This is a genomic window from Bifidobacterium sp. LH_230 (assembly GCF_056357555.1).
In genome coordinates, this window is sequence record NZ_JBKEWJ010000002.1 from 115,344 (window position 1) to 230,686 (window position 115,343).

At 63.1% G+C, this 115,343-nt stretch carries 86 protein-coding genes, 1 tRNA gene, 4 pseudogenes and 1 riboswitch (2 of these 92 cut by a window edge); of the genes and pseudogenes, 59 read left to right on the forward strand and 32 right to left on the reverse strand.

Annotation, left to right across the window (positions count from 1 at the left end; all coding sequences use genetic code 11):
* A protein-coding gene (locus AC1A0G_RS01535; RefSeq protein WP_476526984.1) for a CAP domain-containing protein crosses the window boundary here: on the reverse strand, window positions 1-1,316 show its 5' portion. 1,693 nt of this gene lie to the left of the window's left edge; the window shows 1,316 of its 3,009 coding nt (coding positions 1-1,316); it begins with the start codon at window positions 1,314-1,316; its stop codon lies beyond the left edge, outside the window.
* 302 nt (window positions 1,317-1,618) lie between these two features.
* On the opposite strand from AC1A0G_RS01535, the gene AC1A0G_RS01540 reads away from it, so the two are divergent.
* From AC1A0G_RS01540 to purK, 5 genes are all read left to right on the forward strand, one after another.
* On the forward strand, window positions 1,619-2,299 hold the full coding sequence (locus AC1A0G_RS01540) for an ABC transporter ATP-binding protein (RefSeq protein WP_476527122.1): 681 nt from the start codon (window positions 1,619-1,621) through the stop codon (window positions 2,297-2,299).
* A 141-nt stretch (window positions 2,300-2,440) separates the two neighbouring features.
* On the forward strand, window positions 2,441-3,763 hold the full coding sequence (locus AC1A0G_RS01545; RefSeq protein ID WP_476526985.1) for a CARDB domain-containing protein: 1,323 nt from the start codon (window positions 2,441-2,443) through the stop codon (window positions 3,761-3,763).
* The gene (locus tag AC1A0G_RS01550; RefSeq protein ID WP_476526987.1) at window positions 3,760-5,286 is read left to right on the forward strand and encodes an ABC transporter permease; all 1,527 of its coding nucleotides are present in this window, start codon (window positions 3,760-3,762) and stop codon (window positions 5,284-5,286) included. Before AC1A0G_RS01545 ends, AC1A0G_RS01550 begins: the two co-directional genes overlap by 4 nt.
* Window positions 5,287-5,701: 415 nt before the next feature.
* Window positions 5,702-6,199, forward strand: a complete 498-nt coding sequence (gene purE, locus AC1A0G_RS01555; protein WP_476507031.1) for a 5-(carboxyamino)imidazole ribonucleotide mutase — start codon at window positions 5,702-5,704, stop codon at window positions 6,197-6,199.
* Entirely contained in the window at window positions 6,183-7,352 is a 1,170-nt protein-coding gene (gene purK / locus AC1A0G_RS01560) for a 5-(carboxyamino)imidazole ribonucleotide synthase (RefSeq protein WP_163229102.1), read from the forward strand. The genes purE and purK overlap by 17 nt, the downstream gene beginning before the upstream one ends.
* Window positions 7,353-7,435: 83 nt before the next feature.
* On the opposite strand, the gene AC1A0G_RS01565 is transcribed toward purK, so the two are convergent.
* Window positions 7,436-8,857 carry an amino acid permease gene (locus tag AC1A0G_RS01565; RefSeq protein WP_476526989.1) on the reverse strand — a complete coding sequence of 474 codons (1,422 nt, stop codon included), beginning with the start codon at window positions 8,855-8,857 and terminating at the stop codon, window positions 7,436-7,438.
* 343 nt (window positions 8,858-9,200) lie between these two features.
* Here AC1A0G_RS01565 and alr point away from each other — a divergent pair, with 343 nt between their 5' ends.
* From alr to AC1A0G_RS01580, 3 genes are all read left to right on the forward strand, one after another.
* On the forward strand, window positions 9,201-10,559 hold the full coding sequence (gene alr, locus AC1A0G_RS01570; protein WP_476526991.1) for an alanine racemase: 1,359 nt from the start codon (window positions 9,201-9,203) through the stop codon (window positions 10,557-10,559).
* Between the two features lie 132 nt (window positions 10,560-10,691).
* Window positions 10,692-11,087, forward strand: a complete 396-nt coding sequence (locus tag AC1A0G_RS01575; RefSeq protein WP_476526992.1) for a Fur family transcriptional regulator — start codon at window positions 10,692-10,694, stop codon at window positions 11,085-11,087.
* 168 nt (window positions 11,088-11,255) lie between these two features.
* Complete coding sequence (locus AC1A0G_RS01580; RefSeq protein WP_476526993.1) at window positions 11,256-12,143, forward strand: metal ABC transporter solute-binding protein, Zn/Mn family; 888 nt, start codon at window positions 11,256-11,258, stop codon at window positions 12,141-12,143.
* Window positions 12,144-12,363: 220 nt separating this feature from the next.
* On the opposite strand, the gene AC1A0G_RS01585 is transcribed toward AC1A0G_RS01580, so the two are convergent.
* From AC1A0G_RS01585 to purT, 4 genes are all read right to left on the reverse strand, one after another.
* Window positions 12,364-16,104, reverse strand: coding sequence for a phosphoribosylformylglycinamidine synthase (locus AC1A0G_RS01585; RefSeq protein ID WP_476526995.1), 3,741 nt, complete (start codon window positions 16,102-16,104; stop codon window positions 12,364-12,366).
* A gap of 89 nt (window positions 16,105-16,193) precedes the next feature.
* Window positions 16,194-16,943 (reverse strand): phosphoribosylaminoimidazolesuccinocarboxamide synthase, encoded by a 750-nt coding sequence (purC, locus tag AC1A0G_RS01590; RefSeq protein ID WP_476526996.1) that lies wholly within the window; start codon window positions 16,941-16,943, stop codon window positions 16,194-16,196.
* Window positions 16,944-17,098: 155 nt separating this feature from the next.
* On the reverse strand, window positions 17,099-17,554 hold the full coding sequence (locus tag AC1A0G_RS01595) for a hypothetical protein (RefSeq protein ID WP_476526998.1): 456 nt from the start codon (window positions 17,552-17,554) through the stop codon (window positions 17,099-17,101).
* A gap of 381 nt (window positions 17,555-17,935) precedes the next feature.
* A complete protein-coding gene (purT, locus tag AC1A0G_RS01600; protein WP_476527123.1) occupies window positions 17,936-19,234 on the reverse strand; it encodes a formate-dependent phosphoribosylglycinamide formyltransferase in 1,299 nt (432 codons plus the stop codon).
* A gap of 97 nt (window positions 19,235-19,331) precedes the next feature.
* Between purT and AC1A0G_RS01605 the strand changes: the two genes are divergently transcribed.
* The gene (locus tag AC1A0G_RS01605) at window positions 19,332-20,522 is read left to right on the forward strand and encodes a glycosyltransferase (RefSeq protein WP_476526999.1); all 1,191 of its coding nucleotides are present in this window, start codon (window positions 19,332-19,334) and stop codon (window positions 20,520-20,522) included.
* Window positions 20,523-20,781: 259 nt separating this feature from the next.
* On the opposite strand, the gene AC1A0G_RS01610 is transcribed toward AC1A0G_RS01605, so the two are convergent.
* Window positions 20,782-21,819: a threonine aldolase family protein gene (locus tag AC1A0G_RS01610; protein WP_476527001.1), complete on the reverse strand. Its 1,038-nt coding sequence runs from the start codon at window positions 21,817-21,819 to the stop codon at window positions 20,782-20,784.
* Window positions 21,820-22,485: 666 nt separating this feature from the next.
* Between AC1A0G_RS01610 and AC1A0G_RS01615 the strand changes: the two genes are divergently transcribed.
* From AC1A0G_RS01615 to gmk, 11 genes and pseudogenes are all read left to right on the forward strand, one after another.
* A tRNA-His gene (locus AC1A0G_RS01615) sits at window positions 22,486-22,561 on the forward strand.
* A 326-nt stretch (window positions 22,562-22,887) separates the two neighbouring features.
* The gene (rpsL, locus tag AC1A0G_RS01620) at window positions 22,888-23,259 is read left to right on the forward strand and encodes a 30S ribosomal protein S12 (RefSeq protein WP_003825774.1); all 372 of its coding nucleotides are present in this window, start codon (window positions 22,888-22,890) and stop codon (window positions 23,257-23,259) included.
* Window positions 23,260-23,264: 5 nt separating this feature from the next.
* A complete protein-coding gene (gene rpsG, locus AC1A0G_RS01625) occupies window positions 23,265-23,735 on the forward strand; it encodes a 30S ribosomal protein S7 (RefSeq protein WP_006294989.1) in 471 nt (156 codons plus the stop codon).
* A 30-nt stretch (window positions 23,736-23,765) separates the two neighbouring features.
* The gene (fusA, locus tag AC1A0G_RS01630; protein ID WP_476527003.1) at window positions 23,766-25,895 is read left to right on the forward strand and encodes an elongation factor G; all 2,130 of its coding nucleotides are present in this window, start codon (window positions 23,766-23,768) and stop codon (window positions 25,893-25,895) included.
* Window positions 25,896-26,071: 176 nt separating this feature from the next.
* Window positions 26,072-27,271 (forward strand): elongation factor Tu, encoded by a 1,200-nt coding sequence (tuf, locus tag AC1A0G_RS01635; protein ID WP_214375136.1) that lies wholly within the window; start codon window positions 26,072-26,074, stop codon window positions 27,269-27,271.
* A 186-nt stretch (window positions 27,272-27,457) separates the two neighbouring features.
* Complete coding sequence (efp, locus tag AC1A0G_RS01640) at window positions 27,458-28,024, forward strand: elongation factor P (RefSeq protein ID WP_214375137.1); 567 nt, start codon at window positions 27,458-27,460, stop codon at window positions 28,022-28,024.
* A gap of 56 nt (window positions 28,025-28,080) precedes the next feature.
* The gene (gene nusB / locus AC1A0G_RS01645; RefSeq protein ID WP_476527004.1) at window positions 28,081-28,596 is read left to right on the forward strand and encodes a transcription antitermination factor NusB; all 516 of its coding nucleotides are present in this window, start codon (window positions 28,081-28,083) and stop codon (window positions 28,594-28,596) included.
* 93 nt (window positions 28,597-28,689) lie between these two features.
* Entirely contained in the window at window positions 28,690-29,907 is a 1,218-nt protein-coding gene (gene carA / locus AC1A0G_RS01650; RefSeq protein ID WP_476527005.1) for a glutamine-hydrolyzing carbamoyl-phosphate synthase small subunit, read from the forward strand.
* Complete coding sequence (gene carB / locus AC1A0G_RS01655; protein ID WP_476527006.1) at window positions 29,900-33,286, forward strand: carbamoyl-phosphate synthase large subunit; 3,387 nt, start codon at window positions 29,900-29,902, stop codon at window positions 33,284-33,286. The genes carA and carB overlap by 8 nt, the downstream gene beginning before the upstream one ends.
* Window positions 33,283-34,182 (forward strand): annotated as a pseudogene (gene pyrF, locus AC1A0G_RS01660) (orotidine-5'-phosphate decarboxylase); the annotation flags it as partial. The gene carB and the pseudogene pyrF, both read left to right, overlap by 4 nt.
* A gap of 159 nt (window positions 34,183-34,341) precedes the next feature.
* Window positions 34,342-34,947, forward strand: coding sequence for a guanylate kinase (gmk, locus tag AC1A0G_RS01665; protein ID WP_476527124.1), 606 nt, complete (start codon window positions 34,342-34,344; stop codon window positions 34,945-34,947).
* A 489-nt stretch (window positions 34,948-35,436) separates the two neighbouring features.
* Here gmk and ribH read toward each other — a convergent pair whose 3' ends face one another.
* The 6 genes from ribH to AC1A0G_RS01695 all read right to left on the reverse strand — a co-directional run bounded on the left by ribH (window position 35,437) and on the right by AC1A0G_RS01695 (window position 42,052).
* The gene (gene ribH, locus AC1A0G_RS01670; RefSeq protein WP_476527007.1) at window positions 35,437-35,925 is read right to left on the reverse strand and encodes a 6,7-dimethyl-8-ribityllumazine synthase; all 489 of its coding nucleotides are present in this window, start codon (window positions 35,923-35,925) and stop codon (window positions 35,437-35,439) included.
* 2 nt (window positions 35,926-35,927) lie between these two features.
* Window positions 35,928-37,220, reverse strand: a complete 1,293-nt coding sequence (gene ribB / locus AC1A0G_RS01675; RefSeq protein WP_476527009.1) for a 3,4-dihydroxy-2-butanone-4-phosphate synthase — start codon at window positions 37,218-37,220, stop codon at window positions 35,928-35,930.
* A gap of 74 nt (window positions 37,221-37,294) precedes the next feature.
* Window positions 37,295-37,972, reverse strand: a complete 678-nt coding sequence (locus AC1A0G_RS01680) for a riboflavin synthase (RefSeq protein ID WP_476527011.1) — start codon at window positions 37,970-37,972, stop codon at window positions 37,295-37,297.
* Window positions 37,953-39,068, reverse strand: coding sequence for a bifunctional diaminohydroxyphosphoribosylaminopyrimidine deaminase/5-amino-6-(5-phosphoribosylamino)uracil reductase RibD (ribD, locus tag AC1A0G_RS01685; RefSeq protein ID WP_476527013.1), 1,116 nt, complete (start codon window positions 39,066-39,068; stop codon window positions 37,953-37,955). Before ribD ends, AC1A0G_RS01680 begins: the two co-directional genes overlap by 20 nt.
* A 113-nt stretch (window positions 39,069-39,181) precedes the next feature.
* Window positions 39,182-39,323, reverse strand: a riboswitch (FMN riboswitch).
* Between the two features lie 227 nt (window positions 39,324-39,550).
* A complete protein-coding gene (ilvD, locus tag AC1A0G_RS01690; RefSeq protein ID WP_214373208.1) occupies window positions 39,551-41,413 on the reverse strand; it encodes a dihydroxy-acid dehydratase in 1,863 nt (620 codons plus the stop codon).
* Between the two features lie 111 nt (window positions 41,414-41,524).
* Window positions 41,525-42,052, reverse strand: coding sequence for a 3'-5' exonuclease (locus tag AC1A0G_RS01695; RefSeq protein WP_476527015.1), 528 nt, complete (start codon window positions 42,050-42,052; stop codon window positions 41,525-41,527).
* A 247-nt stretch (window positions 42,053-42,299) separates the two neighbouring features.
* Between AC1A0G_RS01695 and AC1A0G_RS01700 the strand changes: the two genes are divergently transcribed.
* Window positions 42,300-44,465 carry a GTP-binding protein gene (locus tag AC1A0G_RS01700; RefSeq protein ID WP_476527016.1) on the forward strand — a complete coding sequence of 722 codons (2,166 nt, stop codon included), beginning with the start codon at window positions 42,300-42,302 and terminating at the stop codon, window positions 44,463-44,465.
* Between the two features lie 332 nt (window positions 44,466-44,797).
* Here the strand turns inward: AC1A0G_RS01700 and AC1A0G_RS01705 are convergent, their stop codons facing one another.
* Both AC1A0G_RS01705 and AC1A0G_RS01710 read right to left on the reverse strand, forming a co-directional pair.
* Window positions 44,798-47,299 (reverse strand): bifunctional lysylphosphatidylglycerol flippase/synthetase MprF, encoded by a 2,502-nt coding sequence (locus tag AC1A0G_RS01705; protein ID WP_476527125.1) that lies wholly within the window; start codon window positions 47,297-47,299, stop codon window positions 44,798-44,800.
* Between the two features lie 188 nt (window positions 47,300-47,487).
* A complete protein-coding gene (locus tag AC1A0G_RS01710) occupies window positions 47,488-48,864 on the reverse strand; it encodes an alpha/beta hydrolase (RefSeq protein WP_476527017.1) in 1,377 nt (458 codons plus the stop codon).
* Window positions 48,865-49,163: 299 nt separating this feature from the next.
* On the opposite strand from AC1A0G_RS01710, the gene AC1A0G_RS01715 reads away from it, so the two are divergent.
* Entirely contained in the window at window positions 49,164-51,389 is a 2,226-nt protein-coding gene (locus AC1A0G_RS01715) for an LTA synthase family protein (RefSeq protein ID WP_476527018.1), read from the forward strand.
* Between the two features lie 642 nt (window positions 51,390-52,031).
* Here AC1A0G_RS01715 and purD read toward each other — a convergent pair.
* From purD to AC1A0G_RS01735, 4 genes are all read right to left on the reverse strand, one after another.
* A complete protein-coding gene (gene purD, locus AC1A0G_RS01720) occupies window positions 52,032-53,303 on the reverse strand; it encodes a phosphoribosylamine--glycine ligase (RefSeq protein ID WP_476527020.1) in 1,272 nt (423 codons plus the stop codon).
* Between the two features lie 73 nt (window positions 53,304-53,376).
* Entirely contained in the window at window positions 53,377-54,414 is a 1,038-nt protein-coding gene (purM, locus tag AC1A0G_RS01725) for a phosphoribosylformylglycinamidine cyclo-ligase (RefSeq protein ID WP_476527021.1), read from the reverse strand.
* 60 nt (window positions 54,415-54,474) lie between these two features.
* Complete coding sequence (gene purF, locus AC1A0G_RS01730) at window positions 54,475-55,983, reverse strand: amidophosphoribosyltransferase (protein ID WP_476527023.1); 1,509 nt, start codon at window positions 55,981-55,983, stop codon at window positions 54,475-54,477.
* 103 nt (window positions 55,984-56,086) lie between these two features.
* Window positions 56,087-57,424, reverse strand: coding sequence for a LacI family DNA-binding transcriptional regulator (locus AC1A0G_RS01735; protein WP_476527024.1), 1,338 nt, complete (start codon window positions 57,422-57,424; stop codon window positions 56,087-56,089).
* 177 nt (window positions 57,425-57,601) lie between these two features.
* Between AC1A0G_RS01735 and AC1A0G_RS01740 the strand changes: the two genes are divergently transcribed.
* The 10 genes and pseudogenes from AC1A0G_RS01740 (at window position 57,602) to AC1A0G_RS01785 (ending at window position 70,000) form a co-directional block, all read left to right on the forward strand.
* Window positions 57,602-58,594, forward strand: coding sequence for a LacI family DNA-binding transcriptional regulator (locus AC1A0G_RS01740; RefSeq protein ID WP_476527026.1), 993 nt, complete (start codon window positions 57,602-57,604; stop codon window positions 58,592-58,594).
* A 271-nt stretch (window positions 58,595-58,865) separates the two neighbouring features.
* Complete coding sequence (locus AC1A0G_RS01745; RefSeq protein WP_476527028.1) at window positions 58,866-60,215, forward strand: ABC transporter substrate-binding protein; 1,350 nt, start codon at window positions 58,866-58,868, stop codon at window positions 60,213-60,215.
* 168 nt (window positions 60,216-60,383) lie between these two features.
* A complete protein-coding gene (locus tag AC1A0G_RS01750; RefSeq protein ID WP_219068947.1) occupies window positions 60,384-61,319 on the forward strand; it encodes a carbohydrate ABC transporter permease in 936 nt (311 codons plus the stop codon).
* Between the two features lies 1 nt (window position 61,320).
* Window positions 61,321-62,223, forward strand: coding sequence for a carbohydrate ABC transporter permease (locus AC1A0G_RS01755; protein WP_214374851.1), 903 nt, complete (start codon window positions 61,321-61,323; stop codon window positions 62,221-62,223).
* A 369-nt stretch (window positions 62,224-62,592) separates the two neighbouring features.
* A complete protein-coding gene (locus tag AC1A0G_RS01760) occupies window positions 62,593-63,627 on the forward strand; it encodes a hypothetical protein (protein ID WP_476527029.1) in 1,035 nt (344 codons plus the stop codon).
* A 789-nt stretch (window positions 63,628-64,416) separates the two neighbouring features.
* The gene (locus tag AC1A0G_RS01765; RefSeq protein ID WP_476527030.1) at window positions 64,417-65,376 is read left to right on the forward strand and encodes a hypothetical protein; all 960 of its coding nucleotides are present in this window, start codon (window positions 64,417-64,419) and stop codon (window positions 65,374-65,376) included.
* A gap of 809 nt (window positions 65,377-66,185) precedes the next feature.
* Window positions 66,186-67,772, forward strand: a pseudogene (locus AC1A0G_RS01770) (Y-family DNA polymerase); the annotation flags it as partial.
* Window positions 67,773-68,012: 240 nt separating this feature from the next.
* Window positions 68,013-68,243 (forward strand): hypothetical protein, encoded by a 231-nt coding sequence (locus AC1A0G_RS01775; RefSeq protein ID WP_476527127.1) that lies wholly within the window; start codon window positions 68,013-68,015, stop codon window positions 68,241-68,243.
* Between the two features lie 19 nt (window positions 68,244-68,262).
* Window positions 68,263-68,778, forward strand: a pseudogene (locus AC1A0G_RS01780) (restriction endonuclease subunit S); the annotation flags it as partial.
* Window positions 68,779-69,070: 292 nt separating this feature from the next.
* On the forward strand, window positions 69,071-70,000 hold the full coding sequence (locus tag AC1A0G_RS01785; RefSeq protein WP_476527031.1) for a site-specific integrase: 930 nt from the start codon (window positions 69,071-69,073) through the stop codon (window positions 69,998-70,000).
* A gap of 135 nt (window positions 70,001-70,135) precedes the next feature.
* Here the strand turns inward: AC1A0G_RS01785 and AC1A0G_RS01790 are convergent, their stop codons facing one another.
* Window positions 70,136-70,540: a restriction endonuclease subunit S gene (locus AC1A0G_RS01790; protein WP_476527032.1), complete on the reverse strand. Its 405-nt coding sequence runs from the start codon at window positions 70,538-70,540 to the stop codon at window positions 70,136-70,138.
* A 152-nt stretch (window positions 70,541-70,692) separates the two neighbouring features.
* On the opposite strand from AC1A0G_RS01790, the gene AC1A0G_RS01795 reads away from it, so the two are divergent.
* The 13 genes from AC1A0G_RS01795 (at window position 70,693) to AC1A0G_RS01855 (ending at window position 88,557) form a co-directional block, all read left to right on the forward strand.
* The gene (locus AC1A0G_RS01795; RefSeq protein WP_476527034.1) at window positions 70,693-70,902 is read left to right on the forward strand and encodes a YlcI/YnfO family protein; all 210 of its coding nucleotides are present in this window, start codon (window positions 70,693-70,695) and stop codon (window positions 70,900-70,902) included.
* On the forward strand, window positions 70,899-71,738 hold the full coding sequence (locus tag AC1A0G_RS01800; RefSeq protein ID WP_476527035.1) for a GIY-YIG nuclease family protein: 840 nt from the start codon (window positions 70,899-70,901) through the stop codon (window positions 71,736-71,738). Before AC1A0G_RS01795 ends, AC1A0G_RS01800 begins: the two co-directional genes overlap by 4 nt.
* Entirely contained in the window at window positions 71,731-74,292 is a 2,562-nt protein-coding gene (locus tag AC1A0G_RS01805; RefSeq protein ID WP_476527037.1) for a type I restriction-modification system subunit M, read from the forward strand. Before AC1A0G_RS01800 ends, AC1A0G_RS01805 begins: the two co-directional genes overlap by 8 nt.
* A 1-nt stretch (window position 74,293) precedes the next feature.
* Window positions 74,294-75,463 carry a restriction endonuclease subunit S gene (locus AC1A0G_RS01810; protein ID WP_476527038.1) on the forward strand — a complete coding sequence of 390 codons (1,170 nt, stop codon included), beginning with the start codon at window positions 74,294-74,296 and terminating at the stop codon, window positions 75,461-75,463.
* A 14-nt stretch (window positions 75,464-75,477) separates the two neighbouring features.
* Complete coding sequence (locus AC1A0G_RS01815) at window positions 75,478-75,669, forward strand: antitoxin VbhA family protein (protein WP_476527040.1); 192 nt, start codon at window positions 75,478-75,480, stop codon at window positions 75,667-75,669.
* Window positions 75,662-76,327, forward strand: coding sequence for a Fic/DOC family protein (locus tag AC1A0G_RS01820; protein WP_476527042.1), 666 nt, complete (start codon window positions 75,662-75,664; stop codon window positions 76,325-76,327). Before AC1A0G_RS01815 ends, AC1A0G_RS01820 begins: the two co-directional genes overlap by 8 nt.
* A 22-nt stretch (window positions 76,328-76,349) precedes the next feature.
* On the forward strand, window positions 76,350-79,544 hold the full coding sequence (locus AC1A0G_RS01825) for a type I restriction endonuclease subunit R, EcoR124 family (RefSeq protein WP_476527044.1): 3,195 nt from the start codon (window positions 76,350-76,352) through the stop codon (window positions 79,542-79,544).
* A 136-nt stretch (window positions 79,545-79,680) separates the two neighbouring features.
* Window positions 79,681-81,174: an argininosuccinate lyase gene (gene argH / locus AC1A0G_RS01830; protein WP_476527045.1), complete on the forward strand. Its 1,494-nt coding sequence runs from the start codon at window positions 79,681-79,683 to the stop codon at window positions 81,172-81,174.
* 47 nt (window positions 81,175-81,221) lie between these two features.
* Complete coding sequence (gene thiF, locus AC1A0G_RS01835) at window positions 81,222-82,031, forward strand: thiazole biosynthesis adenylyltransferase ThiF (RefSeq protein WP_476527047.1); 810 nt, start codon at window positions 81,222-81,224, stop codon at window positions 82,029-82,031.
* A 35-nt stretch (window positions 82,032-82,066) separates the two neighbouring features.
* On the forward strand, window positions 82,067-83,266 hold the full coding sequence (locus AC1A0G_RS01840; protein WP_476527048.1) for a DsrE/DsrF/DrsH-like family protein: 1,200 nt from the start codon (window positions 82,067-82,069) through the stop codon (window positions 83,264-83,266).
* 66 nt (window positions 83,267-83,332) lie between these two features.
* Window positions 83,333-86,902, forward strand: coding sequence for a DNA polymerase III subunit alpha (gene dnaE / locus AC1A0G_RS01845; RefSeq protein ID WP_476527049.1), 3,570 nt, complete (start codon window positions 83,333-83,335; stop codon window positions 86,900-86,902).
* Between the two features lie 120 nt (window positions 86,903-87,022).
* On the forward strand, window positions 87,023-87,439 hold the full coding sequence (locus AC1A0G_RS01850; protein WP_476527051.1) for a DUF4186 domain-containing protein: 417 nt from the start codon (window positions 87,023-87,025) through the stop codon (window positions 87,437-87,439).
* A gap of 227 nt (window positions 87,440-87,666) precedes the next feature.
* Window positions 87,667-88,557 (forward strand): aldo/keto reductase, encoded by an 891-nt coding sequence (locus AC1A0G_RS01855; RefSeq protein ID WP_476527053.1) that lies wholly within the window; start codon window positions 87,667-87,669, stop codon window positions 88,555-88,557.
* 386 nt (window positions 88,558-88,943) lie between these two features.
* Here the strand turns inward: AC1A0G_RS01855 and AC1A0G_RS01860 are convergent, their stop codons facing one another.
* Together AC1A0G_RS01860 and AC1A0G_RS01865 are read right to left on the reverse strand one after the other, a co-directional pair.
* Window positions 88,944-90,296, reverse strand: coding sequence for a metal-dependent hydrolase family protein (locus AC1A0G_RS01860; RefSeq protein ID WP_476527055.1), 1,353 nt, complete (start codon window positions 90,294-90,296; stop codon window positions 88,944-88,946).
* 88 nt (window positions 90,297-90,384) lie between these two features.
* Window positions 90,385-90,690, reverse strand: coding sequence for a YhbY family RNA-binding protein (locus AC1A0G_RS01865; protein ID WP_214372839.1), 306 nt, complete (start codon window positions 90,688-90,690; stop codon window positions 90,385-90,387).
* A gap of 234 nt (window positions 90,691-90,924) precedes the next feature.
* Between AC1A0G_RS01865 and AC1A0G_RS01870 the strand changes: the two genes are divergently transcribed.
* Window positions 90,925-92,802 carry an oleate hydratase gene (locus AC1A0G_RS01870; protein ID WP_476527057.1) on the forward strand — a complete coding sequence of 626 codons (1,878 nt, stop codon included), beginning with the start codon at window positions 90,925-90,927 and terminating at the stop codon, window positions 92,800-92,802.
* A 344-nt stretch (window positions 92,803-93,146) separates the two neighbouring features.
* Here AC1A0G_RS01870 and ybaK read toward each other — a convergent pair whose 3' ends face one another.
* From ybaK to AC1A0G_RS01885, 3 genes are all read right to left on the reverse strand, one after another.
* Window positions 93,147-93,656, reverse strand: coding sequence for a Cys-tRNA(Pro) deacylase (gene ybaK / locus AC1A0G_RS01875; protein WP_476527059.1), 510 nt, complete (start codon window positions 93,654-93,656; stop codon window positions 93,147-93,149).
* Between the two features lie 159 nt (window positions 93,657-93,815).
* Entirely contained in the window at window positions 93,816-94,874 is a 1,059-nt protein-coding gene (gene gap / locus AC1A0G_RS01880; RefSeq protein ID WP_476527061.1) for a type I glyceraldehyde-3-phosphate dehydrogenase, read from the reverse strand.
* A 189-nt stretch (window positions 94,875-95,063) separates the two neighbouring features.
* Complete coding sequence (locus AC1A0G_RS01885) at window positions 95,064-95,789, reverse strand: thiamine diphosphokinase (protein WP_476527062.1); 726 nt, start codon at window positions 95,787-95,789, stop codon at window positions 95,064-95,066.
* Window positions 95,790-95,899: 110 nt separating this feature from the next.
* Here AC1A0G_RS01885 and AC1A0G_RS01890 point away from each other — a divergent pair, with 110 nt between their 5' ends.
* Window positions 95,900-97,591, forward strand: coding sequence for a spermidine synthase (locus AC1A0G_RS01890; protein WP_476527064.1), 1,692 nt, complete (start codon window positions 95,900-95,902; stop codon window positions 97,589-97,591).
* 175 nt (window positions 97,592-97,766) lie between these two features.
* Here the strand turns inward: AC1A0G_RS01890 and AC1A0G_RS01895 are convergent, their stop codons facing one another.
* The 3 genes from AC1A0G_RS01895 to AC1A0G_RS01905 form a co-directional block, all read right to left on the reverse strand.
* Window positions 97,767-98,774 carry a hydroxyacid dehydrogenase gene (locus AC1A0G_RS01895; RefSeq protein WP_476527066.1) on the reverse strand — a complete coding sequence of 336 codons (1,008 nt, stop codon included), beginning with the start codon at window positions 98,772-98,774 and terminating at the stop codon, window positions 97,767-97,769.
* A gap of 294 nt (window positions 98,775-99,068) precedes the next feature.
* Entirely contained in the window at window positions 99,069-99,632 is a 564-nt protein-coding gene (locus AC1A0G_RS01900) for a TetR/AcrR family transcriptional regulator (RefSeq protein ID WP_476527067.1), read from the reverse strand.
* 104 nt (window positions 99,633-99,736) lie between these two features.
* Window positions 99,737-100,849 carry a LacI family DNA-binding transcriptional regulator gene (locus AC1A0G_RS01905; protein WP_476527068.1) on the reverse strand — a complete coding sequence of 371 codons (1,113 nt, stop codon included), beginning with the start codon at window positions 100,847-100,849 and terminating at the stop codon, window positions 99,737-99,739.
* 148 nt (window positions 100,850-100,997) lie between these two features.
* Between AC1A0G_RS01905 and AC1A0G_RS01910 the strand changes: the two genes are divergently transcribed.
* From AC1A0G_RS01910 to AC1A0G_RS01920, 3 genes are all read left to right on the forward strand, one after another.
* Window positions 100,998-102,134 (forward strand): glycerate kinase family protein, encoded by a 1,137-nt coding sequence (locus AC1A0G_RS01910; protein WP_476527070.1) that lies wholly within the window; start codon window positions 100,998-101,000, stop codon window positions 102,132-102,134.
* 67 nt (window positions 102,135-102,201) lie between these two features.
* Window positions 102,202-103,089, forward strand: a complete 888-nt coding sequence (locus AC1A0G_RS01915) for a sugar phosphate isomerase/epimerase family protein (RefSeq protein ID WP_476527071.1) — start codon at window positions 102,202-102,204, stop codon at window positions 103,087-103,089.
* A gap of 364 nt (window positions 103,090-103,453) precedes the next feature.
* Window positions 103,454-104,773: an ATP-binding protein gene (locus tag AC1A0G_RS01920; RefSeq protein ID WP_476527073.1), complete on the forward strand. Its 1,320-nt coding sequence runs from the start codon at window positions 103,454-103,456 to the stop codon at window positions 104,771-104,773.
* On the opposite strand, the gene AC1A0G_RS01925 is transcribed toward AC1A0G_RS01920, so the two are convergent.
* The 3 genes from AC1A0G_RS01925 to AC1A0G_RS01935 all read right to left on the reverse strand — a co-directional run bounded on the left by AC1A0G_RS01925 (window position 104,740) and on the right by AC1A0G_RS01935 (window position 106,625).
* A complete protein-coding gene (locus AC1A0G_RS01925; RefSeq protein ID WP_476527074.1) occupies window positions 104,740-105,816 on the reverse strand; it encodes a VanZ family protein in 1,077 nt (358 codons plus the stop codon). The genes AC1A0G_RS01920 and AC1A0G_RS01925 overlap by 34 nt on opposite strands.
* Before the next feature lie 220 nt (window positions 105,817-106,036).
* A complete protein-coding gene (locus tag AC1A0G_RS01930) occupies window positions 106,037-106,453 on the reverse strand; it encodes a type II toxin-antitoxin system RelE/ParE family toxin (RefSeq protein ID WP_476527076.1) in 417 nt (138 codons plus the stop codon).
* Entirely contained in the window at window positions 106,341-106,625 is a 285-nt protein-coding gene (locus tag AC1A0G_RS01935; protein ID WP_219068777.1) for a type II toxin-antitoxin system Phd/YefM family antitoxin, read from the reverse strand. The genes AC1A0G_RS01930 and AC1A0G_RS01935 overlap by 113 nt, the downstream gene beginning before the upstream one ends.
* 357 nt (window positions 106,626-106,982) lie before the next feature.
* Here AC1A0G_RS01935 and AC1A0G_RS01940 point away from each other — a divergent pair, with 357 nt between their 5' ends.
* A complete protein-coding gene (locus AC1A0G_RS01940) occupies window positions 106,983-108,278 on the forward strand; it encodes an MFS transporter (protein WP_476527129.1) in 1,296 nt (431 codons plus the stop codon).
* Window positions 108,279-108,464: 186 nt separating this feature from the next.
* On the opposite strand, the gene AC1A0G_RS01945 is transcribed toward AC1A0G_RS01940, so the two are convergent.
* Window positions 108,465-108,599, reverse strand: a complete 135-nt coding sequence (locus AC1A0G_RS01945; protein ID WP_476527079.1) for a hypothetical protein — start codon at window positions 108,597-108,599, stop codon at window positions 108,465-108,467.
* Between the two features lie 203 nt (window positions 108,600-108,802).
* On the opposite strand from AC1A0G_RS01945, the gene AC1A0G_RS01950 reads away from it, so the two are divergent.
* The 8 genes and pseudogenes from AC1A0G_RS01950 to AC1A0G_RS01985 form a co-directional block, all read left to right on the forward strand.
* Window positions 108,803-109,840: a LacI family DNA-binding transcriptional regulator gene (locus tag AC1A0G_RS01950; protein ID WP_476527080.1), complete on the forward strand. Its 1,038-nt coding sequence runs from the start codon at window positions 108,803-108,805 to the stop codon at window positions 109,838-109,840.
* A 241-nt stretch (window positions 109,841-110,081) separates the two neighbouring features.
* Complete coding sequence (locus tag AC1A0G_RS01955; protein WP_476527082.1) at window positions 110,082-110,756, forward strand: YczE/YyaS/YitT family protein; 675 nt, start codon at window positions 110,082-110,084, stop codon at window positions 110,754-110,756.
* Window positions 110,757-111,075: 319 nt separating this feature from the next.
* Window positions 111,076-112,158 (forward strand): hydroxyacid dehydrogenase, encoded by a 1,083-nt coding sequence (locus AC1A0G_RS01960; protein ID WP_476527084.1) that lies wholly within the window; start codon window positions 111,076-111,078, stop codon window positions 112,156-112,158.
* Between the two features lie 183 nt (window positions 112,159-112,341).
* Window positions 112,342-112,458, forward strand: a pseudogene (locus AC1A0G_RS01965) (hypothetical protein); the annotation flags it as partial.
* Window positions 112,459-112,525: 67 nt separating this feature from the next.
* Window positions 112,526-113,233 (forward strand): hypothetical protein, encoded by a 708-nt coding sequence (locus AC1A0G_RS01970; protein ID WP_476527131.1) that lies wholly within the window; start codon window positions 112,526-112,528, stop codon window positions 113,231-113,233.
* A 194-nt stretch (window positions 113,234-113,427) separates the two neighbouring features.
* On the forward strand, window positions 113,428-114,354 hold the full coding sequence (locus AC1A0G_RS01975) for a hypothetical protein (RefSeq protein ID WP_476527085.1): 927 nt from the start codon (window positions 113,428-113,430) through the stop codon (window positions 114,352-114,354).
* 23 nt (window positions 114,355-114,377) lie between these two features.
* Window positions 114,378-114,971: an ATP-binding cassette domain-containing protein gene (locus AC1A0G_RS01980; RefSeq protein WP_476527086.1), complete on the forward strand. Its 594-nt coding sequence runs from the start codon at window positions 114,378-114,380 to the stop codon at window positions 114,969-114,971.
* Between the two features lie 131 nt (window positions 114,972-115,102).
* A protein-coding gene (locus AC1A0G_RS01985) for a hypothetical protein (protein WP_476527088.1) crosses the window boundary here: on the forward strand, window positions 115,103-115,343 show its 5' portion. The gene runs 779 nt beyond the window's last position; only the first 241 of its 1,020 coding nucleotides appear in the window; its start codon is at window positions 115,103-115,105; its stop codon lies beyond the right edge, outside the window.

Genomic DNA, 115,343 nt, shown 5'->3' on the forward strand with positions numbered 1-115,343 from the left:
GACACTTGCAATGCGGTCTTGTTCTCGCTAATGCGTAGGCTATTCGCCTTCTGAATGCCCTTGATCGCCGCGATCATGTTGTCCAGCGTGGTGGCGTCTCCGTCCGCGCCGTTATGCACATAGTCGAGATACTTGGTCACGCTCTTATCGGTCAGCACCTTGTACGCGTCATCCTGACCCTTGTCCTTGAAGTACGCGATCGCGCCCTGGCTCAGCTTCGTCGTCGCCTCGTCGGCGGCGGTCTTCGCCGCGTCCGCCTTGGCCTGCGCGTCCTTTGCGGCCTGCTGCTTGGCGGCCAGATCGGCCTCATCTGCGGTGACCTTCTGATCGGCCGCGTCCTTCGCGTCCTTCGCGGCCTTGAGCGCCGCGTCGGCCGTGGCCTGTGCGGCCTTGGCATCGTTCAACGCCTGCTCCAGCTTGGTCAGGTCCAGCGTGTCGTTCTCCAGATCCTTGACGAGCTGGTCGGCCTTGTCCTTCGCATCCTTGGCGTTGGCTTCAGCCTTCTTCGTATCCGCCAGCTTCGCCTTGGCGGCAGTCACCGCCTCATCGGCTGCGGTCTTGGCCTCCTTTGCGGTCTTCAGAGCTACCTCGGCGACAGTCTTATCCGCTTCGGCCGCCGCCTTATCAGCAACGGCCTGCTTCGCAGCCTTCTCCGCATTCTCCTTGGAGGTCTGCGCTGCAGCCTTGCTCGCGGCCGCATCCTTTGCCGTAGCCTGAGCCTTGGCGATGGTCGCATCCGCCGCATCGATCTTCGTCTGCGCGTCCGCAGCGGCTTCGTCGGCGGTGTTCTTATCGGACTGCGCGTCCTTGAGCGTGGCCTCCGCATCGGCCTTGTCCGTCTCCGCTGCCTCCTTCGCGGCAGTGGCATCTGCGATCGTCTCGCCAGCCGCATCGATCTTGGCCTGAGCCTCGTCAGCCGCGTTCTTCGCCTCGGCGATCGCGACTTCCGCGTCGGCCACGTCCTGCTCTGCGGTCTTCACCGCCGCCTCGGCCTGATCGACCGACTTCTGCGCCGCATCCGCCGCATCAGAAGCCGTCTTCTGCGCACTCGTCGCCTCATCCAACTTGCCTTGAGCGGCCTTGAGCGCCGCATCCGCCGCATCGGCTTTGGCCTGCGCCTCGGTCACGCTCGTCGGTTTGGCGGCCGAATCGGGAGCCGGTTTGGTATCGGGCACGGACTGCACGTCGTTGCGTTCCGTTCCTACGGTCTGATCCGGCACCACAGCCGTATCGTTGGCCAGAGCGACCTGCGGTGCGGCCAACGTTGCGGCCGCCACAGTTGCGGCGATCATCATGCTGTTTGTTTTGGCGGACATATCTGCTGCCTTTCTTCCCTTGCCTTCATATCTTGCCGGCGGCTATCCGTCGGCGTTTGCCATCGGCACTGATGTACCCCATGACTCTACCCCCTATAACCGGACAGTTTCAAGCCGGCCAATCATCCTTGAGATGGATTGCCGGCGGTATTGCCGTGGTCCAGACTGCTATGAGAGGATAGAGAGCCGTACACCCCGAGTCGGTATGATCAGGAAGGGACATGTCAATGACGATATTCGAAGGTGGAATGCGCGCGAAACCGGCCGGGGAAGAGGCCTCGCAAGCCAAACAGTCCCGTCCGATGATCGAGGTCAAGAACCTGCGCAAGGAGTATCCGGTCGTCGACGAGACGGTCGTCGCCCTCGAACGCATCAATCTCGCCATTCCGCGCGGTCAGATCTGCTGCATCTACGGCGAGTCCGGCTCCGGCAAATCCACGCTGCTCAACCAGCTTGCCGGCATGGAGAAGCCGACCCGCGGCGGTGTGCGCATCGGCGGCGTGGTCGTCTCCCAGCTCGACGAACGCGAACTGGCCGCCTTCCGGCAGAAGCATCTCGGCTTCGTCTTCCAGTCGTACAATCTGCTGCCGAATCTCAACGCGATCGAAAACGTGGCGATGCCGCTCATGTTCCGCGGCATGCCCAAAGACAAGCGTGAACGGATCGCCAGAGGCATCCTCAAACGGGTAGGCCTGGGCAAACGCATGACCCACTATCCGACGCAGATGTCCGGCGGTCAGCAGCAGCGCGTCGGCATCGCGCGCGCGTTCGTCGCCCGGCCCGAGGTCGTGTTCGCCGACGAGCCGACCGGCAACCTCGACTCACGTACGAAAGTCGACGTGATGGAGATGATCGTCTCGTTCGCGCGCGACTTCAACCAGACGATCGTGCTCGTCACGCACGACGACAACATGGCGCAGTACGCGGACCGTATCGTCACGCTGCTCGACGGCCGGATCATCAGCGACCGGCTGACGCACTGAACGCGAATCACGTCAGGGCGAGCGCTCACGAAATACGAGTCGGATCGTTCGCAACGTACCGGTCCGGAGCACGAGATCGCTCGACTCGCTGCGCACGATCGGAATGACACGTTATCTGTCAGACAAAAGGAAAGGGAACCCATGACCACACGAGAGAAGAAGCATGGACTGATTGCGGCCGCCGTCGCGATGTTGGCTGGCCCCGCGATGCTGTTGGCCTGTGCGACTCCCGCCGCGTTCGCCACGGCGACGGCCGACACGACGGCCGGCAGCGGCACGTCCAGCAACAGCGCAGCCGGCACGGATTCGACCGCAACCGGTGACTCGCTGACCGACAGTTCGGCCGACAACGGCACCGCGAACGGTTCCGGCAGCGTCAATCATGCCGTGGACGGCTCCGGTGCGAACGGTTCCGGCACCGACTCCGACACGAACGGCAACGGCGGATCGACGACCCAGGCCGTCGCCGGACCGGTCCCGAACATCATCATCACCAATTTCAACTACGGCGACGGCACCGTCTCGGCCGGCAGCGACTTCAACCTCACGTTCACGTTCCAGAACATGGGCAAGGTCGCGGTCGACAACATGGTCGTCACCGTGGACGGCGGCGAAAGCTTCGCGATCGCCGGCGGCACCAACACGTTCTACTTCGACAAACTCGGCGCGGGCTACGCGATGACGCAGAGTCTGCCGATGCAGGCCGTCGCCAACGCGGCCTCCGGAGCGCAGGGCATCACCGTCAGCTTCAAATACGAATACGTGGACGGCGGCGCGCGCAGCTCCAACTCGTCCGACATCAAGATCTCCGTGCCGATTTCGCAGCCCGACCGTTTCGAATTGAACGATCCGGTCCTGCCCGAGGCGGCGACGGTCGGCTCCGAGACGACCATCACCATGAACTACGTGAACAAGGGCAAGGGCGACATCGCCAACGTCGAGGCCAGCATCGAAGGCGACGGTCTGCAGGTCACGAACGCCAAGCAGTACGTGGGCAACGTGACCTCCGGTTCGACCGGCTCGATCGGCTTCGCGTTCACGCCCACGCAGGCCGGCGACATCAACGCCAAGCTGCGCGTCACCTACGAGGATTCGGACGGCAAGACGCAGACCAAGGAATTCCCGGTCACGATCACGGCCGCCGACGCCGAACCCGCGATGCCGGACGACGGCACGGTCATGCCCGACGACAACACCGTCGACCAGCAGGGGATACCCGGCTGGGTGTGGGCCGTGGTTGCGGTGGTCGTGCTTGCCGCGGCGGTCGTGACGGTGGTGCTGGTTCGTCGCCGCAGGAAGAAGGCCAAGCAGGCGGACATCGACGAGGAATGGGACGATTGGACCGGCGTGGGCGGCACGAACGGTGCGGCCGGCAAGGGCGGTGAGCCGTCGACCGATACGATCGACGTGCCGGTCGTCGGTGCCGCCGGCAACGTCGCGACCTCCGGCGAGGGCCGCGCATGAGACTGTCCGATATCCTGCACCTGTGCAGCCAGAACCTGTGGCGGCGCAAGTCGCGCACGATACTGACCGTGCTCGGCGTGGTCGTCGGCTGCTGTTCGATCGTGACGATGGTCTCGCTCGGCGAAGGCATCAACGAGATCAACGAACAGTCGCTCAAACAGATGGGCGACCTGACCATCATCAACGTGTACCAGGGCGGCAACGACACCGGATTCGGCCAGACGGGCGATGCCAGTACCGGCAAGCTCGACGACAAGGCGATCGAATCGTTCAAGCAAATCGCCGGCGTGACCGGAGCCAGTGCACAGATGTCGCTCAACTATTCGATCACCATGACCGCCGACAACGGCCGGTACGTCGCCTCCTACGGCGACATCCAGGCCATCGACATGACCCAGCTCGAGAACATGGGCTACAAGCTCGCCGACGGCACGGCGCCGACCCGCGACGGCGAGGTGCTCGCCGGACAGTATCTCGCCTACCAGTTCGCCGACAAGTTCCGCCCCGAAGGCTCCAACATGCGCTCCCAACCGCAGGACATGGGCGACGGCACGTACATGGCGTGCGGCGTCAACGACTGCGAGCAGGTGCCCGCCGATCAGCTCGGCGACGACGCCAAGCCGTTCTTCGACCCGATGGCCACCGAGATCACGCTCACCATCCAGACCGGCGACTCGTCGGGCGGCGGTTCGAGCAGCTCCGGCGGCATGACGATGGACATGATGGGCGGCGTGTCGGGTTCCGTCGGCTCGGCCGGCGGTTCGGGCTCGGGCGGCGGTTCGACCGGCGCGAATGGCTCCGGCAACACGTTCAAGCTCAAGGCCACCGGCTTGCTCAAGGAGGACTGGAACAAAGGCAGCGCGACTTCGACCGGTATCCTCATGGACATCGCCCAGCTCAAGGCCATGATCGCCAAGGCCGACAAGTCCGCGGCGAAGACCGTCACCTACGAGCAGGCGCTCGTCAAGGTCGCCGACATCAAGCAGGTGGCCGACGTCGAACAGCAGATCAAGGATATGGGCTTCTCCACGTCGTCGTACGAGGAGATCCGCAAGCAGATGGAGGAGCAGTCGCGCGGCATCCAGCTCGTGCTTGGCGGCATCGGCGCGGTCTCGCTCTTGGTTGCGGCCATCGGCATCACCAATACGATGGTCATGTCGGTGAGCGAGCGCACGCGCGAGATCGGCATCATGAAGGCGCTCGGCTGCTACGTGCGCGACATCCGCATCATGTTCCTTGGCGAGGCGGGCTTCATCGGCCTGTTCGGCGGGGTGATCGGATGCCTGTTCAGCGCGGCCATATCGCTGGTGATCAACCTGGTGTCGTTGGGCGGGCCGAGCGGCGAGAATCTCGTGCATGCGATCATGGGCGGCGACGGGGTGACGCGCATCTCGGTGATCCCGTGGTGGCTGTTCGTGTTCGCGATCCTGTTCTCCACGCTGATCGGCCTGGTCTCCGGCTTCCAACCGGCCAACAAGGCCGTCAAAATCCCCGCGCTCGACGCCATCAAAAGCGACCAGTGAGCCGCGGTCCCGCCTTGTCGCAGTTCGGTCAAGATTCACGGGAATCCTGTCCTTTGCGTGATGTCTGGGCGAGTAGCAGGGTGATCCTATCCAAAACATCACGCCAGAACAGGCGTTTGCGTGATGTTTCGGATAGGAGCGGGGCAGTGGTATCCCGGATATCACGCAAAGACGGAGATTCGCGTGATGTTTGGGATAGAACCGGGGGAATCCTATCCACAACATCACGCAAGGATGAAGTTTGGCGTGATGTTTCGGATAGGAGCGGGGCAGTGGTATCCCGAATATCACGCAAACGCCGGTGATCGAGTGGCGGCATGGCATGATGGTGGATCGCGGCGCCCCCGATGCCCCGCTGTAGCCGGCTTTGCGTAGAGTGGAACGGTATTCAAGCCCACCCGTTTCGGAGGTTCTTATGGCAGACAGCAAGCCCGAAGTGGCAGTCATCATGGGATCGGCCAGCGACTGGGAGACGATGAAGCACGCGTGCGACATCCTCGACCAGTTCGCCGTGCCCTATCACAAGCAGGTCATCTCCGCCCACCGCACGCCCGAACTCATGGGCGAATTCGCGCACAACGCGCGCGGCAACGGCTTCAAGGTCATCATCGCCGGCGCCGGCGGCGCCGCCCACCTGCCGGGCATGGTCGCCGCGCAGACCACGCTGCCGGTCATCGGCGTGCCGGTGCGCTCGCATGCCCTCTCCGGCTGGGATTCGCTGCTGTCGATCGTGCAGATGCCCGGCGGCATCCCGGTCGCCACCACGGCCGTCGGCAACTCGGGCGCGACCAACGCCGGCCTGCTTGCGGTGCAGATCCTGTCCACCAACGACGAGCGTCTTGCGACCGCACTGCAGGAATACCGCGACTCCCTGAAGGAAAAGGTGGCTGAATCCAATGCCCAGCTTGTCTGAGGAAACGCACGGCGCGGTCAAGATGCTGCAGCCGGGCGCGACGATCGGCATCATCGGCGGCGGCCAGCTCGGCCGCATGATGGCCCTGAGCGCCAAGTACATGGGCTTTCGCATCGGGGTGCTCGACCCGACCCCGGACTGTCCGACCGCGCAGGTGGCCGACTTCCAGATCGTCGGCGAGTACGACGACAAGACCGCCATCCACGATCTGGCCGAAAAGTCCGACGTGCTCACCTACGAATTCGAGAACGTGGACGCCGAGGCGATCGACGAGGTGCGCCATCTCGTCGCCGCACCGCAGGGCACCGACCTGCTGCGCGTCACCCAGGACCGCGTGCACGAGAAGACGTTCATCAACGAACACGGCACCGAAACCGCGCCGTGGCGCGAGGTGAACAACTTCGAGGAGCTCGACGCGGCCATCGACGAACTGCACTACCCGTGCGTGCTCAAGACCCGTTCCGGCGGTTACGACGGCCACGGCCAGCACGTGCTGCGCAACGACTCTGACCTTGAGAAGATCCGCGCGCGCGGCGACCGCGGCGGCGGCTTCCCGCCGTCCATCTTGGAAGGCTTCGTGGATTTCGCGTTCGAGGCGTCCATCCTCGTGTCCGGCAACGGCGAGCAGTACGTCACGTTCCCGATCGTGCGCAACGACCACCGCAACAACATCCTGCACATGACGATCGCTCCGGCCGAAGTCAGCCCCGAAATCGCGCAGCAGGCGCACGAACTCGCGCTGCGACTCGCGAAGGGCTTCGAACTGGCCGGCACGCTCGCCATCGAGCTGTTCGTCACCAAGGACGACCGCGTGATCGTCAACGAGCTCGCGCCGCGCCCGCACAACTCCGGCCACTACACGATCGAGGCGTGCTCGATCGACCAGTTCGACGCGCACATCCGCGGCATCGCCGGCTGGCCGCTCATCCAGCCGAAGCTCCTGAGCCCCGCGGTGATGGTCAACGTGCTCGGCCAGCATGTGCTGCCGACCCGCGCGCTCATCGCCTCGCACCCCGAGTGGAACGTGCACGACTACGGCAAGGCACAGCTGCGCCATAACCGCAAGATGGGCCACATCACCGTGCTCACCGACGATACCGCCGCCACCGTGGCCGATCTCGAAGCCACCGGCTGCTGGGACGATCTGAAGTAGTCCGGTCGATCTGCGCATGAAAAAAGCTCCCCTCGGGGAGCTTTTTCGTTATCCGCGCAATCTGCGTGACTGATATCAGTCGCTTACTCGGCGTCGTTCAGCTTGGAACGCTTGCGGCTGTACGCGAAGTACACCACCAGACCGAGGCCGAACCAGACCGCGAACCGCAGCCACGTCTCCCAGTTGAGGCCCGCGATCAGGATCAGGCAGAACACGATCGCGCAGATCGGCGTGAACGGCACAAGCGGTGCACGGAAGCCGCGGTGCGCGTCCGGCTGCGTCTTGCGCATCCACAGGATACCGGCCGACACGATGATGAACGCCGACAACGTGCCGATGTTCACCAGCTCGAACAACACGTTGATGTTGATGAAACCGCCCGCCACCGCGGTCAGGATGCCGAAGAACCACGTGCCCTTGAACGGCGTGCGGTACTTCGGGTGCACCTCGCCGAAGAACTTCGGGAACAGGCCGTCGCGGCTCATCGCATAGCAGATGCGGGACTGGCCGTACAGCTGCACGAGCATCACGGTCGTCATGCCGATCAACGCGCCGAGGTTCACGATGAACGCGAGCCAGTTCATGCCGGTCGCGAGGATCACGCCGGCCACCGGCGCGTCGATGAACTTCGCGAACTCCTGGTACGGCACGATGCCGGTCATGATGAACGTCATGACGATGTACAGCACGGTCGACACGGCCAGCGACAGCAGGATGCCTCGCGGCAGCGTCTTGTTCGGCTCGACGGTCTCCTCGGCGGACGACGACACCGCGTCGAAGCCGATGAAGCTGAAGAACACGATCGACGCGGCCGGCACGATGCCGTACGGCTGGGTCGAGCCGGGCTGGAACGTGTACACGCCGTACGGGGAGAACGGCTTCCAATTGGCCGGGTTCACATACCAGACGGTGCACACGATGAACAGCACGATGATCGCGAGCTTGATCATCACCATGATATCGTTGGTCTTCTTCGTCTGGTTGATGCCGATCGACAGCACCCAGGTGATGAGCAGCACGATCACGAAGCCGGGCAGGTTGAAATACGTGGTGACGCCCGGTGTGGTGCCGTACGCGGCGGTCAGCTCGACCGGCAGATGCAGTCCGAAGTTTTCAAGGAACTTGTTGAAATATCCCGACCATCCGGCGGACACCGTGGCCGCCTGCAACGCGTACTCAAGAATCAGATCCCAGCCGATCACGAACGCGATCAGCTCGCCGAACGCCAGGTAGGAGTAGGAGTAGGCGGAACCGGAAACCGGGGCCATCGATGCGAATTCCGCATAGCACAGGCCGGCAAAACCGCAGCAGACCGCGGCCAGCAGGAACGATACGGACAGTGCCGGGCCGGCGGTCAGCGCGCCCTTGCCGGTCAGCACGAAGATGCCGGTGCCGATGATCGCGCCGATGCCGAGCATCGTCAGATCGAACGTGTGCATCGTACGCTTTAACGGAGTGGATTCAGCGACCAGCTGATCCACCGATTTCTTGCGAAAAAGATCCATGATGAGTCTTCTCTCAATACGGATTGGATATGGGCTGGACCGGACGGTTTTCCGGGACCCCGGCACGCCTCAACGCCGGGAATCAGAATGCTCGCGAGGTGCCTGATTGCTTGGATGAAGGCACTGCAAACGAGTGGTAGACAGTGTATGGCCGCGGCATGGACAACGCATGTGTTTCTGTGGGCTTTGTCTCGAGGAATGGGATGGCAGTGGTGATGTCGCGGTGCGGCGGTGGCGTGGCGAGATTCACGGTGACGTGATGATTTCGCGATGATGACGGCGCGATGAACCCATACGGCGATTCGTTGCCGATTCGTCATTGTGCCGAGACACAATAGGGCGTATGACTTTGAGCGCAGTAACGAATTGGCAGTTCTCATCCCCGGCCGGCGAGGCGAATTACGAGGCCGCGCGCCGGCGGTATCCGGCACAGGCGATCGTCGACCTCGCCGCATTGCGCGACAACATGCGGCATCTGGTCGACGTGGTCGGCGGACCGAACTCCGGCACCGCGGTGATGGGCGTGGTCAAGGCCGACGCGTACGGCCATGGTCTGCTGCCGACCGCGCTGGCCGCGTTGGCGGGCGGCGCGACCTGGCTCGGCACCGCGCAGTCCCACGAGGCGCTGCTGCTGCGCAAGCTCGGCATCGGCCCCGACCGCTGCCACATCCTCACATGGGTCTACAACGGCATGGAAGTGCCGTTCGACGAGCTGATTGCCAACGACATCGACGTGTCGGTTGGCTCCCTTCCGGGCATCGACGCGGTGGCCGCGGCCGCCCGCAAGCTCGGCAAGCCCGCCCGCGTGCACGTGAAGGTCGATTCCGGCTTCGGCCGCAACGGCTTCACCGAGGAATCGTTCGACGCGGCGCTGGCCAAGCTCGTGCCGCTCGCCAAGGAAGGCGTGATCCACGTCGTCGGCCAGTGGAGCCATCTCGCCGTGGCCGATTCGCCGGACGTGCCCGAATTCGTGGCCGCCACCGACCATCAGATCGAGAACTTCAAGGCGTTCACCGCGCGCATGGAGAAGGCCGGTATCGCCCCGGAAATCCGCCACTTGGCCAACACCGCCGCCACGCTCGACCGCCCGGAGATCCACTTCGAGCTCACCCGCCCGGGCATCGGCCTGTACGGCTACGAGCCGGACCCGGCGATGGGCACGCCGCGTGACTGGCATTTGAAGCCCGCCATGACCCTGCAGGCGCAGCTCGGCACCGTCAAGCATATCGACAAGGGCCACGGCATCTCCTACGGCCGCACCTACCTTACCCCTGACGACACGTCCACCGCGATCGTGCCGCTCGGCTACGCGGACGGCATCCACCGTTCCGCCTCCGGCTTCGACATGCAGGGCGCCAAGCATGTCGAGAAGCTCGGTGGCCCGGTGCGTGTCATGACCGCCGAAGGCCCGAAGCTGTACCGCGTCTCCGGCCGCGTGTGCATGGACCAGTTCATGATCGACCTGCACGGCTCGTGCGACGCGCTCGGCGTGCATGAAGGCGACACGGTCTGCCTGTTCGGACCGGGCCGCGGCGAGCAGTACGCCGAGCCGACCGCCGACGACTGGGCGCGCGCCGCCGACACCATCAGTTACGAGATCTTCACCTGCCTGCGCAACCGTATCCCGCGCCTGTACCTCAACGCCGCGGACGTGTTGCCGGCCGACGACCTCGCCAAGCTCGACCCCGCCTCGCTGCTGTAGCCGCGCGCCTGTCGAACTCTACGTTGCGCATTGTCGCCGACGTTATTATCATTAGTTGACTGCTAATGATAATAACGTCGGTGTTGCGCACGACTTCACGCACGTATCGCCGGCCCGGATGGGGAAGTGCATATGACGGCGAACGGGCCGGAACGGCATACCAAACAGAAGGACGCTGTGCTGCGGCAGCTGCGCACCTGCGACGATTTCGTCTCCGCGCAGGAACTGCATCGCAAACTCGACGACGAGGGCACGAAAATCGGACTGGCCACCGTCTACCGACAGCTGAACGCGCTCGCCGATTCCGGCGCGGCCGACACGATCCGTCTCGACGGCCAGCAGCTGTACCGCTTGTGCGGCGACGACGGCCATCACCATCATCTCGTCTGCCGCAAGTGCGGCAAAACCGTCGAAATCGACCCTCCGAGCGAGGCGTGGCTGCGCAAGGTCGCGGACGGCCACGGATTCACCGTCGAATCCCACACCCTCGAGGTCTTCGGCCTGTGCCCCGAGTGCCAGCATTCGTGAGGTTTTGGCTTTTCCCTTGATTTCCGACCGCGTCATCCCGCATGGAATGGCGCGGTTTTGTTGTATGCGACACGCCACAAGAGATGAAAATGATAACTATTCTCAATTAGATGGTATGGTGGTGCACGTCAACCGGAACACACGACTGTAGAAGAGGAACGATACGGTATGACTGCATGGAAGAGGATCGCCGTACTGGCGACGGCTGCGATGATGATGGCGGGACTGGCGGCCTGCGGATCGGCGAACGGGACCACGGCAGACGATGATGGGAAGATCTCGGTCGTCGCGTCGATCAACCAGTGGGGATCGGTCGCGACTGATCTCGGCGGCGACCATGTCACCGTGACCAACATCATGACCAAGACTAACGTCGAGGCGCACGACTACGAACCGACCAGCAAGGACGTCGCCGCATTCAACAAGGCCGACGTCGCGGTCGTCAACGGCGCCGACTACGACCACTGGGCATCCAAGGCGGCCGAATCCACCAAGGCGACGCTGGTCGACGCGGCCGACACCGCCGGCATCAAGGAAGGCGACAACCCGCACGTGTGGTTCTCCTCGGCCGTGCGCAACGCGGCGGCCGACGCGATCACCGCTGCCTACCAGCAGGCCGATCCCGCGCACAAGGACGAGTACGCGAAACTCAACAAGGCATGGCATGAGCGGGAGGATGCGCTCGAATCCAAGATCAAGGACGCCTCCGCGGCCACGAAGGGGCTGCCGTACGCCGCGACCGAATCCGTCGCATGGTATCTCGCCGACGATCTGGGCATGAGCGACAAGACGCCGACCGGCTACGCGCAGGCGTCGGCCAACGAAAGCGAGCCGACCCCGGCCGACATCAAGGATTTCCAGGACGCGCTCAAGGACGGTTCGATCAAGATGCTCGTCGTCAACACGCAGGAGGCCAACTCGACCACCGATCAGATCACCGGTGCGGCCAAGTCCGCCAAGGTGCCGACGGTCGACCTGACCGAACAGATGCCGGCTGAATACGACGACCTGCTCGACTGGATGACCGCGCTCGTCGACCAGTTCGATAAGGCGTAAACGGCACGTATATCACGTATACATACGAATGGGCGGGGTATGCCAAGTTTGATCTTGACATACCCCGCCCATTCGTCGTTATCTGCCCGCCTGCCGGGTGTATCATGGTGTCATTTCGACCGAGCGAAGCGAGCGGAGAAATCTTCCGGAGCCATTGGACGGAAGAGATTTCCCGACTCTCGCCTCGCCCGAAATGACATGGCAGGGGAGGCAACCTGCCTTATGCGGCGAAGTACTCGACGCCGGCCTCGAACAGCGGCTGGTACTTGTTGCCGGGCACGTTCACGTACAGGCCGTTGCCGGAACGCTCCGAGTGACCCATCTTGCCGAACACGCGGCCGTCCGGGCTGGTGATGCCTTCGATCGCGAGCAGCGAACCGTTCGGGTTCACGTCGAGATCCATGCCGGGCACGCCGGCCTCGTCCACGTACTGCGTGGCGATCTGACCGTTGGTCTTGAGCAGGTCGAGCACCGGCTCGGAGGCGACGAAACGGCCTTCGCCGTGGGAGATCGCGACCGTGTGAATGTCGCCGACGGAGGTCTTCGCCAGCCACGGGGACAGGTTCGACGCGACACGCGTGCGCACGAGACGGCTCTGGTGGCGGCCGATCGTGTTGAACGTCAGCGTCGGGCATTCCTCGGTCATCGGCACGATATCGCCGTACGGCACCAGACCCAGCTTGATGAGCGCCTGGAAGCCGTTGCAGATGCCGAGCATCAGGCCGTCGCGGTTCTTGAGCAGATCGCGCACGGCTTCGGTGACGGCCGGGGCGCGGAAGAACGCGGTGATGAACTTCGCGGAACCGTCCGGCTCGTCGCCGCCCGAGAAACCGCCCGGAATCATCACGATCTGGCTCTTGTTGATCTCCTCGACCAGCGCCTGCGTCGACTCGGCGACGGCGGCCGGCGTGAGGTTGTTCACGATCAGCGTCGTCACGTCCGCCCCCGCGCGTTCGAACGCGGCGGCCGAATCGTACTCGCAGTTGTTGCCCGGGAACACCGGGATCACGACGTGCGGCTTGGCGACCGGAGCGCCCACGTACACGGTCTTCTTCGGCGTCTCGAACGTGACCGTCTCGACGGTCGCGCCCTTATCGGCACCCTTGGAACGGTACGGGAACACGGATTCGATGCCGGACTCCCACGCCTCCTGGACCGCATCCAGATCAAGCGTCTCGCCAGCCGCACGGAACTCGTACGCGGCGGTCGTCGTGCCGATCTCGCCGATCTCGACGAGGTTGGAGGCGGCCGGCAGCTTCGCGTCGTCCGCAAGCTCGACGATGAACGAGCCGTACGCCGGCGTGAACAGGTCGTCCGCGGCGATCGAATCGTTGAGCGCGACGCCGATGCGGTTGCCGAGCGTCATCTTGAACAACGCCTCGGCCGTCGCGCCGTAACCCGGCGTGGACACGGCCAGCGCGTCGTGGAAGTCGGTCAGCTCCTCGACGATCGAGAACGCCTCGAGCAGCGCGTCCTTGTCCGGCGTGATGCCGTCCGCGAGATAACGCGGCGCGATGCGCACGACGCGGTGGTCGGCGCCCTTGAACTCCGGCGACGTGGCGCGCTTCATGTTGCCCACGGCCACGGCGAACGAGATCAGGGTCGGCGGCACGTCGAGATGCTCGAACGTGCCGGACATCGAATCCTTGCCGCCGATCGCGCCCGCGCCGAGATCGATCTGAGCCATGAGCGCGCCGAGCACGGCGGCGGTCGGCTTGCCCCAGCGTTCCGGCTCGTCGCGCAGCTTCTCGAAGTACTCCTGGAAGCTCAGGTACGCCTTCTCATGCTCGAAGCCGGCGGCCACGAGCTTGGCGAGCGACTCGACCACCGACAGGTACGCGCCGGTGAACTGGTTCGCGCTCATGATGTACGGGTTGAAGCCCCACGCCATCGCGGACGCGGTGGTCGTTTCGCCGAACACCGGGAACTTGGCGACCATCGCCTCGTTCGGGGTGAGCTGACGGCGGCCGCCGAACGGCATGAGCACGGTGCCCGCGCCGATCGTCGAATCGAAACGTTCGGACAGGCCCTTGTTGGACGCCACGTTGAGATCGGTCACGACCGCGCGCAGACGATCCGCGAGAGAGCCTTCACGCCATGCGGCCGGCGTCTCGTACGCCTGCTGCGCCTCGACGTGCACGACCTGATGCTTCGACGCGCCGTTGGAGGCGAGGAATTCGCGGGAGAGGTTCACGATCTCGTCGCCGTTCCACATCATCACCATGCGCGGGTCCTCGGTCACGGTCGCGATGACCGTCGCCTCGAGGTTCTCCTCGCGGGCGTACTTGAGGAACTCGTCCACATCCTCGGCGGCCACGTCCACGGCCATGCGCTCCTGCGATTCGGAGATCGCCAGTTCGGTGCCGTCAAGGCCCTCGTACTTCTTCGGCACGGTGTTGAGATCGACGTACAGGCCGTCCGCCAGCTCGCCGACCGCCACGGACACGCCGCCCGCGCCGAAGTCGTTGCAGCGCTTGATCAGACGGCACGCGTCGCCGCGACGGAACAGACGCTGTAGCTTGCGCTCGACCGGCGCGTTGCCCTTCTGCACTTCGGCGCCGTCCAGCTCGAGCGATTCGATGTTGTGCGCCTTGGACGCGCCCGTCGCGCCACCGATGCCGTCACGGCCGGTGCGGCCGCCGAGCAGGATGATCTTGTCGCCCGGGGCCGGGGTTTCGCGGCGCACATGATCGGCCGGGGTGGCGGCCACGACCGCGCCCACCTCCATGCGCTTGGCCACATAGCCCGGATGGTAGATCTCGTCGACCTGGCCGGTGGCAAGGCCGATCTGGTTGCCGTACGAGCTGTAGCCGGCGGCCGCGGTGGTCACGAGCTTGCGCTGCGGCAGCTTGCCCTCCAGCGTGTCGGCGACCGGCACGGTCGGATCGGCGGCGCCGGTGACGCGCATCGCCTGATACACGTAGGAGCGGCCGGACAGGGGATCGCGGATGCAGCCGCCGATGCAGGTGGCCGCGCCGCCGAACGGCTCGATCTCGGTCGGATGGTTGTGTGTCTCGTTCTTGAACAGGAACAGCCAGTCCTCATCGTGGCCGTTCACGTCCACCTTGACCTTGACGGTGCAGGCGTTGATCTCCTCGGACTCGTCGAGGCCAGTGAGGATGCCGTTCTTCTTGAGCCACTTCGCGCCGATCGTGCCCATGTCCATCAGGCACACCGGCTTGCCGTCGCGGCCCAGCTCGTGACGCAGCTCAAGATAGCGCTCGAATGCGGCCTTGACGGTCGCGTCGTCGATGACCACGTCGTCCAGTTCGGTTCCGAACGTCGTGTGACGGCAGTGGTCGGACCAGTACGTGTCGATGACCTTGATCTCGGTGATCGTCGGCTCGCGCTTCTCGGCTGCAAAGTACCGCTGGCAGAACTCGAGATCCGCCAGATCCATCGCAAGTCCGCGCTCGTCGATGAACCGCTGGCCGGCGGCCGCGTCCATCTCGTTGAAGCCGGCGATGACCTCGACCTTGCCCGGGGTCGGCACGGCGGTCTTCAGGGTTTCCTTGGTCTTGAGGCTCGCCTCGCGCGCCTCGACCGGGTTGATCACGTAATGCTTGATCGCGTCCACATCCGCGTCGGTCAGCTCGCCGTCGAGGGCGTACAGCTTGGCGGAACGGACGGTCGGGCGCTCGCCCTGCGAGATCAGCTGGATGCACTCGCTCGCCGAATCGGCGCGCTGGTCGAACTGGCCGGGCAGGAACTCGGTGGCGAACACCTTCGCGTCGCCGAAATCGGGCAGGTCGTTGGAGACGTTGTCGACCTGCGGTTCGCTGAACACGGTCGGCGTGGCCTGGGCGAACAGCTCGGCGCTGATGCCCTCCACGTCGTAACGGTTCACGATGCGCACGGACTTGAGTCCGGTCATGCCGAGGATCGTGCGCAGTTCGCCGGCGAGCTGCTGCGCCTCGACGTCAAAGCCGGGCTTCTTTTCCACGTACACGCGAAAAACCATGGAAATCCTTTCTTGCAAAACTCTTGGAAATCGTCATATATAACGAAAATCGGCTCCCTCTGATGGCAGGGGGAGCCAGAAAACGGGTGTCAGTCGACGTTGATGCCTTCGGACTTGGCCAGCTCGGCCAGACGGCTCTCGATCTCCTCGTAGGCCGGGATGATCGAGCCGAGGCCGCGGCGGAACAGGTCCTTGTCGAGGTGCTCGACCTTGCCGGAGTGATCGCGCTGGTCCCACAGACGGCAGGAGTCCGGCGTGATCTCGTCGGCCAGCAGCAGCGTGCCGTCGGAGGCGCGGCCCATCTCGATCTTGAAGTCGACGAGCTTGACGTCGATCTTCGCGAAGATGTCGATCAGGGCCTCGTTGATCTTGCGGGCCAGCGGGGCGATCTCGGCGAGATCCTCGCGCGTGCACACGCCGAGCGCCACGAGGTCGTCGTCGTTCACGAACGGGTCGTGCAGATCGTCGTTCTTGAGGAAGTACTCGAGCACTGGCTCCTTGAGCGGCAGGCCCTCCTCGACGCCGAGGCGCGAGCAGAAGTGGCCGGCGGCGGTGTTGCGCAGCACGATCTCGAGCGGGAACATGTCCATCTTGCGCACCAGCTGGGCGGTGTCGTTCACGCGCTTGACGAGGTGGCTGTCGATGCCGCGGGCCTTGAGCAGGTCGAAGATGATGGTGGTGATGAGGTTGTTCAGACGGCCCTTGCCGGTGAAGTCCTCCTTCTTCTCGCCGTCGCCGGCCGTCGCGGTGTTCTTGTACTCGACCCACAGGATGTCCGGGTCGTCGGTTGCGTACAGCTGCTTGGCTTTGCCCTCGTAGAGCTTTTCCAGTTTCTCCATGATCGCCTTTCAAATCAGCGGAATTTCTGGGTGAACTAACGGTAAAAGGGTACCAATAAAGGGCTACAAGCGAGGAGTTTCGGAGTGGCATGGCAGCCGCTTGCCCACGGCGTGCGATTCATCGTCGGGCGCCGTGGGCGGAGACGTGCTGCCGGTTATCGCACGGACAGCGCGTCATAGGTCTGCCGGTCGAACGGCCATACGCTTTCGGGCTGACGCAGCTCGCCGCCATTGGCAAGCACGATCACCGTATCTCCGGTGCGGTAGCCGTCCGGCATGAACGAGGCGAACGAGTCGCACTCGAAGCCGAGCGTCACCTCATCGCCGGCATGCGCGTCGCCGGCCCGTACATCCAGCAGATGCGCGGTGAACGTGACCGATCGTCCCGTCAGCGAACGTTCCGGCTCGCCGAGCGTCGCCTCGGCAACAAGGTCGGGCTTGACATCGTCAAGATAATCCTGCGGCGAATCATAGGTCCTGACGTAGCTGACCGCGCAATTCGCCGCGACATCGCCGTCTGCGGTCCGCTGTTGCGCCGTGCCGCACGCCGTAACGCCCACGAACAACGCGGCGACGATAACGATGGCTGCGGTTCTTCTCATATCGATCACGGCAATCAGCGCTCCTTCGCGTCGTGAATGGCGATGACGATTCCATTATCGTGCCGATTCGGCACGGAGCCGGTGCCATGTCATGACGGATATGACACATCCTTTGAGCAATGCGCAAACCCTGAGGCAGATTTTCTGGTCTGTCGGAGTCTTTCTCAGAACCTTGAGGCATTCGCTCGTGACATCCGTGCTCGCTAAGACCGTCAGTTCGGGTGTCGCGGGTCGAATTCTGCGGGTCACCTGCCTCAGGATTTGCGAAAAGACTTCGACGAAAACACAATTCTGCCTCAAAGTTTGCGAAAAGCCCGTGAAACCGTTCCGACGAATGCCGTAACGCATGTCGATAGAAACGATCTCACGGGCTTGTAGTGGCATGCAGGGTTAGCGAACCGTGATGTCGAGCGTGTCTGCCACGCGGCCCGCCTTGGCACGGGCGTCGTCCGCGGACGAGCCGATAGCCAGCGCGACCGCCATGCGGCGATGGCCGTGTACCTCGGGCTTGGCGAAGATACGCAGATCGGTGTCCGGTTCGGCCAATGCGGCCGGCACATTCGAGAACTCCGCCTCGCCGTCGCCCGCCACGACGATCGCATGGCTCGCCGCCACCGTGCCGGCCGGCATCGCCAACGCCACATGGCCGGCCGTCACCGGCAGACCCAGAATCGCCCGCGCATGCAGCGCGAACTCGCTCAGCCGCTGCGAGATCATCGTCACCATACCCGTATCATGCGGGCGCGGCGACACCTCATTGAACAGCACCGAGCCATCAGTCAGCACGAACAACTCCACGCCGAACACGCCCCAGCCGTGTTCGCCACTCGCCGTGGCCTTCGCCACCAGACCCTCGACCGCACGACGCGCGATCGACTGAGCGGTCTCCAGCACGTCGGCATCCGTCGCCGCCGGCTGCCACGACTCTCGGTAATCGCCCGACTCCTGACGCTGCCCGATCGGCGCACACGTGACGATGCCGGCCGACGAGCTCACCGTCAGCACCGTCAGCTCATAATCCAACGGCGCCAACGCCTCCACGATCACACGCGACACATCGCCCTCACCGGACGCGCGGCGGCCCTCCTGAGCCTCCGTCCACGCGGCGTCGATCGCATCCGCCGAACGCACGACCGACTGGCCGTGCCCGGACGAGCTCATGATCGGCTTGACCACGCACGGATAACCGACCTCGGCCGCACCCGCGCGCAGCTCCTCGAGCGAACCGGCAAACCGGTACGGGGTGGTCGGCAACCCCAGCTCCTCATGTGCGATCACGCGCAGGCGCTCGCGGTCCATGCAGATCGCCGCGATCTCGGCGCTCGGCACCACCTGAATGCCACGTGCGGCCGCCGCGGCCAGTTCGCCCGTCGCGATCGCCTCGACCTCGGGCACGATGATGTCCGGCCTGACCTCGTCGAACAGCGCGCGCAACTGGTCGGCGTTCGCCATATCGAGCACGCGGTACTCGTGCGCTACCTGCTGCGCGGGGGCGTCGGCGTATGAATCGGCCGCGCACACCCATGCGCCGAGACGCATCAGCTCGATCGTGACCTCCTTGCCCAGCTCGCCCGCGCCAAGGAACAACACGCGCGTCGGGTGCGCGCCCAGCGGCGTGCCGAGCGTGCGGCCGGCCGTCGCGGCCGAGGCGGGGGAGGGGGAGGATGCGGAAACCGGGGAAACGTTCATATCACTCATGCCACTCATTGTGCCATGTACCGCCGTCCGTCATTCCGCGCGCACGGGTCTCACAGCGGCGGGTCGGCGGCGGCGATAGTATGGGGCAATGCGTGAACATCAGGAAGACGACGACAAGGCCGTCGAAACGGAACAGCCGGGCATCGACCGACCGCTAACCATCGTGCTCGTCATGGACACGATCGGCAACAAAGGCAACGGCACATCCAATTCGGCCCTGCAGTACGCGCACGAGCTCGAACGCCAGGGCCATCACGTGCGGCTTGTGGGCATCGGTGCGCCTGAGTATCCAGCGAGGGTGAGCCGTGTGCCGCTTGTCTCGTGGGTCGCTGCCAAACAGCAGATGCAGTTTGCCGAGCCGAGCGAGACCCTGTTCCGCACCGCCTTCCGCGGCGCCGACGTCGTGCATATCTATCTGCCGTTCCGCTTCGGCCGCCACGCCGCCCGTGCCGCGCGGGCGATGGGCATCCCGGTCACCGCGGGATTCCATCTGCAGCCGGAGAACGTCACTTATTCCGCCGGACCGCTCAAATACGTGCCGGGCATCTCGAATTTCCTGTACTGGCTGTTCAAGGCGTGGCTGTACGGCGGCATCGGTCATATCCATGCGCCGACCGAAATGATCGCCGGCCAGTTGCGCGCGCACGGTTACAAGGCCAAGCTGCATGTGATCTCGAACGGCTACACAGCCCGGTTCACGCCGAAACGCCAGCGTGCCGCCGGAGAACCTGCGCCGGTTCCGTTCCGCATCGTCGCGTCCGGACGGCTCACGCACGAGAAGGATCACATCACGCTCATCAAGGCGATCGCGCGGTGCCGCCACGCCAAGAACATCGAGCTGACGATCTGCGGCACCGGACCATTGCAGCGCTACCTGCGGTTCCGTGCGGCGATGCTGCTGCATCGTCCGGCTTCGATCGGATTCCATAAGAACGACGAGATGCCGGCGTTGCTGCGCTCATGCGACTTGTTCGTCCATCCCTCGATCGTGGACATCGAATCGCTGAGTGTGATCGAGGGCATGGCCTCGGGGCTGGTGCCGGTGATCGCCTCGTCCGAGCTGAGCGCGGCCGGCCAGTTTGCGCTGTTGGACGAGTCGCTGTTCCCGGCGCGCGACGTGGCGGCGCTTGCGCAGCGCATCGACTGGTGGATCGACCATCCTACGGAACTTGCCGAATGGGGCGCGCGGTATGCCGAGCATACGAAGGAGCATTACTCGGTGGAGGTGTCCGTGACGAAGTTCGTGGACATGGAACGCGAGGCGATCGCGGACGCCTGATTGCCTTGTTCGATGCTGAACCGACTGGACGGCAAGTGGGTTTGACGATTGAGAGGTTGATGTCGGCTCCTGTACGGGTCGGTTGCACGATTGAGAGGCTGTTTGCCGTGACCAGTCGGCGTAAATGCCAGGCAATCCCTTGATATTGCGCGGATAACATGGCCTGATGCGTTCGAATTGACCGGATAGTTGCCTCTCGATCGTCGAACCGACCTCTGCAATGTGCCGAATCGGCCTCTCGATCGTCAAACCTTCCTGGCTACAGCAGCGCGAGCAGCTCTTCGACCTGTTCGTCGGTGGTGGCCCAGCCGGTGCAGATGCGCATCACCGTATGCGACTCGTCGGCCTGTTCCATGAAACCGAGACGTACGCCGGCCTCCAGCCGGGCCCGGGTCGGCTCGTCGAGGGTGATGAAGATCTGGTTCGTCGGCGCATCGAAGGTGAGTGTGTAGCCCTTCTCGCGCAGAGTGGCGCGGATGCGGTCGGCGGCTTGGTTCGCGCGTCGGGCGATGCGGCAGTACAGGTTATCGGTGAACAGCGTGTCGAACTGTGCTCCCAACAGCCAGCCCTTGGCCAGCAGCGCGCCGTGCTGCTTGACGAGCGTGAGGAAGTGCTTCGGCGTGTCGCTGAACTTGCCGTGATGCGTGAACACGACCGCCTCGCCGAACAGCGCGCCCACCTTGGTGCCGCCGATATAGAACACGTCGGCGATGCGGGCGAGGTCCTCAAGCGTCGCGTCGTTGCCGGTGGCGGTCAGCGCGTAGCCGAGTCGCGCGCCGTCCACGAACAGCGGCATGTCGTATTTGTGCGCGACCTCGGCGAGGCGTTCGAGTTCGGCCTTGGTATAGAGCGTGCCGTATTCAGTGGCCTGTGAGATGTAGACGGAGCCGGGGAAGACCATGTGCTCGTAGTTGCCGTCGGCGTAGAACGTGGCGCAGTACCGGTCGAGTTCGTCGGCGTCGATCTTGCCATTGTGGTGGGGAAGCGTGAGCACCTTGTGCCCGGTCGCCTCGATCGCGCCGGCCTCGTGGACGTTCACATGGCCGCTGGCCGCCGCGACGACGCCCGCGTACTGCGGGGTGATCGAATCGATGACGGTCTGATTGGTCTGCGTGCCGCCGACGAGGAACCATACGTCGGCGCCGGGCGCGGCGCAGGCTTCGCGGATCTTGTTCTTGGCGGACTCGCACAGTTGGTCGGAGCCGTAGCCGGGGAACTGCGTGGCGTTGATGGACGCGAGGCGGTCGAGGATCTCGGGGGTTGCCCCGCAGGAATAGTCGTTTTCGAAGGACAGCATGTATCGGCTCCTTGCTTATGCGGCGCATGCATATGGTGCGGCCGTGATCGGGTACGTGGTGACGGAGTCGAGTCTACCGCCGGCGTGCGGCGTTGAATGAGGGGATGCCGACGACATGAGATGCGAGTGACGGGTTGGGCGCCGGAAAACGTTGGGCCCGTACGGATATCCGTACGGGCCCAACGCCGAAAGGAGGTTATTCTGTTATGTCTCTCTCCGCGCCGCCTTGCGCGGAACCATCGTGTTCGTGGACTGCAATGTTCTCAAACTGACAATGGGGTTCTGCGGCCCGGCTTCCGCCGTACTTCCTTGCCGCTTTCTTTATGTTCTGTTCTGAAGGCGTTGCGCATGGTTCTCACAACCGCGGCGCTTCGTTGCAGCCTGCAGGATTCCCGGCTGGCTCGCAACTCCGGCCTTCATGTGTCAGTATACTCCATTATGTGCACATGACACACGGGTTTAAGAAATCAAGACGTCAATGTTTCCAAGTGTTTGAAGCATGCCAAGAAACTTCACAATATCGAACATGTTGCCCGGTATTCATATAGGAAAGCGAACATTGGCATGGCAACTACGTGGCGCGACACGCCGAATTGGCGTAGTTCGAGAATCCGTGTATAGTGTTCACCTGTTGTCTGGTTCCAGTCCGCTGGAGACAGCCACATGGTGGATATAGCTCAGTTGGTAGAGCATCTGATTGTGGTTCAGAAGGTCGCGCGTTCGAGCCGCGTTATCCACCCCATCAAAACCCGGAACGAAAGTTCCGGGTTTTTGCGTTTCGGAGTCTCGCTGACGACCGTGGCGTGACAGCGTGTCGTTTGTCCGGTGGTGGCGTATCATAGTAATTCGTGTGTGCCAACGGCATGCCTTATGTAACAGGCGTGTGGGTTGGGATATCCCGTGAATCGAATGGATCGCGCGCAGTAATGCGGACTGTGAAAGAGGATCGGGCCATCGGGCCGGTGGACTGTGGCTATCTTTGACCGATCTGTCGATCAGTGGGCAAAGTGTGGGCGCAGTGCGGCGGCTGCACGAAGACAAAGAAACCACTGAATCGGAGAATTCAAGTTGCCTACTATTGAACAGCTCGTCCGCAAGGGACGTTCGCCGAAGCCGAAGAAGTCGAAGACTTTGGCGCTCAAGGGCAGCCCGCTGCGTCGCGGCGTGTGCACCCGTGTCTACACCACCACCCCGAAGAAGCCGAACTCGGCTCTGCGTAAGGTCGCCCGTGTGCGCCTGTCCTCGGGCATCGAAGTCACCGCCTACATCCCGGGCGAGGGCCACAACCTGCAGGAGCACTCCATCGTGCTCGTGCGCGGCGGCCGTGTGAAGGATCTGCCGGGTGTGCGTTACCACATCGTGCGTGGCGCGCTCGATACCCAGGGTGTCAAGGACCGCAAGCAGGGTCGTTCCCTGTACGGAGCAAAGAAGGCGAAGTAAGAGATATGTCACGTAAAGGACCCGCTAAGAAGCACCAGCTGCTGCCCGATCCGATCTACGGCTCGACCGTCGTGGCCCAGCTCATCAACAAGATCCTGCTCGACGGCAAGAAGTCGATCGCCGAGGACATCGTCTACTCCGCGCTCGATATGGTGAAGGAGAAGACCGACCAGGAGCCGGTCGCCGTCCTCAAGCGCGCGCTGGACAACATCCGCCCGTCCCTCGAGGTGCGTTCCCGCCGTGTCGGTGGCGCCACCTACCAGGTCCCGGTCGAGGTCAAGCCGAACCGCGCCAACACCCTGTCGCTGCGCTGGCTGACCGACTTCTCCCGCGCCCGTCGTGAGAAGACCATGGCCGAGCGTCTCGCCAACGAGATCCTCGACGCCTCCAACGGCCTCGGTGCTTCTGTCAAGCGCCGCGAGGATACTCATAAGATGGCAGAGGCCAACAAGGCCTTCGCTCACTACCGCTGGTAATTTCTTCCAAACGAGAGCTAAGGAAAAGCAATGGCACTTGACGTGCTTTCGGATCTGCACATGATCCGCAACATCGGCATCATGGCTCACATCGATGCCGGTAAGACCACCACCACCGAGCGCATCCTCTTCTACACCGGCAAGAACTACAAGATCGGTGAGACCCACGACGGCGCCTCGACGATGGACTTCATGGCTCAGGAGCAGGAGCGCGGCATCACCATCCAGTCCGCCGCCACCACCTGCTTCTGGAACCGCCAGACGCACGACACCAAGGACAAGTTCCAGATCAACATCATCGATACCCCGGGCCACGTGGACTTCACGGCCGAGGTGGAGCGCTCCCTGCGCGTCCTCGATGGTGCCGTCGCCGTCTTCGACGGCAAGGAAGGCGTGGAGCCGCAGTCCGAGACCGTGTGGCGTCAGGCCGACAAGTACGGCGTCCCGCGCATCTGCTTCATCAACAAGATGGACAAGCTCGGTGCTGACTTCTACTTCTCCGTGCAGACCATCAAGGACAAGCTCGGCGCCAAGCCGCTCGTCGTCCAGCTGCCGATCGGCGCTGAGAACGACTTCGCCGGCGTCGTCGACCTGATCCGCATGAAGGCCTACGTGTGGAACGACGTCTCCACCGATCAGGGTGCTCACTACGACACCGTCGACATCCCGGCCGATCTGCAGGACAAGGCCGAGGAGTACCGCGCCCAGCTGCTCGACGACGTGGCCGAGGCCAGCGACGAGCTGACCGAGAAGTACCTCGAGGCCGGCGAGCTGACCGAAGAGGAGATCCGTGCGGGCATCCGCCAGCTCACCATCGAGCGTCGCGCCTACCCGGTCCTGTGCGGTTCCGCGTTCAAGGACAAGGGTGTGCAGCCGATGCTGGACGCCGTCGTGGACTACCTGCCCTCCCCGGAGGACGTGCCGTCCATCAAGGGCTTCAAGCCGGGCGACGAGTCCGTCGAGATCGACCGCAAGCCGCTGACCTCCGATCCGTTCGCGGCCCTCGTCTTCAAGATCTCCACGCACCCGTTCTACGGCAAGCTCGTGTTCGTGCGCGTCTACTCCGGCTCCGTCAAGCCGGGCGACAACGTGCTCGACTCGACCAAGGGCAAGAAGGAGCGCATCGGCAAGATCTTCCAGATGCACGCCGACAAGGAGAACCCGGTCGACGCCGCCGAAGCCGGCAACATCTACACGTTCGTCGGTCTGAAGAACGTGTCCACCGGTGACACCCTGTGCGCCGAGTCCGCCCCGATCTCCCTCGAGTCCATGACCTTCCCGGACCCGGTCATCCAGGTGGCCGTGGAGCCGAAGACCAAGGCCGACCAGGAGAAGATGGGCATCGCCCTCGCGAAGCTCTCCGACGAGGACCCGACCTTCCAGGTCACCACCGACGAAGAGTCCGGCCAGACCCTTATCGCGGGTATGGGCGAGCTCCAGCTCGACATCATCGTCGACCGTATGCGCCGCGAGTTCAAGGTCGAGTGCAACGTCGGCAAGCCGCAGGTCGCGTACCGCGAGACCATCCGCAAGGCCGTGATGAACGAAGTGTACACCCACAAGAAGCAGACCGGTGGTTCCGGCCAGTTCGCGAAGGTGTTCATGAACTTCGAGCCGCTCGACACCGAGGCCGGCGAGACGTTCGAGTTCGTCAACGAGGTCACCGGCGGCCACATCTCCGCCGAGTTCATCGGACCCATCGAGGCCGGTGTCAAGGAAGCCATGGAGTCCGGTGTGCTCGCCGGCTTCCCGGTCGTGGGCGTCAAGGCCACCGTGTACGACGGCCAGATGCACCCGGTCGATTCCTCGGAAATGGCCTTCAAGATCGCCGGTTCCATGGCGTTCAAGGAAGCTGCCCCGAAGGCGAAGCCGGTCATCCTCGAGCCGATCATGGCCGTGGAAGTCCGTACGCCGGAAGAGTACATGGGCGATGTCATCGGCGATCTGAACCAGCGTCGTGGCAACATCCAGTCCATGACCGACGCCACCGGCGTCAAGGTTATCGACGCCAAGGTCCCGCTGTCCGAGATGTTCGGCTACATCGGCGACCTGCGTTCCAAGACCCAGGGCCGCGCCATGTTCACCATGCAGATGGACTCCTACGCCGAGGTCCCGAAGTCGGTCTCGGACGAGATCATCAAGGCCCAGCGCGGCGAGTGACACGCGCTGTGCGCTTTGGCGTGCTAGTGTCTCCAGTCAGCGCTAATATCGTGTAGCGCTGACTGGGTTCTGGCTCCAAAGTGGCACATAACCCAGAAACCCAGTAAACTGTAGCGAGTGCCCCGGGCCACGAGCTTGGGGGAGTCCTACACGAGACGTCCAGGAGGACAAAAGTAATGGCAAAGGAAAAGTACGAGCGTACTAAGCCGCACGTTAACATTGGTACCATCGGCCACGTCGATCACGGCAAGACGACCCTGACCGCGGCCATCTCCAAGGTCCTGCACGAGGAGTACCCGGATCTCAACCCGGAGTACGACTTCAACCAGATCGACGCCGCTCCGGAAGAGCAGCAGCGTGGTATCACCATCAACATCGCCCACATCGAGTACCAGACCGCGAAGCGTCACTACGCTCACGTGGACTGCCCGGGCCACGCCGACTTCGTGAAGAACATGATCACCGGCGCTGCCCAGATGGATGGCGCCATCCTCGTTGTGGCCGCCACCGACGGCCCGATGGCCCAGACCCGCGAGCACGTGCTGCTCGCCCGTCAGGTCGGCGTCCCGAAGATCCTGGTCGCCCTGAACAAGTGCGATATGGTCGAGGACGAGGAGCTCATCGAGCTCGTTGAGGAAGAGGTCCGTGACCTCCTCGACGAGAACGGCTTCGATCGTGACTGCCCGGTCATCCGTGTGTCCGCCTACGGCGCTCTGCACGATGACGCTCCGGACCACGAGAAGTGGGTTGAGCAGATCAAGAAGCTCATGGACGCCGTCGACGAGTACATCCCGACCCCGGTCCACGACCTCGACAAGCCGTTCCTGATGCCGATCGAGGACGTCTTCACCATCTCCGGTCGTGGTACCGTCGTCACCGGCCGTGTTGAGCGTGGCCAGCTGGCCGTCAACACCCCGGTCGAGATCGTCGGCATCCGTCCGACCCAGACCACCACCGTCACCTCCATCGAGACGTTCCACAAGACCATGGACGCCTGCGAGGCTGGCGACAACACCGGTCTGCTGCTCCGCGGCATCAACCGTACCGATGTTGAGCGTGGCCAGGTTGTGGCCAAGCCGGGCTCCGTCACCCCGCACACCAAGTTCGAGGGCGAAGTCTACGTGCTGACCAAGGACGAGGGCGGCCGTCACTCGCCGTTCTTCTCCAACTACCGTCCGCAGTTCTACTTCCGCACCACCGACGTCACCGGCGTCATCGAGCTGCCGGAAGGCGTCGAGATGGTCCAGCCGGGCGATCACGCGACCTTCACCGTCGAGCTGATCCAGCCGATCGCTATGGAGGAGGGCCTGACCTTCGCTGTGCGTGAGGGTGGCCACACCGTCGGCTCGGGCCGTGTCACCAAGATCCTCGCCTGATTTCATCAGCAAAGATCATGACACGCTTGAACTAGCGTTCTAGGAAACCCCCTGAACCCCAACCGGTTCAGGGGGTTTCCTTATATTGGGAGCGAAGCGGAAACGCCTGTATAGGCGGTATGGCATAATAGCCAAGGCTAATTTTCAGCTTCACGCACATTCAATCAAACGAATAGGTGAGTAACTGTGGCACAGACTACCAATGACATCAAGAATGGTTCCGTTCTGAACCTCGACGGCCAGCTGTGGACCGTCACCAAGTTCCAGCACGTCAAGCCGGGCAAGGGCCCCGCCTTCGTGCGCACCACCATCAAGAACGTGCTCTCCGGCAAGATCGTCGACAAGACCTTCAACGCGGGCATGAAGATGGAGTTCGAGACCGTCGACAACCGCAACCTGCAGTACTCCTACGAGGACGGCGAGAACTTCGTCTTCATGGACATGACCACCTACGACCAGATCTACATCCCGAAGTCGCTGGTCGGCGACCAGGCCAAGTACCTGCTCGAAGGCACCGACTGCATCGTGTCCTTCCACGACGGCACCCCGCTGTCCGTCGAACTGCCGGCCTCCGTGATCCTGACCATCACCCACACCGAGCCGGGCCTGCAGGGCAACCGCTCCAACGCCGGCACCAAGCCGGCCACCGTCGAGACCGGCGCCGAGATCCAGGTCCCGCTGTTCATCAACGAGGGCGAGAAGGTCAAGGTCGACACCCGCGACGGTTCCTACCTCGGTCGCGAGAACGGCTGATTCGGATCGTCGTTTCTTCGGTCTGATTCGATACGATCAAAGGAATAGAGAGCTTCATGGCACGTTCCACCGCCCGTAAGAGGGCTCTGAATACGTTGTACGAAGCGGATGAGAAGGGACAGGACATCCTGTCCCTTCTTGCTGAGCGCATCGCCGAGCCGGGCGCGCAGACCCCGCTTCCCGATTACGCCGTCGACATCGTGCGCGGCGTCGCTGAGCATCGTCGCGGCATCGACCGTACGCTCAATGACCATTCCACCGGCTGGAAGGTCTGGCGTATGCCGGTCGTCGACCGCAACATTCTGCGCATTGCCGTCTGGGAGATCCTGTTCAACGACGAGGTTCCCGACAAAGTCGCCATCGACGAGGCGCTGGGTCTGGCGAAGACCCTGTGCGACGACGATTCGCCGGCCTTCATTCACGGTCTGCTGAGCGCGATCTGCACCGACAAGGATACGGTGATCGCGAATCTCGCCCAGTCCGAGCAGTCCAAGGACGACGATCAGTCGAATACGACCGCCGACGAGACCGTTGCCGATCACGGCGACCAGTCGGACGGCGAGTCCGAGTAAAACAGTGCAACTTGCGGCTTCGCGCGGGTTCCACGAGTCCCCGCCGGCCGCTATCGTGAAAGACAGTTGACCCGAGATATTGAGGGGGTTTTGGTGAACCAGATTGATTCCGAAGCCGTGAGTTTTTCCCCTGATGAAGCCGTTCTTGTTCTTGAGGACGGACAAGTGTATGTGGGGGAGCCTTACGGTGCGCTTGGGACTACCCACGGCGAGCTCGTGTTCGCAACCGGCATGACCGGTTACCAGGAGACGCTGACCGACCCAAGCTACGACCGTCAGATCGTCGTGCAGACGTTCCCGCACATCGGCGACACCGGAATCAACCAGGAGGACCCCGAATCCTCGCGCATCTGGGTTGCCGGCTACGTTGTGCGTGATCCCAGCCCGAACGTGAGCAACTGGCGCGCCACCGGCTCGCTGGACGATGATCTCAAGCGCGAGGGCATCGTAGGCCTGAGCGGCATCGACACGCGCAAGCTCGTGCGCCACCTGCGCTCCGCGGGCGTGATGCGCGCAGCGATCTTCTCCGGAGATGCGCTGCTGGACGAGTCCGGCAAGCCGCGTTCCGTCGAATCCATGCTTGACGAGGTCAAGGCCACCCCGCAGATGAAGGGCCTGAGCCTGTACGACGAGGTCAGCACCAAGGAAACGTACACCATCGAGCCGTGCGGCGAGTTCGAAGGCAAGGAGCCGCTGTTCACCGTCGCGGCCGTCGACCTCGGCATCAAGGCCATGACCCCGCACCGCATGGCCGAGCGCGGCTGCCGCGTGCATGTCGTGCCGTCCACCGTCACCTTCGAGGAAATCGAAAACCTCAACCCGGACGGCGTGTTCTTCTCCAACGGCCCGGGCGACCCGGAGCAGGCCGACCCGGAGGTCGAGCTGCTGCGCAAGGTGCTCGACGCCGGCTACCCGTTCTTCGGCATCTGCTTCGGCAACCAGTTGCTCGGCCGCGCGCTCGGCTTCGGCACCTACAAGCTCAAGTTCGGCCACCGAGGCATCAACCAGCCGGTCAAAGACCTGACCACCGGCAAGGTGGAGGTCACCGCGCACAACCACGGTTTCGCCGTGGACGCCCCGATCGGCGACCCGGTGGACGCCCCGTACGGCAACGGCAAGTACGGCAAGGTGTTCGTCTCGCACATCGACCTCAACGACGACGTGGTCGAAGGCCTGCAGTGCGTGGACATCCCCGCATTCTCCGTGCAGTACCACCCCGAAGCGGCCGCCGGCCCGCACGACGCCGCATATCTGTTCGACCGTTTCGTTGACCTGATGAAGACGACCAAGGAGGAAAAGCGCAATGCCTAAGCGTACGGACATCAAGTCGGTGATGGTCATCGGCTCCGGCCCGATCGTGATCGGACAGGCCGCCGAGTTCGACTATTCCGGCACCCAGGCATGCCGCGTGCTGCGTGAGGAAGGCATTCGCGTCATCCTGGTCAACTCCAACCCGGCCACCATCATGACCGACCCGGAGATGGCGGACGCCACCTACATCGAGCCGATCGCGACCCCGATCCTCGAGCAGATCATCGCCAAGGAACGCCCCGACGCGCTGCTGCCGACCCTCGGCGGCCAGACCGCGCTCAACGCCGCGATGGCGCTCGGCGAGGCCGGCGTGCTCAAGAAGTACAACGTCGAGCTGATCGGCGCCTCGCTCGAAGCCATCGACCGCGGCGAGGACCGCGAACTGTTCAAGAAGGTCGTTGAGGAGGCCGGCGCCGAGTCGGCACGCTCGCGCATCGCGCACACGCTGCGCGAATGCGACCGCATCGCCGAGGAGCTCGGTTACCCGCTGGTCGTGCGCCCGAGCTTCACGATGGGCGGCCTCGGCTCCGGCATCGCGCACAACGAGGAGGAGCTGCACCGCATCGCCGGCGCTGGCATCCACTACTCGCCGACCGACGAGGTCCTGATCGAAGAGGGCATCGAAGGCTGGAAGGAATTCGAGCTCGAGCTCATGCGCGACCGCAACGACAACGTCGTGGTCGTCTGCCCGATCGAAAACGTCGACCCGGTCGGCGTGCACACCGGCGACTCGATCACCGTCGCTCCGGTGTTCACCCTCACCGACCGCGAATACCAGAAGCTGCGCGACATCGGCATCGCGATCATCCGCGGCGTGGGCGTCGACACCGGCGGCTGCAACATTCAGTTCGCCGTGCACCCCGACACCGGCCGCATCATCGTCATCGAGATGAACCCGCGCGTCTCGCGTTCGTCCGCGCTCGCGTCCAAGGCCACCGGCTTCCCGATCGCCAAGATCGCGACCAAGCTGGCCCTCGGCTACACGCTCGACGAGATCCGCAACGACATCACGCAGTCCACGCCGGCCTCCTTCGAGCCGACCATCGACTACGTCGTGACCAAGGTGCCGCGCTTCGCGTTCGAGAAGTTCCCGGGCGCCGATCCGAGGCTCACTACCTCCATGAAGTCCGTCGGCGAGGCGATGGCCCTCGGCGGCAACTTCCAGGAGTCGCTCGGCAAGGCCATGCGCTCGATCGACAAGCGACACATGGGCTTCAACTGGGATGGCGACAAGCCTTCCGCCGACGAGGTCGCCGAACTGCTCGAAGCGATCAAGATCCCGACCGAGCACCGCTACCTGCAGATCCAGCGCGCCCTGTGGGGCGGCGCGACCGAACAGCAGATCTTCGACTCGACCAAGATCGACCCGTGGTTCATCCGCCAGTTCGTGCTCATCAACGACATGGCGCTCGAAGTGCGCGCCGCCGAGACCCTGACCCCGAAGCTGCTCAAGAAGGCGAAGAAGGCCGGCCTGTCCGACCTGCAGATCGCCCACCTGCGCGGACTCGGCGACGAGGGTGAGAACACGGTGCGCGAGCTGCGCTGGAACTACGGCCTGCGTCCGGTCTACAAGACCGTCGACACCTGTGCCGCCGAGTTCGACGCGGTCACGCCGTACTACTACAGCTGCTATGCCGACGAGACGGAACTGCGCCCGCGCGAGCGCGAGGCCGTGATCATCCTCGGCTCCGGCCCGAACCGCATCGGCCAGGGCATCGAGTTCGACTACACCTGCGTGCACGCGGTGCAGGAGCTCGGCAAGGACTATGACACGATCATGGTCAACTGCAACCCGGAGACCGTGTCCACCGATTACGACATGTCCGACCGCCTGTACTTCGAACCGCTCACCTTCGAGGACGTGCTCGAGATCTACGAGGCCGAGAAGAAGATGGGCCCGGTCAAGGGTGTGATCGTCCAGCTCGGCGGCCAGACGCCGCTCTCGCTCGCCGCCCGCCTCAAGGCCGCCGGCGTGCCGATCCTCGGCACCACGCCGGAAAGCATCGACCTTGCGGAGAACCGCGAGCTGTTCGGCGAGGTGCTCAAGAAGGCGCACATGAACGCGCCGCGCTACGGCACCGCGCTCAGCCTCGACGAGGCCCGCGACGCCGCACACAACATCGGCTACCCGGTGCTGGTGCGCCCGAGCTACGTGCTCGGCGGCCGCGGCATGGAGATCGTGTACGACGACGCACAGCTCGTCAAGTACGTCAACCGTGCGCTCGACGAGGCCAAGGCCGATACCGTCGTCTCCGGCCGTCTGCCCTCCCCGCTGCTCATCGACAAGTTCCTGCAGGACGCCATCGAGATCGACGTCGACGCGCTGTTCGACGGCGAGGAACTCTACATCGGCGGCATCATGGAGCACATCGAGGAGGCCGGCGTCCACTCGGGCGACGCGGCCTGCACCCTGCCCCCGTCGACCCTGTCGGACGACCAGATCCGTCGCCTCAGGGAGGGCACCTACGCCATCGCCAAGGGCTGCGGCGTCAAGGGCCTGATCAACGTGCAGTACGCCTTCATGGCGAACACGCTGTACGTCATCGAAGCCAACCCGCGTGCCTCGCGCACCGTGCCGTTCGCGTCCAAGGCGACCGGCGTGGCGCTGGCCAAGGCCGCCGCGCGCATCATGGCCGGCGAGAGTGTGGCCGACCAGCGTGCCAACGGCCTGCTGCTGCCCAAGGGCGACGGCGGCGTGATGCACCGCGGCCAGCAGGTCGCCGTCAAGGAGTCCGTGCTGCCGTTCAAGCGCTTCCGCACGCCGGTCGGCAAGACCGTCGACGTGCTGCTCGGACCCGAGATGCGTTCGACCGGCGAGGTCATGGGCTTCGACCGCGACTTCCCGCACGCGTTCGCCAAGAGCCAGCTCGCCGCCTACGAAGGCGGACTGCCGACCGGCGGCAACGTGTTCATCTCCGTGAACGACACCGACAAGCGCCAGCTGCCGATGGTCGCCGTGCGTCTGACCGAACTCGGATTCACGATCTGGGCGACCGAAGGCACCGCGTCCGTGCTGCGCCGCTACGGCATCGACTCGAAGATCGTCGACAAGATCAACACGCGTATGGACACCGATCCGGACGCGCCGGTCATCGTCAAGCATGCGGAAGGCAGCATCGGCAAGAACGTCGTGGAACTCATCGAGGACGGCGACATCGACCTGATCCTCAACACGCCGAACTCGCGCGGCTCGCGCTCCGACGGATACTCCATCCGCGCCGCGGCCATCGCGGCCGACATCCCGCAGTTCACGACGATGACCGAATTCCAAGCCGTGCTCATGGCCATCGAAGCCGTCAAGAAGAACGACTACCAGATCATGAGCATCCAGGAACATTCGCAGCAGTTGTTCGAAATGGAAGGTCGGGACAACAAATGACCAATAGCCTCAGCAGTGAAGAGCAACAAGCCCAGCGCTCGGATTTCGGTCTGCGCCTGAGCAATTCGATGGCCAAGTACGGCCCGTTGTGCGTAGGAATCGATCCGCATCGCAAGCTCCTCACTGACTGGGGCTATAACGTCGATGCGGAGGGCGCGGAACTGTATGCCATGCGCATGCTGCAGGCCGCGTCCGGCCGCGCCGCCGCCGTCAAATTCCAGTCCTCGATGTTCGAGCGCTACGGTTCCAAAGGCATCGCCGCGCTTGAACGCGTGCTGTACGCGGCACGCCAGATGGGCATCATCACCATCGTCGACTGCCTGCACGGCGGCCTCGCCACGACGATCTCGGCGATCTCCGACGCCTACTTCAAGCCCGGCGCACCACTGCTCGCCGACGCGATCACCCTGCTGCCGTACTACGGCGCACGATCGCTGTCCGGCGTGATCAACGACGCGCTCAACAACGGACGCGGCGTGTTCGTCGCCTCGCTGACCTCCAACGAGGAGGGCGCGAGCCTGCAGACCGCCATCCGCCAGCGCGGCGACTACAAAGGCAAGACCGTCGCCTTCGGCGTGGCCAGCACCGTGCAGAAGTTCAACGCCGGCATCAACGGCATGGGTTCGGTCGGCCTGATCATCGGCGCGACCATCGGCCAGTGGATCGACGACAGCGGCATCGACCCGACGCAGTTCACCGGCCCGATCCTGTCTCCCGGCTACGGCTGGCAGGGCGCGGAAGCCAAGGACCTGCGTTCGGTGTTCAAGGGCACCAGCGGCAACGTGCTCGTGACCGTGTCCCGTTTCATCGCCTCCCACGGCCCGGACATCCAGGCGTTGGCCGAAGCGACCGACGCGATCTCCATCGACGTGCGTCAGGCCTTGCTGGAAGCGACCGAAGACAAGCGTAAGAGCGATCGCACGCCGATGATGCAGAATACCGACGATTCCGCCTCCGCCGAAGTGGACACGCCGCAGCAGACGACCGGTGCGGCGCCGGCCGAGAAGACCGCACAGTCCGCTTCCGCCGATGCCGACACGACCAAGGATGACGCTATGGACAACAACGAACAGGCGCTGCGCGGCGGCCGACTGCTCGTGCTCACCGGTCCCGCCGGCGTGGGCAAGGGCACCGTGGAAACCGCATTGCGCAAGAAGCACCCCGAAGTATGGGTGTCCGTCTCCGCCACCACCCGCAAGCCGCGCCCGGGCGAAGTGAACGGCCTGAACTACTGGTTCATGACCGACGACGAGTTCATCGCCAAGGAAGCGGCAGGGGAGTTCCTCGAAACCGCCGTCGTGCACGGTCTCGCACACTACGGCACGCCGCTCAAGCCCGTTGAGGAGCATCTGGCCGCCGGCACGCCCACCATCCTCGAAATCGACCTGCAGGGCGCCCGCCGCGTCAAGGAACGCGCCAAGGAACTCGGCATGGAAGTCCTCTCCGTCTTCATCGCCCCGCCCAGCTTCGACGAACTCGTCCGTCGTCTCACCGGCCGCGGCACCGAAACCGAAGAGGAGCGCAATCGCCGTCTCGAAACCGCCAAAGTCGAACTCGCCGCCGAAAGCGAATTCGACGTCACCATCGTCAACGACAACGTCGACAAGGCGGCAGAGGAATTGTGGACTTTGTTAGCCAAGGAATACGGTATCAGCGAATGATGGAGCGTATACCGCCTTTCCTCAACCTCGACGTGCTAAGCACGCCTTCGGTTTCGGACGGCGGTCTCCGCACGCATCATTCGCTGATGCGGCGTATCGCTGAATAACGGAGCGCCTTCTGCGTTGCTCCTCGGTCGCGGTACTGAGTACCGCTTCCCTCGGTGCGCCTTGAAGTCGCACACGTTATTCAGCGATACCGGCATCGACGAATGATGGAGCAGCTCTGATATGAAAAACCCTCCCGAACGATCGGGAGGGTTTTTCAATATCGGGCGAAAATGCCTGTCACGCGAGGCCGGAGAGCTTGTTGATCAGCTCCGGGTCACGGGTCGCGCCTTTGTCGGCGGAGCGGGCGAAGGCGGCGTTGTAGGGAATAACGGAGCGCCCTCTGCGCTGAGCCGTTAAGCGGGAAGTCCAGTGGGTTTCCCGTAGGCGAAGTAAGCGGCCGCAAGGTCGCACGCGTTATTCCGCGATGCCTGGAGGGACGGATCAGGCACCGATGGCGCGCAGCACATTCACCACTTCAATGGCGCCCAGCGCGCAGTCGAAGCCCTTGTTGCCGGCCTTCGTGCCAGCGCGTTCGATCGCCTGCTCGATGTTCTCGGTCGTGATCACGCCGAACAGCACCGGCACATCCGTGCTCAGCGACACCTGCGCAATGCCCTTCGCCGTTTCGTTGCACACCAGATCGTAATGCGACGTGCTGCCGCGGATGATCGCGCCAAGGCAGATCACCGCATCGTAGCGGCCCGTCGACACCATGCGCTTCGCGGCGATCGGAATCTCGAACGATCCCGGCACCCACGCCACATCGACATCCGATTCGGCAACGCCATGCCGCTTCAGGCCGTCCAGCGCGCCCGACAGCAGCTTCGACGTGATGAACTCGTTGAACCGCGCCGCCACGATGCCGATGCGGATCGGCGCCGCCTCGCCGTTCGCGGCGTTGGCGACCAGCTGTCCTTCGAATACCGTCATGATCAGTTCTCCTTTGCCAGAGCACCCAGCAGATGCCCCATTCGATGTTCCTTGGTGGACAGATACTTCGCATCGTAGTCGGTGGGCGCAATGACCAGCGGCACACGACGGTCGATGACAATGCCGGCGCGCTCAAGCTGGCCGATCTTGTCGGGGTTGTTGGTCATGAGATCGATCGACGCGATGCCCAGATTCCGCAGCATCGCCGCCGCCGTCTCGTATTCGCGCGCGTCGGCGGGGAAGCCGAGCTTCAGGTTCGCGTCGAGCGTGTCGAAGCCCTGATCCTGCAGCTCATACGTGCGCAGCTTGTTGAGCAGACCGATGCCGCGTCCCTCCTGGCTCAGGTACAGGATGACGCCGCGTCCGCGCTCGGCCACGCGACGCATCGCCTCACGCAGCTGAGGCCCGCAGTCACAGCGTTGCGAGCCGAACACGTCGCCGGTCAGGCACTGCGAATGCACGCGGCACAGCACCGGCTCGCGCACGGCGTCGCCGCCGGCCATGGCGGCAAGCACGTCGTCGCCCATGACGAGCGCCACATGCTCGGCGCCATCCGCCTTGTAGCCGACCATCGTGAACGTGCCATAGTCGGACGGCAGCTGCACCTGCGCGACGCGGCGCACCGTGCGCGGGAACTCGTGGGCGCGACGGTAGGCCTGCAGCTGCGCGATCGTGATGATCGCAAGACCGTGCTCGCTGGCGAAGGCGCGCAGGTCGTCGCGGCGCATCATCGTGCCATCCTCCTTCATCATCTCGCAGCACAGTCCGCACGGCTCCAGCCCGGCCAGACGCGCCAGATCCACGGTCGCTTCGGTGTGCCCGTTGCGCTCCAGCACGCCGCCGGGACGCGCCACCAGCGGGAACATGTGGCCGGGACGGCGGAAGTCCTGCGGACGCGTATCAGGGTCGATGCACGCCAGCGCCGTCAGCGACCGGTCGCGCGCGCTGATGCCCGTGGACGTGGTCACATGGTCGATGGACACGGTGAACGCGGTCTGATGGTTGTCGGTATTCGTCGTGCACATGGGCGGCAGCTCAAGACGTGTCGCCAGTTCGGCGCTCATGGGCGTGCAGATGAGGCCGCGGCCATGCGTCGCCATGAACGCGATGTTGGCGGTGGTGGCGTAGCGGGCGGCGCAGATCAGGTCGCCTTCGTTCTCGCGGCTTTCGTCATCGGCGACGACGACGATGCGTCCGGCGGCGATGTCGCGGATCGCGCGAGCAACGGCGCGTTCGACTTCGGGCTCGATGGGGGATGCGGCAGTGACAGGGGAGTTGGAATCGGTGATGGCCATGGTAGGCTCCTTGCAGATAGCAATGACAGGTTGACGATGATGAAAGGTGATGACGGGGCGATGACGGCCGCGCGTCAGAATCCATGCGCGGCGAGGAACTGCTCGGTGATGCCATCGGCGTGCGCACTGGCGGCATCGGCGCTGGCGTCGGCGGCGCGCGCCGGCATCGCCATGAGCCGCGCCACGTACCGTGCCAGAGGATCGATTTCGAGGTTCACGATGTCGCCCACGCGGCGTTCGGGCAGGACGGTGTGCGCTGCGGTGTGCGGAATGACCGCGACGCCGAACGCATCTGCATTGGCGAACGTGACCGTCAGGCTGATGCCTTCGACGGCGATCGAGCCCTTTTCGGCGATGGCGCGCAGCAGCGCGTACGGCGCGCGAATCGCGTACGCCGTGGCGATGCCGTCGCGCGTGATCGAGGCGATGGTGCCGGTGCCGTCGATGTGCCCGGAGACGAAATGCCCGGAGAAGCGGCCGTCCGCCGGCATTGCGCGCTCCACGTTCACGTGGCTGCCGCGCCTGAGCGCGCCGAGGCTGGAACGGCGCAGGGTCTCGTGCATCACATCCGCCGTGAATGCGGTGCCATGCAGGCCGGTGACCGTCAGGCACACGCCGTTGACGGCGATGCTGTCGCCGAGCATGGTGCGGTCGGTGACGACGACGGGCGAATCGACGGTCAGCCGGGCGAAGTCCGCGCCGCGCTCCACGGCCAGCACCGTGCCGAGGTCCTCAACGATGCCGGTGAACATAGTCCACGCCTCCTTCGATGAGGATGTCGTCGCCGATGGCGCTGACGGCCGGATGCGCGATGCGGAAGCAGTCGTCAGGCGAGGCGACGCCGAGGCCGCCGATCGGCGCAGGCGCGCCGGCGCCGCCGAACAGCTTGGGCGCGATGTAGGCGCTGACCTTCGTGACGATGCCCGCGTCCAGCGCCGACCATGCGATGCCGCTGCCGCCTTCGATCATGATGCTGTCGATGCCGCGCGCATAGAGCGCTGCGGCGACGGCTGCGATGCTGGCATGGCCGTCGCCGTCGGTCACGACGCGCAGCACTTCGCAGCCACGGTCGCGGTACTGCTGGGCGCGCGCGTCATTCGCGCTGGCGGTGGCGATGATCGTGGGGGTGTGTGCGGCGGTCGCCACGACCTGCGCGTCGAGCGGCGTGCGCAGATGCGTGTCACAGATCACACGCAGCGGGTTGTGCCCATGCTCGATGCGGCTGGTGAGCTGCGGATCGTCGGCGAGCACGGTGTTCACGCCGACGAGGATCGAAGCGAAGCGCGCACGGTCCTCGTGCACGCGCCGCCGCGCCGCCTCGCCGGTGACCCACTGCGACAGGCCGGATGCGGTGGCGATATGGCCGTCGAGCGTCATCGCGTACTTGAGCATGACGAACGGCGTATGCGTCACGATGGCATGCAGGAAGATCTCGTTGAGCGCGTCGCATTCGCTGCGCAGCACGCCTTCGGTCACGGCGATGCCCGCGTCGGCGAGCTGGCGGATGCCCTTGCCGGCGACGAGCGGATTCGGGTCGGGGGAGCCGACGACGACGCGTGCGATGCCGGCGTCGATGAGAGCCTGCGAGCATGGCGGCTGCTTGCCGGTGTGACAGCATGGTTCGAGCGTGACGTAGATGGTGGCGCCGCGCACGTCGACGCCGGCCGCGGCGGCCGCTTCGAGTGCGGCGCGTTCGGCGTGCCATCCACCGAAGTGATCGTGATGGCCCGTGGCGATGATGCGGCCGTCGCGTACGATGACGGCGCCGACCATCGGGTTGGGATTGACCTTGCCAGCCCCAAGCCGTGCGTGACGCAATGCCACGGACATGAATTCCCTGTCGCCCATGAAACCCCTTTCCTTCGGCAACGAGGGCATGTCCAGGGATTCGTGGGATCAGTGACGGCACGACCGCATGCGGATAGACGGCATTCGGATATGCTTCCGCCTGCATCGTGCTGCTGCAACTTCTTCCATCCAGACTGTAACTGTCGGTACCGGAGTCTCACCGGTTCATGAGCGTATGCTCCAACATCGCGCCAAGGCGCGCTGCTCGCGGACTGTACCGCCGATCGGGAATTTCACCCTGCCCTGAAGATGCGTGTTCGGTTATCGCGGCTTAGCATACGGAGACGTCCAGTCAACGCCGCATGGCATGTCCGATATGCGGACATATGCGCTGGCATGAGTCGGCTATCGGGAATGCGTATGGCCGCCGCACGGAACCGTTGGCGCATGCCGATGCTCTGATAAGCAGTGGTGAGATACGACGAAGGGGGCGGAACCGCATGTGCGATTCCGCCCCCTTCGTATGTCTGGTCAGAAGATCATCAGGCGAGGCCGGACAGCTTGTTGATCAGGTCGGGGTCACGAGTGGCGCCCTTGTCCGCGGAGCGAGCGAACGCAGCGTAGGCCTTGAGGGCCTGCGACACCTTGCGGTCGCGGTGCGCCACGTAGCCGTCGCCGGCCTCGAGCTCGGCGCGGCGCTCGGCCAGCTGCTCGTCGGTCAGCTCCACGTTCACCGAACGGTTCTCGATGTCGATGTTGATGATGTCGCCGTTCTTGATGAGCGCGATCGGACCCTTGTTCGCGGCCTCAGGCGCGATGTGGCCGATTGCCAGACCGGACGAACCGCCGGAGTAACGGCCGTCGGTCAGCATGGCCACCTGCTTGCCGATGCCCTTGCCCTTGACGAACGACGTCGGGTACAGCATCTCCTGCATGCCCGGGCCGCCCTTCGGACCCTCGTAACGGATCACCAGCGCCATGCCCGGCTTCAACGTGTCGTTGAGGATGACCTCGATGGCCTGCTCCTGCGACTCGACGACCAGCGCCGGTCCGCGGAACTTCCAGATCTCCTGCGGCACACCCGCGGTCTTGACGACGCAGCCGTCCGGCGCGAGGTTGCCGCGCAGCACGGCCAGACCACCCTCGTGGATCTCCGGATGATCGATGTCGTGGATCGCGCCGTTCACACGATCGGTGTCGAGCGAATCGAACAGCGTCTCATGCGTCCACGGTTCCGGCGACACGATGTGGCCCGGAGCCGCATGGTACATGGTCTTGGCCTCTTCGGTGCAGGTCGGGCGCATGATGTCCCAATCGTCCAGCTTGGCCTCAAGCGACGGGTAATCGACCGAATGCACGTCGCGGTGCAGCTTGCCGGCACGGTCCAGCTCGCCGAGAATGCCGGTGATGCCGCCCGCGCGGTGCACGTCGGAGATCTCCCACTTGCCGGACGGGGACGCCTTGCAGATGCACGGCACGGTGTGCGAGATGCGCTCGATGTCGTCCAGCGTGAAGTCTACGTCGGCCGACTGCGCCATCGCGAGGATGTGCAGCACGGTGTTCGTGGAGCCGCCCATCGCGACATCCATCGTCATCGCGTTCTCGAATGCGTGCTTGGTCGCGATCGAACGCGGCAGCACGGAATCGTCATCCTCGTGGTAGTAGCGGTTCGCGATGTGCACGATCTCGCGCGCGGCCTTGCGGAACAGCTCCTTGCGGAAGCCGTGCGAGGCCAGGATCGTACCATTGCCCGGAAGCGCTAGGCCGATCGCCTCCGTGAGGCAGTTCATCGAGTTCGCGGTGAACATGCCGGCGCACGAACCGCAGGTCGGGCACACGGTCTTCTCGTAGTTGAGCAGATCCTCCTCCGAGATGTTGTCGTCGGCGGACGCATACATGACGGAGATCAGATCGGTGTTCTTCTTGACGGTGCCGTCGGCGAGCACCGTGGTGCCGGCTTCCATCGGACCGCCGGAAACGAAGATCGTCGGAATGTTCAGACGCAGCGCGGCCATGAGCATGCCCGGCACGACCTTGTCGCAGTTCGGGATGCAGATCAGCGCGTCGGCGCAGTGCGCGTTCACCTGGTATTCGACGGTGTCCGCGATGATGTCACGGGAGGGGAGCGAGTACAGCATGCCGGTGTGGCCCATCGCGATGCCGTCGTCCACGGCCATCGTGTTGAACTCGCGCGGGATGCCGCCGGCTTCCTTGATCGCCTCGGAGACGATGCGGCCGACCTTGTTGAGGTGCACGTGGCCGGGAAGGAACTCATCGAACGAGTTGGCGATGGCGATAATCGGCTTGCCGAAATCCTTGCCGTCGACACCGGCGGCTCGGTAGAGGGCTCGGGCGCCCGCGAATACGCGCCCATTCATCAGTTTCGCGGATCTCATTTCTGCCATGACTCTATTCAAGCCCTTAATCGAGACACGCGTGTTGTCAATAGTCGGATAGTGGAATTCACATATCGTTTACGTTGCGCGGCGTACCGGAAGCCGCCCGCGCACCTGCGATCAGCGGCTGTGATCGCGCATCCATTCGAAGCACATGCGCGTCTGTTCGGCATCGGCCAGCGCACGGTGCTCCTCCACGTCGGCGATGTCGAACCGCTGGATCAGGTCGAGCAGACGATGATGCCGCTCGTCGGGGAACATCGTGCGGCTCATGTCCAACGTGTCGATCACGCGGTTCGGTACTTGGCGGTGCAGCAGCCGTTGCGCGGCGATGTCGATGAACTTGATGTCGAAACGGTTGATGTTGTGCCCGATCAGCACATTGTCGCCGCACCAGTCGAGGAACACGGGCAGCACGTCGTCCAGATCGGGGGCCGGTTCGAGCATCTCGTCGGTGATGCCGGTCAGCTGGGTGATGCGCCAGTGCAGCGGCCGCAGCGGGTTGACCAGCTGCTGGAACGTGGCGACCGGCTTGCGACCGGTCACCTTGACCGCGCCGAATTCGATGATCGTGTCGCGCTGCCAGCTGATGCCGGTCGTCTCCAGATCGAGCACCACATAGTCGTCGGGCAGCTGCTGCATGGTCATCGTTGTACCTCCGTATCCTTGAATCCGTCCGCCGCATGCCGATCGTCATTCCCCGTCATCGGCGTGCGGGCGAATCCTCATCATACAGGCATGCACCATACCGGCACACGCCGGTGGGTATGCTGGTGGGGGAACAGACGTCCCGGTCATGAAACAAGCCGTGAAACAGGTTGTATTCGTCGGCAACCGGCACGGGTGAACGCGGACGGAAGATAACGGAACACAAGGCAAGGAGCTGAGCGTCGGCATGAAGCACATCGTCGCAGGAATCCTCGCGCACGTGGACGCGGGCAAGACCACGCTGTCCGAGGCGCTGCTGTACCAGACCGGCACGATCCGCAAACTCGGCCGAGTCGACCACGGCGACGCGTTCCTCGACACCAACGCGATGGAACGCGCCCGCGGCATCACGATCTTCAGCGAGCCTGCCGTCATCGAATCCGGCGATCTTGAACTCACCCTGCTCGACACGCCCGGCCACGTCGATTTCGCGGCAGAAACCGAACGCACGCTGCGGGTGCTCGACTACGCGGTGCTCGTCGTCTCCGGCGCGGACGGCGTGCAGGGGCACACCGAAACGCTGTGGCGGCTGCTCGCGCGCTACCGGGTGCCTACGTTCCTGTTCGTCAACAAGATGGATGCGCCCGGCGCGGACCGTGCGGCGTTGCTGGCGCAGCTCAAGCACCGGTTCGGCGACGGCGTGACCGATTTCGAGGACGATGCCGCGACTCCGGAGACGAGCGAGGACGTCGCGATGCAGGACGAGGCAGCGACGGATGCGCTGCTGTCGGACGGCGCGATACCGCTCGACGACATCCGGCGCATGATCGCCGAACGCAAGCTGTTCCCCTGCTTTTGGGGATCGGCGCTCAAAATGGACGGCATCGACACGTTTCTGACCGGATTCGAACGATACGTGCGCGAGCCGGACTACGATGCGGCGGCCGACACGTTCGGCGCGCGCGTGTACAAGATCTCGCACGACGCGCAGGACAACCGGCTGACCTGGCTCAAGGTGACGGGCGGCGAGCTGCGCGCGAAGATGATGCTTGCGGAAGGCCCGGATGACGGCGAGGCGGCGGAGGACGCGGCGCGTGCCGGGCGTGACGGGTCGGATGACGGCGGCTGGAGCGAGAAGATCGATCAGGTGCGCGTGTACTCCGGCGCGAAGTTCACGACCGTCGAATCGGCACCGGCCGGCGCGATCTGCGCGGTGACCGGCCTGACGCGCACGTTCCCGGGGGAGGGGCTGGGCCGTGAACGGGATGCGGCCAGTCCGAGTCTGCAACCGGTGCTTACGTATACATTGCTGCCCGGTGACAACGATGTCCATAAGTGTCTGCTGGCGTTGCAGCAGTTGGACGACGAGGACCCGCTGCTGCATGTGGTGTGGGTGCCGCGTCTGCAGGAGATCCACGTGCAGCTCATGGGCGCGGTGCAGTTGGAGATCGTGCGGCAGATCATGCACGACCGGTTCTCGCTGGACGTCGAATTCGGTCCGGGCGGCATCCTGTACCGCGAGACGATCACGCACGCGGTCGAGGGCGTCGGTCATTTCGAACCGCTGCGCCACTATGCCGAGGCGCATATCCTGCTCGAACCGACCGAACCCGGGTCCGGCCTGAGCTTTGCCAGCACGGTGAGCGTCGACGTGCTGGCGCGTAACTGGCAGCGGCTGATCCTGACCCATCTGGCCGAGAAGGAGCATCTGGGCGTGCTCACCGGCTCGCCGATCACCGACATGAGGCTCACGCTGGTCGCCGGGCGCGCCCACGAGAAGCATACGGAGGGCGGCGACTTCCGCCAGGCCACGTACCGGGCTGTGCGGCAGGGCCTGATGATGGCACGAGCCGAAGGCGACGTATCCGGGTATGGTTCCGATGCCGAGGATGCGTCCGCAGATGGTGCCGGTTCCGCCGTCGCGACTCGCGGTGACAACGTTGGCGCGACCGGTGACCGGGATGCCGATGCGAACGATGGCGACGACCGCCCGGTCGAACAGGGCTGGTGCCGGTTGCTCGAACCATGGTATCGGTTCCGGCTGGAAGTGCCGCAGGATATGGTCGGCCGGGCAATGGCCGACATCCAGCGCATGGCCGGCACATTCGACCCGGCCGACATCGACGGCGACTACGCGACGCTGACCGGCGACTGCCCGGTATCCGAAATGCGCGACTACGCGATGGACGTGAACGCCTACACGCACGGACTGGGCCATCTGTCGTGCACGTTCGGCGGCTACCGGCCATGCCACAACGCCGACGAGGTGATCCGCGAAGCCGCCTACGATCCTGAATCCGACCTTGACAACACCCCCGACTCGGTGTTCTGCGCCCACGGTGCCGGCTACCCGGTCAAATGGTACAAGGTCCCCGATTTCATGCACCTCGCCTACGCCACCGCCACGGCGTGATCTTGGTGCTGGCAGCCGAGGCATCCTATCCCCAATATCACGCAGATAATCTTGTCCGCGTGATGTTTTGGCTAGTGTCAGGCCCCTATATCCAAAACATCACGCCAACAAGCTTCCTTGCGTGATATTTCGGCTAGGACCGGGCTTCGCCTAGCAAGGACGTCACGTGAATGTGCTTGTTTGCGTGATATTTCGGCTAGGACCGGGCTTCGCCTAGCAAGGACATCACGCGGATGTGCTTCTTTGCGTGATGTTCTGGCTAGTAACGGGACTTTCCTAGCGGAAACATCACGCAGATGGGATGTGCGATGGGTGGCGATGGATGATGGCCGCTACCGCTGGAGCGTCTTGAGCATGGCCAGCGCCTCGGATGCGCTGACGGACGGCACATAGGCGCGCATGACCGCCAATCCCAGCTGTGGCAGGGCGGCGGGATCGGGATAGCACACGTACACCGGCTCCTCGCTCGGCTGGAACTTGCGCTTGAAATTGAACAGCGAATGGAACCCGTACGCCGGTTCCATCCAGTCAGCGACGATCTGCAGCGCGTGCTGCAGCATCGCCGTGCCCGTATCCGTACGCCCCGATTCGTCCGTGTTGTCGCGGTCAGGATTCATGCCGGCCAACGGCGCGGCCGACAGACTCATGAACTCGGCCGCCGATTCCGGATCGGCCTGCCCCTCGTCGCGCAGCCGTTCGGCCATGCGGGCGATCAGGAATTCCATGATGCCGTTCGGCGAATCGGTGCGGTGGCGCATGAAGTCCAGCGTCCATCCGGCGACGCGCCCGTCGCGCCACGTCGGCAGCCAACTGGTGACGCCCAGCACCAGACCGTCCGCATCGACCGCGTACAGTATCCGCACGCGCGGATCGCGCAGCTCCTCGACGCCGCCCAGCGTGAACTTCATCTCGGGCAGCGCCTTCTCGCCGGCCCACTGCTCGGAGATCTCCTCGATCTGCTCGTGCACGTCCGCGCCGGCATCATCGAACGTCGTGAGCACATCCACGATGCCGTCGCGCTTCGCCTTGTTGATCGCCGTACGGATATCCTGCCATTTCTTGCCGGTCGTCTTCCACGTGCGCGGATCGACGACCATCTCGCCGCCCACCTCCAGCGAATACCAGCCGGAATCCACCAACGCGTCACGCTGCTCGCGATGCACCGCATAGAACGCCGGCGACCAGGAATGCGCCGCGCAGAACCGGGCGAACTCACGCAGATCGGTCAGCCATTCGCCGCGCTCGCCGAACGGGCCGGTGCAGGTCAGGGCGATGCCGTTGATCACCCGGTAGGCCACCGCGGAACGGCCGGTGGGGGAGAACCAGTACCGGTTGCCCTCCCACGTGGTCATGAAACTCATCGATTCGCCGCCATGCTCGACCAGACCGTTCGCCGTCCACCGCGCCTGCTCGTCGCGCACCAGCATGTCGCGCAGCCAGCGGACGCATACGACCAGCACCACCGTCCAGAAGACGAAGCCGACGCCCTGATATACGACGGACGACAGGACCGTCACCGGCATGAACCGCAGACGGGTATGGCTCAGGAAGCCGATCGGTACGAACCGACCCGGCAGCTCGACCAGCAGGTCGGCCGGCGTGGCGGCGGGCTTGAAATCACGCGGATGGGACAATCCGAACCCCAGATAGACGGCCGTGCATGCCAGCAGCGTGGCCATGATCGCGGCCAGTCCGCGCCACACGTGACGCATATCGGTGCGGATCGGAAAATGCCGCAGCGACATGAGCAGCGCGACCGCGAATCCGGCCGGCAGCAGCGTGTTCACCACGCATGCCGTGACCGCCCCATGCCTGGCCAGCGAGACCAATCCATCCGGCGCGAACGCCAGCGGCATGACCAGATAGTAAATGACGGCGAGTGCGCTCGCGCACAGGTCGCAGATGGCCGTCACCCATGCGGCGAGACGACGCCCGCGATACAGTCCCCATGCCATGAGCGCCATCACTGCGGTCGGCAGCAGCGACCGCAGGATCGCGCCCGGCATCGAGGAGCGCAGCAGGTCGAATTGGAAGAAGCATCCGTGACGTGCGGTGCCGGCCAGGCATGCGGCCAGTCGTGCGGTGTCCGGGTCGACTGGGCTGAGCATGAGGCCGAGCGAACTCAGCGGGCCGGCGTGGACGGGCGAGGTGATCGCGAGGATCGGGCCGAGCGCGAGCACCAGCGCGAATGCAGCGAACATGCGGCGCGCCTCGAATGATGTGCTCAACTGCCAGTGCATCGGATCGACGTGCGCGGCGGCGGTAGCGTTGCGCTTCGCCAAGAATGAGCCGATCAGATGACCGGTGAGCGCGGCCGCCAGCATGCAATAGTTGCCGGGGTTACCGCTGAACAGCAGTGCGGCGATGATCGACGCGTAGCCGATCAGCCGCATGCGACGCCTCCACAATGGCCGGCTGAACGCGCTCGCCGCCATCAGCATGCCTACGCCAAGCGTCAATGGGCTGAGGACGAACCGGAGTCGGTCAATGACGGCGGTGCCTTGCATGAGCGCGGCGAATCCGGCGCACAGCGACAGTCCGACCGCCGTGCCGGCCAGTGTGGATGCCGCGCCGATCAGCAGCATGCGGATGCGTCCCAGCAGCGGTTCCGACAGCGAGAGCATCACCAGCAGCAGTACGACGTCGATCAGCAGCTGCAGGATGCCTCGCGACAGCAGCAGCGTCGCCAGCAGTTTCGGCAGGCTGAACTCGCCCATCGATGTGGCCAGTTCGGTCAGTGGCAGTCCGTGGCCGAGCATGGCGGCGACGATCCAGACGACCACGTTGCAGACCGCGAACGTGGTGACGAACCAGACCGAGAACAGGTGGGCCATGATCCACGTGCGTACGTCGCCGGACAACGCGCGCAGGGCGGGGGAGTGCTGCTCGCGGGGATGGTCGCGGCGTTCGGCGTGGCCGTTGGCGGACGTGCCGGTCGGTGCGCCGGACGGCGATGGTTGTGTCGTGGGCGTCGACGGCTGCCGTGCGGGCTGCGCCGTCGAGCCGATGGTCGTCGGGATGTTCATCGAATCACCTTCAGTTTCGTGTAGTCTGACCATGTCTTGTCCGTTGTTCCCAGTCCGATGCGGGCGCACCACCACGGCAGTGCCGCCTGAAGCGTCGCGTTCACCGCATGCCAGTCGTGCCCGGTGCCGGGTACTTCCAGCGTGATCGTGTCCATGCCGGCCTTGCGGGCCGCCTTGCCGATCGTGCGCACGTTGGAGACGGATGCGGTGTCGTTCTCGCCGGCCGCCAACACCGCGGCCTGATCGGACGGCGCGTGCGCGGCGATCGCGTTCACCGGCACCTGCTCCTCGTACTTCGCGCGATCACCGCCGAAATACGCGGCGACCATGTGATCCACGCTGCCGTCGGTGGGCGCGATCTCGCCGTCCACCGCGATCATCGTGCCGAACAGCTCCGGGTGGCGCGGCGCCAGCTGCGTCGAACAGGTTCCGCCCTGCGAGAACCCGCTGATCGCCCAATCCGTGGCCTTTGTGGACACCGGCAGGTGGTCGCGAATCCAGGACGGCACGTCGCGCGTCAGATACGTCTCCGCCTTGCCGCGTTTTGTCGTATCGGCGCACAGGCTGTTGATCGCGTCCGCGCCGTTCTGGTCGGGCGAGACGACGATCGGGGCGAGTCCATCGTGTGTGGCGGCGTAGTCGTCGAGCAGCGTGGTGATGCCGCTGGCCGACATCGCACGTCCCGGGCTGCCCGGCTGGCCGGCGAGCAGGATCAGCACCGGCAGACGCGGCGGCGTCTTGCTCAACGCCGCCGGCGGGAGCCAGATCATCGCGTCGCGTGCCGGGAATCCGGATTGCGTATTGTCGATATGCTGCGAGTACGTTTTGCCGTGTTTCGGCATGGACGGCAGATCGCCGTCCGCCGCCAGTTTGCGCCACTGCGTCACGCTGATCGAACCGTCCTTCAGACCAGCCGAATCGACCGACTGGTACAGCGAATAGTTGAACAGCGCGCCGATCGTCTGATATTCGCCGTATATCGCGTCGATACGCAAGCCGGTGCCCACCAGCAGCACCGGCACCATGAGCACCGCAAGCACACGGCGCAGTCTGTGCGCGCACACCGCCGCGGCGAGTGCGAATCCTACGGCGGCGAAACCGGCAGCGGCCGTGAGGATCACCGGCCATCCCAACGAAACGCCGAACACCATGATCCCGTCCGAGATCAGCCAAGCCACCAGCAGTCCCAACGCGCCGCCGCCGATCGCGGCCACCGCCTGACCGAACAGCAGTCTGCGGTCATCGCGCAACGCTTGCCATACGATCAGCAATACCAGTCCGGCCGCGCCCAAGGCATACGCCACCGCGGGCACCGGGCCGGACACCAGTTCCATCGACATCAACGAGCGCACCCAAGACGTCGATTCCTCCATGTTTCAGCCTCCCATATACGGTCCAACCGCGATAGTGTAGGCGCTTAATCTGCTAACGCGAATCCATCGCGGGAATGATCTTGGCTCATCATGCCGGCCGATATGAGTGCCGTCCCGCACAACCGGGCGAAAAACGGAGCAATCGTGAACGTTGCGTGGGCGATGCCCGCTTTGTCAGCAACGGCGAGGACAATAGGTGCGATATGCCGTCTGCGGTGGCACGGTGATGAGACGCCCGTGGCCGCGCCGGCTGACCGCGAAGCAAGCAGACAGTGAAACTACTCGTGAAGTGCAGGTTTATGACCAACGACAACAAACACGCTGTGAACGACGATGAGATCGAGGAACTGTGGATCGCCCGCAAAGGGGAGCGCCGCAATACTACAGGCGCGTCTGCCGGCACGCTCGACGCCGATGACGCGAACGGCCTGAGCGAGGATGCCGTGGACGGCGAGGACGGACCGGACGACGCGTCCGACGAATCCGACGACCAGGCGGAACGCAACGAACGCCGATGGTTCAAATTCCGCAGCCGCCCGTTCCCGGGCGGGCTGTACGCCGTGTTCTTCATCCTGTTCGACCTCGCCGCCGTCGCCATCCTGCAATGGGGCGTGTCGCTCAAAAGCACGCGCGTGAAACTGTCCAGCCCCACCGTCGGCTGGGGATTCGTCACCAAGATGTGGACCGACCACAACTTCGTGCTCGTGCTCAACCTGATCCTGTGGGGCGTCATCTATCTCGCCCTGCTCATGCTCATCAACCGGTTCTGGATAGCCACGCCGCTCTTCCTCGCAGCGGCCATCGTCGTCGCCGTCATCGAGCATTTCAAGGTGCAGATCCGCTACGAGGCCGTGCTGCCGTCCGACCTCAACTTCCTCAAGGCCGACAAAAGCAACCTGCTGAGCTTCATGCCGCCGGGAGCGCACTGGACCATCATCGGAGCCGTCGCGATCTTCATCGGCATCGTGCTCATCTGCTACCTGCTGTACCGCATGGACGGCCGCAACGGACGACTCATCCGCTTCGACAACCTCGGTCTGGCCATCTGCGTCCGGCTGCTGCTCATCCTCGTCCCCGGCCTGTTCTTCACGCTGTACACGATGCAGGTAAGCACCGTCGGCTCGTGGGCGAAGTCGTTCGCCACCGTGATGGGCGACAAACCGAGCATGTGGGATTCCGTCTACGATGCGCAGCGCAACGGCCCGCTCGTCTCGTTCACGCGCCAGCTCAACCCGCGCATCATGGAAAAGCCAGCGAACTACAGCGAGGAGACGATGAAGGCGCTCGCCGAAAAGTACGCGGGCGAGGCCGAGACGATCAACGAGAACCGGTCCGAGAACATGACCGATTCGACCGTGATCTACGTGCTGAGCGAATCGTTCTCCGACCCGTCGCGCGTGCCCGGACTCAAGGTCAACAAGGATTCCATCCCGAACATCCGCAAGATCAAGAGCGGCACCACGTCCGGTCTCATGTTCTCGTCCGGATACGGCGGCGGCACCGCGAACCTCGAGTACATGGGCCTGAGCGGACTGAGCATGGCGAACTTCGATTCGTCGCTGTCCAGCCCGTACCAGCAGCTCGTGCCGAGCGAGCATTGGACGCCGACGATCAACCAGATGTGGGGCGCGGCCGAGTTCTCCGAAGCGTTCCACCCGTACGAGTCGTCCATGTACTCGCGCCAGACGAACTACGTCAAGTTCGGCTTCTCGCACTTCTACACGCTGACCGGCGACGGCGAAGGCAACGACATCATCAAGTACCAGGACAAGATCGACGATTCGCCGTACGTGTCCGACGAGGCGACGTACAAGAGCGCGCTCGAGGAGATCTCGGGAACGGACAAGAACCAGTTCATCCAGATCATCACGATGCAGAACCACATGCCGTACAACGACTGGTACAAGGACAACGACTTCACGGCCGAATCGACCGATCCGTCGCAGCCGCTCGAGAAGGACGAGACGAAGTCGATCGAGACGTACCAGAAGGGCGCGAGCTTGACCGACGAGGCGACCTCCGCGTTTCTCGAAGAGTTGGACAAGCTCGACAAGCCGATCACGGTCGTGTTCTACGGCGACCATCTGCCCGGCATCTACGAGACGGCCAGCGCGGATACGAACAATTCGCTCGCGCTGCATCTGACCGACTATTTCATCTGGTCGAACAAGGCGAGCGGATCGCAGGGCACCGACATCGACAACGACGCCTACTCGTCGCCGAACTTCTTCGTGGCACAGGCGGCCGAGCACATGGACGCGAAGGTGTCGCCGTACCTCGCGTTCCTGACCGAGATGCATGCGAAGATCTCCGCGATGGAGCCTCCGGTGGTCAATTCGATCCAGGGATGGGACCGTATTCCGGAAGGCCAGAACATCTACCTTGATGCGGACGGCAAGCCGATGGCCGAAGCCGATTTCGACGAGGAGACCAAGCAGCTGCTGGAGGACTACAGGCTGATCCAGTACGACATCACGGCCGGGAAGAACTATCTCAAGGATTCCGGCTTCATGGACCTGCCGTAGGCCGGGGCAGGGCTGGTTGTTGGGACGGAATCGCGCTGCGCGCGATGCTGTGCTGTTGGCGGCGCGTTTCGCGCCGCGACACTCCCTCAGTCAGCCTACGGCTGACAGCGTCCTGCAATTGCGAACGGCCTGCGGCCGCGCCTGTTGGCTCGCTGTCGCTCGCACCTCGCCTACAAACACCGCCGGTGTTTGCTTCACTGCTCGGCCCTCAGCCGAGGGGGCCGAGAGACGTGTTGTGGCTGGCGTCTCTGCAGTCATGGAATCGATATGAAACTGGCGGAGCCTTGGCTCCCTCGGCTGAGGGAGCTGTCACGCGAAGCGTGACTGTGGGAGCGTCGCGGCACGGTAGTGCCGCTGATAAACAGCATCGCGCGCAACGCGATTCCGTTACCGGAATGAAGAACGGTGGATATGGGAAAGGCTCCCCTCGGGGAGCCTTTCCCATATCCAGCCGGCTTCCGTAAACCCGGCTGAACGCGTGATGATGCGTGCGGTAGCAAAGCGCGGAGCACGAAGGCGTACGAAGTACGTCGAGTGCTCCGCCGCGCTGTCGCACGGCCTTCGCCGCAAGCGGCTCACTTCGCCTACGGGCAGTCCACTGGACTGCCCGTTTCACGGCTCAGCGAAGCTAACGCTCCATCATCACGCGTTCAGCGCTTTGGAGCCGATGTCGTGGCGATAGAACATGCCGTGCGTGTCGAGCGCGTCGATGATGGCGTAGACCTTGTCCTGCGCGGCCTTGATGGATTCGGCGGAGGTCTCGACGAACAGGACGCGGCCGGAGTTGGCGACGAGACCGTGCTTGTCGTCGGAGGCGACGCCCGCATAATACACGTGGGAGTCGGCATCCACGTCGATCTGCGGAATCGGAGCGCCCTTGATGACGTTGGTCGGGTAGCCCTTGGAGGCGAGCACGACGCCGAGCGTCGCGCCGTCGGTCTTCCATTCGAACGTCGGGGTTTCGCCGTTGAGGATCGCGTTGATGCCGGCGCCGAGGTCGGAGGTCAGGCGCGGCAGCACGACCTCGGTTTCCGGGTCGCCGAAGCGGGCGTTGAACTCGATGACCTTCGGACCGTCCGCGGTGGCGATCAGGCCCGCGTACAGGATGCCGGTGAACGGCGTGCCTTCGGCGGCCATCGCGTCCACGGTGGGCTTGACGATCGTCTCGATCGCCGTGTCGATCACGGACTGCGGAATCTGCGGTACCGGGCTGTAGGCGCCCATGCCGCCCGTGTTCGGGCCTTCGTCGTTGTCGTAGGCGCGCTTGTGGTCCTGCGAGATCGGCATCGGCCAGAACTCGGTGCCGTTCACGAAGCTCATGAGCGAGAACTCCTGGCCTTCGAGATAGTCCTCGATGACGACCTTGGCGCCCGCGTTGCCGAAACGATGGTCGATGAAGATGTCGTCGAGCGCCTTGATCGCGGTGTCCTCGTCCATCGCGACGGTCACGCCCTTGCCGGCGGCCAGACCGTCGGCCTTGATGACGATCGGCGCGCCGTGCTCGCGCACGTAGGCGACGGCCGGCTCAAGCTCGTGGAACGTCTCGTACTTGGCGGTGGGGATGCCGTGGCGGACCATGAGCTGCTTGGCGAAGTCCTTGGAGCCTTCGATCTGCGCGGCGGCCTTGGACGGGCCGAACGCCTTGATGCCGGCGGCGGCGAACGCGTCCACGATGCCTTCGATGAGCGGGACCTCGGGGCCGACGAACACCCAGTCGTAGCCGTTATCCTTCACGAAGTCGATGAGCGCGGCGTGGTTGGAGGAGCCGAGCGAGACGACGCGGATGCCGTCGAGCGCCATGCCCGGGTTGCCCGGGGCGACGGTGACCTCGTCGACGCTGCCGCCGCGCAGCAGGGCGTGCGCGATCGCATGCTCACGGGCGCCGGAGCCGATGACCAGAACCTTCTGTCCCATTGTTGATAAGTCCTTTCGTATCTGACAAGTAAGTGGCTCTCCTGATCAGGAGAGCCACTGCTACAAGGAAGAGTTACTTGAGTGCGATCTGCGTGCCGTCGGCGTCCGGCGTGATCTTGCCGATCACGTAGCCGGCCTCGCCGTTGGACTTGAGCAGTTCGAGCGTCTCGTCGGCGCGTTCGGCCGGGACGGCCAGCACCATGCCGATGCCCATGTTGAAGATGTTGTACATCTCCATGTGGTCGATTTCGCCGGCCTTCTCGAGCACGTCGAAGATCGGCAGCACCGGCCACGAGCCGAGGTTGATCTCGGCCGCGAGGCCTTCGGGGATCATGCGCGGCACGTTCTCGATGAAGCCGCCGCCGGTGATGTGCGCGACGCCCTTGACCACGCCCGCCTTGAACAGGGGAGCGAGGGCCTTCACGTAGATCTTGGTCGGGGTGAGCAGCATGTCGCCGAGCTTCGCGCCACCGAGCTCGTCCAGCTCGGTGTCGACGGTGTAGCCGGCCTGCTCGAACAGGGCCTTACGCACGAGGGAGAAGCCGTTGGAGTGCACGCCGGTGGACGGCAGACCGATAAGCACGTCGCCGTCGGTGATGGTCGAGCCGTCGACGATGGCGGACTTCTCGGCAACGCCGACGGCGAAGCCGGCCAGATCGTACTCGTCCTCGTCGTACATGCCCGGCATTTCGGCGGTCTCGCCGCCGATCAGGCCCGCGCCGGCCTGCACGCAGCCGTCCGCGACGCCCGCGACGACCTGTTCGAGCAGCGCCGGATCGTTCTTGCCGCACGCGATGTAGTCGAGGAAGAACAGCGGCTCGGCGCCCTGCGCGGCGATGTCGTTGACGCACATGGCCACGCAGTCGATGCCGATGGTGTTGTGCTTGTTCGCCAGCTTGGCGACGACGAGCTTGGTGCCCACGCCGTCGGTGCCGGAGATCAGCACCGGCTCCTTGTAGCCGAGGGAGGCGAGGTCGAACAGACCGCCGAAGCCGCCGATGCCGCCGACCACACCCGGACGGTTGGTGCGGGCGACGTGCGACTTGATGCGCTTGACGACTTCGTAGCCGGCTTCGACGCTCACTCCGGCGTTCTCATAGGCTTTGGGCATGACGAACCTTTCTATACTTCTTTTCTTGTGGAAATCTGGATGGCTGACAGATAAACGGAGTTACTTGGTCGGATCGACGGTGGCGTACTCATTGCCCTCGTACTTGCTCTTGTAGAGCGCGAACTCGGGCAGCCGCACGCGGTCCTCGGGGGTGAGCGACTTGAGGAAATCGTCCTCGTAGTCGTCCAGCGCGGTCGGATAGTCGCCGTTGAAGTACGCGACGCACAGGCCGCCGTACGGGGCGTCCGCGCCCAGTCCGATCGACTCGACCAGACCGTCGAGCGAAAGGAACGCGAGCGAGTCGGCGCCGATGTAGTCGCGGATCTCCTCGACGGATTTCTTCGCGGCGATCAGCTCCTTCGTCGTCGAGATGTCGATGCCGTAGAAGCACGGGTACTTGAGCGGCGGCGAGCTGATGCGCATGTGCACTTCGGCCGCGCCGGCCTCCTTCAGGAGCTGCACGATGCGCTTGGAGGTGGTGCCGCGCACGATCGAATCGTCGATCACGATGACGCGCTTGCCCTTGACCACGCCGCGCACGGCGGACAGCTTCATGCGCACGCCCTGCTCGCGCAGTTCCTGCGTCGGCTGGATGAACGTGCGGGCGACGTACTGGTTCTTGATCAGCCCCATCTCGTTCGGCAGGTGCGCGGCCTCCGCGTAGCCGGACGCGGCCGACAGCGACGAGTTCGGCACGCCGATGACCATGTCGGCCTCGACCGGCGACTCGGCGGCCAGACGCGCGCCCATGCGCTTGCGGGCGGAGTGCACGTTCACGCCGTAGATGTCGGAGTCGGGGCGGGCGAAGTAGATGAACTCCATCGAGCAGATCGCCAGCTGCGTCTTGTTGGTGTACTGGACGATCTTGTAACCGTGGTCGGAGACGACGATGATCTCGCCGGGGCGGATGTTGCGCACGAGCTCCGCACCGACCACGTCGAGCGCGCAGGTCTCGGAGGCGAGCACGTACGCGCCGTTCTTCATGCGGCCGAGCGAGAGCGGGCGGAAACCGTTCGGGTCGAGCGCGCCGATCATCGCGTCCTCGGTCATGAGCAGGTACGCGAAGCCGCCGTGCACCGTGTTGAGCGCCTCCTTGAGCTTGTCCATGAAGGTCGGCTTGGTGGAGCGGCGGATCAGGTGCATGAGCACTTCGGTGTCGGAGTTCGAGTGGAAGATCGCGCCTTCGTCCTCGAGACCGCGGCGCAGCGACGGGCAGTTGGTAAGGTTGCCGTTGTGGCACAGGGCCATGTCGCCGTCGTGGAAGCGGAAGATGAACGGCTGGATGTTGTCGGTGGTGCCGGAGCCGGCGGTGGCGTAGCGCACGTGGCCGATGGCCTTGTCGCCCTTGAGGCGGGCGATCTCGCGCTCGTCGCCGAAGACCTGGGTCAGGAGGCCCAGTCCGCGGTGGCCGATGAGGTGGCCGTTGTCGTTTGAGACGATGCCGGCGCCCTCTTGGCCGCGGTGCTGGAGTGCGTGGAGTCCGAAATAGGTGAGACGGGCGGCGTCGGGATGGCCCCACACGCCGAAAATGCCGCATTCTTCGTGGATATCTTCGAGTTCAGCCGACAAGCCAAGCTCCTTCCGAACCATAGGAGACAGGGGATTTCACTAGCAATCCACCTTACCAATTGCCGGCTACATCGTCCCGTTCGCGAGGTTCGTCCCCCGGCGGCTACTTGGCCGGGGCCACCGAGCCGCGTTCGACGAATTCGGGCGCGATCATCACGCGCCGCGCCGGCCGTTCGGGATGCAGGTAGCGTGAGATGAGCAGGTCGACGCTCGCCCGGCCCAGCTCCTTGTGCGCCGAGCGCATCGCGGTCAGCGGCCGCGAGTTCGGCGTGATGTAGCCGTCCACCGAGATCATCGACAGATCGGACGGCATCGCCACGCCGTGCCGTTCCAGCGTCTGCGCGAGCGACATCGCCAGCCAGTCGGAATGTACGAGCATCGCCGTGGTGCCCTCGTCGATCGCCTGTTTGGCCACGGATTCGACGCCCACCGAATCGTACGGCGCGACGTTGGTGCGCACGAACGCGCTGTCCACCGTGTCCAGCCGTGAGGTCACCGACCGCCAGCAGTCCTCGATGTAGTCCGAGACCGGCGTGTGCGTGAGCGCGAGTCCCAGCCGGCGGTGCCCGAGCGCGACGAATCGGTCCACGACCTGCCGCACGCCGGTGCGGTAGTCGGTCATCACCATGCCCAGCCCGTCCACGCCGAACGGCGGTTCGCGTTCGGCCAGCACGACCGGCACCGGCGCGTCCTTCAGCCACTGCCAGATGTCCGATCCCTGCATGCGCACGCTCGGCGCGAGAATCAGACCGATCACCGACGAATCGGACAGCAAGTCCTCCACGATGGCGATCTCGTCGCCGTTGTCGTACGTGGTCGACCTCGTCTCGACGCCGAGGTCATGGTCGGCGGCCTCCTTTTCGATGGCCTGCGACGTGACCGGCCAGTTGAAGCTCGGCTCGGGGAACATCACGCCGATCGTGCCCGACAATGTGGGGGTCATGCCGTGCGCGGCCGTGTCGGCGAAGCGCGCGGTCTGCGCAGACGGCAGCGGCTGGACGGCCGGCTGCAGCGGCAGGGACGACGATAGCGATGGCATGGCTGAAGCCGCGCGTGCGACACGCGACGTCGCGGTCTGCCGCACGGACGATGGCTGGCCGACGGCTGGACGGACGGCAGCGGTATCGCCGGCAAGATCCGTGATCTGCGTGTCGTCGCCGAGCGCGGTCGCGCCTCCGCGCACGCGGCGGATCAGGCCGGCGTTGGCCAGCGTGTTGAGGTCGCGTCGCACGGTGATCGGCGTCGTGTCCAGTGTTTTGGCGAGTTCATCGACACGCACGACGATGCCGCGCGAGAGCATGCCGAGGATGATGTCCTGCCGCTCGGCCGGCAAATACTTCTTCTCGTCGGTGCCGGTTGCGCCGGCCGCCAACGTGCCTGTGGCTGTCTCGGTAAGAACGGTCATCGCCTCTTCGCTTTCCTGCTGCCGCATCGTGCCCATGCATTCGTTGCATGCGTCTGACGCGCATGTCACGTGCCGTCGTCGGCACCTGATCATGAATTACGGCATACCATATCACGATCATGTTCGATCATGATCGTTGTTGCACTTTTTTGCATTAGACTTGATTGCACATTGAGCATATGCATGATCGCAATGGAGCAAGGAGGATTCGTCATGGCACAAGGACGGGTGACGATCAACGACGTTGCGCTCGCGGCCGGCGTGTCCGTATCCACGGTGTCGCGCGCGCTGTCTCGGCCCGGCAGGGTGAACGCCGAGACGGCCAGGCGCATCCGGCTGATCGCCGACGAGCTCGGATACCGCAACGAGACGGTCGAACCGTTCTCGCGCGATCAGCCGAGCGGCCTGATCGCCGCGTTCGTGGCCGATCTGAGAAACCCGTTGTTCTCCGACCTCGCCCACAGCATCCAGCACGAATGTCTGCGCAACGGCTACGGGCTGATGATCGTGGACACCGAGGAAGGCAATGTATTGGAACGCAAGCTCGCCAGCCTCACCCTGCCGCATGCGGACGGCTTCGTGTTCCTCTCCTCGCGCGTCTCGGACGCGACGATCCGCAAGGTGGCGCAGACCAAGCCCGTATTGATGGTCAACCGCACGGTGCGGGGCCTGCAATCGGTGATCGCGGACTGCACCAAGGGCATCGGCGAGGCGGTCGATCTCTTGGCCGGTCTCGGCCACCGCGAGATCACGTATCTGGCCGGCCCGGAGGCGTCCTGGAGCGAAAGCACCCGATGGCAGGCGCTGTACGCCAAATGCGCGGCGGCGCGCATACGTCTGCGCCGCATCGACGGGAACGCGCCGACCGGCAAGGGCGGTGCGCTCGCGGTCGACGCGTTTCTTGCGAATCCGACCACGGCCGTGTTCGCCTACAACGATCTCATGGCGATCGGCTTCGTCAACGAATTGCGCGACCGCGGCGTAAACGTGCCGGGCTCGGTGTCGGTGATCGGGTTCGACGGCATCGAACTCGGCTCGCTGATCTCGCCGTCGCTCACCTCGGTGGCGACGCCGTGGCGCGAAATGGGCCAGCAGGCGGCCAAACTGCTCATCGACCAGGTGCGTCACCGCAGCGTCGGCATCTCCCGGCCGGTCGTCCTGCCGACCCGGCTGCTGGTTCGCGAGACGTGCGCGCATGCGAAATGATCATTTCGCAAATATCTTCCGATCGTCCCGTTGTATCGGTACATAGTCGGAGATTGCTACGTTGTGAACGATAACGGATAATTTGATCGTATCAACCACTGCTGATCGCAAGTATGGAAAATTTTGGCAAACGACTATCAGGAACGATCAATCAGTGAATAATCAAAGTCAAGCGCAAGGTGCAGCAGTGATCACTACGAAGTGATCGCAACGAACGCTCACCGAGCGGGTTTCGGCAACGATGTCGGAATGGAAGGAAAGGAAACACACCATGAGGAAAGTCTCTCCGCTCTTCAAGGCCGCCGCTTTCGCAGGCGCAGCAGTGATGCTGCTCGCCGGCTGCGGCTCGAGCAACAACGCCAGCGGCGGCAAGACCGAGGCGCTGGACGAGAACGCCAAGACCACGATCACGTTCGCCGGCTGGTCGCTCGACACCACCCCGGAGTTCCAGACCCTGGCTGACGGCTTCATGAAGGATCACCCGAACATCACCGTCAAGATCAAGCAGTACTCCGCCGACGACTACGACAAGCAGCTGACCTCCGACATCTCCGGCAAGAGCCAGCCCGACGTCTTCCCGATCAAGAACCTGCAGAAGTACTACACGTACGCCGCAGAATCCGGCGGTCTCGCGGACCTCTCGGACATCGCGGCCGGCTACGACGGCGACAAGAACATCGACGTCTCCCAGTACAAGCTCGAGGACGGCAAGTACTACGCGATGCCGTACCGTCAGGATTCCTGGGTGCTCTTCTACAACAAGGACATGTTCGAGAAGGCCGGGGTGGATACCCCCGACGGCACTTGGACGTGGGATGACTACACCAAGGCCGCCGAGGAGCTCAAGAAGAAGCTGCCCGCCGCCGGATACGACGCCAACTCCGTCTACCCGATGTACCAGCACAACTGGCAGTCCGTCGTGCAGGGCTTCGCGGTCGCGCAGACCGACGGTGCCTATGACGACTTCTTCAAGGGCGACTACAGCTACCTCAAGCCCTACTATGAGCGCGCACTCAAGTGGCAGGAGGAAGGCCTGACCATCGACTGGAATACCTCGAACTCCACCAAGGTTCAATATCAGGCCCAGTTTGGCACCCAGAAGGCCGCCATGCTGCCGATGGGCACCTGGTTCGCCGCCACGCTCGTCAGCCAGCAGAAGTCCGGCGACGCCGACCAGTTCACCTGGGGCATGGCACCGATCCCGCAGAACCCGGACGCCTCCACCTCCGACACCCCGGTGACCTTCGCCGATCCGACCGGCCTTGCGGTCTCCTCCAACATCTCCGGCCAGCAGCTGGCCGCCGCCAAGGAATTCGTCAAGTGGGCCTCCGGTGAGAAGGGCTCCGAGGCGCTCGCCAAGATCGCCACCACCCCGGCCTACTTCTCCGACTCCGTCGCCGACACCTACTTCGGCACCGAAGGCATGGCCACCGACGACCTGTCCAAGAAGGCTTGGACCGAGCACAAGACCAACCCGGAGAACCCGGTCGGCAAGGGCACCGATGTCATCCAGGACGTGCTCAAGACCGCCAACTCCTCGATCATGACCAAGACCTCCAGCGTCGATGACGCACTGGCCAAGGCCACGCAGGACGTCAAGGATCAGGGCGTCGTCGAGTAAGGAACGATCCGGCTCCACCGGTCGCCACTGACCGGATGCCGATGAACGGGGGTCGGGGCTGTACCTATCAGGAAACAGTCCGGGCTCCCGTTCATCATGCCCACATCGATTCCCGTCATCAATCCATCCGCATTTTCACCGCACTATATACAAAGGAGTGTTGCAGCGATGACACAGGCTACCTCGGCTGCACAGTCACATGTCGCACCGCCCGACCACAGCAAGGCCAACAAGGCCATCGGCCGGCGCAATCTCATCAACGGCATCGGGTTCATCGCGCCGAACTTCATCGGCTTCCTCGTTCTTATTCTCATCCCGGTCATCCAGCTGTTCTACATCGGCTTCTCCAAGTGGAGCGCCTTCGGCGATCCGGTGTTCAACGGTCTGACCAACTGGTCGCGACTGTCGCGTGACTCGAACTTCCACGCGGCGTTCGTCAACACCATCGTCTATTCGATCGTCCACATCCCGCTCACCCTCGCCATCGCCTTCGCGTTGGCCGTGCTGCTCAACACCAACCTGAAGGGCCGCGCGTTCTTCCGCACCGTCGCCTTCTTCCCGTACATCACCTCGATCGTCGCCGCCGCCCAGGTGTGGAACATGCTGTTCGACGCCAAGTCCGGCGTGATCAACCAGGTCATCAAGGTCTTCACCGGCGGCTGGGCCCCCGGCTGGATGGGCGATACCAAGTGGGCCATGGTCGCGGTCATCATCGTGGCCACCTGGCGTGAGGTCGGCTACTTCATGATCCTCATCCTTGCGGGCCTGCAGACCATTCCGGGCGAACTGTACGAGGCCGCGTCCATCGACGGCGCGAACGGCTGGCAGCAGTTCTGGAAGATCACCGTGCCGTGCATGCGACCGACCCTGTTCTTCGTCATGGTCACGCTGACCATCCAGTCCTTCAAGATCCTCGACCTGACCCTCGTCATGACCGACGGCGGCCCGGGCACCGCGACCCTCATGCTCGCGCAGTACGTCTACCGCGTGGCCTTCGACCGTTCCGACTTCGGCTACTCGGGCACCGTCTCGCTCGTGCTGTTCGCACTGTGCATGGTCGTGACCCTCATCCAGTTCTGGTACAACAACAAGAAGGAGAAGTAAGATGACTGCCGCAAGCATCACCCCGGTCGCGGGAGCCAAGTCTCCTTCCGCCGACATCCCGTTCAACAAGAAGCCCGTCAGCCCGCTCAAGGTCGTCGGCACCGTCATCGGCTACGTGGCCATGATCGCCGTCGCCGCGTTCACGCTGCTGCCGTTCGTCTGGATGCTCCTCGCTTCGGTCAAGCCGAACAACGAAGTGTTCATGGTGCCGTTCAAGTGGCTGCCGAGCGTGTGGCACTTCGAGAACTACATCAACATTTGGACCAAGTCCGACATGCTGCTGTGGGTCGGCAACACCGTGTTCTTCGCGATCTGCGTGACCTTCCTGCAGGTGTTCACCGGCTCGTTCGCCGCCTACGGCTTCTCGCGCATCAAGTTCGCCGGCCGCAACACGCTGTTCCTCATCTACATCGCCACCATGGCCGTGCCGTGGCAGTCCTACATGATCCCGCAGTTCAAGATGCTCTCCTCGTGGGGTCTGGTCGACACCCGCTGGTCGATCATTCTGCTGCAGGCGTTCGGCGCGTTCGGCGTGTTCATGATGAAGCAGTTCTACGACACGATCCCCGAAGAGCTTTCCGAAGCCGCCCGACTCGACGGCCTGAGCGAATTCGGCATCTACTCGCGCATCGTGCTGCCGCTGTCCGGACCGTCCATCGCCGCCCTCGGCATCATCACGTTCACCAACACGTGGAACGACTACATGGGCCCGCTCATCTACTTGCGCGCCCAGAACCTGCAGACCATCCAGCTTGGTCTCAAGACGTTCATCAGCCAGTTCAACGCCGACTACGCGATGATCATGACCGGCTCCGTGCTCTCCATCCTGCCGATCCTGGTCGTGTTCCTCATCGGCCAGAAGCAGTTCATCGAGGGCATCGCCACCTCCGGCATGAAGGGCTGATCCCTCCTTCCGATCGGCTCTTCGGCCCTCGGCCGGCCGGCTCGGCGGCGTTATCCTCCTTGCGCCGCCGAGCCGGCCGCAATCCACACACGGTCTGCATGGTGTGCCTGTAACCATGCAGACCGTTTTTCTGTATTCATATGTCATTTCGGACGAACGGGGATCTCTGTTTTTGCCGTTTCGACCGAATACGGATCTCTTTATATTGTCGTTTCGATCGAGCACAGGCTTCTATGTTGTCATTTCGACCGAGCGTAGCGAGCGGAGAAATCTTTTCTGCCCGCTCCATCCGCAAGATTCCTCGTCTCCGGCTTCGCCTTCGCTCGAAATGACGGGAAATCCCAACGGCAACGCAGTAAGGTAGCAATCATGAGCAACGAAGACCACAGCAACAACAACGCATCGCCCGACGCGACCAACAAGTGGTTCCAGGCCGACGCGTTCATGCACATCGTCAACTCGGTCACCGTGATGATCCTCGCCGGCATCTGCTGCCTGATCGCCGCGCTGCCGCTCGTGATCGTCATGCTTGTGGTCAACGACCTCAACTACTGGCCGCTGTACTTCGCGGCCGCGGGGCTCTCCTCGCCGGCGGTTGCGGCGCTGTACGCGATGTTCCGCGACCATCCGGCGCTGCTCGCGCGCGGTTCTCGCGTGCGTGTCAAGCGCATGCTGGAGGCCGAGGTCGAAGTCGCGTCGTCTACGGTCGCGGACGATGATGTGGCTGCGGCAGGTGACCATGCCGATCGCCGTGCCGCCGGACGCGCCGCGCGATCCGCGTCCTCCGATTCCGCGAGCTTCCCGCCCGACTGGATCGCCGGGCTGTACGTGCGTCAGGACGTCGCCGTCGCCATGTTCCGCCCGTATTTCCGCGCCTACGCGCGGCTGTTCCCGCGCGCGCTCGCGGTCGGGGTGAGTTGCGCGCTCGTAGGGTTCGCGCTCGTCTACAACATCGCGCTGTTCGCGCAGTTCCCGTGGGGCGTGTACGTCACGCCCGCGCTGGCCGTGTGCCTCGTGTTCCTGTTCGCCGCGTTCTCGATCGCGATGGTGCTGATCGTGGAATACCCGAAGGCGCGGTATCTGTCGGTGATTCGCAATGCGGTGACGCTGTGCATCCGCCGCGCGTACATCCTGCTCATCACCGCCGTGGCGCTCGTGGCCTATGGGTACGGGCTGTTCCATTGGACGCTGCTCATGATGGTGTTCGGCACTGGCGTGCTGTGGTATCTGATCTGGGGCGCGTCACGCTGGCAGGCGCAGCGCCTGTTCGCGCAGATGGCCGCCGAATCCGGCGACCCGCGCATCGTCGAGATGTACGAGGTCGCGCCCGCTTCCGGTGGGTCCGGTTCTGCTGGTTCCGGCATCTCCGGCTTCTTCTCCGGCACCACCGACTGGCGGCAGTGATTCCTGTTTGCCGCCTGTGCGCCATACGGTAGACGCCGGCTGCCCATATCGGGCCGCCGGCGGTATGGTCGGTGACGCGGGTGGTGTGGGTCATGCGGGGTATCCCTCAGCCCTCGAGGCTTCCTGTTGCCGGGGAATTGGGGGCGCACCTCGCACGGGAATCGACCACATCGCACGCCTGTTGCTGAGGAAGCCGGGGTTTGCAGATGGCCCGTAGTGCGGTAACTCCCCGGGTTCTTCTCGAATGTGTCCCGCAACAAGCATCCCTGGCGGGGCGAATCGTGGAGGATTTCCGTATTTGCCCCATAACCGCTGGCCTTGGCGAGGCAGTTCCCCGAAGGATTCGGTGTTCTGCCCTGCCAAGATGATTCTCCGCGGGGCGGATTCCGGAAGATCCCCGTGTTTGGCCTCGTAATTGCCGGCCTTGGCGGGGCGATTCCCTGAAAGCTCCGAGGCGTGCCCTGCAGAGAGGGCCTTACGCGGGGCGGTTCCCTGATATTCCCGGGATTTGCCCCGCGGCGGCACCTTGAGCGGGCCATTCTCTGAAGCCTTCGGTGATCAGCCCCGCAACGGACCATCTGTGCGAGGCGATCCGCAGATGCTTCCCGACTTCGTCCCGCAATAGGTCGTCTCTGTGAGGCGTTCAGCAGGGATGTTCCCGGTTTCGCCCCGCCCAATGAATGACGCCGCGCTCGGCGAGTTATCCACAACACGCCCGAAACCTTCGTTTGCGTCCACATACCCCTGTCGGGCTTTACTTCACATCGTCGGCTCGCATAGGGTCGCCATATGAGATGCCATGCCAGAGTCAAGGAAGCACTCGCCAATGCCGAGCGGGAACGCCGTTGCGCCTTCGGACGGGAAAAATCCGTCAGATCCGCCTTTGAGCGCAGGGCCGCGGCCAACGAGCTGACCCGTGTGTTTCCCAACATGTATGTCGACCCGCAGTACTGGTCCGCGCTCGAACCGCCTGACAGAGCGCTCCACATTGCAAGAACGCTGCATGAACGGCACCCGCAATGGGTGTTCGCCGGAGCCACTGCGGCCGCGGCGCACGGCTTCGAACATCAGTGGTCGCTGCACGACGACAGCATACTCATCATCTCCTCCACTGAGAACACCGTATATACTCCGGCGCGAGTTCGGCGCCTGTATGCCCCCGGATGCCCGGTCGAGACCGTTGGCGGATTGCCGGTTACCAGTAAGGCCCGTACGGTGGTGGACTGTTGCCTGCTGTTCGATTTCCGTTTCGCGTTGCCGGTAATGGATTCGGCGCTCGGCAAAGGGATGATGAGAAGCGATGTACTCGGCATATGCGGCGGATTGCGAACGGATTGCACGGCGGTGCTGCGTGCGGTGCATTACGCCGATGAGAACAGCGAAAACGGCGGCGAGTCGCTGATGCGTGGCACCATCGTCGATTCCGGCCTGATGGCTCCACAGACCCAAGTCGTGTTCGCGGACCCGCTGACAGGGAAGTCGTATCGCGCCGATTTCGTATGGAGGTTGGATAGCGGCGAGGTGATCGTGGCCGAGTTTGATGGCACGCGCAAGTACGTGGACCCGACGATGACCGATCGCAAAAGCATCCAAAATGTGGTGTTGGAGGAGCGGGAGCGCGAAGCTGCGATACTGCGGGCCGGTGCGACTCGAATCGTGCGATGCACGTTCGACGAAGTGATTGTCGTGGAGCCGATGGTGCATAAGCTGCGTGCGGCCGGCGTGCCGATGCGTCGGGGAGGTAGATGAGGAAGACCATGATGGCGGCCGTCGTGCGATGCTGTACCGCTCCGTCATTTCGTTGCCGTTTGATTGCCTTCCGCATGGACGTCTGCTCCTTCCCGCGGTTCCTCTTTTCTCGCATACCTCCTCTTTGTGGGGTGATTCCCGGAAGTCCTCAGCGTTTCGCCCCGCAAAACACCCCTCGATGAGGTGATCTCCTAGGGATTTCAGCAATTTGCCTCGCAATAACCCGTTTTAGCGGGGCGAAGCGCGGAAGTGCTGGTGTTATGGCCTCGGAATGACGTGCCTGAGCGGGGCAAAACGCAGAAGGGGGTGACGATGTGCCCTGGAAACCGCGTTCGTGGGGTGCAATGCGGGTGCTTTGGGGCATCCGCCTTGCAACCGCGTGTCGTTGCGGAGCGGTTTGCTGGCCGGTGCTGGGTATTGCTGCGGAAAACCACTTTTGCGAGGCAACGTATGAGTGTTTTCCGGCATCTGCCCCGCTGAGGTATGTCTTCGCGGGGCAGGTGCCGGAAACTCTTGGTGGACTGCCCCGCAGGGACCCGCCCTAGCGAGGCGAATCACGGAAGAGTATGGCGATGTGCCCCGGAAGTCTCACTTGTGGGGCGATCCGCTCAAAGCCTCGGTGATGCGCCTTGCAATGATGTGCTTTAGCGGGGCGAAGCGCGGAAGAGTTCTCGGGCCAGCTCTGCAAATGACGCTGTTTGTGGGGCGAAGCGCGGAAGAGTTCCGAAGGCGGCTCCGCTGGCGGCGCTGTTTGTGGGGCGAAGCGCGGAAACCGCCGAGGTGATGCCCCGATGCAAGATGTCGAACATATGTTCGATAATGGTGGTATGAGTGATCGAACGAGACGCACGTACCTTGCCATCGACCTGAAGTCGTTCTACGCTTCGGCCGAATGCGCGTCGCGCGGGCTCGACCCGCTGACGACGAATCTGGTCGTGGCCGACGTGGCGCGCACCGAGAAGACGATCTGCCTTGCCGTCTCCCCGGCACTCAAGGCATACGGCATCGGCGGCCGCGCTCGCCTGTTTGAAGTCGTGGAACGCATGAAACGCGTCAACGAGGAACGTCGTCTGCGCGCGCCCGGACATCAGCTGAGCGGCGAGGCGTTCGATTCGGTAAGTCTGGCCGCCGATCCAAGCCTCAAGGCCGGGTACTACGCCGCCAAACCGCGCATGTCGTACTATCTCAAGGTCAGCGGCCGCATCTACGAGATCTACCTGCGTTATGCCTCGGCTGCCGACATCCATGTGTACTCGATCGACGAGGTGTTCATCGACGTGACGCATTACCTCGCCATGTACCGCATGACGCCGCACGAACTGGCCCGCCGCATCGTGCAGGACATCGTGGACGAGACCGGCATCACCGCCACGGCCGGCATCGGCTCGAACATGTATCTCGCGAAAGTGGCGATGGACATCGTCGCCAAGCACATGCCCGCCGACCGCGACGGCGTGCGCGTGGCCGAGCTGGACGAATCCAGCTATCGGCGACTGCTGTGGGCACATCGTCCGATCACCGATTTCTGGCGGGTCGGGCGAGGTTATGCTCGGCGTCTCGAATCGGTCGGATTGCTCACGATGGGCGACATCGCGCGATGCTCGCTCGGCAAAGCGCATGATTACTACAACGAGGACCTGCTCTACCGCATGTTCGGTGTGAACGCCGAGCTGCTCATCGACCATGCGTGGGGACGCGAGCCGTGTCTGATCTCTGATGTCAAGAAGTACCGTCCGGCCGAGAACTCGCTCAGCTCCGGTCAGGTGCTGCACCGGCCGTATTCGTGCGATTCCGCACGTCTTGTCGTACGTGAGATGGCGGATGCGATCTCGCTGGAACTCGTGGACAAGGGAATGACCACCGATCTGGTCGGGCTGTACATCGGCTACGAAGGCAAGGAGGGATTCGAAGGGTCCGCGCCGGTGTCCACGAACCGATACGGCAAGAAGGTGCCGCGTCCGGCCAACGGGTCGGTTGATCTGGGGGAACATACGTCGTCGACGGAAGTGATCACGGCTGCGATGATGAGACTGTACGACCGCATCGTGGACCGTTCGCTGATGGTGCGACGACTCAATGTGGTGGTCGGTCGGTTGCGACCGTATGGGATGACGGAAACGACTGCCGACAGGGGAGCCGATGTTGGTGCGGATGGCGTGTCGATGACGGTGCGACGGCCGGTCCGTGAGGAACAGTTGGACCTATTCGCTGATGCAGAGCAAGAACGTGATGCCGATGGCGAATCTCGGGACGAGCGCCGGCGCGAACACGACGTGCAGCAGGCGATGCTGGCGGTCAAGCACCGTTTCGGCAAGAATGCCGTCATCAAGGCCATGAACCTTGAGCCGGATGCCACCGGGCGGGATCGCAACAACCAGATCGGCGGCCATGCCGCGGGCGACGAGGAAGGTCGCGCCAAGAGTAACCGGAATACACCGAACCAGTCATCCGGTTCAATGGTTATGCCCGGTGTTCCGGTCAATGATCAAGCTAAAAGCGGCAGGGGAGCGGAGGACAGGACATCCGGCAGGGCGCAAACCGGTGATCGGATACGGCCGACAACGGCTCCTTCGGTGGCGGTCCGTCCTGCACGCGCAAATCCGGACACGGCTGCCGTCCAAGTCGACATGCGTCAGATGGCCTCGCTGTTCCAGCCGACGCATCGCTACGATGACATCATCGGCATGCCGCCCCACGTCTCACGCACCCACCCGCCGATGCTCCGCCTCAACCGAGCCGCCCAATTCATGCCCTTCGCCGCCCTCACCGGCTACGACGAGGTCCTGCAGGAGTCGTTGGTCCAATTCGAGCAAGCCTACGCTACTACGTCTCAGTCTTCCGACGACGACCTCAACATCATCTGCTGATGCGTCTGCTTGGGAACAGCGTAAGTTGGGGGAGATTGCTGATTCATTCAGTTATGGTTTGAACGCGTCCGCTACTGCCTATGATGGCAGGAATGGATATCTCCGTATTACGGATATCGACGACAGCACTCGTCAGTTCTCTAAGAATGATCTGACTTCACCCGATGCTGACCTCAGCCAGTGTGAGGATTATCTGCTGTCTGAAGGCGATATTGTTTTTGCTAGAACTGGCGCAAGTGTTGGGAAAACCTATATTTATCAAGAGAAAGACGGCATCGCATATTTCGCTGGCTTTCTGATTCGCATGAGATTGAAGTCCGATATCGATCCGTATTTCGTATTCCAGTCAACGCTTGGTGAGGCTTATAAGCGTTATGTGAGTATTACTTCACAACGGTCTGGGCAGCCTGGGGTTAATGCTGAGGAATATGCCGAATGTCCAATTTTGATGCCTTCGCTCGCTGAGCAGCAGGTCATCGGCCGGTTTTTCTCGCGGCTCGATTCGCTCATCACCCTTCATCAGCGTAAGCGCTGAAAACCGTTCAACGGCATTGATGCTGGCGGAGCCTCGGCCCCCTCGGCTGAGGGGGCTGTCAGCGGAGCTGACTGGGGGAGCGTCACGACGCGTCAGCGCCAACAACAGCACCGCACACTTTTGCCAGTTTCCCGATTACAACCCGATAAACCCTCCGAATCTCCGTATTGCATAGGGCTATATTCGATTACCTTCTGTCTTCTACCTGCATCTCGTCTTCATTGGTTGTTTGGCTGATGCTGTTGACATCGTTTCCCGTCAACACCTCCTGCAACCACCCAAAGGACTTGACATGACCGAAAACACACAAAACGTCTTGTTCTGCGACTACTATGCGCAATGGGTCAGCGTCTATAAAGAAGGCGCGATCCGCGACGTGACCATGAAGAAGTACAAGATCACGCAAGCATGGCTCGCAAAGCTCATTCCCGATCTCAAGCTGTCCGATTTTGACCGCGTCAGTTACCAGAAACTCATCAATGGCTACGCCGAATATCACGAACGACAAACGACAATGGACTTTCACCACCAGTTGAAGGGCGCCATTCTCGACGCCGTCGATGAAGGATTCATCCAGCGCGACCCCACTCGCAAGGTAATCATCAAAGGCAAGCAGCCCAGGCAGAAGAAACAGAAGTATCTCAATCAGTTTGAGTTGCATGCAATTCTTGCTGATCTTTCGCTCGGCGCGGAGCCAAGTTGGGATTGGCTGATACTGCTCATCGCAAAGACCGGGCTGCGCTTTTCGGAAGCATTGGGACTGACCCCGAACGATTTCGATTTCGTACACCAGACGCTTTCCGTGAACAAGACGTGGGACTACAAAAACGGCGGAGGATTCGTGCCGACGAAGAACGCTTCATCCGTTCGCAAGGTGCAGCTTGACTGGCAGCTCATCATGCAATTGTCGGCGTTGCTGAAAGCATTGCCGGAAAGCAAGCCCATTTTTGTAAAGGATGGCGGCAAGGTGTACAACTCAACGGCGAATGGCATTCTCGCCAAGCATTGCGAACGGGTCGGCGTGCCGGTGATCTCGATACACGGGCTTCGGCACACGCATGCGTCGCTGCTGCTGTTCGCCGGAGTCTCCATTGCCAGTGTTTCCAAGCGGCTCGGGCATGCGAGCATGAACACAACGCAGGATACGTATTTGCATGTCATCCGCGAATTGGAGAACAAGGATGTGGATATTGTGATGAGGGCGTTATCGACGTTGATGTAAGGTATCGCGCTGCGCGCGATGCGGTGCTGTTGTTGGCGCGTTTCGCGCCGTGACGCTCCCCCAGTCAGCTTCGCTGACAGCCCCCTCAGCCGAGGGGGCCGAGGCTCCGCCAGCATCAATGCCGTTGAACGGTTTTCAGCGCTTACGCTGATGAAGGGTGATGAGGGAATCGAGAGCGCTCAAAAAATCGGATACGCATTTTTGTTCTTCTTCGCAAGGAACGTATAGGCTGAATTCACACAAGTTTTTGTAATACAACCTTGTGCGGGTTCCGCCAATTTTTTGCTGTCGACAAAATGACCTGAAACTTGCGTTTGAGTTGAGGAACTCAACCAGGAAAGCCAGGTCATTACCTTCTGTGGCTTCAAATACGGGATATTCCTTACTAACAAGCCCCTTTTCTGCGATTTTGTTGATGTTGAAGTGAAAAATATCGTCGTCGCTCATATGCCGATACGTGCATTTGCCAAAAGGTACAACGCTAAATAACGTTTCCTCATTATCGGTAGAAGCATTGTCCTGATATTCGGTTTGGAACATAAGTCCACTTCTCGACGATGTAAGCAGTGGATAATGCGATTCCGATGTGGCGTACTCTGCCAATTCTCTGGTAATCTCCCCCAACTTACGCTGTTCCCAAGCGGGCGTATAATGAATGCATTTGTATTGCAGTTTGAAAGTGCGGTGAGGCGATGGCTTACTCCAACCTCATAGAGAAGGGCGCTGGTGAAACCGAAATACGCTCGTACCTTGTCGATGGCGACGTAGTGCCCGTCACCATGCGTATCCCCGCGAATCTTCGGGATTCCGCCAAAGAGGCCGCGGCGCTTCATGGCATGAGTTTCTCGGCGTTCGTGAGGACCTGCATCATCAATGAGCTGGTCAAGGACGGTGAGCGATGATTCATCTCACCACCATGACCATGCAGCTTATCGACAATGATCCGGATGGCATTCGCATTTGCCGTGTGGAAGGCGAGTCGTTGGTCACCATTGTGGTTCCAAGAGATAAGTTGGCCGAGGCAAAGAGACTGCCGAATGTGCCGGAACGGGGCGTGTATTACCTGCTGGATGAGGACCATGGTGTGCTTGGCCGCGTGTATGCCGGGCAGACCACGCAGGGGCTTGCCCGTCTTGAAGACCATAAGGCCAAGAAGGAGTTCTGGAACAAGGCCGTCATGTTCCTTGACGGCGACATCAACATCGACAGGGATGTGTTGGACGCCCTGGAGGCGAAAGCGATTGACTTTGTCCAGCGAAACGGCTCATACGAGACGGATAATACGTATCTTCCCAGTCCGCATGTGAACCCGTATAAAGAGCAACGGGTCGAGAAGCTGCATGAGAGCATGCTGTTTCGCATGAAAGTCCTCGGTTATGACCTCAATCGTTCGGAAACCGCGGCGCATGTGAGCGAAGGATTTCACACCAAGAAGAACGGAATCTCGGCAACCGGGAAATACGATAAGGCAACCGGGCGGTTTACCGTCCTTGCCGGTTCCGAGGTTGAACTGGGACGCGGCATTATCAAGAACCGAGGAGCCATCGCCGCCCGCGAGCAGCTCTTCGGCAGTCAAAAAGGCAAGGCGAAGCTTGACCATGACGTGACCTTCGCCAGCCCGTCCACGGCCGCCGTGTTCGTTCTTGGTGGTAGCCAAAATGGCTGGACCGAATGGGTGAATGATCAAGGCAAAACGCTCGATGAAGTGTACAGGAACAAGGAGCATATGAATGAATAAGCAGCAGCTCGCCGCGAGGATTTGGGAATCGGCCAATCGGATGCGTTCGAAGATCGAGGCGAACGAATACAAGGACTACATTCTCGGCTTCATCTTCTACAAGTTCCTCTCGGAAACGCTGGTGGCGCGGTTGCATGAGGACGATTGGACCGATGAAGACCTGCCCGCACTGGTCGAGGACGATACCGAAACCGTAGAGGACGTGCGCCAGCTGTGCGGCTATTTCATCTCCTACGACAACCTGTTCTCCACTTGGATCGCCTCGGGCTCCGACTTCACCATCGCCGATGTACGCGAGGCGCTGTCGGCGTTCGAGCGCAACATCAACCCGGCGCACCGGCGTGTGTTCGCCGGTATTTTCGAGACGCTCCAGACCGGTTTGTCGAAGCTCGGCACCGACGAGCGCAGCCGTTCCAAGGCCGCCCGTGACCTGATCTACCTCATCAAGGACATTCCGATGGACAGCCGCGAGGGTTACGACACCCTCGGTTACATCTACGAGTACCTGATCGACAAGTTCGCCTCCAACGCGGGCAAGAAGGCCGGCGAATTCTATACGCCGAGCGAGGTCTCCCAGCTCATGAGCGAGATCATCGCATGGCATCTGCAAGGCCGCGACGAGATCGAGATCTACGATCCAACGTCCGGTTCAGGCTCGCTGCTCATCCACATCGGTCAGGCCGTCGCCCGCCGCAACGGCAATCCGAACGGCATCAAATACTACGCGCAGGAACTCAAGGAGAACACGTACAACCTCACGCGTATGAACCTGGTGATGCGCGGCATCCTGCCCAGCAACATCTTCGCCCGCAACGGAGACACGCTCAAAGCCGACTGGCCGTGGTTCGATTCCGATGAGACTCGCGACGAAACCTATAAGCCGCTGTTCGTGGATGCGGTCGTCTCGAACCCTCCGTATTCGCAGAACTGGGAGCCGCCGGCACCCGGCGAGGACGTCCGCTTCGAATACGGCATCGCGCCCAAGTCCAAGGCCGACTACGCGTTCCTGCTGCATGACCTGTATCATCTGCGCGACGACGGCATGATGTGCATCGTCCTGCCGCACGGCGTGCTGTTCCGCGGGGGAGAGGAAGGCGCGATCCGCAAGAATCTCGTGGAACATCACCATATCCAGGCCATCATCGGTCTGCCGGCGAACATCTTCTTCGGCACCGGCATTCCCACCATCGTGATGGTGCTGCGCAAGCATCGCGACGACGACCATGTGCTTATCGTGGACGCGTCCAAAGGATTCGCGAAGGACGGCAAGAACAACCGGCTGCGCGCGTGCGACATCCGGCGCATCGTGGACGCGGTGACCGGTTCGAAAACGGTCGACAAATTCAGCCGTCTGGTGAGTCTCGACGAGATTCGCGCCAACGACTACAACCTCAACATTCCGCGTTACGTGGATTCATCCGAACCCGCCGAGCAGTGGGACATCTACGCCACGATGTTCGGCGGCGTGCCGGCGCAGGAGATCGATGCACTGCACCGCTACTGGGACGTGTTCCCAAGCCTCAAGTCGCAGCTGTTCGCCATGAAGGATGGCCACATCGCACACGTGAACGGCGGCTCGGTGAAAGATGCGGTGTATGGCAACGCCGAAGTGCAACGCTACGTCGAACAGTACAGGCAGCGTTTCGCCGATTACCGTGCGTTCCTGAACGGCGAGCTGATCGACGGATACGCCGACGTGGATATCGCCAGCAAGCCGGAGCAACTGGCCGATGACCTGTTCCGTCGTCTGCATGACGTGCCGTTAGTGGACGCGTACGCTGCGTACCAGGTGTTCGTGGACGGCTGGAAGACGATCGCCGACGACTTGGAAACGTTGCATAACGAAGGATTCGACGCGGTGCGCAAGGTCGACGCGAACATGACCGTCAAGAAGAAGGGCGGCAAGGACGTCGAAGTGCAGGACGGCTGGCGAGGCCATATTCTGCCGTTCAAGCTCGTGCAGGAACGTCTGATGACGGCCGATCTGGCTGAAATCGCTGCTCAGGAGCGTCGTCTGAGCGAGATCGGGCAGGAACTGAACGATCTGCTGGAGAACGTGGACGAGGACGACAAGAGCTCGGATGCGATCAACGAGGACGGCGACGCGTTCGTGCCGGCCGAAGTGAAGAAGGCCGCCAAGTCGATCGGCAAGCATCCCGACACTGAGTTCGACCGTACGATCGTGGCCGCGAACCGGCTGATCGACGAGGAGAAGACGGTCAAGAAGGCCGTCAAGGAACTCAATGCCGCGCTGGACGACAAGACCGCGACGGTCATCGAGCATCTGACCGACGGACAGACGACCGAACTGCTGAGCGCCAAGTGGATCGAACCGTTGCAGACCAAACTCGAAGCGCTGCCGACCGCCGTACTCGATGAACTCGTGGCGAAGGTCGCGGCCTTGGACGAGAAGTACGCGACCACGTACGCCGACGTGTGCGGTCAGATTCATGACGCCGAGCGTGAACTTGGTTCGATGCTCGACCAGCTGACCGGCGACGAATTCGACATGGCCGGCATCGCCGAGCTTAAGGCCCTGCTGGGAGATGAGTGAGATGACTGATTCGAACGTACCTTCGATTCGTTTTCAGGGTTTTACTGACCCTTGGGAACAGCGTAAGGTTTCTCGGGTGGCTCCTTTGCAGCGAGGTTTTGATCTGCCGGTTGGGAAAATTATTCCCGGACCATATCCTGTTGTGATGTCCAATGGCATTGGTGCTTATCACGTCGAGTACAAGGTTAAAGGCCCCGGCGTTGTGACTGGCCGTTCTGGAACCATCGGTAATCTTCACTTTATTGAATCGGACTTTTGGCCGCATAATACCGCGCTGTGGGTTACAAACTTCTATGGCAATAATCCAAAATTTGTCTACTATCTGTATGAAAAGTTGGACTTGGCTCGTTACCAAGCTGGTAGTGGTGTGCCGACTCTCAACAGAAATGATGTGCATGACACATGGGTTGATGTTCCAACATCCAATAATGAGCAGCGGGTCATTGGTCGGTTTTTCTCGCGGCTGGATTCGCTCATCACCCTTCATCAGCGTAAGTATGACAAGTTGGTTGTGCTGAAGAAGTCGATGCTCGAACAGATGTTCCCTCAGGAGGGTGAGTCGGTACCGCGTATTCGTTTCTCCGGTTTTACTGACCCTTGGGAACAGCGTAAGTTGGGGGAGATTGCTGATTCATTCAGTTATGGTTTGAACGCGTCCGCTACTGCCTATGATGGCAGGAATGGATATCTCCGTATTACGGATATCGACGACAGCACTCGTCAGTTCTCTAAGAATGATCTGACTTCACCCGATGCTGACCTCAGCCAGTGTGAGGATTATCTGCTGTCTGAAGGCGATATTGTTTTTGCTAGAACTGGCGCAAGTGTTGGGAAAACCTATATTTATCAAGAGAAAGACGGCATCGCATATTTCGCTGGCTTTCTGATTCGCATGAGATTGAAGTCCGATATCGATCCGTATTTCGTATTCCAGTCAACGCTTGGTGAGGCTTATAAGCGTTATGTGAGTATTACTTCACAACGGTCTGGGCAGCCTGGGGTTAATGCTGAGGAATATGCCGAATGTCCAATTTTGATGCCTTCGCTCGCTGAGCAGCAGGTCATCGGCCGGTTTTTCTCGCGGCTGGATTCGCTCATCACCCTTCATCAGCGTAAGTTGACATTGCTCCAAAACATCAAGAAATCCTTGCTTGAACAGATGTTCGTCTAGGAATCGGAGGAATCATGGATCGCAAACGCATCATGGAAGAGGCCATCCATTCCGGCGAGATGGAAGGCGCCTACGTTTCCGCCGAGTTCCGGCGTGACGCCGAACAGTACGTCGACGGCGATTTCACCATCGAAGAACTCATGACCAGAACCAAGCGCCGTTGGAAGGTCGACAAGCGCGAGCCGAAAGCCGCCGCTCATGCCTGAACGGTTCATCGACCCGTATATCGATCAGCGAACCGGCATACTGCGCAATCTGATCGGTGCGACGACCTACGACGAACTGCAGAACGCCGAAGGTGAATTCGCCGCGCTGCGCATGAGCGAATTCCTCACCAAGCCGGTTCCGCGCATGAGCGGATCGCTGGACGATTTCCGCATGCTGCATCGTATCCTGTTCCAGGACGTCTACGACTGGGCGGGTGAGATCCGTACTGTGGAGATTCGCAAGAACGTCGAGGGCGCCGAGTTCTTCCTGCCGTCGACGAACATCGCCATGGGCGTCGGCTGGGCGCAGGGAGAACTGCGGAAAGACAATATGCTCGCCGGTCTTGACTTGCCTCGGCTCGCGCAACGGCTGGCGTATCACTACGACAATTATAATTTCGTCCACCCGTTCCGTGAAGGCAACGGCCGTGTGCAACGCCTGTTCTGGACACTGCTCTGTCACGATGCCGGATACGATCTCGACTGGCGTCTCGTCAGCGGCGAGGAGAACGACGAAGCCAGCAGACTCGCGGCGGAAGACCAGAACTACGCGATGCTGGAAGCGATATTCCGGCGTATCGCGTCGCCATGCGATCCCGCCGTGCCGATCGGCAGCGAATCGCTGACCACAGGTCATCTGCGCACTGATGCGCAATAAAAATACACAGAAGGAACCGACCATGATCTTTGACAAGGAATCGGATTTCGAGGAGAACGTCATCACGGTGCTGCAGCAGCATGGCTGGACGGACGGCGTGCTCAAGTATCCGACCGAACATGATCTGCTCGAGAACTGGAAATCCATCCTCTACAAGAACAACTGCGGTATCGACCAGCTCGACCATCATCCGCTGACCGACGGCGAAATGGCGCAGATCATCGAACAGATCGAAACCTTGCGCACGCCGCTTGCGCTCAACTCGTTCATCAACGGCCGTACCGTCTCCATCAAACGCGACAACAAACAGGACAAAGCGCACTTCGGCAAGGAGATCAGCCTCTACATCTACGACCGGCGGGAGATCGCCGGCGGGAAAACCGTTTATCAGATTGCGCGGCAGCCGGTCTACCCGGCCAAGAACGCGATGCTCCACTCACGCCGCGGCGACCTCGTGCTGCTCATCAACGGCATGCCGCTCATCCATATCGAACTGAAACGCAGCGGCGTGCCCGTCAGCCAGGCGACCAAACAGATCGAGAAATACGCGCACGAAGGCGTGTTCACCGGACTGTTCCGGCTTGTGCAGGTATTCGTCGCCATGAATTCCGACGACGCCGTGTACTTCGCCAATCCGGGCGCGGACCGATTCAACCCGAGCTACTACTTCCACTGGGCCGACTGGAACAACGAGCCCATCTGCGGCGGCAAGCATCCCGGCGAGGACGAATGGAAGCGGTTCTGCGCGAAACTCCTGTCCATCCCGATGGCGCACCAGCTCATCGGCTCCTACACCGTTGCCGACTCGGCTGACGGATGCCTCAAAGTACTGCGCAGCTACCAGTTCTACGCCGCATCCGCTATCTCCGACGCGGTACGCAAGTGCGACTGGGACGCCCGACCCGCCGTGCCGGGGCGCCCTGGCGGCTACGTGTGGCACACCACCGGTTCAGGCAAAACCATGACCAGCTTCAAGTCGGCGCAGCTCATCGCCGACTCCAAGGACGCCGACAAGGTCGTCTTCCTCATGGACCGCATCGAACTCGGCACGCAGTCGCTCAAGGAATACCAGTCCTTCGCCGACAGCGAGGATGATGTGCAGGGCACTGAAAACACGGGCGTGCTGCGCGACAAACTCTCCAGCGACGATCCCAAGGACACGCTCATCGTCACCTCCATCCAGAAAATGAGCAACGTGAAACTCGGCGAACGCGGCGTCACGCAAGCCGAACTCGACCGGCTCGCCGCCAAACGCGTCGTGTTCATCGTCGACGAATGTCACCGCTCCACGTTCGGCGACATGCTGCAGGATATCCGCCGCTCGTTCCCAAACGCGATGTTCTTCGGCTTCACCGGCACGCCGATCCTCGACGAGAACCAGAAGAAGCACTCCACCACCGCGATGATCTTCGGCGGCTGCCTGCACCGGTACAGCATCGCCGACGGCATCCGCGACCACAACGTGCTCGGCTTCGACCCAACCATGGTCACCACCTACAAGGACACCGACGTACGCCTCGCCGTCGCATTGCACCAGGCGAAGGCATCGACCGTGGAAGAAGCGCTCAACGACCCGGACAAGGCCGACGTGTACGAGCATTACATGGACAAGACGCAAATGCCCTTGGCGTCGGCGGTCGATGCCGACGGCAGCCGCGGTCCCAGCATCGAAGGATGCTTCGGAACCGGCGAATACGGCATCGGCAAACCGCACGCCGGCATGGTCGTCAAAGACATCATCGAACAGTTTCCGGTACTCAGCCACGGCAACAAGTTCCACGCCATGCTCGCCACCAGCTCCATCCCCGAAGCGATCAACTACTATCACCTGTTTAAACAACAGGCTCCGCAGCTGCGCGTCACCGCACTGTTCGACCCGAACGTCGACAACAACGCCGGGGCGAGCGTCAAGAGCGATGCGCTCGCCGAAATCATGACCGACTACAACACGACGTACGGCAAGCATTTCGGCATCGTGGACTGGCCGGCGATGAAAAAGGACATCTCCTCGCGCCTGTCGCACAAAGCCCCTTACGGCACCATCGACACGAACCGCGACGCGCGGCTCGACCTGCTCATCGTCGTCGACCAGATGCTCACCGGCTTCGACTCGAAATGGGTGAACACCCTCTATCTCGACAAGATCATCGAATACGAGAGCATCATCCAGGCCTTCAGCCGCACCAACCGACTGTTCGGCCCCGACAAGCCGTTCGGCACGATCCGCTACTACCGCAAGCCGCACACCATGCGCGAGAACATCAAGGCCGCGGTCAAACTGTATTCCGGCGACCGGCCGCTCGACCTGTTCGTGCAGAAACTTCCCGAGAACGTCAAAGCCATGGACGAGCGACTCGCCGAAATCCGCGACGTCTTCGCGTCGGCCGGCGTGGGCGACCTTGCGCGGCTGCCGGAATCGGTGGAAGCGAAACGCAAGTTCGCCAAGGAGTTCGTGGAACTCAACAAGGCGCTCGAAGCGGCCAAAATCCAAGGATTCACTTGGGATGAACCGACATTCGAGTGCATGGACGAGGACGGCAGGACCACCACGGTCCAGCCGCAGATCGACGAGCGTACGTACCTGATCCTCGCACAGCGGTACAAGGAGCTGTTCGACGACCATGACAACGAAGACGGGGATGACCCGGGCTCCGAGAATACGGAAGCTCCGTACGAGTTGGAAGGCTATCTCACCGAAATCGACACCGGGCTCATCGACACCGACTACATGAACGCCAACTTCGACAAATGGCTCAAGGCGTTGCACGAGGACAACGGCGAACTGGCCGCCGCATCCCGGGAACTGCACCGCTCGTTCGCCGCATTGTCCGCCAATGAACAGCGTCTCGCCGAACTGTTCCTGCACGACGTGGAACGCGGCGATGTCCACCCGGAGCCCGGCATGACGTTGCGCGAATACATCACCCAGTACGCAAAACGCGAGAAAGACGAACAGATCGACAAACTCGTGGACCGTACCGGCATCGACCGGTCGCTGCTCGACGAACTGCTCATGCAGCACGTCACCGAACTGACGCTCAACGAATACGGGCGATTCGACGCGCTGGTCAAATCCGTCGACAAAAAGCGAGCGAAAGCCGCGCTCGAGCAGATGCGGCATACGGTGCTGACGCAGCCCAAGGCGAACCGTGAAGTGCGCCGCATACTGACCCGGTTCGTGCTCGGCGGCGGATACGACATCGACATGGATGAGTAAGCGCGCGACCGCGCTCGAATGAGCACGCCCGTGAATGGTTACGGAGACTGGTAGGCTTTTGATGGTTTACGAGCATGAGAAGCCTATTCGCTTATCCACGTATCGCAACAGCATCAGAAGCTAAGGAGCAACACGCATGGCTGACAGCGCCGAGCAGAACACCGAGCATCTCGCCCTGTGGGGCGGTCGTTTCACCTCCGGTCCGTCGCCGGAGCTCGCCCGACTGAGCAAGTCCACCCAGTTCGACTGGCGTCTCGCGGACGACGACATCGCCGGCTCACGCGCCCACGCGCGCGCCCTCGGCCGCGCCGGACTCCTCACCGCCGACGAGCTGCAGCGCATGGAGGACGCGCTCGACGAACTCCAGCGCCGCGTCGACTCCGGCGCGTTCGCCCCGATCGAAGACGACGAGGACGAGGCCACTGCGCTCGAGCGCGGACTGCTCGCCATCGCCGGCGACGAACTTGGCGGCAAGCTGCGCGCCGGACGCTCCCGCAACGACCAGATCGCCTGCCTGATCCGCATGTGGCTGCGCCGCCACAGCCGCATCATCGCCAAGCTCCTGCTCGCCCTCGCCAACGCGCTCATCGAACAGTCCGTCGCCGCCGGCCGCACCGTCATGCCCGGCCGCACCCACATGCAGCACGCCCAGCCCGTCCTGCTCGCGCACCAGCTCATGGCCCACGTCTGGCCGATCCTGCGCGACGTGCAGCGCCTCGCCGACTGGGACAAGCGCATCGACGCCAGCCCGTACGGCTCCGGCGCGCTCGCCGGCAACACGCTCGGCCTTGAGCCGGTCGCGGTCGCCCGCGAACTCGGCTTCTCGAACGTGACCGCCAACTCGATCGACGGCACCGCCTCGCGTGACCTCGTCGCCGAATTCGCGTTCATCGCCGCCATGACCGGCGTCGACATCAGCCGTCTTTCCGAAGAGATCATCATCTGGAACACGCAGGAATTCGCGTTCGTGCGCCTCGACGACGCGTATTCGACCGGCTCGTCGATCATGCCGCAGAAGAAGAACCCGGACATCGCCGAACTCGCGCGCGGCAAGTCAGGCCGTCTGATCGGCGACCTGACCGGTCTGCTCGCCACGCTCAAGGGACTGCCGACCGCATACGCCCGCGACCTGCAGGAGGACAAGGAAGCCGTGTTCGACCAGGTCGACACGCTCGAGGTGCTGCTGCCCGCGTTCACCGGCATGGTCGCCACCATGCAGTTCGACCACGACCGTCTCGAGGCCGAGGCGCCGACCGGCTTCGCGCTGGCCACCGACATCGCCGAATGGCTCGTCAAGAACGGCGTGCCGTTCCGCCACGCGCACGAACTGTCGGGCGCGTGCGTGAAGATCGCCGAAAGCCGCGGCCAGGAGCTGTGGGACCTGACGGACGAGGACTTCATCGACGTGTTCAAGGATTTCCTGCCGGCCGACAAGGCGCCGCAGGTGCGTGAGGTGCTCTCCACCGAGGGTTCCGTCTCCGCCCGCAACGGCAAGGGCGGCACGTCGCCGCTGCGCGTGCGCGAGCAGATCGTCGCCGCGAAGACGTCGATCGAGACGCTGCGCGCGTTCGCGAACTCCGTGTCCGACGGTCCGGCGTACAAGACGCCCGAATCGCTGCTGCAGAAGTAGGATTCGCGGAATTGCGGCCGGTGCGGCCGGCAGAGGGGAACGCGATTATGGCGATGAATGACGAACAGTTGGAACGTTACGCCAGGCATCTGATCCTCAAAGGGGTCGGGGCGAAAGGGCAGAAGCGGCTGCTGGCCGCCAGCGTGCTCATCATCGGCGCGGGCGGCCTCGGCTCGCCGGCCGCGCTCTACCTTGCCGCCGCCGGCGTCGGCCGCATCGGACTCGCGGACGGCGACGTGGTCGATCTGAGCAACCTGCAACGCCAGATCGTCCACATCACCGCCCGCGTCGGTCAACCCAAGGTCGCGTCGGCCGCCGCGGCTATCCGCGCGCTCAACCCCGACGTGACCGTCGACGAGCATAACGAACTCGTCGACGCCGGCAATATCGCCGCGCTCATCGAACCGTACGATCTCGTCATCGACGCGACCGACAACTTCGCCACGAAATTCCTCATCAACGACGCGTGCGTGCTCGCCGGCAAACCGTTCATCCACGCGGGCGTCGTCGGATTCGCCGGGCAGCTCATGGACGTGGTGCCGGGCGAAGGGCCGTGCTACCGCTGCATCTTCGAGGAGATGCCACCGGCGGGCGAGGTACCGACCTGCAAGGAGGCGGGCGTGCTCGGCGCGGTCGTCGGCGTGATCGGCAGCCTCGAGGCCACCGAAGCGGTCAAGCTCATCGTCGGCGTGGGGGAGCCGTTGATCGGCCGCATGCTCACCGTCGACGCGCTCACCATGAACGTGCGCCGCGTGCCGCTGCCGGGGCGCGTGCCCGAATGCGCGGTATGCGGCGACCATCCGACCATCACCTCGCTCGACCCGGAGAACTACATCCAGCCGGCGTGCGCGATCTGACGCATTGCATACGACAGTCAAGGAAGGGGAACGATATGGCCATCGCATTGCATGGGGACAATGACACGAACGACGAATACCGGCACATCACGCCGGCGGAATTCGCCGCGCTCGACCACGGCACGGTCACGTTGCTGGATCTGCGCGAACCGGACGAGGTGATCGTGCACCCGGTCAAGGACGCGATCAACATCCCGTTCGACCAGATCGGCCAGCGGCTCGGCTCGGTGCCGACCGGCAAGCCGGTCGTCGTGTTCTGCCGCGTGGGCGACTGGAGCGAGCAGGTGTGTGAGATCCTGACCGACCGCGGCTATGAGGCGATCAATCTGGACGGCGGATTCGCCGCGCTGCGTGACGCCGGATGCGTGGACGATGCAACGGCTGACAGTGTGGCCGATGGCACGACTGCGTCCAAGACGGATACCGCCGCGCTCGTCGCAGCCGCCGCGCCCAAGACGCTGCACATCGACGCGAAGGGACTCAAATGCCCCGGCCCGATCGTCGCCGTGGCCGACGCGCTGCGCCCCGAACCGGCCGGCACCAGGCTCACGGTCGAAGCCACCGAGGACGCGTTCTGCTCCGACATCGCGGTATGGGCCGAACGCACCGGCAACACGCTGCTCAGCCTGACGCGCGAAGACGGCAACGGCATCATCCATGCCGAACTGGAAAAGGGCACGCCGGCCGGCGACACGACCGCTACGCAGACGGTCGGCGCTGCTGCCACGACCGCAGCAGCCACCGCATCCGCTGGCGGCGACGTGCTCCACGACAAGACCTTCGTCGTCTTCAGCGGCGACCTCGACAAGACCATCGCCGTGTTCATCATGGCCAACGGCGCGGCCGCGATGGGCCGCAAGGTCACGATCTTTTTCACGTTCTGGGGCCTGAACATCCTGCGCAAGCCCAAGCGCGTGCGCGTCGCCAAGAACCTCGTCGAGCGCATGTTCGGCTTCATGATGCCGCGCGGCACCAAACAGCTGGGCCTGAGCCGCATGAACATGGGCGGCATCGGCGCGAAGATGATCCGCTGGATCATGAAATCCAAGAACGTCGCCTCGCTCGAGGAACTCATGAAGCAGGCCACCGACCACGGCGTGCGGCTCGTCGCATGCCAGATGTCGATGGACATCATGGGCATCCGCAAGGAGGAGCTCATCGACGGCGTGGAACTCGGCGGCGTGAGCACGTTCCTCGGGGCGGGCGAGACCAGCGACATGAGCCTGTTCGTCTGACGGCGACGGTCCGGGCGTTCCCTGCCGGCGAACGTTCCTTCGCCATCCCCGCCAAGGGCATGAGGTATGGTGGAACGCATGACTGAATCGGGAAAGAGCTTCGTCCATCTGCACAATCACACGCACTACTCGCTGCTTGACGGTGCGTCGAAGATCCCGAATCTGGTGGACCGGGTCAAGGAACTCGGCATGCCCGCGGTCGGCATTACCGACCACGGCAACATGCACGGCGCCTACGAACTGTGGAGCACCGCCGTCAACGCCGGCATCAAGCCGATCATCGGCATCGAGGCGTACGTGACGCCGGAAACCGCGCGTCAGGACAAGTCGCGCGTCCACTGGGGCACCGAAGAACAGCACGACGACGACGTGTCCGGCGGCGGCCTGATCACCCACCTGACCATGTGGGCCGAGAACGACGAGGGCCTCGTCAACCTCATCAAGGCCTCGTCCGTCGCCAATCTCGAAGGCCGCGTCGCCCGCTACCCGCGTATGGACAAGGACGTGCTCGCCACATACTCCAAAGGCGTGATCGCCTCGTCCGGCTGCCCCTCTGGCATCATCCAGACCAGGCTCCGCCTCGGCCAGTTCGACGACGCGTTGCGCGTAGCCGGCGAATTCCAAGACATCTTCGGCCGCGACAACTTCTTCATCGAACTCATGGACCACGGCCTGACGATCGAGACGCAGGTCACCAAGGACCTGCTCACCATCGCGAAGAAGCTCAACGCGCCGCTGCTCGCCACCAACGACTCGCACTACGTGCTCGAGGAGGACCGTGACGCGCAGGACGCGATGCTGTGCATCAACTCCGGCAGCCGGCTCGACGACCCGAACCGCTTCAAGTTCAACGGCTCCGGCTACTACATCAAATCGGCCGAGCAGATGCGCGAACTGTTCAAGGACTTCCCCGAGGCGTGCGACAACACGCTCGAGATCGCCGACCGCTGCAACGTGATCTTCGACGATCACGAGGACGGCGCGTTCATGCCGCAGTTCGACTGCCCCGAAGGTTGGGACGAGACGTCGCTGTTCCTGAAGAAGGTCGAGGAGGGCCTCGAACGCCGCTACAACGGCCACCCGCCGATGGAGGTGCTCAAACAGGCCGACTACGAGTGCGGCGTGATCTGTCAGATGCAGTTCTGCGGTTACTTCCTCGTCGTGGCCGACTACATCAACTGGGCCAAGGAGCATGGCGTGATGGTCGGCCCCGGGCGAGGCTCCGCCGCAGGCGCGATGGTCGCCTACGCGATGGGCATCACCGAACTCGACCCGTTGAAGCACGGTCTGATCTTCGAACGATTCCTCAACCCGGAACGCGTCTCCCTGCCGGATATCGACGTCGACTTCGACCCGGACGGCCGCGGCCGCGTGCTCGAATACGTGGCCGACAAGTACGGCCACGACAAGGTCGCGCAGTGCGTGATCTACGGCACGATCAAAACCAAGCAGGCGCTCAAGGACTCCGCCCGCATCATGGGATACGAGTTCTCGGTGGGTGAGAAGGTCACCAAGGCGCTGCCGCCGGCGGCCACCGGCGGCAAGGACATCAGCCTGCACGACATCTTCGACCCGAAGGCGAAACGCTACGCCGAGGCGCGCGAATTCCGCGAACTGTACGATTCCGACCCGGACGCCAAGCGCATCACCGAGGAGGCCAAGGGCATCGAGGGCCTGATCCGCCAGACCGGCGTGCACGCGTGCGCCACGATCATGGGTTCCGCACCGATCACCAACACGTCGCCGCTGCTGGAACGCACCGACGGCACCGTCACCACCACGTTCGAATACCATACGTGCGAAACGCTCGGCCTGGTCAAGATGGACTTCCTCGGCCTGTCCAACTTGACGACCATCCGCGACACGATCCGCAACATCGAACTCAACGGCAAGGGCAAGATCGACCATACGAAGATCCCGCTCGACGACAAGGCGACCTACGAACTGCTGTCGCGCGGCGACACGCTCGGCGTCTTCCAGCTCGATGGCGACGGCATGCGCTCGCTGCTGAGAACGCTGAAGCCCACCAACTTCAACGATATCTCCGCACTTATCGCCCTGTACCGACCGGGCCCGATGTCGATGGAATCGCACACGAACTACGCCAAGCGCAAGAACGGCCTGCAGAAGATCGAACCGATCCATCCCGAACTCGACGAGCCGCTCAAGGCCGTGCTTGACGAAACCTACGGCCTGATCATCTACCAGGAGCAGGTGCAGTCCGCCGCGCGAATCCTCGCCGGCTACTCGCTCGGCAAGGCAGACGTGCTGCGTCGAGCGATGGGCAAGAAGAAGCCCGAAGTGCTGGCCAAGGAGAAGGTGCCGTTCTTCGCGGGCATGAAGGAGCACGGCTACTCCGAGGAGGCCGCTGAGGCTATCTGGGAGATCTTGGTCCCGTTCTCCGGCTACGCGTTCAACAAGGCGCATTCGGCCGCGTACGGTCTGATCTCGTACTGGACCGCGTACCTCAAGACCCATTACCCGGTCGAGTTCATGGCCGCCCTGCTGCAAGGCGCGTCCACGAACAAGGACAAGACCGCGCTGTACCTGGGCGAGGCTCGGCGCATGGGCATCCAGGTGCTCTCACCGGACGTCAACGAATCGGTGTACGAGTACTCCGCAGTCGGCGACGTCGTGCGATTCGGCCTCGGCGCGATCCGCAACGTCGGCGAGGCTCCGGTGCGCGACATCATCGCCGAACGCGAAAGCCCTCGCGGCAAGTACGTCAACTTCATGGACTTCATCCGCCGCGTGCCGCTGAGCGCGCTGAACCGGCGCATGGTCGAGTCGTTGATCGAGGCCGGCGCGTTCGACTCGATCGACCCGAACCGTCGCGCCCTGTTCACTATTCACCAGGCGGCGATCGACTCGGTTGTCGGCATCAAACGCAAGCAGGCGGAAGGCCAGTTCGACCTGTTCGCCGACGACGAGGACGGGGGAGCGGCGGCGATGGGCGACGCGACCGTCACCGTGCCCGACATCGAGGAGTGGGACAAGAAGGAGAAGCTGAACCGCGAACGTGAGATGCTCGGCCTGTACGTGTCCGACCATCCGTTGAACGGCATGCAGTCGATTCTGGCGAACCTGCGCGAGATGTCGATCGCGCATCTGATCGACCGTGCGCGGACGATGGGCGACGGCCAGCAGGTCCTGATCGCGGGTCTGATCACCAGCGTGGACCGGCGCGTTTCCAAGAAGGGCAATCCGTGGGCCATCGTCAACATCGAGGACATGGAAAGCTCGATCCAGTGCATGTTCTTCGGCAAGGTGTACGAGACGGCCGCCACCGAGCTGAAGGTCGACACGGTGGTGCAGATCCGCGGCCAGGTCGAGGTGCGCGACGAGACGGTGAGCCTGCGGGCGACCGAAATGCAGGTGCCGGTGCTGGAGTCCGCCGACGAGCGGCCGGTGATGCTGATGCTGCCGCAGTCCGCGTTGAACAAGGAGAACATGAACCGTCTTGCGCAGGTGCTGCACGCGCATCCCGGCTATTGCGAGGTCAAGCTTGCGATTGTGGACGACGAGGGCAATGCGACGGTGATGACGTTCGGCGACCGGTTCCGCGTCCAGCGCAACACGTCGTTGATGGTCGACATCAAGATGCTGTTCGGGCCGAGCTGTCTGCCTGCCGCGTAGGTTGTTTCGGTGCGTTCGTGAGACGTTGATCGGTGCGATGTGTGTGTTGTGTCTGCCGTTTCCGGTCCGTTTGACCAGGGGCGGCGATATGCCGGAGGCATGACTGATCGGACTGATCATATGACTGGGCATGCAGGCGGTGAGGCGGACGCGTTCGGTGCCGGCGACGCGCGATGGGTCGAGGAGACGTTGGCTCGGCTGTCGAAGTCGGCGTTTCGGGCGAAGTTCGTGCTGTCGGACAAGGACCGGGCGTATGCGCGTGCGAAGGGCAAGGCGGTGATCGACCGGCATGCGCGCGAGATGCTGCGCTCGCGGGTGGGTGATGCCGAACCGAGGAATGACGGGCGGCAGACGCCGTGGCGTGGGCATCCGGTGTTCACCGCGCAGCACGCGACCGCCACCTGCTGCCGCGGGTGCATCGAGAAATGGCATCATATCCCCAAGGGGCGTGCGCTGAGCGACGACGAGGTGAATCGACTTGCCGATCTGGTGATGGCGTGGATCGAACGTGACCTGATCGATCATCCGGTGCGGTGAGACGAGCCGCCATATTGTGTTGACGTTGTGTTCTCGTCGAAGATGTCTGTCCCCTTGACGCTCCCTCAGTCAGCCGATGGCTGACAGCTCCCTCAGCCGAGGGAGCCGAGGCTCCGCCAGCATCCGATGTTTTATCGATGATTGGCACGCGTAACCGATTGTTTTGTATGCCATATTGGGTATAGCATGGTGATTGCATAGGACAGATCATGCTGAAAGGGGCAATGATGGCTGAGGATAACGGCGTTACGGCATCGCCTGAGATCACGTTGAACGACAAGTTCCATTCGGTGATCCCGCAGATCGGATTCGGCACGTTCCAGATTCCGCCCGAAGACACGCAGCGTGCGGTCGAGGAGGCGCTGGAGATCGGCTACCGCCACATCGACACCGCGGCCGCCTACTACAACGAGGAGCAGGTCGGCGACGCGCTCAAGGCCACCGGCATGGCCGGCAAGGTGTGGGTCACCACCAAGCTGCGCAACTGCGATCAGGGTTACGATTCGGCGATGGTCGCGTTCGACGAGTCCCGTCGCAAGCTCAAGGTCGATGTGATCGACATGTACCTGATCCACTGGCCGTTCGCCGCCGCCGGCTTCTACAAGGAAACGTGGCAGGCGCTGCTCAAGCTGCGCGACGAAGGCGCAATCCGCGTGCCGGCCGTCAGCAACTTCCTGCCCGAGCATCTGCGCGGCGTGATCGACGATTCCGGCGAGACGCCGGCCGTCAACCAGATCGAGGTCCACCCGCGCTTCAGCCAGCCCGGCAATCTCGCGTTCTGCAAGGCGCACGGCATCGTCGCCGAGGCGTACAGCCCGCTCGGCCACGGCAAGGACATCGAATCCGAGCCGGTCGTCGCGGCCGCCAAGGCCCACGGCGTCACCCCGGCGCAGGTCGTGCTGCGCTGGCACACGCAGGAGGGGCGCATCATCATCCCGAAGTCCAAGCATGTCGAACGCATGAAGGCGAACCTCGCCAGCGCCGACTTCGACCTGACCGACGCCGAACTCGCCGCCATCGACGCGCTGCACGACCCGCACGGTAACGTGAGCGCCGATCCGGCCACGTTCACCCACTCCCAGTCGTGGGCCGACCAGCACGTGCGCGGTAACATCTGACGCGACCGAACGAACAACACGCTGATATGGGAATCGCCCGCACTGATGTGCGGGCGATGCTGTTTGTTGAGTCTCGCGGCCTTGCCGCTCGACAGTACCCCACCCGTCAGCTTCGCTGCCACCCTCCCCTAAGAGGGGAGGGAAAGGCAAAACACTTCCCTCCCCTCTTAGGGGAGGGTGGCGCGAAGCGCCGGGTTGGGGTACTGCGGCGCCAGCCGCTAATAACGCAGCATCGCGCGAAGCGCGATCCCGTTACGCGGACGAAGTCCGTCCATAATTGCAGGACGGGTGGTGCGAAGCCCGGGTTGAGGTGCCACGGCGTGAGCCGCCATGACGCAGTATCGGCCGTAGACCGATACCGATACATGACGACGTGTCATCAATATCTACTCCCGATAGGCGCGGTCGAGCAGGGCGTCGATGTCGTCGAAGCGACGTACCTTCGGACGCCAGACCGGCGAACCGTTGGCGACGACCAGCACCGGCTCCTTGAGCACGCGCAGGTCGAGCAGTGGATCGCCCTCGAGCACGAGCAGATCGGCCGCCTTGCCGATCTCGATCGAACCGGTCACATCGCTCACGCCGAGGATCTCCGCATTGCCCAGCGTGGCCGCGTGAATCGCCTCGGCCGCCGTGAACCCGGCCCGCTTGACCAGCAGATCCAGCTCGCGCCACGTGTTGTACTGCGTCACGAACGTCATCGCCGTATCCGTGCCGACGCCCACGCGCAGGTCCTCGTCGTGCGCGTCGTTCGCGCCGGCCAGCATGCCGGCCACCACCGTGCGCGCGTTTGCCAACTGGATGTCCGTAATGCCGGTCGTCTCCCGGTCGAGCAACGTCATCGGCAATCCGGCCGATATCGTCGGCATCAGCGCCGACCATCCGCGCAACGCATGCGGATTGTGCCGGAACAGTTCGATCATCGACGGATCAAGTTCGCTGCCATGCTCGATCGTGTCCACGCCGGCCAACAGCGCCCGCTTGACGCCCTCCGGACTCTGCGCATGCGCGGCGACGATCACGCCGGCCTCATGCGCCACGTCGCAGATCGCGCGCATCTGATCGACGCTCATCTGCGGGTTGCCGGCCTCGCCGAGCCGTTGCGCGTCGGTCACGCCGCCGGTCGCCGCGATCTTGATCGCGTTCACGCCATGCTCGATGTTCTCCCGCGTATTGCGGGCCATATCGTCCGGCGTCTCACCGGTCAACGCGATCAGAGGGGCGCCGTGGCCTTCCGGGATCGCCAACAGCGGGCCGGATGCGAGGATGCGCGGGCCGGTCATGCGCCCGTCGCTGATCTTCTCGCGCAGTTCGACCGCCTCATAGCCGACGTCGCCCAGCGTGCGGATCGTGGTGACGCCCGAGTTGAGCAACGTCGTGACGCTCGCCTTGGCCCGGGCCTTGAGATACGGTTTGCCGACCGGCGAGTGCATGATCGCCGCGGTGATGCGCTGGCCGCGCGGCGTGGCCATCTTCGGGTTGAGCGGCCGGCCGTCGGAGAACAGATGGACGTGTGCGTTGATCAGGCCCGGCATCACGGTTTTGCCGGTCGCGTCGAGCATGCGGTAGCCGTCCGGGATCGGTGTGGCGATGCTGGGGGAGACCTGTTCGATGCGGCCGGTGGCGCCGACGAGGATGGTCGTGTCCTCGAGCGTGGTGCCCGCATTGTCTCCGGTGATGACGGATGCGTGGGTGATGGCGAACGGTTCGTGAGATTCGTGTGGCTGAATGGTGGTCATCTGAATGCTCCTTTGCGATCAGATTATAGGTTGATATGCTTCGGCTCCCGGCATGGCGCACGGGAGCCGTGATGTTTGGCGCGTGAGATTACTCACGCACGAGCTGGATGTGCTCGATGTCGTCGCGCTTGGAGCGGCGGAAGAGCACGAAGCGGTTGCCGATGACCTGCACCACTTCCGCGCCGATCTGGCCGGCGAGGCTTTCGGCGGCCTCCTTCGCGGTCAGGCCCGAGCCATCCTGCACGGCGATCTTGAGCAGCTCGTGGCTGTCCATCGTCTCGGACGCCTGCTTGACGGCCGCGTCGGTCAGATCGTTCTTGCCGATGAACAGCAGCGGCTTGAGCGGGTTCGCCAGCGCGCGCAGCTGCTTGGTCTGCTTCTTGGTCAGTGCCATGTGATTCCTTACCTGTCCTTGACTGTCCTGATGTCTGTCGTGTCTGTCGCGTGCCGTCATATCGTACGCGATGCCTCATACGAGCATACCGGCGCGGGCAGATGAGCGCGTGTGACTCTGGATTTTCGACACAACACAGGCTAGTGTCTATAGCGGGAGTCGAGAAAATGCGACATCATGTCTATCGAGTCAAAGTTGACGTGATGTCAAACTCCACCGTCAAGGAGGCGGAACATGTACTATTCCAACGGCAACTACGAAGCGTTCGCACGGCCCTGCAAGCCGGAAGGCGTCGACCATAAGTCGGCCTACATCATCGGCACCGGGCTCGCGGCACTGTCCGCCGCGTGCTATCTCGTGCGCGACGCACAGATGCCCGGCAAGAACATCCACATCTTCGAAAAGGACTCCGTGCCCGGCGGCGCATGCGACGGCGCCGAAATCCCCGGCCTCGGCTACGTGATGCGCGGCGGACGCGAAATGGACAACCACTTCGAGGTCATGTGGGACCTGCTGCGCTCCATCCCGTCCATCGAAACGCCCGACGTCTCCGTGCTCGACGAATACTACTGGCTCAACAAGCGCGACCCCAACTACTCGCTGTGCCGCGCCACCAAGGATCTTGGTCACGACGCCGAAACGAACGGCAAGTTCGGACTTAGCGACAAGGCATCGATGGAGATCATGAAACTGTTCTTCACGCCCGACGAGGACCTGTACGACAAGCCGATCACCGACTTCTTCGACGACGAGGTGCTGAACTCCAACTTCTGGATGTACTGGCGCACCATGTTCGCGTTCGAGAACTGGCATTCCGCACTCGAAATGAAGCTGTACATCAAGCGCTACATCCACCACATCGGAGGCCTGCCGGACTTCAGCGCGCTGCGCTTCACCCGATACAACCAGTACGAGTCGATGATCCTGCCGATGGTCAAGTACCTCGAGGCGCACGGCGTGCAGTTCCACTACAACACCAAGGTCGAGAACGTCGAGTTCGCGATCGGCGGGGGAGACGGCCCCAAACGCGAGCACACCGGCGTCGGCCAGGACACGATCCTCAAAGTCCAGGCCACGTCCGGCGTGTTCAAGCGCAACCCGTACTCCACGCCGACCAAGAAGATCGCCGTACGCATCGACCTCGACCACGACGGCGACAAGTCGTCCGTCGACCTGACGCCGGACGACTACGTGTTCATCACCAACGGCGGCTGCGTCGAAAACTCCACGATGGGCTCGCAGAACTCGCCCGCCCCGTGGAACCCGGATATCAAACCCGGCGGCGGCTGGGACATGTGGCGTCGCATCGCCAAGCAGGACCCGAGCTTCGGCCACCCGGACACGTTCTGCTCCGACCCGCAGGCCACCAAGTGGATGAGCGCCACCGTGACCACGCTCGACAAGGAGATCCCGCCGTACATCCAGCGCATCTGCAAGCGCGACCCGTTCTCCGGCAACGTCGTCACCGGCGGCATCGTCACCGTCACCGACTCCAACTGGCTCATGAGCTGGACGCTCAACCGTCAGCAGCAGTTCCGCGACCAGCCCAAGGACCAGCTGTGCGTGTGGGTGTACGGTCTGTTCCCCGACAAGCCCGGCAACTACGTGAAGAAGCCGATGACCGAATGCACCGGCGAGGAGATCTGCGAGGAGTGGCTCTACCACATGGGCGTGCCGACCGACAAGATCGAGGCGCTCGCCAAGCGGCACGCCAACACGGTGCCGGTTATGATGCCGTACATCACGGCCTTCTTTATGCCGCGCGCGGCCGGCGACCGTCCGGACGTCGTGCCGGACGGTTCGGTCAACTTCGCGTTCCTCGGCCAGTTCGCCGAAACGCCGCGCGACACGATCTTCACCACCGAATACTCGATGCGCACCGGCATGGAGGCGGTCTACACGCTGCTCGACGTGGATCGCGGCGTGCCGGAGGTGTGGGGCAGCGTCTACGACGTGAGAAACCTGCTCAACGCGACCGTCAAGCTGCGCGACGGCGCGCCGGTGACGGACATGAAGCTCAACTTCGTGGAGCGTGCGGTGCTGGGCAAGGTCTTGAAGAAGCTCGACGGCACCGACATCGCCACGCTGCTCAAGGAATACGGCGTGATCTGACGGGTGGTTGTATAGCGCGAATGGCGGTTTGTGCTCACTTGGGTGGTGAGGGCAAACCGCCATTCGTGTTGTACGGGGTATGTGCGCCTGTTATTGGAATCGCGCGTTGCGCGATACTGCGTTATTGGCGGCCTTCGGCCGCGACGCTCCCTCAGTCAGCCTGCAGCTGACAGCGTCCTGCAATTGCGGACGGCCTGCGGCCGCGCTCTGTTGGCTCGCTGTCGCTCGCACCTCACCTACAAACACCGCCGGTGTTTGCTTCACGGCTCGGCCCTCAGCCGAGGGAGCCAAGGCTCCGCCAGCATCACGCAACGCGTGATTCCGATACGTGCGGTATCAACGTGTCACCAGGTGCCGATGGGGGCGGCGACGGCGTTCAGCACCTTGAGAAGGTCGGCCGGCGCGATGCCGATCGAGAAGCCGCGCTTGCCGCCCGACAGCAGGATACGATCGAACTGCAGCGCGCTCTCGTCGAGCACGGTCTTGTGATGCACCTTCTGGCCGAGCGGGGAGATGCCGCCGACCACATAGCCCGACTCGCGCATGGCGACCTTCGGGTCGGCCATCGCGGCCTTCTTCGCGCCGACCGCCGCGGCCAGCGCCTTCAGATCCATGTGCCCGCTCACCGGCACCACGCCCACCACGCGTTCGGAACCGGTGTCGGCCATCAGCGTCTTGAACACCTGATGCTCGTCGAAGCCGAGCTTGGTGGCCGCCTCCACGCCGTAGCCGTCGTCCATATGATCGTTGGAATGTTCGTATTCGTACGTCTCGAACGGCACGCCGGCCTTCTCCAGCTGCACGGTCGCCGGCGTCGAGCCCTTGCCCTTCTCGTTCTTGGATTTCTTGCTCATATCGCCCCACTATAGAGTCGTCGCGCTACAGCGCATAGCGAACGTGCCGTCACGCGATACACGCCGTCATGCAAAAAGCCCCGCTCCGCGTGGAGGCGGGGCGAGGCTTTCCTCTACCAGATCGATTCGTCATGAATCAGCGGGCGAACCCGCGCGGATTCACTCGGAGATCTCAGCGAAGTACTCGAGGGTACGGACCATGTTGGAGGTGAAGCCGTACTCGTTGTCGTAGAAGGCAACGGTGCGGGCCATGGTCACGCCGTCAACGGTGTTGACGTCGGTCTGGGTCGGATCGAAGACGCCACCGTGGGTGTCGCCGATGATGTCGCCGGAGACGATGCCATCCTCGTTGTAGCCGTAGTACGGGGTGTCGGAGAAGGCTTCCTTGAACGCGGCGTTAATCTCGTCAACGGTGGTCTCGGTGTTCAGGACGGTGGTCAGCTCGGTGATGGAGCCGTCCGGGACCTGGACGCGCTGAGCGTGGCCCTGCAGCTTGCCGTTGACCTCCGGCACGACCTTGCCGATGGCCTTGGCGGCACCGGTGGAGTGCGGGATGGTGTTGATGGCGGCGGCGCGCAGGTCGCGGCCAGACTTCTTGCCACGCGGGCCGTCCAGGATCATCTGGGTGCCGGTGTAGGCGTGGACGGTGGTCATGAAGCCGACCTTGATGCCGAACTTGTCGTTCAGCAGCTTGACCATGGCGGCCATGGAGTTGGTGGTGCAGGAGCCGGCGGACACGATGTTGTCGGTCGGCTTCAGGATCTCGTGGTTCACGCCGAACACGACGGTCGGGGTGGTGGCGTCCTTGGCCGGGGCGGAGATCAGGACCTTCTTGGCGCCGGCGTTCAGGTGAGCCTGGGACTTCTCGGCGGAGGTGTAGAAGCCGGTGCACTCGAGGACGAACTCGACACCGTCGTTCTTGACCCACGGGATGTTGTTCGCATCCGGCTCGGCGTACACCGGGTACTCCTTGCCGTCCACGACGATGGCGGAGTCGGTGGCCTTGACGTCGACCGGGGTGCCGTCAGCGTGCTTGAAGGTGCCGTGGGTGCTGTCGTACTTCAGCAGGTAGGCGAGAGCGGACGGGGAAGTCAGATCGTTGATAGCGGTGACTTCGATATCGGCGGCCTCGCCACCCTTCTGCTGCAGATCGAAGATGCGGCGGAAGGCAAGACGACCGATACGACCGAAGCCGTTAATACCAATCTTAACTGTCATGTAATTCTCCCTTGTAGGGTGACCCTGCGCGCGAACACACACAAGGCCATTGTTTACCAACATGACCCACTCTAATGCGCCGTCTGTACTATGCGCAACGTTTGCCGGGCGTGTTTTCGCGTATTGGGCAAACTTTCCGTGAACGCTCACATACCAGAGGCGACCACGCCGTCCGACCGCGGACCGTGTTCACTTCACCAAGATGGGGGAGACGTGCGTGTCGAGCGCGCCGAGATCGCCGCCGAACTCGCGGTAGCGCGTCAGTTCCGGCATCGGCGCCTCGGCCGGGAACGTGACGATCAACGTGCCGTCATGCACGTTGATCTCGGCCGGCACGCCGGAACGGAACTCGTTGCTCACGCCTTGCACGGTGTCGCTGGTCAGCGTGCCGTCGATCAGTTCGTACTTGAGCCCCGGCTCGTTCACGCCGCGCGACACGTCGGAATGCGAGAACACCGACACCATGCGCCCGGGCACGGCCTCGTGCGCGGCGAACGCAAGCGCGCCGTCGCAGATCGCCGTGACGATCGTCCCGTCGCCGTGCAGGAACCCGATGCCGCCGTGATGCGCGAGCAGCGTCATCAATTGGATGCCGGAGATCGTGTGGTCGATGCGCCCGCCCAGCGCGCCGTAGATGTGGAACGTGCGGCAGCCGCGAGACCAGCCGACCTTGAGCGCGGAGAGCATGTCCGGATCGTCCTTCTCGCTCGGCAGCGCGATCGTATGCTCCGCGTCGGCCGGGCGCGCGCCGTGCAGTGAATCGAAGTCGCCGATCACCACGTCGGCGCGGATGCCGAGCGCGCGGGTGTGGTCCAGTCCGCCGTCCGCCGCGATCACGAACGCGCCCTCGGGCACGACGGGACGGCCGGCGTAGTATTCTCCCGCGCCGAAAATCACGCAAGTCTGTTCGCTCATGCGCTCCACTCTACGCCTCGCCGGGGGCTTTGCCGCCCAGTGCGTCAGGGCATGCCTGTGGTGTAGTCTCGCAAGGTACAGGCATCGAGCGAACGAGAACGGGGGAGCGCATGGCGAAGGCGGATACGAAGACCGAGCGTCCAATCCTCAAGTCGAAGATCTTCCTGTACATCACCGAATTCTTCTCCGGCATGGCCGTCATGGCCGCCGAACTCGGCGCGTCGCGGCTGCTCGCGCCCTACTTCTCCAGCTCGCAGATCGTGTGGACCATCATCATCGGCACCATCATGATCGCCCTCGCGCTCGGCGCGGTCTTCGGCGGCCGCTGGACCGACCGCGACCCCAACCCCGACAAACTGTACTTCCGCATCCTCGTCGCCGCGGTCTGGATCGCACTGATCCCGCTCGTCGGCAAGTATCTCATCATCGCGGTCTCCGGCCTGCTCATCGTCACCGTCTCCACGAACTTCCTCGTCATCGCCGCGTTCGTCAGCTGCATGATCATCTTCGTGCCGCCGCTGTTCCTGCTCGGCACCGTCACTCCCGGCCTCAACAAGTTCGCCACCGATTCGCTCGACGACAACGCGTCCGTCGTCGGCCGGCTGTCGGCCTGCAACACGGTCGGCTCGATCCTCGGCACGTTCCTGCCGACATTCGTCACGATCCCCGCCGTGGGCACGTTCGTCACGTTCCTCATCTTCTCCGGGCTGCTGCTGTGCCTGCCGGTCGTCTACTTCCTCGCCGCGCGCGTGCGCCGCGTCGCTTGCGCCGTCGCGGTCGTGATCTTCGTCGTCTCCGGCGTGTTCTCGCCGATGACCGGCTTCGCGTTCTGGGAGAACCGTTCGACCATCGCCTACGAGGGCGAGTCGATCTACAACTACCTGCAGGTCAAGAACCTGTCCGACCGCACGATCCTGTCGACCAATGTGCTCTTCGGCGTGCAGTCCGTCACCATGAAGCGACCGGGACTGACCGGCATGTACTACGACACCGCGCTGGCCGCGCCCGCGCTCGCCGATCAGGCCGATTCCGCGCTCATCCTCGGCATGGGCACCGGCACGTATGCGCGCCAGCTGCGCCAGTACTATCCGGACATGGCGATCACCGGAGTGGAGATCGACGGCAAGATCACGCGGCTGGCGGGCGAGTATTTCAGCGAGCCGAGCGACATCGACGTGTCGACGTACGACGGGCGCGCATGGCTCGCCGCCAGCCGGGACACGTACGACGTGATCATGGTCGACGCGTACCAGGACATCACCATCCCGTTCCAGATGAGCTCGACCGAGTTCTTCACGATGGTCAGGAAGCACCTCAATCCCGGCGGCGTGATGGTCGTCAACATGAACATGATCTCGGACGGCCGCGGCTCGATCAACGAGGCGCTCACCGACACGATCTCGACCGTGTTCGGTTCGGCCAACGTGCGCACGGCCGACGTGCCGAACACGACGAACCGCGAACTGTTCGCCAAGACGATGGACATCTCCGGGGCGACCACCGCGATGAAGGACGGCGAGGACATGGAGTCGGTGACCGACGCCGGGACGCTGGAGACGCGCACGTACGACCGCACGCATAGCCACGAGCTCGCCGCGACGATGAACGCGGTGGCCGGACGGATGACGACGGTCGACGATCCGCGCGATAAGGCTGACGCGACGATCCTGACCGACGACAAGGCGCCGGTCGAGGTGCTCGGCATGCGCGCGATCGACAACATCATCGCCGAACAGGCCGGGCCGTACCGCGATCTGCTGAGGAAGGAAGGCATCGCGGGGCTGCTTCGGGCCGTGCAGTGAGGAGTTTGGGCGGCCGAGGCGACGACCACCGGGCGCGTTTGGTCGGCATGCATGCGCGCGCATATGGTCGTCTGACGGATACGAAAAGACCGTAGGCGAGCGGGATCGTCGCGATCGTGCGCACCTACGGCCTTTTATTGAGCGAGAGCGATGACGTGCCGGGAAGAGAAGCGGCTCACTCGCCGAAGTCGAGCGGCTCGCCCTTGATCATGTGGGTGAGCTCGTTGACCACGTTCTCGCCCATGCCCTGCAGTTCGGTGCCCTCGGAGCCGGCGATGTGCGGGGTGAGGATCACGTTCGGCATGTCCCACAGCGGCGAGTCGGCCGACAGCGGCTCGTCCGGATCGGTCACGTCGAGGATCGCGTTGATGCGGCCGGTCTTCAGCTCGGCGATCATCGCGTCGGCGTCCACCACGGCGCCACGCGCGGAGTTGATGAACCACGCGCCGTCCTTCATCATCTTGAAGTACTTCGCGCCGATCATGCCTTGCGTGGCCGGCAGGCTCGGGGTGTGCAGCGAGACGATGTCGGACTCGCGGAACACGGTTTCGAGGTCGGCCTTCTTGGCGCCGAGGGAGGCGGCCTCCTCCTCGCTCATCGAACGGGATTCGGCCAGCACGTTGAGGCGATAGCCCTTGAGCAGGCCGAGCAGGTGGCGGGCGATGCGCGAGCCGGCGGTCACCAGACCCACGGTTTTCTCGTAGTTGCCGGCGGTCGGGAACTCGACCTCGCGGTTGATGTACTCGCGGCGTTCGCGGTAGATGCGCTCGGCGCGGAAGAAGTCCTTGTTGGCCATGAGGATCATCGCCATGCAGTATTCGGCGACCGGGATGCCGTTGACGTAGCCGGAGTTGGACATCTGGATGCCGCGCTGCTTGACGATCTCGAGCGCCTCCGGGGTGAGCAGTCGCCACGCGTTGCCGGCGGCGGCCGCGATGCCTTTGAGCTTGGGCATCTTGGCGAGCGTCTCGGCGTCGACGCGGGCGTCGGGGCCCCAGCCGGAGAAGATGTAGTCGGCGTCCTTGATCCGGTCTTCGACGCCGTCGGCATGGAAGTCCTCGATGACGTTGCGGTCGACGTCGGCCACGGCGTTCAGGCGTTCCCACTGGGTGTCGTTCATCAGCTTGTCCACCAGATTGGCGGGATGCATGGTGAGCACGACTTTCGGCTTGGACTCGGACATGGGTGATACTCCTTCATTGGAAAGCGATTTCCGTACGTGGAATACTATAGCACTTCCGTGGGTGCGCAGTCCAAATAAAAGGATTGATATATCGCCGGAAATATGGCGTATGTGCTGGGATTGGCGTCATGATTGGATATTTGGTAAGCCCTTACCAAAATGTTTCCGCGTGTCGCGCTGCGCCGCGCGGGTGAAACGCGGCGGCCGGCTGCGTGGCCGGGGCGCGGCGGATGGGATGGACGGAGTCGCTGCGGCGAGATGCCTCCGTGGCTGCGCGCATGCCGGGGCCGGCGGTCACTTGCCGCAGACCATGCGCCGCACGCCTTCGGCGATGAGCCGCGGATCGATCGGCGTGGTGCCCAGCGCCCGGTGCAGGGTCAGGCCCTCGATCAGCGCGTCGAGCAATGCGGCGGTTGCGGGGTCGAAGAACCGTTCGATCTGCGCGCGGCTCGCGGCCATCCACCGTTCGGCGATGTCCCGGTAAGCCGGTTCGCGGGCGGCCAGCGTATAGAACTCGAGATTGATGTTCAGTTCGCGCTGCGAACCCAGCAGGTCGGAACCGGCGATATGCTCGGTGATCGCCGCGCAGGCCTCGTCGGCGTCCGTTGCCGCGGCCATGCGCGCCGCGAACCGGTCGATGCACTGCTGCGCGTACTGGTCGAACGCCTGATGCAGCAGATCGGCCATGCCGTCGAAATGGTAGGTCATCGACCCGAGCGGCACCCCGGCGGCGGCCGCGACGATGCGGTGCGACGTGCCGTTGACCCCGCGTTCGGCGATCACGTCGAGACAGGCGTCGATGATCCGCTGTTTGCGGTCGGGATCGGTCCGGCGGGATGGTGTCTTGGCTGCGCTCATGAATACGACCATACACGGCAAAGCGTACGGTCGTACTCATGCCGCGTATGGTCGCAGGATCGGGAAGGGGATGGTGGTGCGGGCCTCGCAATGATGCTGAAGCGTCAGCGGCGGGGCAGGGATTCGCGCAGGACGATGTCGGGCGCGCTCTGCACGAAGATGAGTCGGTTCGCGGACTGCACGGAGACGCTGTCGGCCGTGTCATCCGGTGCGGACAGGATGCGTTCGACCGCGGCCTGTCCCATTTCCGCCAGCGGCAGATGCACGGTGGTCAGCGACGGGTGCACGTCCGCCGAATAGGGGATGTCGCCGAATCCGGTGACGCCGATCTGTTCTCCCGGCTCGATGCCGTTCGCCCGCAGGGCGGTCATCGCGCCGATCGCCATCACGTCGTTCAATGCGATGATCGAATCCACGCCGGCCCCGCCGTATGCCGCGCCGTCGCCGGCCGTCAGCAGTCCGGAGCGGACCATCTGCATGACGGCCGCGTATCCTTCCGTACGGCTGAACCGCCCGTTGGCCACCGCCGCCGGGTCCACGCTGATGCCGGCCTTGGCGAGCACGTCCATCACGCCGGCCAGGCGCTCACGCGACGAGCGATGGTTGTCGTCGCCCTTCAGAATCGCCGGCCGACGGTATCCCGAATCGACGACGAGCTTGGTGATCGCCCTCGCGCCGACCTCATTGGCCACGTCCACGGCCGGGAACGGCAGATTGCGGTTCATGATGAACACCGTGCGGCCGCCCGACGCCTCGTATTGTTTGAGCTCCGACTCCAGTGTCTTGCGCTCGGGGGAATCCACGTACTCGCTTTCCGAAATGATGATGCCACGCGGGCGGGTCGTCACCGCCTTGCGCACCGCCTCCAGCTCCTCCTTGGGGCCGGCCGCCACGCCGATCGTCACGGCGATGCCTTGCTCGCCGGCCGCCTTGACCACGGCCTGCGACACGGAGGCGAAATACGGGTCGGAGATATCGGAGACCAACAGCACGATGCTCGGCGCGGTGCCCTTGGCCACGGCCTGCGCGTAGGCGTTCGGGCGGTAGTTGAGCCGTTTCGCGGCCTCCATCACCTTCACGTACGAATCGTTGCGTACCTTGCGCGTGCTGCCGTTGAGCACACGGGACGCGGTGGCGATGGATACGCCGGCCTTCCTCGCCACGTCCATCAGGGTTGCGGGGGTAGCTGCGGTCTTGCCGTCGTTCTGCTCTGCCACGGTGTCACTGTCCTTTGCACATCTTTGGAAAACAGTATTAAGCGTTTACCAGTATATCGTGTGTTTTGTGTTGCGTATGACACTGCTTGCTGGAAATTTATTGGTAAGCGCTTTCCGTTTCGGCGTGTCGTGCGGTACGCTGGTAGCCATGACGCGATATGTATGCGCTCCCGACTCCTTCAAGGAGAGTCTGACCGCCAACGAGGCCGCACGGGCGATGGCGCAGGGAATACGACAGGCCGATCCCAATGCCGACATCCGCATGGTGCCGATGGCCGACGGCGGCGAAGGCACCGCACAGGCATTGGCCGACGCGACCGGCGGCGACATGCGCCGCACCATCGCGCACGACCCGCTCGGCCGGCCGATCGCCGCACGGTACGCACTGCTCGGCGACGGCACGACCGCAGTCGTGGAAACCGCCGAGGCAAGCGGACTGGCATTGCTGGCCCCCGACGAACGCAACCCGCTGATCACCACCTCATACGGCACCGGCGAACTCATCAAGGACGCGCTCGACGCCGGAGCGACGACGATCATCGTCGGACTCGGCGGCAGCGCCACCAACGACGCCGGCGCAGGCATCCTCAAGGCGCTGGGCGCCCGTCTGCTCGACGCGGCCGGCCAAGATCTCGAACAGGGCGGCGCCGCGCTCGCCGACCTGGCCACGATCGACGTGAGCGGACTCGACCCGCGACTGGACGGCGTGACGGTCATCGCCGCATGCGACGTGACCAATCCGCTGACCGGACCGAACGGCGCCAGCGCCGTGTTCGGACCGCAGAAAGGCGCATCCGCGGACGACGTGACGCAGCTCGACCGGGCGCTGACCCGCTTCGCCGAGATCGCGGGCCGACAGTTGAACATGGACGTCGCCGCACTGCCGGGCGGGGGAGCCGCCGGCGGCATCGGCGCGGCGCTGCTCTCCTTCCTGCACGCCGAGTTCAAGCCGGGCATCGATCTGGTGATCGACCGCGCCGGACTCGACGAGGCCGCGCAATGGGCCGATATCGTGTTCACCGGCGAAGGATCGATCGACTTCCAGACCAAATTCGGCAAAACCCCCGCCGGCGTGGCCGCCACCGCCAAACGGCACGGCAAACCGGTCATCGCCATCGCCGGGCACATCGGCGACGGCATCGAGGAACTCCACGGGATCGGCATCGACGCGGTCTTCGGCATCGCCCCCGGCGCGGCCAGCCTCGACGACCTGCTGCGCAACGCCGCAGCCAACGTCGCCCGCACCGCCGAACAGGTCACGCGACTGCTGAACCTCACGCGATAGTGGTGGTCCCGACCGCCAGCAAATCGGGAGACCGCCGCACCAACGACACAATCGAAAGGAAATAATCATGACATGGGAACTGGCCGCGTCGACCCTCGGCGCACCGTACGACACAATGGACGAACTCGCCAAGACCTTCACGGCGACCGGCGTCAAGCAGATCGAGGTCGCCGTCGGCGACGAGATGAAGTTCACGATGGCCTCGAGCGACGACGAACTCAAGGCCATGCGCGACGAACTCGCCGAGAAGGCCGGCGTGACCATCTTCGGCGTCGATTCGCGCGTGCAGGTGTGCAACACCGACCGCGAGGACGACGAACTGGTCGCCAGCCTCGAACACTGCCTGCACATGGCGTCCGTGCTCGGCGCGAAATACGTGCGCGTCTTCCCGACCGCGCCGCTCGAGCCGAGCTGGGACCCGGACAGGCTCCCCGGCATGGTGCTGCCCAAGGGTATGAACCTCGCCGGCGTCTCCAAGCGCGGCGCCGAGATCATCGCCCGCGCCCTGCCGACCGCCGACAAGCTCGGCGTGCAGCCGCTCATCGAAACGCACGACAGCCACACCAACGGCGAGCGCAACGCGATCATCCACTACTATCTCGATAAGATCGCGCCGGGCAACCAGGCCGGTTCGATCTGGGATCTGGCCCACCCGTGGCGCGTCGGCGAGGCGCCGGCCACCACGTTCGAGTATCTGAAGCCGTATCTGGTCGGCGGCCGCGGCCTTGTGCAGATCAAGGACTGCGCGTTCCCGGGCGACCAGACCCCGGTGCTGCAGGGCACCGGCCGCGTGCCGCTGGCCGAATGCTGCAAGCTCCTGAAGGACGGCGGCTACACCGGCCCGCTGTCCCTCGAATGGGAGCGCCGCTGGTATCCGCAGGTCGAGCCGCTCGAGGAGGCCCTCGTCGCCGCCCGCAAGGCCATCGAGGCCCTGCCCGCCGAATCCCAGCTGTGATCCGCAGCTGATCCGGTATGTACGGCCGATCCCGCGCGCGACGCAACGGATCGGCCATCATCCGCCGATCCATCAGGCCGTAACTCAACAAGACAACGAGTCCGTCATTGGGTTACGGCCTTTTTCCGTCCCCGAAACGGCCGTAACTCAATGACGAGAATGACGAGGCATCGATCGTACATGAATTCGTCATGTTGCGAAAAATGTCGAAACGAGCCTGTTGAAAATGGTTAAAAATGTAAAAAACAAGCATATGAAATTATGAAAAATGCGAAAAACCGGGTAGTCAAATTGTAGAAAAATGCAATCCATCGTAGTATGTACATGGGGCCCATACGATACGCAGGTGGAAGGCATCTGATACATGGCATTGAAACGCAAGGCATACGAACGCTTCGAGTCTTGGAAGCGGGACAAGTCGAAGCAGGCGTTGCTGGTCACGGGCGCTCGTCAGATCGGCAAGACGTATCTGGTGCGCGAATTCATGCAGGCGCATTACCGTAGCCGAGTTGAGATCAATCTTGCCGATGACAGTGCGGCACGCTCGTCGTTCGCCGCAGCGACGGATGCAGACGATCTGATGCTTCGTATTTCCGTGGCCGCCAGTATTTCGCTGGTGCCTCACGAGACGGCCATATTCCTTGATGAGATTCAGGAATGCCCGAACGTGATGGAGTATATCAAATTACTGATAGACAAGGGCGAGTACGACTTCATTCTGTCCGGCTCGCTGCTCGGGGTGAAACCGGAAGGCGTGGACGCGTTGCCTGGGGGATATCTCACGCAGGTTGAGATGTTCCCGCTGGATTTCGAGGAGTTCTGCTGGGCCAACGGTCTGCCGGAAGAAGCATGGCGGATGGCACGCAAGGCATTCGCCGATCGCACGCCGGTGGCGGATTTCATTCATGAACGGTTGCTGAAGCTGTTCCACCGCTATTTACTGGTCGGCGGCATGCCCGATGCGGTCAACGCGTTCCTGAAGAACGGCACCATCGATCAGGTGCGCGTGTCTCAGTCCGAAATCATCCGCGTATACAAACGGGACATCGCCAAATATGCGCCCAAGGAGAACCGGCTGGTCATCCAGAACATCTACGACCTTGTTCCCGGCGAACTGACCGGCACCAGCAAACGGTTCAAGTTCAGCTCGATCGAGAACGTCAAGCGGTTCGATCAGGTGACGGACGAATTCCTATGGCTGATCAATGCGGACGTGGCGATCGCCACGTATAATGCGACGGAACCAAGGCATCCGTTGCTCATCTCGAAGAACGACAGCCGGTTCAAGCTGTTCTATTCCGATGTCGGACTGCTGACCGGTACGTTCATCAAGCGCGCATCCATCGATCTGCTTGACGGCAAAACCAACATGAATGTCGGCGGCGTGTATGAGAACGCGGTGGCGCAGGAACTCAACTCGCATGGATTCGTCACGTACTACTGTGCCAGCAAACGTATGGGAGAACTTGATTTCGTAACCGAAACAGCCGCGGGGCGCGTGCTGGTATTCGAGATCAAATCCGGATCGTCATATCGGACCCATGCGTCGCTCGACCATGCGCTGGATTCGCCGAACTGCGGCATAGACGAGGCATACGTGCTGGCGGAAACGAACGTTGAGATCGTAGGACGGGTGACATACCTGCCGATCTATATGGTCGCCATGTTCGACGTCGATGATTGAACATCGGCCGGCAGCAGGTCGTAGGGCATCTGCTTCTTGACCCAGTAGAAGATGAGCAGCGCGAGCGTGAACAGGCCGGCCCGCGGAATCAGACGCATGAAGATCACGATCACGAACACCGCCGTGCGTGCCGCATAGAACAGCACGCGCCGCCAGCCGGAGCGCGGCCTTGTCTCGCAGGTCATGTGCGTGAACCCGCCGCCGAGCGTACGCCCGCCGCGCATCCACGGCACCAGCAGTTCGAAGACAAGCAACGCGACCAGCGTCACCACATCGGAGAACGTGACGTCGTTGCCGAACACATGACCGACGACCGGAATCGACTGCCACGTCGCGATATCGCGCACCACGACCATGTCGTACAGCACCGTGACGAGCATGGTCGTCGGCATCGCCACGGCCGTGATCACCGTCAGATCGATCACGTACGTGATGCAGCGGCGCAGGAATCCGGGCTGCGTCACCGTCGTCAGATCGTTTGCACGCGGCGGCACGAGCCGGTCGAACAGCCGCGCGGCGGCGTAGCCGAGCAGCGCGCCCAGCGTGTTCGTGATCAGATCGTCCACGTCGAACAGCCGGTACGAGCACGGGTAGAAGCCGAGGAAACCGGTCAACTGCAACGTCTCGATCATCAGGCTCGTCGCGAATCCGAACGGCAGCGCCACGGCGAGAGGCCAGCGGAAGACGCGTCCCATGATGAAGCCTAGCGGCAGGAAGAACACGACGTTCAACGCGAGCTGCATGATCGCGGCCAGGCCGTCGGTGCGGATGTCGCCGATGAACTGCAACGGGTTGAACTGCGGGGTGAGATGATGCGCGGCGCAGTAGGCGACCGGGTTCTCGGGCATCGGGTAGAGCGTGAAGCACAGCAGGCCGATCGCATACAGCACCGTGCCGTACGCGACGAGCGTCTGCGAGAATCGGATGCGGTTGTAGCGGTGATACAGCAGCGCCAGCACCGGCACCGTGAGCGCGGCCGACACGAACGGCCACAAGACGACTGCCAGCATGAACGGCCGGCTGAAATATGCGATGTATCCCATCGAAGGTCCCTTCGTCTCTTCTGACTCTCATGTGTGCCGCCACACACCGCTGCGGCGTAGGTTGCCGTGTGACCGAACCGGTGTGTGGCGTCTCTATTACAGAGTAGACGGACTGCCGCGTGGATGTGGTCATGCGGAAGGATGAACGACAACGGCATGCCAATGAGACGGTCATACCACAGCAGGAGATTGAGATACATCGAGATGTACTGCGGAACCGTCAGCGTAGATGTCGTGCCAAGTCTCGTTTGGCGTAGATGACTCTGGCGACGGTGACGGTAGCGGCTGCCTCGTCGACCCAGTAGAACACCGCGTGATTGCCGACCATGACGCGTCGGTATTCGTGCCGAAGTGGCCGTATCGGAATATATAGGGGATGAGAGTACGGGAAGTCGGCAGGTCCCTCGATTGCCGCATTCAGGTTAACGGCCAATGTTTCCGCTGCATGCGGGCTTTCCAATTCGCGCATGATATAGGAAACGGCCTCGTTCATATCGGAGACGGCTTTCGGTAGGATCTCCACCCTATACACGCATGGCTCCGTCGATCGCGGCTCGCATGGATGCCATCGCTTCCTTGGGACTAAACCGCTTGCCGGTGGTTTCGGCTTCGCGCTCGCCTTCCAGCAGCATGTCATATATCCGGCTGTCGAGCTGCAGGTTTTCGTATGCTTCCATGCTGAGCACTACCATGTCGCCGAAACCGTTCTTGGTGAGGAAAACAGGTTCACCTGTCTCGTGCACGATGCGGGATATGTCCGCAAAATTGTTGCGTAGATCCGACACGGGACGGATCATCTGATCGGCCATAAGGATCACCTCCGTCTATTCATTTAGCATAATCGTGCTAAATGGACGAGGGGCTGCGCTCGATCCGCCCCGACGAACGCCCAGCCGTACTGCTCGACGGCTGCGAAACCTACGCCGACCCCGACATCATCGTCAATGGAGCGCGGCAATAGACGTCCGCGCCAGCCGACCGGCCCCGCTTCACGGCGGGGCCTTTCTTGTTTCCGCATTTCGTGTCGCAATGCGTGTCGTACCGGTTCGAGGCGTTCTGTACAATGGATTGACCCAGACGACACCGGCTGTTCGCGCGGCCGGCGGCGGTCTGGCGTCATCATGGACAACGGGAAAGGGGCGGACGACATGACTGACAACGACACCATCAACAATCGCGCGGGCGATCGGACACCGCAGAAACCATCGGCATCGCAGTCGAAAACGGCGGTCGCGCTCGCCATCGGTCTGGTCACCTCGCTGTTCTTCGTGTGGGGCCTGACCATGAACCTCGTCAACGCGCTCAACACGCCGATCGGCAACTACATGCAGCTCAACAGCGCCCAGACGTCGCTGCTGCAGGTGGCCTACTACAGCGCGTACTTCGTCATGGCGATCCCCGCCGGACTCATCGCGCGTCGCTTCGGCTACAAGGGCGGCATCATCTGCGGCCTCGCCCTGTTCGTGATCGGCTCGCTCATCGTCGCGCCCGCCACCGGCACGTCCAGCTACGTGCTGTTCCTGCTGGCCATGTTCGTCATCGCGCTCGGCGCGGCCTCGCTCGAGGCGAACTGCAACCCGTACATCACCAAGCTCGGCGACGAGAAGGGCGAATCGTTCCGCCTGAACCTCGCGCAGAGCTTCAACGGCATCGGCACCGTCGCCGGCCCGCTCATCCTCGGCCAGATCCTGTCCGACACCGTCGCGCCCGGCAAGCCGGGATTCGACGAGGCGAAGACGAAGTTCCTCTCCGACACGCGCGGCATCTACCTGACGATCGGCATCGCGCTCGCGGTGCTGCTCATCATCTTCGTGGCCGTCAAGCTGCCGACCCCGCCCGGCGACGACGATGACGCCGCCTCGGATGCGTCCGCCAAGCAGGGCAGCGGTTCGTTCGCCAACCTGCTGCGCCGGCCGTACTTCCTGCTCGGCGTGTTCGCGCAGTTCGTGTTCCTCGGCATCCAGACCGGCGGCATGGCCATGTTCTCCGCCTACGCGCTCAAGCATTGGGGCGAGGGCACCACGACGGGATTCGCCACCACGTTGCTGTCGGTGATGGCGCTGCTGTTCACGCTCGGCCGGTTCCTGACCACGCCGCTCATGACCCGCTTCGACCCGGCCAAGATCCTCGGCTGGTACATGCTGATCGGCGCGGCGCTTATGGTCGTCGTCTTCCTCGGTCTCGGCCGCGTGTCCGTGATCGCGCTGCTCGTCTCGTTCCTGTTCGTCTCGATCGGCTATCCGACGATCTTCTCGCTGACCCTGCGCGGTGCGACCGGTGCGGCGGCGAAGACCGGTTCGTCGATCGTGGTGATGAGCATCGTCGGCGGCGCGGTGATCATGTTCATCCTCGGTGTCATCCAGGATGCGGCCGGCATCGAGATGGCGATGCTTGCGATGGTTCCGCTGTTCCTGTACGACGCGTGGTACGCGTTCTTCGGTTCGCGCATCGGCCGCGACTGACGGCTGCGCGTGCATGACGAAACGGGGTGGGTCCGCTGGTGCGAACCCACCCCGTTTCGTCATGTTGGGAAAGTCTTGAAAAGATAGAGTGGACGCCGTTGTCCGTTTATTCAGTTGTTGTTCGGTTATGCTGTATTGAGTTATGCATATGGATCGTCGTTTCGTGAGCCGATGGGGGCTCGCGACTCAGCGGGCGATCTTCTCGTCGTTGGCGGCGTTGATGATGTCGTTGAGCACCTTGCTGCTGGCCGGAGCGGACTTGGCCATCGCGCTCATGCCGTACAGAGCCAGACCGCGCATCATGGAATCCTTGAGAGACATAATATTTCCTTTCGTTGGTGCGTAAATCGTTTGACGTACGCAGTTACTTATGTTTGGCTTCATTTCTGAAACCGGTTTCATAATAGCGTGAATCGACGACCATGGCAAGTGCTGCGGTTCGACTTCGGCGTTTCGCAATGATTACAATGGTTTTCGGCAATGCCGACAGACTAACGTGATCAAAGACGGAAGGGCGACAGCGAATGGCGAAAAGCGCGGGACACAGCAAGCCGGTCATCAAGGACGTCGCCGCGCTGGCCGGCGTCTCCGCTCCCACCGTGTCGCGCTACCTCAACGGCACCGTCAACGTCGCCGAAGACAAGAGACGCCGCATTGCCGAGGCCATCAAACAGCTCGGCTATGAACCGAGCGCCGTCGCCCGAGCCTTGTCGAATCAGGAGATGGACACGGTGGCGGTGTTCGCGGCCAATCCCGACGCATTCTCCACGTCGGCCACGAACCACGGCGCGGAGGCCGCGGCCCGCAAACGTCGGTTTCTGCTCAATATCGTCTCGCTTGACGAGCAGGACATGGGGTCGGTCGCCGCGCGCGTGCGCATGGGGCTGACGGTGCGCCCGGCCGGCGTGATCGTCTACGAATACGATCGTTCGGGAATTGAGGCTCTGAAGCATATCCCGAAGGATCTGCCGCTGGTCGTCGTCGGCGGGGGGTTCGGCGACGGCGACTACCAGATCATCAACGCCGAACGTGACGGCGGGCGTTGGATGACGATGCATCTGCTCGATCTTGGCCATCGCAGCGTGCAATATGTGGGGCAGGTCGAGGAGGAGAGCGGCAATTCGCGTGCCGACGGCTGGCGCGATGCGCTTGAGGAGCGCGGCCTTACGGTCCCGGAGCCGGTCGTGGTAGCGGACGGCGACCTGGACGCTGCGGTGCGCGCCGGGCGTGAGCTGGGTGGGCATGCCGACGTGACCGCGATCTTCGCCGGCGGCGACGAGACGGCGATCGCCGTGATCAAGGGTTTGCGCGAGGCCGGCCGCCGCGTGCCCGACGACGTGAGCGTCGTGGGCTTCGACAACCGCAGTTTCGCGCCGATGTGGGAGCCGGCGCTGACGAGCTACACGCAGAACTTCCATGAGATGGGGGAGCGGGCGTTCCGTCTGCTCTACGAGCAGATCCGTTCGCGCCGCGGCCGGGTCGCGTTGCCGCCATCGCGCGTCGAGGTGGTGCAGGGCAGGCCGTGTTTGCGCGATTCCGAGCGTGCCGTGCCGATGCGGTAGCTGGGGCCGCTGTGCGGCCTGAGCATGTCGATGACGTGCCAGCCGTCAGGTAAGCGGTTGCTGTTAGATAGCTCACTTATGTTATATAAGTTCATATAATCAAGTTTTATTTATGGTAAGCGCTTTCCAAACTGTGCTATAGTGACGATCGGTTGACATATCCGCGCCGATGCAATCGCGGTGGCTCCCTGTAATGGTCGATGGTCGGCGACGGACGCACACGTGTGGAAAAGGAACGAACATGCCATATATCGTCAAGCGGATCATCTGCTTTCTGGCCGGGCTTGCCGTCGAATCGTTCGGCATCGCGCTCATCACGAAAAGCGCGCTCGGCACCTCGCCGATCTCGAGCATCGCATGGGTGACGACGCTGCGCTTCCCGCAGATCAGCTTCGGCGTCACGACCTTCGTGGTCAACGTCGCGTTCCTCCTCATCGAGATCGCGCTGCTGCGCCGCGACTTCCACCCCGTCCAGTACTTGCAGCTGGCGGCCACGTTCTGGTTCGCGGCCACGCTCGACGTGAGCATGCGCCTGCTCGCGTGGTTCGTGCCGGATGCATGGTGGAGCCAGGGCGTCGGACTGCTGCTCGGCTGCGCGATCCTGGCGCTCGGCATCTGCATGGAGGTCGCGCCCGGACTCATCATGGTGCCCGGCGAAGGCGTCGTGAACGCGTTCGCGGTCGTGACCAAGGTGCGCTTCGGCACGGTCAAGGTCTGCTTCGACGTCTCGCTGGTCATCATCGCCGGCATCATGTCGCTCGTCTTCTTCGGCCGCATCGACGGCCTCGGTCTCGGCACGGTTGTCGCCGCGGTCATCACCGGCCAGATCGTCAACCTGATCAACCGCCACTGCCGGTTCGTGCCGGCCAAGGAGCCTGTGGAGGTCTGCGGCCCTGTTGTAGGCGAGCGGTCCTGACCTGGCTTGTTGTCGTGGCGGCTTGCGTGGGTGGGGCGGTTCCCGGGATTGACGGATTATATCCCGGGAACTGCAAACCGCACAATAATGCACATTGGTCAGATGCGAATCATTGAAATTCCGGGCGGTGACATGTTCATATGCACATGGGCCGGTTCCCGGGATTGTTTCCGCACAATCCCGGGAACCGGACGCTGAGGTAACCTTCTCATGCAAGACATGGCAACGCGCTGGAAAGCGTTTTCAGTCGGCATATAATCAGGCAGGCAGGCTTTTGGAATCTTGTCGGTCTGAGGAAACGTCGTCAAAGGAGCAGGATATGACGCAGGAGTCATTGCAGTCGTCGGACATTGCCGGAACGCAGCGGGAAAGCAGGCCGTTCGTCGTGTTCTCATTCCGCCCGGCCGATCTGATCGGCAAAATCATGGGGGCCGACGCGTGGCGTGAGCTCGATCTCGTCGCCGACTACGACCGTGACGAGACCGGCGAGCCGGTCGTCGTGACGGACTTCCGCGACCCCGCGAACGCCGAACGCATCGCCAAAGCCGACTACATCATCACCGGATGGGGCGGCGAACAGCTGATCGACGAGGCGGTGCTCGCCGCGATGCCGGACCTCAAGGGCATCTTCGCGGCCAGCGGCGCCGCGGCCCGCATCTTCACCGACGACGTGGCCAAACAGGCCGCCAAGGCGCGCGGCATCGAACTGTCGAACTCCGGATATCTCAACGGGCTGCCCGTCGCCGAATACTGCTTCGCGAACATCCTGCTTGCCAACAAGCAGTTCTTCCGCGCCGAACGCATGTACCACGAACAGCGCGGCTGGGGAGCTTGGGTGGACGTGCAAAGCGTGTTCGCGAACGTCGGCAACTACGAGAAGACCGTCGGCCTAGTCTGCGCGTCGTCGCGCATCGGCCGCCGACTTATGACCATGCTGCAGATGACCCGCCTCGACGTGCTCGCCTACGCGATCGACATGTCCGCCGACGAAACCGCATCGTACGGCGCCACCAAGGCCGACCTCGACACGGTGCTCGCACAGTCCGACATCGTCTCGCTGCACGCGCCCGACATCCCGCCGCTGCGCGGCATGATCGGCGCCCGCGAACTCGGCCTGATGAAGGACGGCGCGACGCTGCTCAACTCGGCGCGTGGCCGCGTGATCGACCACGATGCGCTGATCGCCGAACTCAAGACCGGCCGCATCAACGCGATCCTCGACGTGACTTGGCCCGAGCCGCTGCCGAGCGACTCGCCGCTGTGGGATATGCCGAACGTGATCCTCACCCCGCACATCGCCGGGTCGACCGGTTCGGAGCTGCATGCGATGGGTCTCAATGTGGCCGAGGAGGTCGCCCGCGCGGCCGCCGGCAAACCGCTCAAGTACCGCGAGGAATACTGACTCGCGGTTCGCCGATGACGATGACCCGCCGGTGTGGGAACAGTCGTCGCCATCATATGTTCGTCCGAGTGGTGGTTTTCTCTCGCTGACGGTACCGTCAGCGAGAGAAAACCACCACCTTTTTGTGCCGCCGACGTCGGGCGTGAACTGGCTCGCGGTGGTCGGCTTGACGCGGACGGACTGGTGTGTTGCAACGACACGTTGGCGCTCGGCGTGATCCGAGGTCTTGCCGATGAAGGCGTGCGTGTGCCCGACGACGTGAAGGATCTCGCGTCCACCGGCCTGCTTGCACGATGCCTCCCGCATTTCACCCGATCGTTTGGTGTAGGGTTTTGTTATGCATGGGTTTTTCAGGAAACTTGCGGCCTTGTCCGTAGCGGTGCTGTGCTGTTCCGGTTGCGGTGCGACCGTCGTCGGCGGCGACGGCGGTGCGGCTCCTTCGGCCGAGGCGAATGGAAGCGTCACAGTGGACGAAGGGTCCGCGCCGTCGGGAACCCAACTGACGTATATGGGATATACGGATACGGTCACGTTGACCGATTCGTATGTCGCGACGCTGAAGGACGACGCGGCATGGACGCACGCCGATTTCATTCGTGAAGTCATCGCCGACCGCAGGATCACGGCGGACGAAATGAACGAGGCTGAACGTCGCTCGATCGACTGCTATGCGCAATACGGGCTCAAGGTCGGTGTCGACTACTGGTTCGGAGATAACGGAGGAGGGTTGGTGGAGAAGGAAAACGACCGGTATACGCAGGATCAGCGAGCCGATATCAGCACGACATGCGGCCTGGATACGGGATATGAAAGCATCAAGGAAGTGTATTACCAGGCGGTACGCAACCCCGACGACGTCGACTTGGAACCATACCGATTCCAGTGCTATCAAGAGCAAGGTCTGCTGGATGCCGGATATACCTACGACGAATTCGAACGGCTGGTGGACAATGGCACCAGTCCGCTGTCCGATTACGACTCGTTGGACGAGGCCAGTCCGACCAAGCGGCAGTTTGACCAATGCGTCAACGATCCGCTCCATCATATCGCGCATTCGCCGTTGACCGGCAGATGAGACCGATGTTCCGGTTGAGGAAGCATGTCGTCGGCGACGGTGAACACGACGGGAACGATGATTCTGACAGACGGCCGCGTGCCAGCAGGAAACGGATGCCGGGCCGCCAGATGACCGCGCTTCTGGCCGTCTCCTGCATTTTGTTTGGCGCAGGGACCGCGTCGATCATCGTCGCCCCGCATACGCCACGATCATTGTCCGTCGCCGACCCAAATGCCTCGATCGCCATCGAACGCAGAACGACGGACGACGCCCGCTCGATTACCATCGACGCCGAGGAGATTGCCATGCCGCCGGTCACCGCACCGCGATCCGGCATGGTCACCGCATCGTCATGCGAGCCGGGAGCCGTGCTCTCATCAGGCACATCGCTGGTATCCATCGACGGGCGAGGCGTATTGATGCTGGCCGCCAAACAACCGTTCTGGCGCGACCTACCGGTGGGTGCCCGCGGTGAGGACGCGGCATCACTGAACGATGCGCTGACGGCAATACGAGCCGGAACGCTTTCCGGCGATACGATCACGAACGACACCATCGAGGCATTCAAAACCGCGTCCGCCGACGTCGGCAATCCGCTGCCCGATGACTATACGACAATCCGCACTACGGACATGACATGGCTGCCTGCCGACACGGTGAGCGTGGCGACATGTCCCGCCGTGCTCGGCCAGGAACTACAGCAAGGCGAGCCGATCGCCGTATTGCCCGCCGTCGCCGGATCGGCCAAGGCGGAAAGCCTGCCATCGGGCGTCGCCTCGGGCAAACGCGTGGTATTGGCTGGTGACGAACGGCTCGACATCAGTGACACGGGAGAGATCTCCGACCTCACGGCGTTTTCTCGTTCCCTGCCGTTTCTGTCAAGCGGTTCTCAGAACGGGGTACGCAAGATCAGCGTGCAATGGGCGTTGCGTACACCGGTGGAAGTGGGCGTGGTGCCGGCCTCGGCCATCGGCACGGCTTCCGGCAGCGACAACCAGGCGTGCGTGGTGATCGATGGCCGTGCACTACCGGTGCGCGTCGTCGGCTCGATGCTTGGTCGGTCCTATATCCAGACCGTGGATGGCACCGTGCCGGACGGCGAAGTACGGCTTACGCCCAACGTCGGGGGATGCTCATGACTGAGGATGCGGAGCCGTGCGTCGTGCTGAGCGAAGTGGGCTATGCGTATGATCCGGGACGGTTCCTGTTCCGACATGTGAACGCCGAGCTGGATGCCGGACGCGTGCATGCGCTGGTAGGACCATCCGGATGCGGCAAGAGCACGATGTTGGCCCTGCTTGCCGGATGGCTGACGCCGGTGGAGGGGAAGGTGGAACAACGTGGAATCCGTTCGTTCAACTGGGTGCCGCAAAAACCGATCGGTGTGTCCCGACGCAGCGTGATCGACCATGTCGTGCTGCCGATGATGGTGCATGGACTGCCGCGCAGTACCGCAGAAGACCATGCGTGGGTCATACTGCGGCGCTTTGGCCTGGCGCAGATTGCGAGACACGATTACGGAAGCCTGTCCGGCGGCGAGGCGCAGCGGCTGATGCTGGCGCGAGCCGTGGCCACATCCTGCGACATGCTGCTGGTGGACGAACCCACCGCGTCCCTCGACCGTGCCAGCGCGCGCACGGTGATCTCCTGCATTCGGGAGCTGTCGGCGCTCGGATGCGTCGCGGTCGTCGCCACACATGACGGCGAACTGCGATCCGCCTGCGACGATGTACTCGATTTAGGGGCATTGGAATGAACGACGCAGACAATCGGAATCATCGGATGTCCCGTAGATCTGCGGAACATCGCAACCGACCGTGGCTTTGGCCACTGTCCGAAGCGTCGCGAGACCTTCACTGTTCGGTCGGCAATCCGCTGTTGTGGTTCGTGGCCACGGTCATCATCCTGTTGCTATGCTGCGGATTCGATGCGCTCAACGTGCGGCAGCTGCTCGATGGGTCCGCAGCATACCGTCGTGCGGGAGGCGACATCATGATCGTCAACGCTCCGGAACGCATCGACGGTGTGGCATGCGGCAACCTGACATCCATTTCCGGCGTCCAAGGTGCGATGGCGATACGCGTCACGGAGCCGGTCACCGTTTTGGCATTGCCTGATGCACCCTATG

Excerpts from the sequence above, each read along its gene's own strand:
- AC1A0G_RS01910 (WP_476527070.1), top strand. The coding sequence starts at position 100,998 with ATGACGCGATATGTATGCGCTCCCGACTCCTTCAAGGAGAGTCTGACC.
- AC1A0G_RS01955 (WP_476527082.1), top strand. The coding sequence starts at position 110,082 with ATGCCATATATCGTCAAGCGGATCATCTGCTTTCTGGCCGGGCTTGCC.
- fusA (WP_476527003.1), top strand. The coding sequence starts at position 23,766 with ATGGCACTTGACGTGCTTTCGGATCTGCACATGATCCGCAACATCGGC.
- AC1A0G_RS01840 (WP_476527048.1), top strand. The coding sequence starts at position 82,067 with ATGGCCATCGCATTGCATGGGGACAATGACACGAACGACGAATACCGG.
- AC1A0G_RS01755 (WP_214374851.1), top strand. The coding sequence starts at position 61,321 with ATGACTGCCGCAAGCATCACCCCGGTCGCGGGAGCCAAGTCTCCTTCC.
- AC1A0G_RS01920 (WP_476527073.1), top strand. The coding sequence starts at position 103,454 with ATGGCATTGAAACGCAAGGCATACGAACGCTTCGAGTCTTGGAAGCGG.
- purC (WP_476526996.1), bottom strand. The coding sequence starts at position 16,943 with ATGGAGAAACTGGAAAAGCTCTACGAGGGCAAAGCCAAGCAGCTGTAC.
- AC1A0G_RS01680 (WP_476527011.1), bottom strand. The coding sequence starts at position 37,972 with ATGTTCACCGGCATCGTTGAGGACCTCGGCACGGTGCTGGCCGTGGAG.
- AC1A0G_RS01605 (WP_476526999.1), top strand. The coding sequence starts at position 19,332 with ATGCGTGAACATCAGGAAGACGACGACAAGGCCGTCGAAACGGAACAG.
- AC1A0G_RS01745 (WP_476527028.1), top strand. The coding sequence starts at position 58,866 with ATGAGGAAAGTCTCTCCGCTCTTCAAGGCCGCCGCTTTCGCAGGCGCA.
- purM (WP_476527021.1), bottom strand. The coding sequence starts at position 54,414 with ATGCCCAAAGCCTATGAGAACGCCGGAGTGAGCGTCGAAGCCGGCTAC.
- AC1A0G_RS01915 (WP_476527071.1), top strand. The coding sequence starts at position 102,202 with ATGACATGGGAACTGGCCGCGTCGACCCTCGGCGCACCGTACGACACA.
- AC1A0G_RS01950 (WP_476527080.1), top strand. The coding sequence starts at position 108,803 with ATGGCGAAAAGCGCGGGACACAGCAAGCCGGTCATCAAGGACGTCGCC.
- AC1A0G_RS01695 (WP_476527015.1), bottom strand. The coding sequence starts at position 42,052 with ATGACCATGCAGCAGCTGCCCGACGACTATGTGGTGCTCGATCTGGAG.
- AC1A0G_RS01825 (WP_476527044.1), top strand. The coding sequence starts at position 76,350 with ATGATCTTTGACAAGGAATCGGATTTCGAGGAGAACGTCATCACGGTG.
- gap (WP_476527061.1), bottom strand. The coding sequence starts at position 94,874 with ATGACAGTTAAGATTGGTATTAACGGCTTCGGTCGTATCGGTCGTCTT.
- AC1A0G_RS01855 (WP_476527053.1), top strand. The coding sequence starts at position 87,667 with ATGGCTGAGGATAACGGCGTTACGGCATCGCCTGAGATCACGTTGAAC.
- AC1A0G_RS01700 (WP_476527016.1), top strand. The coding sequence starts at position 42,300 with ATGAAGCACATCGTCGCAGGAATCCTCGCGCACGTGGACGCGGGCAAG.
- AC1A0G_RS01930 (WP_476527076.1), bottom strand. The coding sequence starts at position 106,453 with ATGACATGCTGCTGGAAGGCGAGCGCGAAGCCGAAACCACCGGCAAGC.
- AC1A0G_RS01805 (WP_476527037.1), top strand. The coding sequence starts at position 71,731 with ATGAATAAGCAGCAGCTCGCCGCGAGGATTTGGGAATCGGCCAATCGG.
- AC1A0G_RS01815 (WP_476527040.1), top strand. The coding sequence starts at position 75,478 with ATGGATCGCAAACGCATCATGGAAGAGGCCATCCATTCCGGCGAGATG.
- AC1A0G_RS01945 (WP_476527079.1), bottom strand. The coding sequence starts at position 108,599 with ATGTCTCTCAAGGATTCCATGATGCGCGGTCTGGCTCTGTACGGCATG.
- ribH (WP_476527007.1), bottom strand. The coding sequence starts at position 35,925 with ATGACGGTATTCGAAGGACAGCTGGTCGCCAACGCCGCGAACGGCGAG.
- ilvD (WP_214373208.1), bottom strand. The coding sequence starts at position 41,413 with ATGGCAGAAATGAGATCCGCGAAACTGATGAATGGGCGCGTATTCGCG.
- AC1A0G_RS01765 (WP_476527030.1), top strand. The coding sequence starts at position 64,417 with ATGAGATGCCATGCCAGAGTCAAGGAAGCACTCGCCAATGCCGAGCGG.
- tuf (WP_214375136.1), top strand. The coding sequence starts at position 26,072 with ATGGCAAAGGAAAAGTACGAGCGTACTAAGCCGCACGTTAACATTGGT.
- AC1A0G_RS01800 (WP_476527035.1), top strand. The coding sequence starts at position 70,899 with ATGATTCATCTCACCACCATGACCATGCAGCTTATCGACAATGATCCG.
- AC1A0G_RS01750 (WP_219068947.1), top strand. The coding sequence starts at position 60,384 with ATGACACAGGCTACCTCGGCTGCACAGTCACATGTCGCACCGCCCGAC.
- AC1A0G_RS01850 (WP_476527051.1), top strand. The coding sequence starts at position 87,023 with ATGACTGGGCATGCAGGCGGTGAGGCGGACGCGTTCGGTGCCGGCGAC.
- AC1A0G_RS01860 (WP_476527055.1), bottom strand. The coding sequence starts at position 90,296 with ATGACCACCATTCAGCCACACGAATCTCACGAACCGTTCGCCATCACC.
- AC1A0G_RS01900 (WP_476527067.1), bottom strand. The coding sequence starts at position 99,632 with ATGAGCGCAGCCAAGACACCATCCCGCCGGACCGATCCCGACCGCAAA.
- AC1A0G_RS01740 (WP_476527026.1), top strand. The coding sequence starts at position 57,602 with ATGGCACAAGGACGGGTGACGATCAACGACGTTGCGCTCGCGGCCGGC.
- ybaK (WP_476527059.1), bottom strand. The coding sequence starts at position 93,656 with ATGAGCAAGAAATCCAAGAACGAGAAGGGCAAGGGCTCGACGCCGGCG.
- carB (WP_476527006.1), top strand. The coding sequence starts at position 29,900 with ATGCCTAAGCGTACGGACATCAAGTCGGTGATGGTCATCGGCTCCGGC.
- AC1A0G_RS01775 (WP_476527127.1), top strand. The coding sequence starts at position 68,013 with ATGGCCTCGCTGTTCCAGCCGACGCATCGCTACGATGACATCATCGGC.
- AC1A0G_RS01610 (WP_476527001.1), bottom strand. The coding sequence starts at position 21,819 with ATGCTGTCCTTCGAAAACGACTATTCCTGCGGGGCAACCCCCGAGATC.
- rpsG (WP_006294989.1), top strand. The coding sequence starts at position 23,265 with ATGTCACGTAAAGGACCCGCTAAGAAGCACCAGCTGCTGCCCGATCCG.
- thiF (WP_476527047.1), top strand. The coding sequence starts at position 81,222 with ATGGCGATGAATGACGAACAGTTGGAACGTTACGCCAGGCATCTGATC.
- AC1A0G_RS01540 (WP_476527122.1), top strand. The coding sequence starts at position 1,619 with ATGATCGAGGTCAAGAACCTGCGCAAGGAGTATCCGGTCGTCGACGAG.
- purT (WP_476527123.1), bottom strand. The coding sequence starts at position 19,234 with ATGAACGTTTCCCCGGTTTCCGCATCCTCCCCCTCCCCCGCCTCGGCC.
- AC1A0G_RS01960 (WP_476527084.1), top strand. The coding sequence starts at position 111,076 with ATGACGCAGGAGTCATTGCAGTCGTCGGACATTGCCGGAACGCAGCGG.
- AC1A0G_RS01580 (WP_476526993.1), top strand. The coding sequence starts at position 11,256 with ATGACTGCATGGAAGAGGATCGCCGTACTGGCGACGGCTGCGATGATG.
- purK (WP_163229102.1), top strand. The coding sequence starts at position 6,183 with ATGCCCAGCTTGTCTGAGGAAACGCACGGCGCGGTCAAGATGCTGCAG.
- AC1A0G_RS01885 (WP_476527062.1), bottom strand. The coding sequence starts at position 95,789 with ATGAGCGAACAGACTTGCGTGATTTTCGGCGCGGGAGAATACTACGCC.
- AC1A0G_RS01870 (WP_476527057.1), top strand. The coding sequence starts at position 90,925 with ATGTACTATTCCAACGGCAACTACGAAGCGTTCGCACGGCCCTGCAAG.
- AC1A0G_RS01545 (WP_476526985.1), top strand. The coding sequence starts at position 2,441 with ATGACCACACGAGAGAAGAAGCATGGACTGATTGCGGCCGCCGTCGCG.
- AC1A0G_RS01785 (WP_476527031.1), top strand. The coding sequence starts at position 69,071 with ATGACCGAAAACACACAAAACGTCTTGTTCTGCGACTACTATGCGCAA.
- dnaE (WP_476527049.1), top strand. The coding sequence starts at position 83,333 with ATGGTGGAACGCATGACTGAATCGGGAAAGAGCTTCGTCCATCTGCAC.
- AC1A0G_RS01710 (WP_476527017.1), bottom strand. The coding sequence starts at position 48,864 with ATGGAGGAATCGACGTCTTGGGTGCGCTCGTTGATGTCGATGGAACTG.
- AC1A0G_RS01895 (WP_476527066.1), bottom strand. The coding sequence starts at position 98,774 with ATGTCCGAGTCCAAGCCGAAAGTCGTGCTCACCATGCATCCCGCCAAT.
- purD (WP_476527020.1), bottom strand. The coding sequence starts at position 53,303 with ATGGGACAGAAGGTTCTGGTCATCGGCTCCGGCGCCCGTGAGCATGCG.
- ribD (WP_476527013.1), bottom strand. The coding sequence starts at position 39,068 with ATGGGCGACAGGGAATTCATGTCCGTGGCATTGCGTCACGCACGGCTT.
- AC1A0G_RS01865 (WP_214372839.1), bottom strand. The coding sequence starts at position 90,690 with ATGGCACTGACCAAGAAGCAGACCAAGCAGCTGCGCGCGCTGGCGAAC.
- AC1A0G_RS01715 (WP_476527018.1), top strand. The coding sequence starts at position 49,164 with ATGACCAACGACAACAAACACGCTGTGAACGACGATGAGATCGAGGAA.
- argH (WP_476527045.1), top strand. The coding sequence starts at position 79,681 with ATGGCTGACAGCGCCGAGCAGAACACCGAGCATCTCGCCCTGTGGGGC.
- AC1A0G_RS01760 (WP_476527029.1), top strand. The coding sequence starts at position 62,593 with ATGAGCAACGAAGACCACAGCAACAACAACGCATCGCCCGACGCGACC.
- nusB (WP_476527004.1), top strand. The coding sequence starts at position 28,081 with ATGGCACGTTCCACCGCCCGTAAGAGGGCTCTGAATACGTTGTACGAA.
- AC1A0G_RS01705 (WP_476527125.1), bottom strand. The coding sequence starts at position 47,299 with ATGGCCCACCTGTTCTCGGTCTGGTTCGTCACCACGTTCGCGGTCTGC.
- AC1A0G_RS01925 (WP_476527074.1), bottom strand. The coding sequence starts at position 105,816 with ATGGGATACATCGCATATTTCAGCCGGCCGTTCATGCTGGCAGTCGTC.
- AC1A0G_RS01810 (WP_476527038.1), top strand. The coding sequence starts at position 74,294 with ATGACTGATTCGAACGTACCTTCGATTCGTTTTCAGGGTTTTACTGAC.
- ribB (WP_476527009.1), bottom strand. The coding sequence starts at position 37,220 with ATGGCCATCACCGATTCCAACTCCCCTGTCACTGCCGCATCCCCCATC.
- AC1A0G_RS01795 (WP_476527034.1), top strand. The coding sequence starts at position 70,693 with ATGGCTTACTCCAACCTCATAGAGAAGGGCGCTGGTGAAACCGAAATA.
- alr (WP_476526991.1), top strand. The coding sequence starts at position 9,201 with ATGACTTTGAGCGCAGTAACGAATTGGCAGTTCTCATCCCCGGCCGGC.
- AC1A0G_RS01790 (WP_476527032.1), bottom strand. The coding sequence starts at position 70,540 with ATGTTCCAAACCGAATATCAGGACAATGCTTCTACCGATAATGAGGAA.
- AC1A0G_RS01735 (WP_476527024.1), bottom strand. The coding sequence starts at position 57,424 with ATGGGCACGATGCGGCAGCAGGAAAGCGAAGAGGCGATGACCGTTCTT.
- AC1A0G_RS01820 (WP_476527042.1), top strand. The coding sequence starts at position 75,662 with ATGCCTGAACGGTTCATCGACCCGTATATCGATCAGCGAACCGGCATA.
- AC1A0G_RS01585 (WP_476526995.1), bottom strand. The coding sequence starts at position 16,104 with ATGGTTTTTCGCGTGTACGTGGAAAAGAAGCCCGGCTTTGACGTCGAG.
- AC1A0G_RS01550 (WP_476526987.1), top strand. The coding sequence starts at position 3,760 with ATGAGACTGTCCGATATCCTGCACCTGTGCAGCCAGAACCTGTGGCGG.
- AC1A0G_RS01575 (WP_476526992.1), top strand. The coding sequence starts at position 10,692 with ATGACGGCGAACGGGCCGGAACGGCATACCAAACAGAAGGACGCTGTG.
- gmk (WP_476527124.1), top strand. The coding sequence starts at position 34,342 with ATGGACAACAACGAACAGGCGCTGCGCGGCGGCCGACTGCTCGTGCTC.
- AC1A0G_RS01890 (WP_476527064.1), top strand. The coding sequence starts at position 95,900 with ATGGCGAAGGCGGATACGAAGACCGAGCGTCCAATCCTCAAGTCGAAG.
- AC1A0G_RS01935 (WP_219068777.1), bottom strand. The coding sequence starts at position 106,625 with ATGGCCGATCAGATGATCCGTCCCGTGTCGGATCTACGCAACAATTTT.
- purE (WP_476507031.1), top strand. The coding sequence starts at position 5,702 with ATGGCAGACAGCAAGCCCGAAGTGGCAGTCATCATGGGATCGGCCAGC.
- AC1A0G_RS01565 (WP_476526989.1), bottom strand. The coding sequence starts at position 8,857 with ATGGATCTTTTTCGCAAGAAATCGGTGGATCAGCTGGTCGCTGAATCC.